The sequence below is a fragment of the Rothia sp. HMSC071F11 genome (assembly GCF_001809115.1).
In the GTDB taxonomy this organism is placed as follows: Bacteria; Actinomycetota; Actinomycetes; order Actinomycetales; family Micrococcaceae; genus Rothia; species Rothia dentocariosa.
The window spans coordinates 186,396-301,738 of the sequence record NZ_KV795730.1; the positions used below are offsets into that span (position 1 = coordinate 186,396).

Here is a 115,343-nt window from a genome sequence, read left to right on the forward strand (position 1 = left end):
GTCAGGAAAACCCTGAGGAAAAAACACTTTCTTAAACCTTTCCACACGTGACCAAGGATATTCGACCCCGTCCATGGCGAACACAACCTTGCCGTTGAAAAACTCTTCTACACGCGGCACACTCTCCTGCGAGATTTCGAATCCCCACCCAAAAAGAACTTGGTAAAGACCACTACCATGAATCGGACGTACTGTATAACGCGTATCCATCTGTTCAATAATATTTACGCATAGGCTCACGTCCTCGTCATCCATCACGAAGAGATCATCAAAATTCTTGTACAACACAAAGAGTCCCTGGCGCATATCAAACCAGTTAATCAGGCAGGCATCTTCTGAAGCCCAGCGCAGGTTAAAATCATCCGGAATAGCATAGACACTCTCAATACTCTCAACCAGACGGTATGCAAAATCTAGTGTGGTTTTTACCCCGGCACAGTCAACAACAATAACTTTCCATCCTTCTGCTTCCAGATAGGGCAGCATATGGTTTTCCCAGTATCCATCCTCACGGATAAACAAAGGGGCAATGAACTCTACAGTTCCGTTAAGCGTGTAACTCATCTTTTTTCTCTTCGAATTTTTAGTGGAAGATATATAAAGTTTTACTTAGACAAGTCTTCTTTATTATCTCCAACGTAGGACGTACTTTCCGGGTACTCATCAGGATCCATAACCCATGATCCATCCTCATAACGAGGATCCGGAAAACCATTGGGAAAGAATGTTTTTTTAAATTTCTCTGCACCATCCCACGGATATTTAACATCACTCGCAGCAACAACAATATTATCTTCAAAAAATTCTTTCACATGAGGTAGACTCTCTTGTGAAATTTCAACCCCATACCCAAAGAGAACCTGGTATAGACCGTTACCAAATGATGGGCGAACACTATAATATTCATCCATAGTTTCTATAATGTTGACACATGCAGTTAACTTCCTATGATCGAGTACCAGAAGATCCTCAAAGTTTTTATACAAAACAAAGAGCCCTTGACGCATATCCCTGTTCCTGATGAGGCATGCTTCTTCGGAAGCCCAACGCAGATCAAACCCTTCAGGATACGAGTAACCGCTGTCAATACTTTCCACAAGACGATAAGCAAAATCTTGTATAGAAGTCACACCTGCACAATCAACAACAATAACAGCCCAACCTTCTACCTCAAGATAAGGTGCCATATGATTCTGCCAATATCCACTCTCACGGATAAAGAGAGGAGCTTTAAAGAGGCCAGGGTATTTTGATGTATAACTCATCATTTCTCGCTAGTCTATTAGTAGAATAAATTTATGATAATGATCTAAAGTAAGGTAAATACTTCCATTGCCACCTATTAACAGGCGTTCAGTACATCGTGTCATTTCAGGCTCCCCATCAGCCTTGAGAATTACTTTACCATCTTTATCTATTCTGGGTCGTCGAGGCATAAAATCCATTTCAGTGTAGGTTATATTGCCTCCTTTAACATCAGCTGTCGGTAAAATATTTCCTATACCTTCACCCTCCTCTGGAATATTGTCAAAATTCCTACCCTCATTAGCACCAACAATAGGATCACCCTCAACCTTGAGATAACAAACGACACATAACTACTCAACACTTAAACACGACTAATAAGTTTAAAATACAAAAACACTGGCCCCTGCAACAAATCAAAACCGCAGGAACCAGTCGAGATTATCTCCACTAATTTACCTGAAGAGAACTCCACGTGAATAAATATTGTAAAATCTGGCTAAAGAACCAAAAAATGAGAACCCCTGGTATTACTTACTCTCATATTTCCAGCTCTCCAAAACCTCATCCTTATTCTTCACATACACAACTGAGAAGAAGCTATTGCCCGCCCATCGTCGTAATAACCCATAAATTGTTTATCTCTTGGCTATCAGTGTCTTGTTAGCTGTTCCCGCCGGTATAGGTGGTGCTCTCGGGGTACTCATCAGGATCATTAATCCAATCCGTACCATCCTCATACAACGGGTCAGGAAAACCATTCGGAAAGAAAAACTTCTTATACTCCTCCATACTTGACCAAGGATATTCAACCCCATCAGCAGCAATCACCACCCTGTTGACAAAGAACTCTTCCACCCGAGACAAACTCTCTTGCGAAAGTTCGAATCCCCACCCAAATAAAACTTTGTACAGCCCGCTACCATGAATTGGACGAATACTGTAGTACGTATCCATCTCTTCAAGAATATTCACACATGCGCTTATATCATCATCAGCCATAGTAAAAAGCTGCTCAAAATTCTTATACAAAACGAAAAGCCCCTGCCGCATATCCCTATCCCTAATCAAACATGCCTCTTCGGAAGCCCAACGCATATTAAAACCTTCGGGAAAACTGTAGGTAGGGTCGATAGTTTTAACTAACCGCTTGGCGAAGTCCATGTACGATACCACCCCAGCACAATCAATAGTGATGACAGCCCACCCCTCCGATTCTAGATAAGGCAGCATATGGTTCTCCCAGTACCCGTTCTCACGGATAAACAAAGGGGCAATGAATTCCTCAGCAGACCGTACCTGCTTGTAAACCATGGCTATTTTCTCCCTTACTCTACTAATAGAATAAACGTGTGATAATGATCCGGGCTGTAATAGATACTGCCATTACTACCCACTATCAACCGGTCATCACCACGAGTCGTCTCAGGCTTCCCGTTAGGCTTCAACTCAATTTCACCGTTTTCACCAATCTTCGGTTGAGGAGCCATGAAATCCATTTCCGTATACGTAATAGGATTCCCCTCAACGTCGGTAGTGGGTAGGATTTTTCCTTCTCCTTCTCCCTTCCAAGGTTCATTATTAAAGACCCGACCCTCATTAGCGCCAGGGTAATGCGGAGGGGAGCCATCCTTCATAATCTTCTGTACAGCTTGTCCAAGATGTTCAGCAGTATCTTGAGGAATCTGACCCTGATAGTCCTCGCTCTTCACCACACGGTGGTGCTTCAAACCCTCCTCATCAAGCTGCATTGCAGTCTGCAAATCTGGCGCAAATCGCTCCTCGGCGTCTTTCCACAACGCATGCTGAGGACGAGGACCCAGATCTTTTGGAGGTGCCTCGGTAAATTCTCTGCCCTCAAGCTCAGCTTGTCTTTTACGTTCGTTATATTCTTTGAGATCTTTTTTGTATTTTAGCTGTGCTTCACTATACTCTTTATCTTTTACTTTGAAGTCATCATGATCGTAGTAGTCAGTGCGTGGGCGTCCTTTCTTATCCTTCCCCCTCCATTCTTTGCGACGAACACCCTCCAACTTCTCATCCAGACGAGTCTGCACATCACGCATCGAAACCGTCGGCCCTTCAGTGGCACTAGCGCCCCTTGCCGGAGGTAGGTTCTCAATCTTTGGTTCCTCAACAGGTTTCAGCTGCACTTCAGGCTCACGCACACCAGCAGAACCACGAGCCGCCACAGCATCATCAGCCACACCACCAGGCTTAACAGCCTGCATACCAGCAGCACCGGACCCAGTACCCGAAGCAGGCGGAACCTCACCCACCTGCGGAGCCTCCACCGGCTTGAGCGGCACTGAAGACTCCTGGGCTACCCCACGGGTACTATAGGGCAGTGGGGTGTGTGCTCCGGCTTCAGGAGCCGCAACTCGCGGAGCAGCAAAACCATATCCTGTGGTATTCAGGTGCGACCGGTCGAAGAGATTGCCATAACGCCCCTGATAAGAAACTGCCTCTAAACTTTCTTTAGAAGCCGCTTTTTCAGCACCTTCTTGAGCACTCTTGCGGAAAAGCACAGGATATTTGATCGTTATAGCATTTTTACGTAGCATCTCTGTCTGAGCGCGAACACTTACAGCATCGCCTGAAGCTACACTTGGTCTCATCACAGGAAGATGACGGACCTCATAACTTCCCCAGCGAGCGAGCAAATAATCAACAGCAGGCTTAGCAGCAATTTTGAAAATCTTCCCCAAGCCCAATGTGGCCACATCAAACAAAAGACTGGTGAGCCCCTCACGCGTTACTTCACGAGGATCAACATGCCCTGTCTCCCAGCGCTGAAAGACTATGGAAGTATTCATTGAAAGAAACATGCCTCCACCAATGAACCATCCAGCGGGGCCTCCAACTAGAGCAATAAGGCCAGCGAGTCCATAAGTAAGGACAACATCCACCTCGTCAGGATGCGAAGCTATCCATCCAGATGGATCATTCCAAAACTCACGATTAAAATTGTCAAAATCCGCTGCAGCAGATATCCAGTAGCGGATAAATTTATCCTGAACTGTCAGCTCAAACCCAAAGAAATCCCTATACTGACGGATAGCATCAATAGATAATGGTTGTAAACCTGTGGGGTCGTGCAGGTTCACCGGATCACCCGACGCAAACAGATACGACGCACCCATATACCCCGCCCCGACCACAGGCTCCACAGGATCCGGCGACAAAAACCCAGCCGTCACAGGATCATACAAACGCGCACCCATCAACTCACCGCCAACGGTTGCTAACGCACCCTGAGCCGTCAAACCCACATCAGCAGGCAAACCCGGCAACCCATTACCAGCAGCTGCAGTGGTGCTGGCGCCCCAAGTCACCGGGGATGCGGCACCGAAGATATCCGTGCCAAAACCATATGCTCCCGCACCTGTGCCGGTGAGGATACTATCGCGCCCGCCAAACACAGACCCCGCCGAAACCGCCTCGGTAACACCAACACCCACCAACGAAGCAGCATCAGGTACTGTCGTATCCCACACCAGCGGCGAGACAACAGGATCCTGCCTATCCTGCTGACTCCCAACAGCTACCGGCATATTCCGAACCGACGATGCCGCAAACCACACAACCGAGTTACCCGTCAGAGAATCCTCACCACCAGCAGCCACATGACTGCCCAGCAAAGACTCAGGGGTGTGGTTGATACGCTCCACCCGCTCTAAAGAACCCAGAGCATCCCAGCCCCACGTCACAGCAGCACCAGTATGATCAGCCGCCCCCGTACGGAAACCCCGCACATCATAGGAATACTGAACCGACCCCGTACACACCAAAGATGACGTATCTAACCCGGTTAGATCCTCCACCACACCCGCAACAGGTGCAGCGGAAGAACCACCATCCTCTAGTGCCTCATACAGGCGTACCGTCTGTACCCGCTCCCCCGCATAGGAAAACGCACGCACCCGAACCAGGGCACCTTCCTGATGGGTTTCTTCCCTCATAAGCAACCCGACCGGATCATACACCCACGCCACCAACACATCATCCGAGCTCACCGCACGAATCAACCTGCCGGAAGCATCATAGGCGTACTCACACCAGGAACCCTTAACGGTATCTTCCACTCGAGTAATCTTCCCCGCAGGATTCCGGCGTACCCGCACACCCTGCACCATACCCGACGATGAACCACTAGGCTCGTCGGCCTCACCGAGAACTTCCTCAGTGTACCCCATAACGGCTCCGGACGTATCACGCACCCACGAAGAGACACACTCCCCAACCTGAACACGTTCCAAATACCCCAGCGCATCATAAGCAAACTCAGCCACCCCAGGCTTATCACCAGCACTCGATGAGTCCTCTACCCCGATACCGGCAGGGACCTGCTGTGTAGACCTAATACGCCCGCCCGGAGAATACCCATATACGGTAGAACCATACGGAGTAGTACGCTGAACCACATTCCCATCAGCATCATAGGAGTACGCTAGGCTCCACGCACCCGTAGATGCAAACACCTCAGCCGCAGAAGCATCCCCGGCAGCACATACTCGATTACCCGATGCAAAGAACGCCATATCAGAAACCTCATCCCCGAGTTTCGGGGCAGAATCCACCCTCACCAAACGTCCCAAAGCATCTGAGACATAGGTCGTCTGAACATACACATCAGCTTCGGATTCCGCGCCATCCGAGACACCGATAGAAGACCTACCAGCAGCCGTTGTTGCACTCGCGTTAGCAGAACCAACGGTGGTTGTTGCTGTAGCGACCGTAGCAGCTGCAGACCGTTGAGCGCCCAGCCGTGCCAGATTCTCCCCCGCCAGATAATCCTTCACCGTCAGGCACCGACCGGCTCGATCCCGCACCCACGCACACGCCAACCGACCCAAGCGCTCACCTGGCTTAGCCACATGCATACTCGCCACCTCGCCGGCACCATCGTATGCATACGACACCCGCGAACCATCTGGGTTCATGACTTCAGTGCACCGGTGCGCGCCATCATACGCATACTTGGTCACCGCCCCGAATGGGTCCGTCACCGACATCACATTCCCTACCGCATCATAGGCATACGAGGTTGTCGCAAAGCCCTCAGACGTAGCTACCCGACGCGCTAGCAAACGCCCCGCACCGTCATAATCAAAAAAGCATGTTCCACCCACGCCGGAAACAGCTTTAACCACACGCCCACACGCATCATAGGAGAACGACCGGGTGCCCCAAGCAGCATCCACACACCGCACCACACGCCCACACGCATCATAGGCATACCTGCCCACCAGCTTAGTCCCAGCACGACGCTCCAACACACGCCCACACAGATCATACACAAAAGACTCCACTACCACGCCAGCACGAGTCTTCGCCACCAAACGCGAATCCGCATCATACCGGTACTCAGTCATCACCCCATCAGCATCTGTCACTGAGGCAACCCGACCACACGCATCATACGAATACTCCGTCACAGCCCCCGAGGCACTCACCTGCCTGAGTAACCGCCCAGCAGCATCACACACCTCACCCGAAACCTGACCAGCAGCATCAGTACACGTCCGCAACGCATGGGCACCGGGGACCCTCACCAGATTCTCGGTCGGATCCTGCACGCGAACAGGCTCTGAAGTACCCTGATGATGCGCGGCACCCCGATCCCCTTCACCCGAGGAGGCAGTCGTAGTGTTAGTCAAAAACTGATACGCCCACGACGTGACTGCCCCGGACGGGTCAATACTGCTCATCACCCGGCCCAGCGCGTCAAATCCCACCGTCGCGGTGTTCCCAACACCGTCCTGATGCGTGATCTCACCGGCAGCACTATCTCGACTTACCCGTGTGAGCACACCCGTCGGATCGGTATGCTCCACCAAAGTATCAGCAGCGTTATACCTGCTCGCCCACACATTCCCGGCTGGGTCAATCTTTTCTGTAACCCTGCCCATACCATCATGGACAAACTTCGTCACATGCCCCAGCGGATCAGTCTCAGCAACCGTGTATCCCAGCTCGTTGATCTCACGCACGGTACGGGCACCATCAGGTGCCACCTGCGCAACCAGTTCCCCAGCGGCGTTGTACTCAAACCGGCGCACACCCCCAACCGCATCCGTGATACTGGCGACTTTACCCGCAGGAGTATATGTATACACAGTTGCGTTCCCCACCGGGTCAATTACCCGAACAGGACGCGAGGCAGCGTCATACTCCACACGCATAGTTGCCCCCGATGGAGAGATCACCGCCACCGGTCGATCCTGGGCATCATACTCAACCTTGAGCATGTCGCCCACAGCATTAAGCACTCCGGTCAGATTCCCCCGAGCATCGTAGGAAAGCCGCGTCACGACCCCTGTCGGATCTGTCACTGACGACATCTGTCCCGTCGATGTATAGGTATACCGGCTGGTGGCACCATCAGTCGTCACCGCAACCGGCTGACGCGAAAAACCCTCCTCAGCATACTCATATGAAACAACCTTTACCGGAGCATCTTTACGAATCCACTCATCCTTCGAGCCATATGTCCGCTTGTGAACCGGTCGGTCCAAGTCGTCATACTCGGTAATACTCATCGAACCTGTAGAAGCAAGCTCCTTCACCACAAGCCCACGAGTATTCGCAGACCGCACCGTCCGCGACCCTTCAAGATCGGTCACCTGAATCCGGTTCCCAAACGCGTCATAAATAAACCGAGCCGTAGACCCTTCTGCCGACGTAACCGAGACTAAACGCCCTTTACTATCAGACACCCACGTATTCGGATGCAGCGCCCGTTCAGCAGTGTCCGCAGCATCAGAGCCATCAGAGTCAGCCGCTAGAGTGTTCTCATGGGTACCGGTGGTAATCTGCGTAATCCCACCCGGCAAATACGTATAGTCAATCACACGACCATGCTCACTGACCTGCTGGGTAACACGCCCCGGATTATCCGGATCCCCATACACATTAGTCACCTCACGCACGCCACCAGTGCCCGTGACCGTCTGCACCAAACCATCCTCGGTATGCGTATACACGCGCGAGGCAACCACAACGCCGCAAGCCGCAGCAGTACCACCCTTGACAGCACTCTCAGGCTCATCCACGGGATCGGATGTTGTCTGCGAGGCTAGGGCGTAGGTTGTCGCCTCTGCCAGATGTCCCGTCTCACTATAGGCATACTCCACCCGAGATCCAGCCCCAGTAACAGCCACCGCACGCCCAGAAACATCATCATACGAGAGGCGGATAGCCTTACCGAAAGCACCCACCATAGCCCGCACACGAGAGGAAGAACCACCATTGGAAGCATCCTCATAGATAGCGGCAACCGCAGAACCAGGTTCCGAACCCCAAGAGCCCAGCCAGGCACCGCCCCGCGTATAGTAATGGTACTGCCCGGCATTATTCGACACCGCATAAAACTCACCGCCAGAGACCACTTGGTCAGAATGCTCAGCGGCCAAAGAAATCACAGCAGCAAACCCAGCACGCGCAGCCTGCGCACGCACATCACCGTTAGCCTCATCATGAGCAGCACCATTCTCAGAGTCAGAAGCCTGAGACGCAGACGAATCCGCTGGGTTCACCGTATATCGATGCAGCCACCACGCCTCCCCAGCAGCCCGAGTAAACCCAGCCCCAGCACGAGCAAAGAAGACCTGCCGCCCATCAACATCAGCCCACACCACACCAGAAGCCGTAAACCCCAAATGCGTATCCACTGTAGAAGACCACCCAGGCCCAAACGCGCCTACCGGAGCCGTATACCCCTCATGCGTAGACGCCGCCCCAGCAGCAGCGATACTGTTATACATCCGCACCAACGACACAGACCCGACAGAAAGATCCCGCTCTTCCTCAATGAAATTCCCCGTCGCCACATTCACCGGATCATTCGCATAGCCACTCGTAGGCATAGTTCCATAAATTGAAACGTCAGGAATTACAAGGTTTTTACGCCCAGGGTTAAGACCATTATCGTTTAAGAAAGCCGTAAGCGTCGCATCCGCAATAACATACTGCCCATTACTACCAGCAATCCGAAATGCATAAGCAACAGCATCAATCCAGGCTGCATCGTGGTTATTATCATTAATCCACTCAACAGTTGCTTTTAAAAGACCGGTAATATCAAGAACACCCCACTTACATGAGCTTAAATACCGCTCATACGCTGTATTAATAGAGGTGAAGTAATAGGTCATGTCTTCATAGACAACTTGCGAGAGAAACTTTGCATATCTCTCCAAAGCTTCAGGCACAGCGGACGAGACACCGCCAGAAGAGGCAAGGCTGTCAGCATATTTCTCGCTATCAGAACGAGAAAGAGACGAAACAAATTCGGAGGAACCACCTTCAGGCGCTTTGCACATTCCCCGTTCTAGGTCATAAGTATCGATTCTAACGTTAGGTTCCTCAGAAGGAACATATGCTGGACCATTCAGAAAATTCCTTTTGATCTGCTTGGATACAGACAATCCAGATAACACATTAAACAGATTATTTTCGTTGAGTTTTCTGTTATACTCTTCTTCTGCTTCTCGGGCTTTCCTACGGTTATCTTGTTCTATTTCAGCATTCCGGGAAATCTGCCTCACTGCATGAGCTGCTCGACGGCACGCATCCTCTAGTCGATGCGCATCATCTATGCACTGTTTGTAGTTCTGTACGAAGAGGTTTGCGTACCGCCCCCGAAATTCCTCGGCCGCCCGTATACCTTCTAAACGAATTCTTCCGTGGTACTCCTGAAGTTTGGAGGCAGCGCTGTCAAATGTATTTGCAAGCGCGGCAGCATCAGTAAAACTGTACTCAATGGGCTGGGTGTTAGAGTGAAAAAGGATAGAAGGCATGGCTTCGTAGGTCTCTCCGGAAGTTAGGTATAGCTAGAGTTACTCTTCATCTTACAAGGGTTCTTGAAAATAATCTGTACTTTCGGTAGAGAGTTATAAAAATGTTCAAAAATTTTTGTACTACGATTTCATATTCTTGAAGTCCTCCTTCTCTGGAGTTCAAAACCCTATATGCCATATGTGCATGCACATAGAAGAGCGGCCCTTCGGTCATGGTGACCGGAGAGCCGCTCGATGGGTGAAGCTATGTTTTAGGGTCAGCGCAGCAGCCAACCATAGGTGCGTCTATTTCGTGCTTGCCACGCGAGCCGCCTCTTCGACTGCCACCCACGAGAGCATCGCACATTTGACGCGGGCCATAAACTTTGAAACCCCGGAAAATGCCGCCATATCGCCGTATTCTTCCTCATCCAGAGTAATCTGACCGCGCGAGCGCAACATCTCGCGGAACGCATCTACATGGTTCTGCAGCTCCCCCACGGTCATACCCGGTGCCATCTCGGAGAGCACCGATGCCGCCGCCATCGAAATGGAACAGCCGTCGCCTTCCCACGAGACCGATTCGACAACCTTTTCACCGTTTTTCTGCTCATCAGATAGCACGAGGCGCAGGTTGATTTCGTCTCCGCAGGTGGGGTTGTACTGGTGGTTGTCGGCGCTGGCGTGCCCGGCGGGTACCTCCACCAGATGTTCGCCGGTGCGCTGCTTTGAGTGTTCCAGAATAATGTCTTGGTAGAGCGATTCTAGCGACATGAATTATCCAATCCTGTGTATATGAGTAACGGCTTCTTTACAGCCCGAAGTAGGGGCGCACCTCGGCGAGCGCGGCAAGGAACGCATCTATGTCTTCGGTGGTGTTGTAGAGGTATGCGGAGGCGCGGGTCGAGGCCGTCAGTCCGGCGCCGCGGTGCAGCGGCTGGGCGCAGTGGTGACCTACGCGCACGGCGATACCTTTCGTATCGAGCAGCTGCCCAGCGTCATGCGGGTGTACCCCGTCGATGCCGAGGGAGACGAGCCCGGCGCGTTTGTTCGGGTCGGTGGGTCCTAGCAGGCGCACGCCCTCGATGTTCTGCACTCCGGCCACGAGCCTCGCGCCGAGTTCTTGTTCCCAGGCGTGTACGTTGTCCATGCCGAGGTGCTGCAGGTAGCGTACTGCCTCAGCAAAGGCAACTGCTTGGGAGACGCGCTGGGTTCCCGCCTCAAATTTGATGGGGGCGGGCATATAGTCGGCGTCTTGGAGTTCGACGCGGGTGATCATGGAGCCGCCGGTGAGGAATGGGGGCAGGGCGTCGAGGAGTTCGGTGCGGCCGTAGAGTGCGCCGATGCCGGTGGGGGCAAGCATTTTGTGCCCGGAGAATGCGGCGAAATCGACACCGAGTGCGGGGAAGTCTACTGGCATGTGGGGTACGGATTGGCAGGCGTCCAGGACAGTGAGGGCACCGACTTTTTGGGCGAGTGCGACGAAGCGCGGCACATCCGCAATGGCGCCGGTGACATTGGAGACGTGGCTGAAAGCGAGGATGCGGGTTTTCTCGGTGACGAGTTTGGCTGCGGCTTCGTAGTCGATCTGTCCGTCGTCGGTGGCGGGGATGTGTTTGAGGGTTGCGCCGGTGCGTTGGGCTAGGATCTGCCAGGGTATGAGGTTGGCGTGGTGTTCGATTTCAGTGGTGAGAATTTCGTCGCCGGGTTTCAGGGCAAAACGTTGGGCTTTTTCACCGCCGAGTCCTTGGGAGGCGTTGCCTATTGAGTAGGCGACAAGGTTGAGCGCTTCTGTAGCGTTGGAAGTCCAGACGATGTTTTCGTCGCGGGCTCCTACGAAGGCGGCAACGGTGGTGCGGGCTTGCTCGAAGAGTTCGGTGGCTTCGACGGCAAGGGTGTGCGCGCCGCGGTGTACCGCAGAGTTGGCGTGCAGGTAGAAGTTGCGTTCAGCATCAAGAACTTGGAGTGGTTTTTGGCTGGTGGCGCCGGAATCGAGGTAAACGAGCGGGTTGCCATTGACGACGGTGTTGAGAATAGGGAAGTCTGCGCGCAACGCTCGCACGGTGTCATCGTTGAGCGGCGTGTTGGCGGGGACTGAGTATTCTGCCACGGTTGTTCCTTTTCTCTTGACCGGTTTCAGGCACGCCGCATGGCGTCGAGACCCCTGCTGCTGGCACGTTAGGTCGGGGCTGTACGCCCGGGCTTAGTGTCTGTGGGGCTATAACGTCATGCTTTTCTAGCTTATTCCTTGGCGCGGGCAAAACCTAGTTAGGTGTGTGCAACAGCCTAGGAAATCTGCCTAACCATAGCTACGGGCGTAACGGGGCGTCATGTTTGCTGCTAGGCGCACCCGACAGATGTAGAGGCACCGAATTATGCGGTTTGTCGAGTGCCCGTGCCCTGCGCATATTTAGGATGCGCTGTGAAAGCGCTGCTGCGCCGCCGTCAGCCCGTCGGTGATAAGCATGGCGACCGCGTCAACGGAGTTGTCGATCAGGAACGGCAGATCTTTGACTTCGGCTGCCGTGAAGGGTTTGAGCACGTAGTCGGCGGTGTTCATGCGCCCGGGTGGACGACCAATGCCAGCGCGCACACGGTAATAGTCTTTGGTGCCCAGCGCCTTGGTAATATCGCGCAGGCCGTTATGACCGCCTTCTCCCCCACCGATTTTGAGTTTGATGGTATCGAAGGGAATATCAAGCTCGTCGTGCACCACGATTATGTGATCGGGGTCGATGCCGTAGAATTTTGCGACCGCAGATACGGGCCCGCCCGAGGTATTCATGTATCCGAGGGATTTCATGAGTACGACCTTGGGACCGCCCATGCCTAAGCGGCCTTCGACAACTACGGCGGATGCTTTGGAATGCTTCTTAAAGGTGCTGCCCATTTCACGGGCGATTTTATCGAGCACCATCTGCCCGATGTTATGGCGGGTTTTCGCGTATTGCGGTCCGGGGTTGCCCAGGCCTACGATGAGCCACGCATCAGACATGTTCTCGTGTACCTTCCTGCGGGTTATAGGGTGAGAAATAAAAAAATGCTCGGTAGAGATTACTCGGTAAACCGGATAAAACTATGGGCGGATTAGGCGGTTACTGGTCGGCTATCTCGCATCTGAGCCAAACGGTAAAGATGGGTGTACGCCGTAAGTTGGCGGGAAATATGGAAGCGGCTCGCACCCGCCAGAAGCAGATACGAGCCGTACCGTTGCCGAAAAACCTCTAAAACAGGTTCCGGCGTAAACGTTGATGCGCCGCGCGCTCCTTCGTCTACCTAACCTTAGTCGACGAACAACAGGTCGATGTGCTGCAGTTCGGGGCGGATCGGGTGACGCTGAATATCCTGCACGCGAGTCTTGAACTGCTCACCATCAACCTCGATCACCAGAACAACGTCCTTGTTACGAACAGCCATAGTGGTCGCGTGGCCGGGGAGGATCACGTGCTTAGGCTCTTTACCATTGCCGTAGATAACGGCGGGGATATCACCAACAGCGCGGATGCGGCGTGCATAGCCCTTACCGAAATCGGTGCGGGGCTCGGCAGTAATTTTAATTTCAGACATGGTAATCTCCATTCTTTAATCATGGGTAATGCGCCAAGAGAATAATGGCGCAAATCATGGGATTCCATGCGCCACCTCGTCGATAACGGCAGAACCTGCCCTCGCCTTGGCTAACACTATATTCTTACAGATTTTCCAGATACGAGCAAGGATAGTTTTTCCTAGGTCCAGGCTCGCACCCCAGCACCAAGTACTGCTGAGGGTCCCCAGATGCTCGGCGAGCGCATCGCGGTGATCGCAAGGTCGTCTGAAAACTTAAAATATATTAACAAACCGCCCTCGCCCCCATACATCATCAAGATGTGACTTGACTGCGTTTTCCGTTTTGCAAAATTACATATTTGGAATTTCGAGAATGCTTTCATTTTTAGCGCTTGAATCGAAACAGAAAAAATACTACCCTGTTTTCAAATGACGTTGAATAAACGACTTAAAACCCAATAAAAACAACTAAAACCCAATAAAGACAACTTAAGGAGACAGCATCATGGCAAAAGATTTGAATGTGTTCGATAAAGAGTACGGTCTTTTGATTAACGGCGCGTGGACGAGCCCCGGCACGCTTTTGGATTCCTACAATCCCGCCAACGGTGAAACACTGGCAAAATTTACCGACGCGTCCGACGCCGATGTCGATGCCGCCGTCGCCGCCGCGCAGGAAGCGTTCAAAACATGGCGCAAGACCACCACAACCGAACGCGCCGCCATACTCAACAAAATCGCCGATGTGATTGACGAAAACTTGGAATTGTTCGCCTTGCAGGAAACGCTGGACAACGGCAAACCCATCCGCGAAACCCGCGCCGCAGACATCCCGCTGGCTTCCGACCATTTCCGTTATTTCGCCAGCGTCATCCGCGGCGAAGAAGGCACCGCAACCCAACTTGACTCCGAAGACCTGTCCATCGTACTGCGCGAACCTATCGGCGTCGTCGGTCAGATTATTCCGTGGAACTTCCCCTTCCTGATGGCGGCTTGGAAAATCGCACCCGCACTTGCCGCAGGCTGCACCATCGTCATTCACCCGTCCTCCAGCACTTCGCTGAGCCTGTTGTCGCTCGCCCAAAAAATTAACCACCTACTGCCTAAAGGCGTGCTGAACATCATCACCGGACGCGGTTCGAAATCCGGCGAATACATGCTGCACCACAAAGGCTTCAACAAACTCGCCTTCACCGGCTCAACCGAAATCGGCCGCCGCATCGGCATCGCTGCCGCCGAAATGCTCATTCCCTCTACCTTGGAGCTGGGCGGCAAATCCGCCAACATCTTCTTTGACGACATGCCGTTCGACAAAGCCCTCGAAGGCGCACAAAAAGGCATTTTGTTCAACCAAGGCCAAGTGTGCTCCGCCGGTTCGCGCATCTTCGTACAAGAAGGCATTTACGACAAATTCGTCAACGCCTTGGCGGAAGAGTTCAAAAAAATCAAAGTCGGACTGCCTTGGGAAGACGATACCCAAATGGGTTCGCAAGTCAACGCCGGCCAGCTTGAAACCATTTTGAAATATGTCAAAATCGGTGAGCAGGAAGGCTGCCGCATTATCACCGGCGGCAAAAAACTCGAAGGCGAATTGGGCAAAGGCGAATTTGTCGAGCCGACCTTGATCGAGGCTGACAACAACAACGCCCGCGTTGCCCAAGAAGAAATCTTCGGACCGGTTGCTACCGTGATTAAATTCAAAACCGAAGAAGAAGTCGTCAAAATGGCCAACGACAGCGAATACGGCTTGGGCGGCGCAGTTTGGAGCAAAGACATCAACCGCTGCCTGCGCGTCTCCAACGCGCTGGAAACCGGTCGTGTCTGGGTGAACTGCTACAACCGTCTGCCCGCAGGCGCACCGTTCGGCGGCTACAAAACTTCAGGCATCGGCCGCGAAACCCACAAGATGATGCTCGCCGCCTACACGCAGGTGAAAAACATCTACATTTCCACCCGCGAAGAGCGCGAAGGGTTATATTAATTGCCTGCTGAACGTTGATTGACGTAGAGAAAAGGCTGTCTGAAAATCCGGAGTCGGGTTGAACTGCCCCTCTCCATTCTTAGACACTCATAAAAACCTCTTCAGGTGCTCTGCATAAGCTGGGTTCTGTACGCAACAGAACCCAGCTTTTTCAATTTCAAGCTGCGTCGCTCCCGCAATCCCCCTGCGCTACATGCTTTGAACCATGAAATGGCCGCACGTAAGTTCCTATACCCTGGCGTACGATATAGTACGCCTTGATCGGAGTGCAGCATCGTTCCTTTGTCGGCAGGCTTTGTGCAGCATTTTCTCCACCATGTCGCTGTTGGCCCTGCGGCTCACGACGTAGGCGACAATTTCGCGGTTGAACAGGTCCACTACCGGTGAGAGATACAGTTTGCCATCGCTTTGGCCAACACTATATTCTTACAGATTTTCCAGATTTGAGGTGGGTGCGCAAGGATTCCCAAGGATTTCGCTTTTGCTCCTCTGCGCTTGCCGCGCGCCGCTTTACCGGTAGCGCCGCCGAGGCGAGCATCAAAAGCACACAAACCCAGAACATAACCTGCAGCTGATTCTTATAGGGTGCATCATAGGTCAAATTCACCTCATATGTTCCTGCGGGCAGAACCGTCTTGATGTATCGCCCCGGTCCGGCAGACAGCGCCATCGCGTGGCATTTCTGGGTGTTTTCAGCGTCGCAAAGTTTGCCCGTCCAGCCGGTGTAATACGATTCGTTCAGGGCGACTTCGGTTTGATGCTCAACCTCAACCCGGTACGATATCTTGCCGAACCTGCTGTACGAGAGTGGGGTGTACTCTAACCCTGCGCAGCGGCCTTCCTTGAGACATGCATCGGAAAGATCCGCGAAAGATCCGCCCGAAAGCGGCACCACGGCACCGGCAGCGGCATAGAACCGAATAAAGTCATTGCCCTTTTCGCCTTTGAACGCTTCATGCTGTTCGCGCAGTGCCGAGCTTCCTTGAACATTGGCGTATCCGCTCAGGGAATCGGTGCAGGTGAAGGCGCCTCCCAGGGCAATATTATCGTGGTCCCAGTTTTTGACGGGCTGATCAGAAACACGACGTTCAGGGCGACGCGTGTAGTTCTGCTCGCACGCCTGGTTTTGGTGCATAAGCTGCGAAATCTCAGCCCCGTAGTGCCCGACCTCAAGCCGTTCACGCGCCGAGGCCCACGTGCTTGTCACCGAGTAGGCGAAATTTAGCCCGGAGGCTACCGACAAACAAAGCAGCAGGATGCCCAAGGTTCGGGCTGAGCTCTGCCGTGCAAACCGCCATAAACCGTGTGTATAGTTCGTTACAGCAACCGCTGTTAGAGCAAAAAGTATCACCGGCACGAGCATCAGCACAAGGCGAGGAACGCTTAGATTCCACGACAGCGATAGGCCGAAAATCACGATGGCGGCAGCAACAATCGAGCATCCCGCCAGGGTGCGACGGCGCGACACGTTGCCCTCAAAAAGCCGTTTAAGCCCCAGGCTGCCCAAAATAATCATGGTGAGCGGAACGAAGTTTTTGAAATCGTTAATCCAGAAACGGCTCAGGCTCATACCCGGAATATTCCACAGAAGCTTAGGTGCGAAGGTCGCCAGCCCTAACAGCAGAATTGACAGCCCGCCCAGCAGATAGAGCGGCAGGTTACGCCGTGAACGCCACGGCACGAAGGTGAGAGCGAGCAGAAGCGGAATCACGATAAAGAAGGGGCGCATCGCAATATCCGAGCTCATGGCCGGGTTGTCGTACGGGTAAATGAGTGAGGCCAGGTTCGGGAAAGTCAGGTGAATGCGCTGCGGGCTCCAGTCGCGCTGCCCGGTTCCCGACAGTAGCGCCGGAACATATTTGACGACGCTCAACGGTACCGCAATGAGGATGCTGACGATGACACGCCATATCCAGGCGCGGCTTCGAGAGACGATTATCCACCCGATACCCCACCCACCAATGCATACGGCGGCGGCGATAAGCTGCCCCGGGTATATACCGACGAAACTCTGCCACAGGATTAAGACCGCAAGCGGAATCCCGTAGCGTTTATGCCACGCCCATAACGGGGAAATGACGAGCAGGACCCAGGGCCAGTAGGCGGCGGCACGGTGAAAATCCAGGAATTGGGCGTTTGCAAAGATTGCCGGGGCGAAGAATTGCCCCACGAGGGCGATCAGCGAAACAAGGTGGCGCCCGGTCAGCTGACGGACCAACAGGTACATGCCCACCGCGCCAAGACCCGCGAGCACCGCCGACGTGATAGACGATACCGTAGGGCTCCACGGCGAAATACCGTTTGCGATGCCCTGCGGCAGCACATACGATCCACCCTGAATATTGCTCCCGGCGGGGCGACCCATCCATGTGTAGGCAACCCAATCGGGTGGGTTGAAAATCCCGCCGTTATTCCACCAATAGTAAGAATCTGAGAGGTAGTGGGCATTCGCATCGCCGTTAACCACCGTCAGATGCATGAAGTATGACCAGTAGGTAATGACCTCAAGCGCGATTACAAGGAGTGCAACCTGTATGCCCTGGCGCGCGAGAAGGCCACGGATTTTAGTCTTCACGTGTCCCGCCTAGCTGGTGCAGATACTCGGCGAGCGCATCGCGGTGATCGCGAGGGGTGAATCCGGCAGCAATAAGTTTTGAAAGATCCAGGGCAGAGTTGGCGGGGCGCGGGGCGAAGACCTGGGCGTTGGCGAAGTATTCCTCAGTGGTGGTGTTGCTTACTCGGGCAGCATCGTGACCGGTGCCGGTGTATACGGCGCGGGCAAGATCTGCCCAGGTGATAACCTCGCCGCTATTTGACACATGGTAGGTGCCGTAGGGTGCGCCGGTAAACAGCAGATGCAGTGCTGCACCCGCCAAGTCTTGGGTAAAGGTGGGGCGCCCCCACTGATCCGCCACGACGGCAGGATCCACACCGCGTTCGGCCAGCGATGCCATAGTCGCCACAAAATTTTTGCCCTCGCCAACTACCCAGCTGGTGCGCAGCAGGTAGTGTTTGCGCCACGCGGTCGCGGCGCTCTCCCCCGCCGCCTTGGAGGCGCCATATACGCTCAGCGGGGCGATGGGATGCTCCACCGAGTATTCCTGCCCTACCGGCAGATTTCCGTCGAAGACGTAGTCGGTGGAAACGTGCACGAGAGGAAGATTCGCTTCTTCGCAGACGCTCGCTAGGGCGGCGACTCCGTGAGCGTTGGCGGCCCAGGCTTCGCGGCGCCCCTCGGGGGTTTCGGCGTTATCCACTGCGGTGTAGGCGGCGGCATTGATGACCGCGCGGTATGACCGCCAGCGGAAAGTGTTTCGCCATTTTTCGGGGGTTCCAAGGTCGAGCCGATCACGGTCCACCGCCTCAAAAGGGATGTTCTGCGCGGTCAGCTGGCGAACGAGTTCACGCCCGAGCTGCCCGCTTGCACCAACAATCAGAAGAGGGTCGGGGGTAAGCGGGGTGATCTCATGTAAGCGCGGGTGTTTGCGATCTTTCTCGGAAAGCTCAGCCTGCGCCAGGTCGATAGGCCAGTCGATGGCGGTGCTTTCGTCCGCGAGGTTCAGGAAGCTGTAGGCGGTGAGAGCATCTGCCGACCAGTGATCGTTCACCAGGTAGGTGTAGGCGGTGTTTTCCTCTAGGGTTTGGAAGGCGTTGCCAACCCCGCGCGGAACGAAGATAGCGGTGTCGGGACCGAGTTCGACGGTCACGACCCGTCCGAAGCTCTCCCCCGCACGCAAGTCTACCCAGGCGCCGAAAATTCGGCCGCTCGCCACCGAAACGTATTTGTCCCAGGGTTCGGCGTGAATACCGCGCGTGGTTCCTACCGAGGTGTTAAAAGAAATATTATTCTGCACCGGGTCAAAATCGGGCAGACCGGCGGCACGCATTTTCTCACGCTGCCAGTTTTCCTTAAACCAGCCGCGATTATCGCCGTGCACGGGCAGATCGATGACGAGCAGCCCCGGTATATCGGTTGCCCTTACGTTCAGTTCTTTCGTCATTTACTGCCCCGCCTTCGCGTATTTAGCCTCAACTTCTGCTTTGAGCGGTTCCCACCAAGAACGGTTATCGGTATACCACGCGATGGTATCGGCAAGACCCGCCTCAAAGTCGGTGAACTGCGGTTCCCACCCGAGCTCTTCGCGCAGACGGGTGCCGTCAATGGCATACCGCATATCGTGCCCGGGACGGTCTATCACATGTTCAAAGTCGTTCTCGTCTTTACCCATGAGGCGAAGAATAGTACGTAGCACGGTAATGTTATTCTCCTCGCCGTCTGCACCGATGAGGTAGGTCTCACCAATTTTCCCAGATTCAAGGATGCGCAGCACCCCCGAAGAATGATCGGATGCGTGAATCCAGTCGCGCACGTTCAGACCCTCGCCGTAGAGCTTAGGGGGCAGCCCCGAGAGGATATTCGTAATCTGCCGGGGAATAAATTTTTCGATGTGCTGATACGGCCCGTAGTTATTCGAGCAGTTCGAGATGGTCGCCTCAATCCCGAAAGAACGCACCCAGGCGCGCACCAGCAGATCCGAACCTGCCTTGGTGGAAGAATACGGGGATGACGGGTTATAGGGAGTAGTTTCGGTGAACTTTACGGGATCATCTAGCGCCAAATCACCGAAGACTTCATCGGTTGAGATGTGGTGATAGCGGGTTCCGTGCCTACGTACCGCCTCCAGCAGGGTAAACGTGCCGACCAGGTTGGTGTGAATAAAAGGTTCTGGGTTCGCCAGGGAGTTATCGTTATGGGATTCTGCGGCGTAATGGATGACTGCATCCGCCTGCGCTACGAGCTCATCAGTGAGTTCACGGTCTGCAATATCGCCAACCATAAGGTTAAATCTGGTGCCGTCAAGACCATTAAGCGAGGCTTTATTAGCGGCATAGGTCATTTTATCGAGTACTGTAACAGTGTGTTCAGTATTATCCAATAGATAATGAACAAAGTTAGAGCCAATGAATCCGGCACCGCCGGTAACGAGTAAGTGAGACATACTTTAGATTTTAGCGGTCAAAACCGAGTAATTTATACACAGGTTACGAGAGAAACATGACACAATAGATATTATGAAGGGAATTATTCTTGCCGGTGGTACCGGCAGTCGTTTACACCCCATCACTCAGGGTATTAGTAAACAACTCACTCCGGTTTACGATAAACCAATGATTTATTATCCGCTTTCCACTCTTATGCTGGCGGGAATTCGTGACATTCTTATTATCACAACCCCCGAAGATCAAGAACAATTTAGACGTCTTTTAGGGGATGGAACTCGTTTTGGTGTACATTTCGACTATAAAGTGCAACCTTCACCTGATGGTTTAGCCCAAGCATTTATTTTAGGGGCAGATTTCATAGGCGATAATCCCGTTGCACTCGTTCTAGGTGATAATATTTTCTATGGTCCCGGTTTAGGAACCCAGCTTGGAAAATATGAGCAAAAAGACGGTGCAACCGTTTTTGCTTACCAAGTTGCAGACCCGCGCGCCTACGGGGTAGTGGAGTTCGACGAAAATTTTCACGCCGTCTCCATTGAAGAAAAACCGCAGGTACCGAAAAGCGATTATGCTATTCCGGGACTATATTTCTATGACAAACATGTTGTGGAATATGCGCAAAACATTAAACCTTCTCAGCGTGGTGAACTAGAAATTACCGACCTCAATCGTGTATATCTAAAACAGGGTAAACTAAAGGTTGAGGTACTGCCTCGAGGCACAGCATGGCTTGATACCGGCACCTTCGATTCACTCGCAGATGCCAGCAACTTTATTCGCACCGTCCAAAAACGTCAGGGACTTTCTATCGGATGCCCTGAAGAAATTGCATGGCGCGCAGGTTGGTTAAGCAATGATGATCTTCACAGTATCGCCACCAAATTCGCCAAAAGCGGTTATGGGGACTATTTGATGCACCTGCTCAAATAGTCACAAAAAACTCACTGCCCCGCACGGGGTTCACCACTCAAACTCAACACTCTGGAGCAATTTCAGAAATGACAATTTTAGATTTTGTGCGCACCACAAGAGCCAATCTCTTGTTGCTCATTGCTGGCATCGTAATCGGTGCCATCGCAGGGCTCGGCTATTCCCTGCTGCAGCCTAAAGTTTATGCCGCCAGCGCCTCCGGGTACGTGACCGTCGGTCAGAGTGGCACTATTGACGTACTATCCGGCTCAAACGCCGCAAAAGAACGTGCCCGCTCATACTCGGCAATCGTCTCATCAGAAGCCGTCGCCAAGATCATTCAGGAGCAGAACTCTGACCTGAGCATCGGGACGATTCGCGGCAGCCTGAGCGCAACTACCGAAGAAAACAGCTCACTCATTAAGGTGCGGGCGACCGCTTCCAGCCCTGAGCAGGCACGGGTTTTGGCGAATTCGGCGCTTCACGCCACCGCTCAGTACATCGAAAATATTGAGAAGAACGGTTCGGGGAACAACAGTACCGCTACCCCCACGCCTGCTGGGGAAGAAAACCAAGAAAGCGCTCAGAACAAGGTTTCTTCAACCAACCCGTCCGATACCACCAATACTCTGATTCGTGTGATTCCGCTGGATAACGCCAGCGTGAACCCGCCTCTCGTATCGCCCAACTACATGCAGAACGGCCTCATCGGTGCCGGTGCCGGGCTGGTGCTCGTGTACCTGGCGATCTTCCTGCGCCGTTCCGTGGATCAGCGCATCCGCACTCGTGACGACGCCATTAAGGCGACAAACAGCAATATTCTGGGTGTGCTGCCCGTCAGCGATGATCTGGCGGAAGAAAACATCGTGCGTGCAAGCAACGATGACCATATTGCCCACGAATCTATCCGTCAGCTGCGCACGAATCTGCGCTTTGTGAATATTGATAACCCGCCGAGCTCCTTCATTGTGACCTCCGCAGTTCCTGGCGAGGGCAAGTCTACGGTCTCGCTGGCGGTGGCGCGCTCTATGGCAAGCTCGGGGCAGCCGGTCATCCTGATCGACGCCGACCTGCGCCGTCCCACCGTCGCGAAGAAACTACACATTAACGCCAAAATTGGTTTGACGCAGGTTCTTGCCGGTCAGGTCGATATTGCTGAGGCCGTGCACCAGGTAGAGGATTCCAAGCTCTTTGTGCTTCCCGCCGGGCGTATTCCCCCGAACCCTTCCGAATTGTTGGGTTCCGACAAGATGCGCCAGCTTATTGAAGAGCTCTCCAAGGAATTCCTGGTCATCGTGGATGCTCCTCCGCTGCTGCCGGTGACCGACGCATCGCTGCTCTCCCACGCCGTGGACGGTGTGATTATGGTCGGTACCGTGGGCAAGAGCCACCGCGAGCAGATGACCGAGGCTGTTGCCGTGCTGGAGCGTGTGAATTCACACCTCTTCGGTGTAGTACTCAATAAGGCTCCGCGTAAGGGCTTGGGCAATTCCTACTATGGATTTGGTTATGCCAATAGTTATGTAGGTTACGCCAGCTACTACGGTTATTCCAAGGATGGTAAAAAGAAAGTTTCTTCCGGCGCGCACGGGGCTTAAGAAAATTTCTGAATCAGATTCTTGAGTATAAGGGCGGGAAAATAGGTGGACTATTTTTCCCGCCCTTATATTCAAAGGTTTTCGTTGTGTGAAAGGATATCGTGCACACTACACCACAGCACAAACCTGGTACGCCGCTCAAGGCGCGTATTATGCTGGCGCACGCCTACTTTCAAAGGCTCGCGAATCTTCACGGAATAGATATTTTACATATCAAAGGATATGCGTTTAATTCCGAAATTTTTAAACCTGATAGACATAGCACCGATGCAGATCTTTTAGTACGACCTTCTCATGTAGATACTTTTGTTCACATACTTTTAGCTGATGGCTGGAGTATTCAGGCGCATTTTGACACCGGATCCGTTTTTGAACATGCAATGACGCTTTATCACGAATCCTGGGGTCTCACCGATATTCACCGTTTCTTTCCGGGGCTCGGAAAAGATCCCGAACGTGTTTTTCAACAGCTCTGGTCGGCACACATGCAGCGCGAGATAGCGCACCGTTCCTGTGCCGTGCCTTCAGTACTCGATTCCCGGCTGATTGTGGTGCTGCACCGCGCTAGGGCTAGTTCCGCCTATAACCCGGATCTTGAGTATCTGCGCGATATTCTCGACTCCTACGACTGGGCTAAACTGCGCGCCCGCGCCGCCGAATTGGATTCTTCTCTCGCCTACTCCGCCGCAATGGGTGGCTTAGAGGCGTACCGTCACGAACGCGACTACCTGCTGTGGAAGTCGGTTTCCACGCAGGTGCCGAGCTATATTCAATGGGTGGGCAGGCTGCGGTCGGCGCGTGGATTCGCCGAGAAAATGCGCACGCTCAAGAATATTCTTATGGTCAATCAGGATCATTTGGCGATGGAACTGGGGCATAAACCCACGCGCGCCGAAATTCGCACTAGGTTCTTTGAGCGTTTTGGGTTGGGAGGCGGCTCCTGATGAGTACTACTACCGCACCGGTGAGGTACCGCATCCCAGAGTATGTTGCCTTCGTACACGCTGAGGAGATCTCCGAATATGCTTCCGTCACGACGTATCTTGCCGACACACGGACCGCGCAGGTTTCGGTGTTGGAGGGGTCAGCATCCATTATTTGGGGTATTTTTGAGGAACCGTTTTCCCTGCCCGAGGCCCTTGAGCTGATCGCCGAGCTTACCGAGCAGAATCCAGAGGATATTCGCGGGGAGGTTGAGGATTTTGTGCATCAGCTAGTCGAAGACGAACTGCTGGAAGCCGTCTAAACCCGCCCTGCCCCACTATACGAAGAGCCTTGAGAGTAAAGATCTTTACTCTCAAGGCTCTTCATATAGCCCCGGCGAACCGAGTCTACGCGCCCGAGGACGAGGATGCGGTAAGCTCATCAACCGCCTGGCGGATTTCGTCGATAAACCGTTCCTCGCTAAAACGCGCGATGTAGTTCTTAATCGCCTGCTTATCCCACTCTTCGGGGTTGAACTTCCGTATTGCCGCCTCAATCTGTTCCGAGGTCGGCTGCTCAATAAACACGCCGTTGAGGCCTTCGCGGATGGTATCGAGGTACCCGCCCGCGCGGTATGCGATCACCGGTTTTCCGCTTGCTCCGGCTTCTAGCGGGGTAATGCCGAAGTCCTCATGAGATACCGCGAGAAGTGCCAGACAATGCCGGTAGGCAGAACACAGCTGCTCATCGGAAATCCCGGAAATAATGCGCACATTGGGCCCTGAGAGTTTGAGGAGCTTATCTTTTTCGGGTCCATGCCCTATAATCAGCAGCTTCTTACCCGCTCGATTGCACGCCTTAATCGCCTCATCCACGTTCTTATAGGACATCAGACGTGACACCAGCAGAAAGTAGTCTCCCGCAGCCGTGAATTCCTGCAGACCCGCGATCGGTTCTTCCACGTGGGTTGCACCCCCGGAGTAAGGCGGGAAAATAATGGGTACGTCTTTGCCGTACACCCGCGCAATACGTTTCTGAATTGCGGTCGAGTTCGCCACGTAATGTTCCGACCGCGCCGCCGCGCGCTGATCCCAGAACCGCAGCAGCGGGTTTATCACCCGTAACCCCACCCCAATCACACTGTTCTTGTTCTCGTCGCCCAGGTATTGGTCACGCAGGTACAGCCAACGCGCCGGGGAATGGCAGTACACCAGTTTCTCGCCGGTGAATTTGAACCCGTGCGCCCATCCTGTGGTCGAAACCACCGCAACGTGCGCCGGAACTTTCAGGCAGGACGCGGTCAGCGGCAGCAGCGGCAGCGCCAGCCGGTGGTAGCGCCGCAGCAAGCCCACCCGATTGAGCGGACTGGTGATGATAGTCGCATTCTCAAACTCGGGAAAAGTACCTTCAGGATTGTAGAGGGTCGTGTAGATAGGGGCCTCAGGGAACGCCCGGTGTAGGGCCAGAACAACCCGCTCCGCCCCACCGCGCTGCGTCAGATAGTCGTGAGCGATAGCGAGCCGAGGGGCGGTGACAGAACCCGTATCTACCGAACCTGCAGACCGAGATTCCGCCGATGTCGGGATTTTTTTCGAGGCCAAAGAACGAATGTGAGCGGATGCGCCGCACCAGGATTGTGCTACTCGATTCAGCATTAGAACACCTTCCGTGCACGCTGCGGGTACTTCACGCCTGCGTAGGATGCCGCCTCCACCTGCAGCGCCACCAGCTTCTCGGCGATCTTCGCGGGAAATTTCAGCAGTACCGCATCGAGAGTATTGCCTATCCGCCGGATATTTGCCTCGGTACTGACCGCCGCGAGAGCCTTCACAGCAGCACCCCAGAGCCCGGCAGGGTTGGGAGCCGCATGCGCATTTTCGCCGTGTTTACGCACGAAAATGGTGCGCGCGCTGCCCGCGTGCAGGGCACGGAGAGCTCGCACGGCGGTCGTGGTCGCCTCAGCATAATGCTTCGTTTCAACCGCATCGGAAATTATGATTTTCCCGCCGGCATCAGCGATCATCTTCCCCAGATCGACGTCTTCCCAGCCGTAAAGACGATAGGCGGGATCGAAGCCGCCGATAGTTCGGTACAGCTCTGCAGAGACGGACGAGTTTCCATTCCAATAGTGCCAACGCTCAGATTCAGGGGTACGCAACGCCTCTTCCTTAAACTTTGCATCGCGGTAGGTTCCGTACACCTGAGAGTAAGCGGTCTTGGGGAAAATATTGTTCAGGGTGCCGATCACCCCGTCATAGTCGCGGTGTAAGCGAAGGTGATTCTCCACATAGTCGGGACCGGGTTCCAGGTCGTCATCGCAGCGAATCAAAATATCCGCATCCGCCGCATTATGCCCGGCGTTGAGAGCCGCCACGCGCCCAAGATTTTCGGGGAACACAATCTTAGTGAGGTTCAAGGTTCCGCGGGCGATATAGTCGTCAACAACTTTTTCGCTCTGGTCGATGTCACCATCGAGGACAACGATAACTTGAAAGTCTCGTTCCGTCTGAGCAGAAAGCGCGTCTAAGGGATAGTGTAAAACCCCTGCTCCACCCCGCGATGGGATGATGACGGCTGCTTGATAGTGAGCCATAAACTGTCCTGTAGTTGTGAGAGTGAGTAATTGGCGAGAACAAGCGTGAGCATGATAGAGCCTCTAGAGATATTTCTCTAAAAGGTGGCGAACTCGTTCTCTGCCTGAATCGGGTGAATATAATTCCTGCCAACGCCAAAATGCCGCAGAAATAATGTCATTAAGGTTATCAGATTCTTGATAGAAAGCCTGAGTTAAATGTCGAATCTTTTCAACGAGGGCCGAAGGATCCTGGGCAGGGTAAATATACGGGTAGTCCTCCCCCACGACTTCGGGAAGGGCACCCGCATCGCTGACGATTACCGGCACGCGAGCACTCATCGCTTCCGCAGCGACCAGCCCAAAGGATTCCGGGGCTTGCGAGGGCACTACCAGCATATCGACCGTGTCGAAGAGCTTTTGCGGGGTACTCCAACCGAGACGGTCGGTGTAGCGTTCAATGTTCTCAAGGGCATGGGACACTTCGCGTTCTTCCTCCGCGGAGGTGAAGACGGGCGCTCCGGCAACCACGAGGCGGTATTCGGGGAGGGTAACAGTACTGTTAAGGAACTCAATCGCCTGGCAGAGGACGCCAATCCCTTTGGAAGGTGTTAATCTGCCAAGATAACCGATGCGCACCACCCCGGGGACGGTGGATTTCGCCAGTGAGAGGGGGACTTCCTGCACCCAATTGGGGAAGACGGTGGCACCGGGTACGGATGCCGCAACATACTCGCTGGGAACGAGGGTTTGAAGGGCCTTTTTGCGAGCGAACGGTACTAATTTAGCGTTGGTACCCGTCGGCAGCTGATGTAGGTGCACGATGCGCCCTGCCCGTCCCCCGGTGGCGGCGGCAGGAACCAGCCCGTTACACCACAGGAGCGCATCCCGGTGCGCCCGGTGCCAGAGCCGCAGCTGAACCATATACTGCATGCGCGTTTTGGCGGGCAGTACGATGCGTGTGAACCCTTCGTCGGCGGCTGCTTCAATGAGATCCGGCGGGTTTGCCGGGCCTATGATGACAACCTGGTACCCGAGCCCTCGCGCCGCCCGCGCGATATTCAGGAGCATGACTTCGCCCCCACCTATATCGCCGTTATTGGTAGCTAGATAGAGTTCTTTACTCATCTCGGGTGTATCTTTCTAGGTTTTCGGTACCGATATGCCAATTATCATAAGTGAATAGTCACACGTTTGCGGTGGTTCTAGGAGTTTTTGATCCGGTTCGCGATATAGGCGGTGATTTTTTCGGGTGATTTTGGCATCTCGATACGCCGGTCTACCCCCACGAAGTTTTCCGCCTCATACCCCGGCATACCAAGTTCTCTGTTCCGGGCTATAGCGCCCGCGCGAACCGCATAGGCCATGACAATTGCCCAGGTAAAGGTGTAGAAAACCTCACCCAGACTCAAACCACACACGAGCAGGGCTATCGCTGCGCCCTGTCCCACTCTTTCTTCGACGGTCCAGGAGGTTTTTGAGACGAAGATGCGCATCCCCACGATAATCGTGATAGCGATGACGAAGACTGTCCAGACCCAGCCACCCTCGGTACGAAGCACTAGATAGGAGTTATGATACACCCAGTTCCTATCCTGCAGGGGCGCGTAGGCTTCTCCGAGTCCGCTTCCAAAGAACCCCGCAGTTTCGGCTTTTTCCTGTGCCACCGCGTCAATACGTTCACGAAGCATATCGGAGCCCACACGCGAGGCGAACTGCCCTACCTGGGCATAGTCCGTGGCGAGCGTCTGCACAAGCGCCCAGACCCCGCCCAACAGGAACATCCTCACCATAAAGTTGAATCGGGAAGCGAGCAGTACCCACAGCACGCCTACCAGGTACGCCGTGATGGAGGTACGCGAGTTCGTCAGCCACACCACCGAAGTTCCCAGCACGAAGGCGAAAATACGCTCGGGCATAGTGCGCATAATGGCGAAAGCGAGTACACCGAAGATAGCGTACGCCAGACCCGCATAGTTTTTATCGTGAAGGAAACCCACCAGAACGTTGCCGTCCGAGCGCTCGGTAATTCCCAGATAGAAGGCGGGAACGTTGATCAGAAGCGCCGTGAGGTATCCGGCTATGGCGGACCTAAAATGCAACCGCCCCTCAGCAAGATTCCACATCAAAATGGTGGTGAAGATCATGCGAACTAAGCGTTGTCGCCAGTCGAAAGCATCAGCACTGGCAGTATGCAAAAGCGATACGAACATCATGTAGGCCAAGCCCAGCCACATAATAGTTTTCAGAGATTTAAACCTGCCAAGTTCATACTGTGCAGGCTTGGTAAGCCCGTAGAGTGCACCAATAACAACGGCAATCTGGCTGAGGGGCTGGTTAATGATCGGCAGCACGGTAGCGAACACCATGGCACCGAAAATTACGAATTCGGGTATGCGCAGCTGATTGCTGTTGTCCCGCACGTAGTCACCGCTCTTTTTGAGCCCGTGACTAACGCGCGCAGAGAGGTTTGCGCTATCGTTCCGGTGCTGCGAGCTAGGCGATAGCGATGTTCCTAGGTGAGTGCTCATGCTAGTCCTTGATGCTTTTGTGTTTGAGTGTAGAGTTCTGCGATCTGCGCCGTCATCTCGGCGTTGGTTACCCACGTCCATGCTGAAGGGGCCGAGGCTTCACAGTTCCGCATAAGAGCTTCTAAAACGCTATCACAGAATGCGTTCTGGCGGCGGTTAACAAGCTCGTTGGGGGCAAGAATTTCGGGGTTTCCGCCCACGTTGGTTGCCACGGTTTTTAATCCGGCGGCTTTAGCGTCCAAGAGCGTATAAGAACAGTTCTCCCAGAGGGATAGCTGAACCACCATATCGCTGCGACCCATCGCTTCTAAGGGATCGACGAACCCGCTGAAGGTTACGGCATCGCTGATATGCAGCTCCCGCACCTGCTGCGCCAGGGTATCGGCAAGGTCACCTTCCCCCGCGATTTCAAGGTGCGCCTTGGGGTACACGGTGCGCAGCTGGGCGAATGCTTCTATCAGCACGTCAATACCTTTTTCGGGCGAGAGCCGTGAGAGCGAGAGGATGCGCGGTGCATCCGGTTCGGTCGGCACGCGGTGCTTGTGTACGGCGGCGCGCAGCCGGGGCGCATCCACCCCGTTATAGATGATGCTCACCCTGCGAGCGCCCCATTTACGGCGCATCTGCTCGGCGGTAGAGCGCGAAACAGCAATAGCCGCATTGGTGCCCCACAAACGCACCCGGTGCACCTGTTCCATGAGTTTAGAACGCCAGGAGGTGCCGTGGTAGACGGCATCATCCCCCGCGATTCCGTGCTCGGTAGTGATGAGCGTGGGAACGGTCAGTGACGGGTTTGCAAGCCGCCGTATCTTGAGGGAGTTGACGACGGCGGAGGCGATAACATCCGCATAGGCAAGGTGACTGTGTACGATAGCGGGCTTCTCTTGTTCAATAACGTGTGTGAGCGAAGCGAACGAGGTTCTAAAACCGCGGCTCGGTCCAAAGGGCACGGCGTGAACGGGAATATTAAGCTCGCGGAGGCGCTCGGTGAGTTTTCCCTCGGGCGCGCAGACAACCAGGCGATACCCGGGAATACCGGTTCGGGCGACGTCAAGAACATGTCGCGCCACTCCCCCGAAGTCGGGAACCGGAACAACCCAGAGCGCGGTCAAAGTCTTGGCTGTACTCATGCCCTCACCAGCTTTCGTGTCATAACGTTACGCAGGGCGGCAGAAACTCGTGTCTCAACCGTACTATGCACGCACCACGCCCAGAGTAGAACCAGCGCGAGAGCCAATATGCGTGCGCCCCACGCCCCCACCCAGGGGTAGAACATATCGATCAGCATATAGCCAAGCATCGCGTGCCCCAGATACAGGGGGTACGATATTGTGCCGAGCGCGTGCAAGGGTCCGCGCGCCAAAAACGGCACGTGGCGCACATAGATAACGGCGAAAAATACCGCACATATGATGGCGACTCCCACCCCGTGGGCGCTATCGTGCATCAGGAAGGCATTGATAGAGGCCGCCGCAGCGCAGTACGGCATCAGCCAGGTAAACCTGCGGTCGTGGCTGTACATAAAGAACACCATGCCCAGACTAAACAAAGCCGCATGCTCGGCAACTACGCCCCACACCAGCATTTTGGGGGCACCCGTCAGGGACGCCTCCGGGTGAAATATGCAACAGATGAGCAGCCCTAAGGTTGTCCAACAAAAAATACCGATCGTGATCTCGCGGCGATATATTTTTCCACGCCGCACAGCCAGATAGACCCCCATGAGCAGATAGAACTGTAACTCGATGGCGAGCGTCCAATACACTTGATCGACATTATCGACCAGCATAAAACGCTGCATCATCGTCGCGTTAACCAGGGTTTGCGCCACCGTAATATCCCTGCCGGGATTACCGTAGAGAAAATACACAGCCGCGGCAACCGCAAGCGCCAACCAGTAGGTTGGGTACAGGCGGGCGAAACGCGAAATACCAAATTTTAGGGCGGAACCGCTTTTGATAGCGCTCAGCAAAATTACGTACCCCGAGATGATGAAGAAAAGCTGCACCCCTAGTTCTCCGAGCGGAATAGAGTACGGTTCGGGGGCGATGCGCGGGTAATTCTGCACGGCGGGGTACCCGAAATGGTAGGCCACAACGGCCAGTGCCGCTATTCCGCGCAGCCCGTCGAGTTCGCTAAATCGTCCGGGGGTGATGAAGCTGTTATCGAGTACTTCGCCGGGTTTTCGGGTGTGTTGAACGGTTCTTGGTGGTGTCACGAAACCGACCTACAGCCATTTTTCGAGGCGGTCTAGGGCGGTGAAGAAACCTTCGCCGTTGTTGATATGCCCCTGCCAGATTTCGGGGATAAACGATGCTTTCGGCGCCAGCTCGCGCAGCTGCTTGCCCAATGCAGCCCAATCGACATCGCCTTCGCCCACCTGCACGCCTTCGCCATCTACGCCGATACCGTCGACCAGGTGCAGGTGGATAGAGTGCGGTGCCAGCTGTGCTACCGCCTCCGACAGAGGAATTTTGAGGAAGTTGCATGCGAGCATGGTGTGTGAAATGTCCAGGCAGAGAGCGCTGTCGTAGGCGCGCGCAAATTCGGCGGTGTCCTGCGGGTCAAGGAAGAGGTTATGGTATTGCTGCCCGCCCATCAGCCACGGGTAGGGCGGCAGAGTCTGTGCCGCTAGACGCACCCCGGAGGTATCTAGCCGTCCCAGGGCTTCGCCGATGCGCTCGTACTTTGCGGCACGGGCGCTCGCCGGGATGTGCTTATCTTTGGTGAAGCCGCCCATCGTGACGACCATAACGGGGTCTTCGTCCACCGTAAAGTAGCGGGTCAAATCGCGGGTAATGTCGATGGTGCGCTGCACCTCGGCGATGGAGCGTTCCCAGACTTCGGGGTCGCGGGAAGCCAGATCGACCAGGAAGTCCCCGGCGAAGAGGTCGGGCAAGTGGGTCGTGAAGCTCATGGGCAGTTTCTTCTCAAAGACCTCGTCAATGTTGATATCAAGGTCTTTGTAGGAGAAGTGGAATTCGAGGAAATCCGGTGTTGCCTCTTCGATCAGGGGTTTGTAGTCGTGGTACCGTACCGGCAGGCCCCAGGGGCGCTCGAAGGTGAAGTCGCGGCGGGTTACGAGGTCATCCTTCAGATCGCCCTCAAAAAAGAACGATCCTTCTTCAACGTCGCGTTGGATAGTACGCCCGAGCAGCTGCGGAAGGTAGTTTGGCTGCAGGCCGCGGCCGGGCGACTTGACGGTCACATCCGCCTCGGTGATTACCTCGCCTTTGGCTATGCTACGGGTTGCAACCAGTGATTTGGCCAGGTTCACGCGGTTCATCAGTTCACCGGTGGAAACCTCGCGGGGCGCGGCCGTGCCGATGGATTCCTCAATGTCACGAATCTGCCGCACCATCGCCGCGAACTCTTCGGGCAGCAGCGATACGGTGTGATCGTTGCCTTCCAGGGTTTTATCGGTCGTGAAATGCTTTTCGATAATCTTTGCACCGCGCGCAACAGCGGCCACGGGCACATGGTAGCCGCGTTCATGCCCGGAATAGCCAACCAGGCATTGGCCGATCTCGGCGAGGCGGTCCATATACGCCAGATTCACGTCTTTGAAGGGTGCCGGGTAGGTGGATTGGCATTGCAGCAGGGCGTAGGATGCGCCCGCCTTGCGCAGCAGGTTCACCGAGTCCAGGATTTCTTCTTCGCGGCTCATACCGGTGGATACCAGCATGGGCAGCCCGCGCGATGCAACATCGCGCAGCAGTTCGTGGTTCGTCAGGTCTGCGGAAGCGATCTTCATGCCCGCAATACCGTAATCGACGAGCGCCTGCACGGAAGGCGCATCCCAGGGGGTGCACAAAATATCCAGGCCATGCTCCTTAACGTGGTCGAATACCTCGTACATCTGCTCAACGCTCAGTGAGAACCGGGAGAGCAGATCCAGGGTGTACTGCACGCCCAAGTCTTCGCCCGCGGTGGAGCCGCCGCGCTGGCGGTAGAGCGCATCCAGATCGCGCAGCTGGAATTTCACGGCGTCCGCACCGGATTCCACCGCGAGGTCCACCAGCTCTTTCGCGAAGTCCACGCTCCCCTGGTGGTTATTACCGATCTCGGCGATGATAAAGGCGGGCGCATCCTCGCTGATGGTGTGCTTTCCGATGCGCAGCACGTTCTGTTCATCCATTGCCAAAGCCACCAGATGGCCGCGTTCGTCAATGAGCGGAATGTGCTCGATACCGCGCGCAAAGTAGCCGCGCAAAGATTCGGGGTCGCTATCGGCGGGGGCGGTCTGCGGGTTCGTATTCGCCGCCGCCAGTGCGCTGGTCTCTAGGGATGCGGTGGGGTTGGCAATCAGCCAGCGTCTGAAGTCCCCGTCCGAGAGCGAACCGCGCAAAATGCCGGATTCATTGACTAAAAAGATGATGCGCTGACCGTTGGCAGAAATTTTGTGAAGCGCAGTCAGAATCGGGTCTTCGGCGAAGACCACATAGGGCGCGATATTACGTTCGATAATCACGGTTTATGATGCTTTCTTCAAGAAAACTTGTGTTTAGTGAGAGTGAGTGTTGAGTCTTTTGACGCTGAGGCTTAGCTTCTTACACCAGGTTGTCCCTCAAGAATTTGCTTGAGCTGATGCTCGGCGACCGCAAAATCAATAGGAGCATCAATATCGACGCCCTCGACCTCATGAAGCGTGAAAAGATCAATGGTTCCTCCAGGATACCCCGCCAGACGGTTGTGGTGCTCGGTGTACACGTGAGTTTTGGTGATGTAGAGCGAACCGTTTTCCCGGTACCGGAAGGTCTCCTGTGTGAGTTCCTGGCGGCGCGGGCGCGCCATAATCTCGAACTCTGCGGTAGGTTCGGCATCCGGGTGCCATCGCCAAATAAACGGGCCGATCGGGATAACCCCAACCAATGAATCTTTGCCGTTCTCGGCAAATTGACGTACCGCACGGGCCAAGGTGCCGGGCAGACGTACCGGGCTGGTGGCCTGCAGCAGCATGACCGCATCCGGCGCCCAGCCCTCACCCGTGTAGAAGTCAATGGCGTGCTCGATCACCGGTTCGGTGGCTGTGGCATCTTCGGCAAGATGCGCGGGACGCATGAACGGAACCTCGGCTCCGTAGTGGCGGGCGATAGCGGCGAGTTCTTGGTCTTCGGTTGAGACCGCAACCCGCACCTCGTGCTCCCCCGCCAGTTCGTCGCGGGCGGCGAGCGCCTGCAAAATAGTCCACGCCACCAGGGGTTTTCCGGAGATCTCGCGCAGGTTTTTACGCGGTATGCCTTTGGATCCGCCGCGCACGGGAATAACGCAGAGAACTCGCATTAGTATGCCTCCAGGTAGTCGATGATGAGCTGAGCGATAGTGTGGGCGGGCTCGACTGCGGGTTGTTCGGGCGCCAGCGTGGGGTCTTCACCCCAGCGGTTCATGCCGTAGCGTGCCCAGAATTCTTCGAGCCAAGCGGGCGGGTTCGGGTGGTATACCCATGCCGGAATACCGCGTATTGCGGCCTCAAGCACGCCGGTTGAAAAGACTGAGACCACCGGGTTCGGCACCTCGTTCAGGGGCGTGGAAGAGCGATCTATGGCTATGCCTTCTATCTCCCAGAGCGCGTGGGTGGCGCGGGAGAGTTTATCGGTTTCGCTCGGGTGCGGCCGGTAGATGCCGTCGTGACGTTTCAAAAAGCTGTGCGCGGCGCGGGCGAAGGATGCGCGCGGTAATTCCGCGCCGTGCATCTGCCCCAGAAACAGGATTTTGCCCAGGGATTTGGTGGTTTCGCCGTGCGTATTTTGGATAGCGCGGTAGAGCAGCTGTGAGCCGACGGTATGCGTCTGCACGTCGCGGCGTCCGGAAGCCCAAAATTGGGCGTCCTCGTCGCTGAAGGCGAGCAGAGTTGACCCGATGGGCAGCGGCGGGGCGTGCGGAACCAGCAGCCCGTGCTGTACTACCCAGTAGGCTATGCCGCGTTTGCGGGCGAATCGGTAGGCCGCGTGACCGCGCGGCAGGTAGTGCCCTAAGGACAGTACGAGGCGCACGCCGGGTAGTTTTTCGGCGAGCTCATCGGCGCGTATCGGGGTTGCGGTCCAGTCTTTGCGGCTATAGCGTGTGCTGGCGTATTGTCCGTTGAGATATTCTGAAGCGTCGCTCGGGCACCAGAGCGCAACCCCCACCCCTTCGAGGTGTTTGAGCGGTTCCAGCAGGGCGTTGCGGCTTGTGGGTGAGAACGAGTCGAGCACGATCAGTACCCGCGGTATTGCCCCACGCGTATAGAGCATGCCGGAAACCATGTCCTGTTGGTCACCTCTGCGGGCGCGCACCATATTCTGCGCGCGTCCTTTCACCCAGCGCAGAGTGTTTTGGCGCTGCTGCCAGGCATGCCAGGCTTCGAGATCGACGGGGTAGTTTAGGCCCATAGTTTCTCCAAAATTTTGACGCGATCATCGAAGGTATGCTCGGCGAGGGTGCGTCGCTGCCCGGCCTCACGGATTGTATGCGCCCAGCGGGGTTCACGGAAGATACGGGCGCACAGGTCAATAAGTTCTTCGGTACTCTCGTAGACCAGTACTTCGCGCCCGGGTTCGTAGTAGCGCGCCACATCGGCCCGGTCGATCAGGTGAAGTGCGCCCACACCAGGGGCTTCGAAGGTGCGCATCGTGAAGCCGTCTTGGTTGTGGTGGATATTCAGGGTCGCCGGTGATGATGCCATGACCCCGTAGGCAGCGGATCGGTCGATATCGCGGTGTGCGGGAATTCCAGTGCCCTTGAATCTGCGGGTTCGGGCTATATCCCAGGGGTGGCGCGACCAGTCTCGCCCGTAGGCGCGCACGGGTATCCCCGCCTCGTGCAGGGCACGCAGCGTATGCTCACGGTTGGGGTAATTCGCCCCAACGAAACTGATGGCGTCTTCGGTAACCGGTGCAATCGTGCAGTGCGAATCATAGGCGTTGGGCATATCCAAGACGGCGTACCCTAGGGAGCGCAGGTATTCGGCATCCTGCGGGCTATAGCTTGCGAGCGCTCCGAGGCGCGGTAAATCTTCCAGGGTGTATGACATGCGACGCAGCTCGTCGTAGAGCCAGGTTCCGTAGCGCACCCCGGATTCTTCAAGTTTTTGCCACCATATATCCCCCAGCAGGTCGCCTTTGATGACGAGCACAATATCGGGGCGATACTCTTCAAACGCGGCGATAGCACGGGCGGTCGCCTGGGCTGCGGCGGATGCGGGCCGATATTTTTCGGGCAGTTCGTGCGCGAGTTTATTGCGGATACGGTCGGCAACTGTGCCGGGAGCATCGTAAATATGGGTGCGAACCTCGTATCCGGCAACGCTTAGCGAAGCCTCAATAGCCTTCCAATACCCGTGGAACGCTGGCGAAACCAGCAGAATCGTGGGGGCTCTCATCTCGTGTATCCTTTGTGGTTCTTCTCTGTCCTGTGGTCCTTCGTGCGGGAAAGCCAGGTTCGGCGCGATTACCCGACTAGTTTTCGTGCCGCGTTCCCCGCCGGATCAGCTCTAGTTCGTGGCTCAGAATCTCGCGCGGGTTCACTCGGTGGTTTCGCAGGGATCGCACCAGGTTGAAGCCGTAGTTGGCATAGCTGGTGAGGGTTAGGGCGCGGCGCAGGTTTTTCTCGAATCCCCATTTTTCGGCGTAGATAAACCGTGCGGTGGTAAGCCATTGGCGGCGCCGGGCTGAGGGGCTGGATGCGCCTCCTTCGTGGGTGACCGTCACCTCGGGCACCAGGATGCGCGGCACCCCAATCTCGGCAAGGCGGCGCTGAAAGTCTACTTCTTCGCTGTTCATGTAGAAGCGTTCGTCCATGCCTTGTACCCGTTCGTATACCGTGCGGGGCACCATCATGCAGGCGCCCATGACCCAGTCTGTTCCGTGGGACCTCACGGCGGTGCAGGCACTTATATCGTGCCCTGCCCCGAGATGCCACAGGCGCGTGGGTTTGAAGCGTGCCAGGGGTGTGAACCATTCCCATGCGATATGCCCCACGGTGGGGAATTTGCGGGCTACCCACTGGTGTTTTCCGTCGTGACCGACTACTTGGGGGCTGGCGAGCACCTGCGGATAGGCGGCGAGCGCCGTAAGCATTGAGCTGATGAAGTTTTCGCCGAGTTCAAGGTCGCTGTTGAGGATTATCAGCCAGTCTCCATGTGCGCGTGCAGCCCCGGAGTTTACGGCGCTGCCAAATCCGCCGTTGCGCTCGCGGCGCACGACGCTCACGCCTTCGGTGTCAGGAAAGGGTATGGGTGAGCGGTCGTCAGAAACGATAATCTCAAGATTTTCGGGGGTTATTCCCCGCTGCGCGCGCAGGCTGGCAATTAAATCCAGCACGGGAGCAGGTTCGCCATAAAAGGGAATAATGGCGGAGATAGTTTCTGCTGACGAAGTCACAAAAATGCTTTCTGTTGCGGTTTACATCTATGTTCCGGTCATCAAACATTGTCTGTAAACGTATGTGTTTATTCGTGAGGAAACTCTCGGCATACTGCACATAGTTGTTGCCGTCATATCCTCGTGAGTGAGTGTTACTTTATAATTCTAATATAGTATCGACATATCAGGTGACTACACAGCGTATTTTGCCTCATAATAAAGGTATTGCGTGTGTAAATCCCAGGGAGTTATGTGTGAATCGTCGTTCTGAATCTGAAGATAAAACCCGGTTAACAGAACTTGAGGGTATGCGCCCGCCGCATGTTGAAGCTTATTTTCGTGTGATGGGGTTTTTACGCCCCAGTATTGCACGGGTTTTGGATACAGTTCGCCACTCTCGCGAGAAAGTGTATATTGCGCCTCCTTTTTCTCGCGGCGGTAATTGGCTTTATCTGTTGGCGGCCGTTGATGCTGACCGTCGCGCCGATGCCGGGGATTTTTCATATATGCTCGATACTGCCGGTTTAGAACCTTGGCTTACAGAATTTCCTGCTTTGCAGGAACTCATGATGGATCCGAAAGATTTTAAGTTTTTGCACCGGCGTTATTCTGGTCTTGATACCAATGTGGAAGATAGTTTTGCACCCGGTTCTCTTGAAATTTTTGCCCGCGAACGATTACTTTCTTCTGAGCATTTTAAACAGCGTATTCTTACAGTAGGAAATATTGTAGGAAGTAATACGGTGGTGCTCAGTATTCGGCGCGGTGATTATTATTCTGTTCCCGCAATTCGGCAGCGTTACGGTATTGATACCGTAGCCTATGTACGTGAGGCCCTGGATCAGGTGCTTAAACGTATGAGTCCCAGTAATTTTGTAGTCACGAGTGATGATCCGCAGTGGTGCCGTGAAAACCTGAGTTTTCTCGAAGATATTGCTCCGGTGCTCTACGATAAGACCGGCGAGGGTATGTTCGCGGATTTAGCGGTTCTTGCTAAGGCGCGCTGGCTTATTCTTACAAACACCACGTTCGGGTACTGGGGCGCTTATATGGCGCAGGCTGATCACCCCGTTGAGGTGTACGTACCGAATGCCCACGAGTACGATGCGAAAACCCGCCAGCCTATCGTGGTGCCCGGAACTGTGCGTCCGCATCCGCATTTCTCTCGCTGGCATGCGGTTAAGCCGCCGCATGGGGGAACCTGGCTTCTGTCTGAAGAAGGCGATATCGCGTAAAACCCTATACTTCACTCTTTCACAACTCACTCATACTCAAGCACGGAAGATAACCCATGAACATCAAATTTCTCGCGCCGTTTAAATTTTCGCAGCGAATCGTATCTAACTCCCGTAGTTTTTTCTCTGGACGCCTTGAAAAATCGCGCTTTAAACCCCGTTTTCTAGACCCGACGGTTCGCGGGCTTCGCACTGGAAAACATCGGCTTTTTCTGGCGCAGCGCGATCTGCGTATCCGGCGTGAGGCACGTGCCCTGCTGAACTCGGGGGATTTTAAGAACCGTTACCGGGCGCTAGAGAAGACCTTCGAGATCCCTCCCCTGCCCACAACCAAGGGCGTGTGGGCGGTCGCGATGGTCAAGAATGAGGCGGATGTGCTCGAACGTTCCCTGCGGCACCTGCATACCCAGGGAGTGGCGCGCATCCTGGTGGTCGATAACGGTTCAGATGACGGTACTTTTGAGCTTCTTCAACGGCTTAGCCGCGAGCTTCCGCTAAGTGTTGGGCGCGATCGGGAGCCCGCCTACTATCAGTCCGAAAAAATGACCTATCTGGCCCATCGGGCCCAGCGAGCCGGTGCCACCTGGGTGGTACCTTTCGATGCGGACGAGTTTTGGTTCGGCGTTGAGGGTATGCTTGCCGAAGTTCTGGCCACCAGCAAAAATACCGTGGAAATCTCGCAGCTCTACAACCTGTTTCCTACGGCTTCGGGTGACCTGGTGCTCGATACAACCGCGCATTTTGACCCGAAGGTGTGCTTTAAATCCTGGCGGTCATCGGTCGTCACTATGGGCAATCATCGGGTGCTTCGACCTGGGGCACAGGGCACTAACAGGGTGATTATCTTACATTTGCCTTGGCGTTCGCGGCAGCAGCTGCAGCGCAAGCTCATGCAGGGGGCAAAGGCGCTTGAGCTCACCGATTTGCCGGAAGATTTGGGGTATCACTGGCGCAAAAATGGCGAGCTGAGCGAGAAACAGCTTGCCGATATTTGGTTGGATCTTATCGCAGGCAGACCCATTCCCGTAAATCTTGCGTGGCAGCCGCGCGGAAGCCTCTACCCCCTAGGCAGTGATATACCGCAGAATGCGCACAGCATTAAACCGTTCCTTGAAGCCCGGTCAGAGACCGTCTAGAACCAGCATCCGCATAGATTGTGCCCGCCTCCCCAAGATTGGGAGGCGGGCACAATCTTAATGTTTTTCAGCTCGATTCGCCCGACTATTCGGGAAGCTGCCCTAAACGCACCAGATTGGCGAACTCTTCATTCTGCTGCTGAACCTGTGTGAAAGTACCCCGCGCAGCGATTTCACCCTGCGAAAGGTAAATCAGCTGATCCACATTGCGCACCGTCGAGAGGCGATGCGCCACGATAATCACGGTAATATTCCGCGAGATACGCTCGATCGCCTGGGTAATCTTATGCTCGGTCTCGTTATCCAGGGCGCTGGTGGCCTCGTCCATTATGAGCACGCTGGGGTTGCGGTAGAGCGCGCGGGCAATGCCTAGACGCTGGCGCTGACCGCCCGAGAGCCGAACCGCATTGTGCCCGATCATCGTCATCAGCCCGTTCTCCAGGGAATCCACAACCTCGGTAAGCTCAGCGACAGCCAAGCATTCACGCACCCGCGCCTCATCAATCTCATGAGGTTCAAGCCCGAAGGCAACCGCCTCCAGCACCGTAGAATCGGCGATGAAGACATCTTGAGGCACATACCCAATACGCTGAAACCATGCGGGTAGATCCTGCTCGATCGGCACTCCATTGCACAAAACGCGCCCCTGTTCGGTGCTGAAAAGCCCCAAAATCAAATCGACCAAGGTGGTCTTTCCCGACCCGGAGCCGCCCACGAAGGCGATCGACGTACCCATAGGAATCTGCAGGTTAATGTTCTTGAGCACCGGCTGATCGCCGTCGGGGTAGGTAAAGGAAAGGTTCTCCACCGTAATAGTGATAGGCTCAATCTCACGGTTTACATACTCTGCCTGAGCATCAGCGGCGGGAGCATGCGGAAGATCGAGCTTCTTCCCCTGTTCATCAAGCATCCCAATTTCGCGGACAAGCTCATCACTGGGTTTCTCACCGGCACGAATATTGCCCAGGGAGGCCACAATGCGCGTGTAGTTCGGCAGAATACGGATGCAGGCACCAGCGAATAGGAGCAGATAGGGTGCACTGTCGGCGCCCTGAGTCATGCTCATGATCGCTAGAAGTGCGGCGATTCCGAGGATAAAAATAATTTCAAGGGTATACTTTGGAAGTTCTTGGAGGAAAACGTTCCGCATATTCGCATTTACCGAGTCCATGCGCTTGCTCTGGTACCGGTGTAGGTACCGTTCGGTCACACCGTGCATACGAATCTCGCGGAACCCAACCACAGCATCAAGCGCTGCATTCATCGAGCCGCGCGTAGCTTCCAGGATAATCTCGCCCTGCTCCTTATTTTTCCTTCGCAAAACGTATTGAAGCGCAAAGGCAGCCACGCCGAAGTAGGCAAAAGCGAAAAGCGCGGGAAGCGGCATAAGAACCAGCAGCATCACCATGAGCACCACGATGGAGAGTAAATCCCCGATAAAGCTCATGACGCCATTCACGAAAGCGCTGTATGCCTGCCCAACAATATCAGTAACCGAGTTCAGCACCGCCGCTGTACCGCGCTTACGGTGAACCAGATAAGGCTCACGCATATAGCGGTTAAGCAGATTCACCGAAGTCGCGCTCTGCTGAGTAGCGATAAAACCTAGGCTCCAGCGTTTAATAACCAGCGAAAGTACGCCCTTAAAGACAAAGGCAAGAACCAGCGCAACACCAAAAATCACGATAAGCTGTGTGCGATTGGGATTACCAAAAAGATCAGCGACGGACTGCAAATACCCGGTAATAGGGGCGCCCATCGCCAGGTTAACGATAGGAAGAATAGCCGCCACACCCAGCATCTCGAAAAGAGACACCACGAAAAGCCCCAGAATATTCAGAACCAGAATAGAGAACTTTCGCCCTGGGAAAAAAATCCTCAGTTTACGATAAATATTTTTCATCAAACCTCACAGGGTACGGGTGGAAGCCTTGAGAATCATAATACGTGCGGGACGTTCGATCGCATGATGCGCAATAATCGCTGCAAGTATAGAAATCACCAAGATTATGAGCATCATCAAGATTCCCCGTGCATCCACGCGAATCATATCGCGACCTAAAGAGGTCTTGATGAATCGGAAAATAACAATTTCATGGACCAGATAGAAGGCAAAACTCACCTCACCGAAATACACGAGAGAGCGGCGTATCCAATTCCCCGGCACCGGCGCACCAACCTGATGATGCGATTGCGCGCGCTGTATATCGTGAAGCGCAAACATCCCAATCAGCAAGAACCATACCGGGTCAAGAACAAACCCGTTGATGGTCTGCGGCAAACTAACTTTAGAAACACCAGAAATCCCGGCTAAAGCAAGTGCTGTTACCGCACACAGTTGCCAGGTACGTATCCGTGGCATCGCTAAATCGCCGTCACGAACTTTAAGCGCCAGCAGCCCTAAGAGCATGCCTAAGGCGAACTCACCCGAACGAAGCAACGGGTTAGCGTACACCACAACATCGGCGTAATTAGAGGTAAGTGCTATAGCGCTCGCCACCGCCGCCGTCAGCAGGAACCAACCCGCCAAAACGGGATATCCCGCCTTCGGGGAGCGGCGGCTGAGCCACCCCAACACGAGCGGAGTACAGGCATAGAAAAAAGCCTCGCAGCCTAAAGACCAGCTCACCCCATTGACCGAAAAAATATAGTCCCAATTCGGCACCCAGGTGTGGAGCAGAATCAGGTTGCTTAATGTAGCACCCGCAGATGGGGCTTCCTGAGTCAGGACGAGAATTGCCAAGGCAAGTGCAAAGAAGAAAAGGTGCAGCGGGTATACACGCGCAAATCGACGCAGGTAGAATTTCTTGGCTCCGTCGGCGGGCTTATACGACCAGGTCAGCACAAAGCCCGAAAGCACGAAGAACAATGCGACTCCTACATATCCCACGGATGCGCTAGGAACCACATGCGCCCACCTCGTATGGTAGAAAAAGACGAATAGCGCAGCCGGACCCCGCAAAATTGTCAGGCTATCCAGCATAACGTACCTAGTACTGGGTACTCCTGCCATAACGGGTGCAGATTCTTTACTCATGATGAGCCCCCAGCATTACCTGAGGCATCAGAAGAGAATTTGTTCAAGGAACCGTCTTCGTTCCAGCTTTTCCACCGCAAAAATTTTCCGCGCGCCATAGGACCTTCAGCTTTGAACTGGATGCGATCATCCGGCAGACCGTGAGAGATATTGGTCCATACCTCTTGAATCTCGCTATCGCTGAGCTTACTGCCAGCAAGCCAATGCGGAGTAACCACTGTGGCGTCTCGGCCTGTGCTCACAGCACTAGCGGCCCCTTGCCGAACTTTTCGCGTAATCTGAGCAGCCCCCCGATACTGCACATGCACGATCTCAAAGGAACGTTCATGAGCGCCTAAACGGCATACTTCGTGGTTACCACGTACCACAACAGCAAAAGGATGGGCACGAAAGGCCACCTTCCCGGGGAAGGAATCTGCCGTATCCATCACAAGTTCCGTGTTGATAACATCACTCGGGTTCTCCGTGACAGGTACCGAATGATGGAATCCGGCATAAATTACCGAGCTTTGGCAGGTCTGTAAAAATTTTGCGAGCGTATCTGAAGGCGCATACCAAAATTCGTCTGCATCGAAAGGAATAACCCATCGCGCACCGTATCGCCAGGCCAGATGCGCTAACCACGTCATTTTCTCGGATTGTACATACGGAATGTAATTATCTTCAGCATAGATAATTCTAGAGTCGTGAGTTGATCTTTCACGAATATATTCCCGGGTACCATCATGCGAAAGATTATCCGCAATAAGCAGCCGATGTACTCCCTGTTGAAACATATGGTCAATAACAGAAGGCAAAATATCTATTTCATCTTTAACCATCGCAATACCCCATACTTCTGTACGGAGGCCTCGATAGTGTATAGATGGCGTGTTAAAAATGCGGATACCACGAATTGCGGCGTATTGATCTCGCCATTGTTGAGGGGTTTTACGAGCTTTGAGTGAATAGCTTAGCTGCCCCAGTTCAGTCCGCAGTGCGGTGAGGAATTTCATGAATTGTGCTTTCGTGAAACGGCAGGCGCCTATAAAAATACACGTAAAATACGTATGTAGATTTTAGCATGCAGATCAGGATTATTTTCAGATTATGCATATTTCTACTTAATCTTTGCGGCGTATAAGACGTATTATGATACATAGTTTTTTCGCGAAAATTTATCCGAGTAAACACTACCGTCGTGTACTCTGCTCGTGCCTAACACAACATCGAGATACACGCTAGGAACCCTCCAAAGACTGACAAATTGTGTTCTACAGGTAAAATAATAGGTGAGTAGCCCTGCCCTGGAGGCAATGCAATGCGCTTCTGGAGCGTCCGAGACTCTGAAAGGTATCCATGGGAATTTTTAATATTCAGTCCCTCAGGGACAAATATCTGTCTGACTCTGGTGTACCTGCCGGGCAGGATAACCGTGAGTCCCCCTCCGCCGATACCGCTTCCGGACGCCGCCGAGCAGGGGAATCCTCAAGGTCTTCCCTTCAGGACGGGGTCGCACGTTTGAGCGCGCGACATGACCTGCCCCAACGTTCCGCACGCAGCGCTTCCCGTAGGTCACAGGATCTTCCACAAGAAGTACGCTCGCTCGCAGCTCAAAAGAGGAAAGCGCGAGAGGACGAATCTCGCTCCCAGGGTTTGCATCACACTGGGCCGGTAACATCCAGCATTAACATACGCGCGGCACGCGATATTGCGGTCGCCGAAGCAGAAGAACGGCGTGCTGCAGAACGTGCTGCAGCTGAAAAACAGGCCGCAGAGAGGCGGGCGCAGCAGGCAGCCGATGCTCGCCGCCGTGCCGCGAGCATACTTTCTTCCGCTACGGGGGCACAGCGTTCCGTGGGCGGCAACCGTAAAAATTCTCAGGCGGCACCGCAGACGCAGTCAAGCCCGATGGTTCGGAAAACTAGGTCGATTAACATCGGCGAATTCCACGGCAAGATTTCAAAGCATAAAAAGAAGCCAGAGCAGCAGATTACCAAGCCGACCACGAACAGCGCAGAGCTGGATCAAACGGTTCTCATGGATACCAACGATGTGCAGGCTGCGGCACAGCGTTACGCAAAACAGCATAAATCTCAGCAGCAGACTCCTCGCGTGGAAAATACTGCTGCGCGCACGAATTCTCCGCGCCCGAAGACCGCGCGGATACCCATAACCCAGCGTTCCACCTCGTCTCGTTCACAAGCACCCGGCGCAGCTGCGGCGCAGAACAAGCGCCCCAAGTCTGGCACAGCGCCGCAGAGGTCAGCTCAGGCGCGCACCGCATCCGCAAAAACAACCGGCGCAAAAAAGGTACGCCCCAAGAATTCGATTGCCAAGAACCCTGCAGCTCGGAATGCTGCCTTGAAGAATACGGTGCGCACCAACCTTGCGCGTCAAGCAAATGAGCAAATGGCGCAGCGCCAGCAGAGTCCTTCATCGGCGCAGCAGAACCAGAGCCAGCCCACCCAGCAGCGCGCCCAGGCACATCAACCGCAGCGAAGGATCCACCAACAGCCAAGGCCCGCTGAAGTAGCTTCGCGTTCCTCTGTGCAGTCTAAGCCGGTTCAGTCGCATCTTGCGCAGTCCGACCCTGGCTACTCCCCCGCCAAAATTGTTGCTGCGGCGCAGGCTCGCGCACGCCAAGATGCTCAGACTCATAAAAAGCCTGAAACTCCCCAGCAACAGACTCAACAGCAGAGCACGGCAACGGCATCTACAGCAGCAACCCATAACCCGTGGAACAGCATTCCCACACCCCAGAAAAAGTCTGCTGCCGCTAATCCGTGGAATAGCCTTCCGGCAACATCCAAGCAGACCCCGGAGGATATTCCAACGAGGCAAAAGCAGAGCGAACCCTCTATCAGCGAGAAACTTGCGAACAAGCCCGAGTTCGCGGGCTTCGATATGGAGAAGCTTCTGCAGCCTGGGTATAAGCCGCAGACCCGTAAAGAGGCAATCGCCATTCGCCGCGCGCAGGAAGAACTGAATCTTCACAGTGGAGAAAATCAGCAGTCTCAGACAGAGGAAACGCAGCGCCAGGAAGATGAAGCGGCCCGGCGCGAACGTGAACGCGCGGAAGTTCACCGTCAACGTCTAGAGGCTCGCCGTCGCCGAGAGGAACAGGCTCAACGCACGCGCGCTGAAGAATCCAATGCCGGGCAGCAGAACGAGCAGACTCAGTCTGAACGAGAGCAGCGCGAGCAGAATCAGGCTCAGCTGGCGCGAAAACTTGCTCAGCGTGATAATGCTCGTTCCACTTCTAACGAGAACACCCGCACAGAGCTCTCGCGGCCCACTCACCAGACCTTGAAGGTGCGTGATGGCGCAAACAACGCGCTCTCCACTTCCGCCCAGGATGCGCAGGATACGGATACGCAGAGTGCCCAGTCAGCAGCCCAGCCGACGGGTTTCCGTTCGGCTCCTGCTCAGGCATCTGTGCATCCGACAGCTTCCGTGCGTCCCGTAAAACGCGCAGCATCCCATGCTTCTCCGTTTAAGCTCGCGCCGGGCGAAGTTCGCTCGGGCGTGGTGCGCAGGCGCAGGCTCGCTCCCCGGCTCCAGGGGCCTATGGAAGCGGTCTTCGTGTGTACCGGGAACGTAGCGCGCAGTGCGGCGGCAGAGATTATTGCAAGCCAGCTCTCCGAAGAATACGGTCTGACCGATGACTGGATTTTCACCAGCGCCGGAACTTCGGCACTTTCGGGCTCGCGCGTATACCGTCACGTGGGTAAACAGCTTGACGAGCGCGGCTACGATATTTCCGGGTACCGCGCCAAGCAGCTCACTGAAGACATGGTGGAACGCGCTACCCTGATCCTGGTGGCGGAGGCGGAACACGCCGATTGGATTATCCGCGAATGGCCGCAGTACCACCATAAGGTTCATCTCATCAAGCAGGTAGCTAACCTGAAGCAAGAAGTCGGTTCCGAGGCAGAACCGATCTCATACCTGTACAGCCATAATCAAGCACCGCGCTCAAGCGATAACATTGGTGATCCGTACCGTCAGGGTAAAGAGGCGGCACGCATTGCGGTCGATGAGATTGAAAACTCGCTCTTCGAGATTCTGCCGTGGCTCTCGCAGGCACAGGTGCAGAACTAAAACAGCAGATTATGAGGTGCATAGCCTCTAAGTAGTTAATGTCCCCGTCTGAGCGCTAGCGTTCTCAGACGGGGACATTTTTCTGGGCCCAATAACATCACCCCGTGTCCGAACTGTCGAAGCTCGGCCACGGGGTTAATGCGATATATACGATTTAGGCGTGATCGTTGAATATGTTGGTCACGGATCCTTCGTCGAAAACCTCACGGATAGCACGTGCTATCAGCGGAGCAATCGATAGAACCGTCAGATTATCGAAAGACTTCTCGGCAGGCACGGGCAGCGTGTTAGTGACAACCACTTCGGAGGCACCGCATCCGGAAAGGATATCGACGGCTTCACCGGAAAATACGGGGTGGGTTGCCGCGATAATGACTTCTTTCGCGCCCTTATCCTTCAGAACCTTAACCGCGCCAGCAATGGTTCCGCCGGTATCGATCATATCGTCGATCAGTACGCAGGAACGCCCTTCAACGTCGCCCACGACGGTTTTCGAGACGGCGTGATTCGGCACGTTAATATCGCGTGTCTTATGCACGAAGGCCAAAGGGGCACCGCCGAGCAGAGCAGCCCAATGCTCAGCCACGCGTACACGACCGGTATCCGGGGAAACGACGGTCACGTTCTCGGGGTTCTCAACGCGCCCGCGAATATAATTCGCTAGAACTGGAATAGCGAAGAGGTGGTCGAGCGGACCATCAAAGAAACCCTGAATCTGCGAAGTATGCAGATCGACGCACATCAGACGGTCCGCGCCAGCGGTCTTGTACAGATCGGCAATCAGACGAGCCGAAATAGGCTCACGTCCCTTATGCTTCTTATCCTGGCGGGCATAAGGGTAGAAAGGCGAAACTACGGTAATCGAGCGGGCGGAGGCACGTTTGAGCGCATCGATCATAATCATCTGTTCCATCAGCCATTCGTTGATGGGTGCCGGGTGCGACTGAATCACGAAAGCATCGGCGCCGCGCACAGATTCCTCGAAGCGCACATAGGTCTCACCGTTGGCGAAGGTATACGCAGAGGTCGGCAGCAGGTCATGCCCCAGTTCAGCAGCGATTTCTTCGGCTAGTTCCGGATGCGCCCGCCCGGACACCACTGCCATTTTACGCATCCCAGGATTGGTAATCTCGCTAGACATGATTGTGTTCGCTTTCCTTGTGAACTCGGTGTGTGAAAACTACTCCTGCGCGGCCTCAGCAGCCTGTGCAGACTCGGTTCCTTCACGATTTTTTAGAACCCAGTCATCAATATTGCGCTGGGAAGTCTCAGAAATAGCGAGCGCGCCCGCCGGAACATCCTTGCGGATCAGGGCTCCCGCACCAGAATATGCGCCGTCTCCAACGGTGACAGGTGCCACGTAGATGCCGCCCGACCCCATGCGGGTATGCGCGCCGATAACGGTTCGGTTTTTAGTAACCCCGTTGTAGTTAGCGAAGATGGATCCCGCACCAATATTGGCGCCTTCGCCGATTTCGGCATCCCCTACGTAGGTGAGGTGGGGTACCTTGGCGTCCTGGCCGATCTGTGAGTTCTTGGCTTCGCAGAAGGCACCGAGTTTTGAGTTCGCGCCCAGAACGGTACCGGGGCGCAGGTATGAGAAGGGACCCACGGTGGCGTTTTCGCCGATGGTCGCGCCGAAACCGTGGCTGCGAATGACGGTTGCGCCGGTTTCGATAGTCATATCGGTCAGGGTTGTGTCCGGACCAATAGTTGCACCGGTGGCGACCGATGTTGTCCCGTGCAGCTGCACGCCGGGCAGCAGAGTTGTATCGTTTTCAAGGGTAACGGTTACGTCGATCCAGGTGTTGTGGGGGTCCACGATAGTTACACCGTTACGCATATGTTTTTCCAGGATGCGTTCGTTGAGTTTACGCCCAAGCTGCGCGAGCTGTACGCGGTCGTTCGCGCCTTCAACCTCCCAGCGATCCTCAATAGCGAGGGCGGCGGTTCGGTGCCCTTTATCGCGGGCTATAGCCAGCACATCGGTAATATATTTTTCGCCCTGTGCGTTGTCGGTCGTGACCTCTAGCAGGGCTTCGCGCAGAACCTTGGCGTCGAAAGCGTAGATACCCGAGTTGATTTCGGTAATCGCCAGCTCTTGGGGGGTTGCGTCTTTGGCCTCCACAATGGCGGTAACTTCGCCCGCTTGGTCGCGCACGATGCGCCCGTAGGCACCGGGCTCTTCGATATTGGTGGTGAGCACGGTAACGGCGTTGCGTCCCTCTTCGTGGAAGTCCATCAGTTCGCGCAGAGTTTCGGCGCGAAGCAGGGGTACGTCGCCGTAGGTGACCAACACGGTACCATCAACGAGATCGGAATTATCGAGGGCATTAAGACCGACTTCGACGGCTCGACCGGTGCCGGGAATATCGTCCTGATCGACAATAGTGACCTGGGCATCAAAGTCAAGAATATGCTGGGCTACCTTATCACGCTGGTGCCGCACTACAACGGCTAGACGCTGGGGGTCTAGGTCTCGGGCGGCAGCTACGGCGTGTTCCACCATGGAACGGCCGCCTATCGCGTGCATAACTTTGGGGGTAGCAGATTTCATACGAGTGCCAGCTCCCGCAGCCAAAACAATAACAGCCGAAGGTGCCTTCCGATTTTCTGCGTTCACCTAGATGTCTCCTTGTTAGGTGTGGGATATAGCCGGAAGTCTACCCCCGAACTATTCGCTCCGCCACCAGGATTCGAACCTAGACAAACGGCTTCAAAGGCCGCTGTGCTGCCATTACACCATGGCGGATTATCCGCATGAACACCCGTCGGATTGACGGACAAAGAAACGGATACTCCATAGTGTAGCAAAAATAGCAGCGTTCTCACACACGCCACTCTGTGCCCTTGGGAAGCCCTAATTTTTGTGTTCATGCGGTGCCTGTGGTGCCTCAGATACCCTGGGATTTATCTCTCACCGGCGTGGTTTTCGCCGGATTTATACGAAGGCTTCCAGGCGTGTGGGAGTCAGGCGTTACCCTGGATATGTGGCACATTTACTTGGCGGCGAAGCGCTGCACCTTCAGTTCCCTACCCGCACTATTTTCGAGGGGGTGACCGTCGGCATTAATGAGGGCGACCGCATCGGCATTGTGGGTCGCAACGGTGACGGTAAATCCACACTCATGAAGATTCTGGCGGGGCGTCTTGAACCGGACTCCGGGCGCGTGACGGCGCGCGGTGGCACGCGCATCGGGTATCTGGATCAGTCCGACGTTCTCAACGATTCCCATACGGTCGGTTATGCTCTGGTGGGCGATACTCCGGAGTATGAGTGGGCCTCGCAGCCGCGTATTCGTGATGTTATTGCGGGTTTGGTGTCTGACCTGCCCTGGGATGCGCCGGTTTCTTCACTCTCGGGTGGGCAGCGTCGCCGCGTGGCTCTGGCGGCTCTGCTGATACAGGAATGGGATGTGCTCATGCTGGACGAGCCCACTAACCACCTGGACGTGCAGGCAATTACATGGCTTGCGCATCATCTGAAAAGCCGCTGGAGCAAGAACGCGGGCGGTCTGCTGGTGGTCACTCACGACCGCTGGTTTCTTGATGAAGTCAGTACCGACACCTGGGAGGTTCACGATAATATCGTGGAACCTTTTGAAGGCGGGTATGCGGCTTACGTTCTGCAGCGTGTGGAGCGCGATCGGCAGGCGGCCGCCGCGGAGGCAAAGCGCCAGAACCTGATGCGCAAAGAGCTGGCGTGGCTGCGTCGCGGTGCCCCGGCGCGCACCTCGAAGCCGAAGTTCCGTATTGATGCGGCGAATGCGCTGATTGCCGATGTGCCGCCGGTACGTAATACCGTGGAACTCAAGCAGATGGCGGTTTCCCGTTTGGGTAAGGACGTGGTGGATCTTGAGAACGTCTCGGTCACCTTTGAGGATTCTTCGCTGCCCGACGGCAAACGTGAGGTGCTGCGTCGCGTAACTTGGAGGATTGCGCCGGGTGAGCGCACCGGTATTTTGGGCGTGAACGGTGCCGGAAAATCTACCCTGCTTGCCTTGGTCACCGGTTCTCTGGAACCAACCGAGGGGCGCGTGAAACGTGGTAAGACCGTCAAGGTTGCCACCCTCACCCAGCAGCTGGATGAGCTGAAAGAGGTTGAGAACGACCGCGTATCTGATGTGATCGGTCGCAAGAAGCGCAGCTATATAGCCGACGGCAAAGAGATGTCGCCCTCGCAGATGTTGGAACGACTAGGTTTTACGAGCGCACAGCTTTCTACCCCGGTGAAAGATCTTTCGGGTGGGCAGAAACGACGACTACAGCTCATGCTCATTCTCTTGGACGAGCCGAATGTACTGATTCTGGACGAGCCTTCAAACGACCTGGATACCGATATGCTGGCGGCGATGGAGGATCTGCTCGATACCTGGCCCGGTACTCTGCTGGTAGTTTCTCACGACCGTTACCTCATGGAGCGTGTGACCGATCAGCAGTATGCGGTGATTGACGGTTCCTTCCGGCATCTGCCCGGTGGGGTGGACGAATATTTGGCACTTTCCGCAGCGGGTCGGGGCGGTTCTGCCGCTGGTGTTACGGGCGGTGCATCCGCCCCAACGAAAAAGAACGATTCTTCGGTTTCTGGTGGCCAAGCTGAACCAACGGACTCTGGCCCTAAGAGCACGCCGAAAGTATCGGGGGCACAGGCACGCGCGGCACAGAAGGAATCCGCCGCGATTGAGCGTCGCCTCGGAAAATTGGGCGAGGAACAGAGCAAGCTCTCCGAGCAGATGAGCATACACGACCCCGCCGATTACGCCGGGCTTGCCGACCTGGGGCAAAAACAGCAGGCGCTTCAGGATGAGATCGACGAGCTAGAGATGCGCTGGCTGGAACTCTCGGAACTCCTCGGATAGCCCGCTCCCCTGCTAAAAGAGTCTTGATAGCGAATCAAACGGGTTCCTCAACGTTGCATTCACTATCAAGGCTCTTTTTATAAACTCGGGGAAGCATCCGCAAGTTCCGCAGCCATAGCCTTTAGGTCCGCATCCAGCCGGGGGCTGCGCAAACCCGCAGCCTGAAATAGCTCGGTGAAACGGTGCCGCCAATCCAGTCTTTGCAGCGCCATACGCACCTGGTTTCGACTCTGCTCAGGTGTCCATTCGCTCACAAGCTGCGCCACCGCATTCAGCCCGGCGCGAGCATCCTGCGGGTCAATATCGACGGTCGCTCCATCCCACAGTATCTCGCGCGTACTTTCGGTTTTAGGCACCTGCCCCACCACGGTCACCCCGTGGGCGAGCGCGTCCGTCCAGCGCCCGGTAATGTACTCCTTGTTTGGGTGCGTGTACGATGCGGGGCTCACCAAAGTACTAAAAGCCAGTACAAACTTGGCGTCCGCGAGTGCTCTCTGCAAAGACTCGACGGATTCACGATCGGTTACGCCGAACGGCGGCCGCCCAGCGAAGGTTATTCCAGCTTGCCGGGCAAGTTCTGCAGTGTGTTCATCGTCGTCATAGGCGGGGGGTTGGCGCCCCACACGAAGTACATCGGTGGTTTTCGGATGCTCCAGATGCTCATCGAATTTACTCCACACGTCTGCACCCCAGGGAAGCACCCGCACATTTTTGACCCCGGCACTGCGCCAATCGTGCACGTCGTCGCGGTCCGCCACAAAAACGGTGTTATAGGTTCCGTTGGTGGCGATGGCGGGAATGCGGTCATCCCAGAAACTATCGATAACCCACCCGTAAACCCCAGCATAGCGTCGTGCAGCGAGGCGCGGCTGCGCGATAGCGTAAAGCTGTCCGGGGTCACTGGCGATAACAAGGGCGGTACGTCCTCCGCCGGGAATACGCGGCAGGCGCCCCAAAATTTTGGTAGCGGGTGTAAGCGATGCGCTCGGGTCAGGGGTGACGATGCGCGCGTCCAAGTACGATGCCATCAGGCGCGCCATCTCATGGATGGGCGCCCACCCGGCGCCTTCGGGAACGCCTACGATAATATCTACGTCGTGGGGCATGGGGTATTCATTTCGTGCGAGTTCGAGCGGGAATAGGTCGCGCGTAATTTTGACCTGAACTATGCAAAATGTGCGTCATCACACCGCGCGATATACCACTTAGTATATACGTTTTAGGTATCGTCCGGGATACTTGGTAATCACCATGACGGAGTGGGTTTTATATCACAGACTATTGAGAGACACGGAGGCAATACTCAGTGCATCATAAATTCCAGGAGTGTTTTCTTCATGCGGGTGCCATAAACTGATCCCGTATAAAGAAAACACTCTCGCGTTACTCCCTACCAAAAAACACTCCGCTGACCGCCGCCTGCAGGTAGGCTACAATATCTTCAGACAGGCTTGCCACGGTGGTATAGCCGCATAGGTCACACTCACTCACACGAATTCTCATGATTCAGAAACTCAAAGATTTGAAATACCGCCTGCATCTTATGCGGCGAGAACGCACGAATGCGCAAAAACGACGTGAACTCACCAAAAATGGCATTGTTTTTGGTACCGGAACATATTGCGATCCTAGTTCCACTATTATGCCTAAGGTCGTAATGGGCACGAATTGTTTTGTCAATAAAGAAACTTTGGTGGGCGCGCATACGACTCTGGGAAATAATGTTTTTCTGGGGCCGCGCGTCACCATTTTTGCCGATACCCATGAAATTGGTTCTGCCGCTCAGCGCGCGGGAACAAATATTACTCGTCCCGTACACATCAAAAACGGCACGTGGGTGGGGCAAAACGCTGTCATTACCGCCGGGGTTACGATCGGCGAAGGATGCGTGATTGCCGCCGGTGCCGTGGTGGTGCACGATTGTGCGCCTCATGGTGTGTATGCGGGCGTTCCGGCGCGGCGCATCCGTGACCTTGATGCCGAAGGGAGCTCGTACCCGGTAGCCGAGCAGGTGAAGGGAGACCGGTCGTGACTCGCCCCAAGCCCATTGCAGCATCCGTCATTATTCCGGTGTATAACGGCGCCAACTATATTACGCAGCAGCTTGATGCCCTCGCAGCCCAAACCGGCAACCCCAGTTTTGAGGTGCTCATTTGTGATAACGGCAGTACCGACGGCACTCGCGCTGTGGTCGAAGGCTACAATGCCCCCTATCCCCTGCGGGTAGTAGATGCATCCCAGCGTGCCGGAGCCAGCCACGCCCGCAATATGGGGGCGGTACAAGCCGCGGGTGATGTCCTCATCTTCTGCGATGGCGATGATCTTGTAGAACCCGACTGGGTGGTTTCGCATCTGCACGTGCAAAACCTATATTCCCCTGTCATAGCAAGCGGGTCTCTGCTTCATGATCGGGTTAATACTCCTGAAGTTCTGCGGGCTTACGGTCTTGAACCCGGCGATGATCAGAAAACTCTGAGCACACGCACCAGGATTTTCTACGACGATGAGCTCGCCCCCTATGCTGGTTTTCTGCCGACGGTTGCCGGGGGTAATTTTTCGATTCCTCGCCGCGTATATCTTGAAGCCGGGGGTATGGATTCTTCATATAAGAGTTCCGAAGAGACCGATTTTGCCTGGCGTGTGCAGCTTGCAGGCGTTCCGGCGGCGCTTACGCATGGGCCGCTTCTGCACTATATTCTGCGGGATAAACCTAAACGCATTTTTCATCAGCAGCGCGCCTACCAAAAATACAAGGTACTGCTGTGGGTGCACTATCGGCAGCATGGAATGCGCGGCCCCAGCACGAAGGCATCTATCCTGGAGATTCTGCGGCAGGCCCCTAAGCTTATAAACCCTACGACTCGTTTTCGGGCGGCATATTTGGCGGGCGGCAATCTTGGGGCGCTGGAGGGTATTCTTCAGTACCGCATTCTCAAGCGTATTCCGAAGCCGCTGCGGCTGGATACTGCGCCTATTACAGAGGAATAAGGGACTATTCCCAAGGAATTAGAGCATCGCGGGGGTTTGTGTGGCTATCGCGTGACGGCCTCGGCGGCGAAGTGCTGCGGCGAGTTCATCAGCTGCGGTCGCATCCTCCGCAAGAATAGCCACGGTAGGCCCTGACCCAGAGACAAACGCCTCAACCATGCTCTCATTATCCATGGTCAAAATAGTTTCAAGATCGGGTGCTAGGGTCACGGCTGGTCCCTGCAAATCGTTGCGAAGCTGCCTGCCAATTTCGTGGATGCGCGCAATCGGCGCCTCCGTCTGGGTTAGCGCGTGCAGCAGCCCCGAAGGAACCTGTAGCTCGCCAGCTTCGGGGTAACGCCCGGCGGCGCGTCCCTCATCAAGCTCGCTAAACACCTGCGGGGTCGAGAGTCCTTCTGAGGCGGCGACCAGCACAATATCGAGCGGAATCATGTCTTCAGGCAGCTCCACAATGCGCAGCTCGGTTCCGGTCCCCTCCCCCACGGCCAACCCGCCCAGCGGGAACGCGGCACGCACCACGAAAGGTACGTCAGCACCCAAAGGCGCAGCTAGGGCAAGCAGCTCTTCGAGTCCGAGGGTACGTTCGGAAAGCCGCTTCTCATAGAGATACTGATCGACGGCAAGAAGCGCGGCGGCGGCATCTGCCGAGCCACCCGCCATGCCCCCGGCCACGGGAACGGCCTTATCGATATGCAGGTGCAGGTTCAGATCGTTCACGGTGAGCCCGTGCGCCTGCACCATAGAGACGGCTGCACGATGCGCCAGGTTCGACTCGTCCAACGGCACCTCGGCTAGATCAAACTCTCCGGCAAGGTGCTGCTGATCGACCAGGGAGCCGGGCACAATATCCAGACTCAGGGTAATTCCCGGTTTCTGACCATCGCGTGCGGTTACGGTTTCGTAGATATTGACCGAAGAAAAGAGCGTGGCGAGCGGATGGTAGCCGTCCTCGCGGGGGTTACCCACGGCAAGATAGAGATTTACTTTGCCGGGCGCTTTTGCCCGAGTTTCTAGAACATGCATTCTTTTTCCATCTTCCGGTTTTCCGGTCTTAACTTTCATCCGCCACTAAAGCTGGCACCCGATGCGCCGCCTGGGCAATCCGAATGTACCCGTGAATATCTAACTTTTCACCACGTTCAGTGGGGGTAATACCCGCCTCGGTCAGGATCGCCTCGGCACGAGCACCAGAACCAGCCCACGAGGCAAGCGCGGCCCGCAGGGTCTTCCGCCGTTGGGCAAAGGCAGCATCAATCACGGTAAAGACTTCGTCGCGGTCAATATCGGCGAGCGGTTGCGGGCGCATACTGAAACCCACAAGCCCGGAGTTAATCTTCGGGGCGGGCCAGAATACGTTTTTACCGATAACCCCCGCTTTAAAGACCTCAGCATACCAGCTTGCCTTCACCGAAGGAACCCCGTAAATCTTGGATCCGGGTTTCGCCGCCAGACGATCGGCAACCTCATCCTGCACCATCACCAAGGCGTGGCAAATGCTCGGAAATTGCGCGAAAAGGTGCAGAAGCACCGGAACCGCCACGTTATAGGGCAGGTTAGCGACCAGCGCATCCGGCGTGTGGGGAAGCTCAGTCACCTTGAGAGCGTCCATAAGCACCACATTAACGTTTTGTGCCTTATCGGGGCGGAATTTGGCGATAGTATGCGGTAGCTGCTGCGCTAACGGCGGATCGATTTCAACCGCGACAACGTGACGCGCGGCATCTGCCAACCCCAGGGTGAGAGAGCCTAGTCCGGGACCGATTTCGAGCACGGTTTCGTCGTCGGTAATATCCGCTGCGGTAACGATGCGGCGAATAGTATTCGGGTCAATCACGAAGTTCTGCCCCAGGGTCTTCGTGGGGCGGATGCCCAGCTGCGCGGCAAGGTCACGGATTTCTTGGGGACCCAGCAGGGGTTTATCGTTCAGATTTTCTCTCACCCTATCTATTCTACGAAAGGTTGCAGGTCTAGGTCGAAGGACGTCACTCATTGGTGTGAGTAATTTACTTGAGAACTCTGCGTTTCTTCCGTACCTGCCAGAAAGTCGATTTGACGATGTTTTGGGCATTCTTCAGCCGGGCCTTGGGCGCGGCATAAATACGCAGCTTATTGAGGAGCGGCTGTTTTTTTGTCTGGTTTGCTTTATGGTACACAAAATGCGTCCCGTCTTCCTCGATAAGACTATTTCCTGTCCAACCGCACAGTCCTGGCTGCACAACCTTAATATCCACCCCAAAATCAGCGGCAAAAAGGGGCCAATCATCCGCCAGCCAGTATTGTGAACCGCGCGCATCAATCTGCTCAATAATTTTCTGCGCCGCCGACCGAGAGATCAGATACAGCCCCGTACAGGCAGTCCAGTCGTTAGCGCAGTACCCTAAACGGTGACGACCCCAAATAAACGGAGAAAACAATGACAACCGGGGGTAAGGGGTACGGGCATTCATACGACCCATCTGGGTGGACCAGCCATCCGCAAAATTCACCACGCCAATACTGAGAGATTTTTCAATAACCCGAGAAACAATTTCATCAATGGAGGCGTGTATCAATGCATCGTCCTCAGCAACAAGCGCCCATTCTTCCCCGCTTTCTAGAAAATCACGCCACACATAAGTATGACTCAAGGCGCATCCTACTTCCCCGGGACGGGCTAGACGGCCTGCTCTCTTCTCAAAATAGATGTTATCAAATTCAGGGCTTTCCCCAGGAATAGGTAAAGCACGCCCATCTACTCCCCAAAATATATCAAAACCAGCGCCCCCTGGAGCACTGAAGAAATACTCAAGACGATTTTCGTCTTTAAGAGCAACAACATATTTTTTCATTTTCCCTCTTTATATTTGATGTGACAATGATTTACCGGTATCCACCGGAATATATTTCAAATTGCATACCTGCAATAGTTTTTATATTATCTTTATACTTCAAGCTTAATGGACTCACAATATTCCCTGATAAATCAGACCAGGGGACAGGATACTCTGGCATATATTCAAATGCTTGAGAGTTATAACGCCCCTCTAAAAGGGTTGAAAAGTAATCCATACGGCGATGTATTTCAGAAATCCACTCATCGGTAAACCTGCTGTATGGTTTGCACGCATAAGCAGACATATTCACAATCGACCTATAGTAGTTACGCTGGTCTTTCCCCAATACCCCACTTGCTGGTGACGAATTCCGGGAATTTTTTTCATGCGGCGCGATCACCCACATATCTGGGGTAGCATTAAGCTCCTCAAGAAGAGGTAACCAGGGCTTATCCATAGGTTTTATATCCATATAGACACCACCGTGATGGTGCATCAGGTAGGCACGCATATAGTCGGAACGCTGAATGTAGCTCAACTTCACGTATGAAGGGTGTAAAGGATACCCAGGAACTATATAGTCATCCAGATTATCTGGAGTCACCAGAATAACTTTACTCTCAGGGTTAGTGGAGCGAATAAGATTAAGTGATTTCCGACGGGCAGGCGTTATTTCGTTATCTCCTGTCCACACTACAAATATCTGGTTAGGGGCATCTCGAAGATTATCTTTAGGAAGTTGGGAATCGTAGAATAAGTGATTAACAGAGAAGGTACTAGAGTTTGGCACAACAACATCACCAATACGATGAGTGTATTTCTCAAGGTCATAAGAATATGGGTTTTTCTGCGAGTACCAACTACGTATCTTATCTATCCCTGCGCCATCTTTGACATAATTAATCCATATATAATGTTTTATTCTTTTTGAAAAAGAAATGATTGACACAGCTTTACCCTAGTTCTCTCACATTAACATGCTATTGATACGTTACGGGATAGAAAGCTATTTATCGGGATGCCATATCACACAAAGACAGAATTTGCTCCAGAAATTATGAGGTAAAGCCTTAAGGTGAGATATAGCATCTACCATAATAGCATATACGCGTGATAGTTCATGCAGGCTTCGACAAAGGTGGCACAAAAAATACTTATACCTTATGCACTCGTTACCATCGTCTAGAACCCCTCAATTCCCCAGCTGCCGTACACACGCTTCGAGTTCGCGCGGATAATTCGGCACAGATCCTCTAGGCTCTGCTCGCGGTGCGCCGCCATGAACCGCACCGTATAGTTCGTCATGTAAGAGGCATTCGGGCGACCCCTAAACGGGTGCGGGGTCAAAAAAGGCGCATCCGTCTCGGCAAGAATCAGCTCAGGGCGTGCCACACGCAACGACTCCTGAATATCCTTCGAGTTTTTGAAGGTCACGGTTCCGGCGAAGCTCATGTACCAGCCCTGCTTATTACAGATGCGCGCCAGCTCAACACCGCCCGAGTAGCAGTGAAATACAGTACGCTCGGGGGCGCCCTCCTCAAGGAGGATGCGCACTACATCATCGTGCGCCTGCCGGTCATGAATCTGAAGCGCCAGATCGTGCTTCTTCGCTAGGCGAATATGCTCGCGAAAGCTGCGCTGCTGAGCTTCAACACCTTCCTCCGCGGTGCGAAAATAGTCGAGCCCGGTCTCGCCGATAGCTCGCACACGCGGTTCGGCGGCAAGCGCATCCAAGGTCTCCAGAGCCTCATCGAGGGTACCGGCGGATTCCAGTTCGGGGGCGGTGTTGGGGTGAACGGCAACCGCCGCCAAAACCCGCCGGTCGGCGCGGGCGGCGGCAACCGCATACAGCGAGGAGGGAATATCGCAGCCAACCTGCACAATGGCACCTATGCCGAGTTTTTCCCCGGTGTCGAGGGCGTCCCGGGCAGTAATCTCTACTTCGCCATCAAGCAGATCCATATGGGTGTGGTTATCGACGATGGCGTAAGGCAGGGGCTCGGGTGCAGGCGGGAACACAAGGTTGCGGGACCGTCCGTCACCGCCCTTCGTGGAGCGGCGGCGGGTGCCTTCGCCCGAAGGTTCCTGCGCTATCCCTCCCCCGGTCTCGTCACGATAAAGCTCGGCGCGGTAGGGCGCGGGAGTTTGCCCTTCTTCGATCTGCCAGCCATGCGGAAGCACGCTCGCCGTCAGTTCTTCTTCGCTTGGCATCTTATAGTGTGCCAAGGCTGCAAGGGAGTCTAAATACTCCTGCGTGATTTCGGTTTGCTCGGAGTGGCTATGGCACACGGTATTCTCCTGTGGGCTGTGTTGAGGTGTGTTTAGACGTTGGCATTTCGAGCGGCGAGGGTGGCTTCATAGAGTTCTCGTTTGGAGGCACCCGTTTCGGCGGCGACTGCGGCGCACGCATTTTTGAGGCGTTCCCCCGCATCCACCCGTTCGAGGACGAGGCTCACGATATCTTGCGCCTGCGGAGTTTCGGGAGGCTCGGCGCCAGCAACCACAATCACGATTTCGCCGCGTACCTGGGTTTTGTGCGCCCAGTCAGCGAGTTCGTTCAGGGTGCCGCGCAGGGTTTCTTCGTGCAATTTGGTGAGTTCGCGGCATACGACGGCACGCCGTTCGCCCCCGAAGACCCGGGCAAAATCTGTGAGCGTGGCGGCTACACGATGCGGCGATTCATAGAAAATCATGGTGCGCTCTTCCGCCGCCAGGGAGTTCAGCCTTCTTGTACGTTCTGAGCCTTTACGCGCCAAGAACCCCTCAAAAGTGAATCGTCCGGTGGGCAGTCCCGAGAGCGCGAGCGCAGTCAATGCCGCCGAGGGACCGGGGATCACGGTCGCCGGCAGGTCGGCGTCGGCAACGGCGGATGCGGCAACATAGCCGGGGTCTGAGATGGTTGGCATACCGGCATCCGAGAGCAGCAGAACCGTGTTCCCGTCGCTGACCGCCTGCACGAGCTGGGCGCTGCGTTCCGCCTCGTTATGATCGTGATTTACGATAATTCGTCCCGTAGTGTGCACTCCCAACCCGGAGGTGAGGGTGCGGAGCTTGCGAGTATCTTCGACGGCGATCACATCAGCGGTAGCGAGCGCCTGCCGTAACCGGTCGCTGGCATCTGAGAGGTTGCCGATAGGGGTTCCGCCGAGAATGAGAATACCTTCCTCACGCTCATCAGACGCTAGGGGCTGCATTGTTGTATCGGCGGAGGTGGTACTTTGTGTATCGCGCTCATACATTTCGTTTTCGCTCACTCCCCCAGTGTATCGTGTGTGCTTTTCATCTCGGAGATGCGCTGTGCCGCTATAGCACTCAGTTCCTCATGATGTCGGGGTAGTTTTATAGATTTTATATATGGTGTGAGCCAGATTTTTGTGGTTTCAGGTATTTTCAAGAAGACGTGGAGGCTTACACCCTATAGGATTGATAGGTGATGTTAACCGCTAGTCTTTCTTTTACGAAGTCCAGAGTGCAGTACTCTCTGTCGAATCTTTTCGAGGCTCTGGGCGTCGCCCGTGTTTCGCTACCCCGTTGGGGCTGGCTTGCACCGACCCTGATTGTACTCTTAGCGGGTGTGCTGCGTTTTTATAACCTGGCACACCCGAATGCGATTGTCTTTGACGAAACCTACTATGCCAAGGACGCCTATTCGTACCTGCACTACGGATATGAAGTTTCGTGGTCAAGCGGCGTGGATCACGCATTCGCTTCGGGGGATTTTAGCGGTATCTTACCGAACAGCCCCGAGTATGTGGTGCATCCGCCCTTGGGTAAATGGATGATTGCCTGGGGAATGGCGATTTTTGGCGAGAACGCCTTCGGCTGGCGCGTGAGTGCCGCGATTATTGGTACGCTCTCGGTGGCACTTCTGGCGGTTGCCGGGTGGCTCATGTTCCGTTCGGTCACGGTTGCCTCTATTGCTGCGCTGCTGGGTGCCGTTGATGGTTTGATGTTTGTGGAATCCCGTCTGGCGCTTCTCGATATTTTCCAGATGTTCTGGATTTTAGCGACTTTTGTCTGTCTGCTTCTTGACCGACAGGCGGCGCGCAGAAGGCTCGCGGCGAATGTCATGAAGATTGTGGATGCGCACGGCGAGTCGGGCTTGCAGAAGATTGTTTTCGGCCCCGGCTCGGGTTTGCATCTGTGGCGTCTTGCCGCCGGTATTTGTGCCGGTGCCGCTGTAGCGGTGAAGTGGAACTCACTGTTCTTCATTGCTGCAATGGGTGTGCTGACGGTGTTTTGGGATATGAATGCGCGGCGCATCCTAGGGTTGAAAAATTGGGGTATTGTCGCTCTGATTCGAGAGGGTATTCCTGCGTTTATTCAGATGATTGGCGTGGGTCTTATCGTCTATCTGACCACCTGGATTGGCTGGTTCAAGTCGTCAAACGCTTTCTACCGCCACTGGAGTAACCAGTTCCCCGACTCGGGTGCTGTGAAGTGGCTTCCCGAGGATTTGCGCCTACTCTGGGAATATCATACATCCGCATTTAAGTTCCATTCAGGGCTCAGCAGTGAGCATCGCTACGCGTCGCAGGCGTGGCAGTGGCTTATTCTGGGGCACCCGACGTCGTACTACTATGAGGCACCGAAGTTTGGTGAAAAAGGATGCACGGCACTCAACTGTTCGCAAGCGATCCTCAATATTGGTAACCCGCTGATCTGGTGGGTATTTATTCCGGCGATAATTCTCGCCCTAGTCATTTTTATCCTGAAGCGCGACTGGCGTTTTGGAGCTCTTTTGCTGGTTTTCGCCGCAGGCTATCTGCCGTGGTTCCTCTACCCGAACCGCACCATGTTCTTCTTCTACGCTCTCTCCTTTGAGCCTTTCCTCCTCATCCTCTTAGCGGGTTGTTTGGGCGTGCTTTTGGGGAACCGTACCAGTTCCGTCAGACGCGTGCGCGTGGGCGTTTTGTGCGTGGGCATATACCTGACAGCAGTTCTGCTGGTGAGCGCATACTTCTGGCCTCTGTGGACTGGGCAGGTTATTCCTTACGAGCAGTGGTACGGGCATATGTGGATTCCAACCTGGATTTAGCGGCGGCGTTCCCCAATACCCGGAACCAACAGGATGCTGCACGAAAAAGGCTCTTGAGGTGAATAAGGTGTTAGAAACACCAATTTATTCGCCACAAGAGCCTTTTTATGCTGGAGGGAACGTGTGCCGGGTACCCGCTAAGCTCCGGTATCACCGTCACGTTCGGCGCGCATCGCCTTGATTTTCTGGCGAATCTGGTAGCGCTCCTTGTAATACCGATTTTCCTTCACGAGGCGGTAGCGCGTGGGCCAGGTGAACGCCAGCAGCACACCGATTATCAGCAGGGTTATCACCACGATAGCGAGTGCCGCGTCGATCCAGAATTGCGGCGGGTATAGGCGAATGAGCGTATCACTCATGCGGAACTGCCAGTTGCCTTGCGGGAAGAAGGTCGTATGGAAGGTGGTAAAGAGCCATTCCCAGCTGGTAGCGCCTATGATACCTAGCACCACAAGCATAATAACGGTAGCCCAAGCGCCGGTGTACAGGCTGCGGCGAATAGTGCCGGGGGCGCGCTCCTTCAGCGAAATACTGCCGATTAAGGCCAGCACGCAGAATACCGCCACGGCGATGGTTGCGAAGAGCAAGACTCGTTTGACGTCGTGCATATGCTGGATTTCACTCTGGAGGAATGCCGGGGTGTTTGCCGGTCCGGTGGTGGCTTTCGCCAGGTAGTCTTCGGGGGCTAGGTTGGTCACGTAGTCCAGCCCATAGGAGCCTAACCGCATACGTTCGGCGAGGTCGAATCCGTAGCTGTCTTCGGGGAATCCGGGCCTGCGGTATTCCAGCCAGAGGAATGGTGCGGACGCGACGGCCCGAATAGCGATCATAAACGAGAGGAGCGGTACCGCTGCCGTGATGAGGGCGGCACGGAGCTTGAGCAGGCGTGGGCGTTCGGCGGCGGCTTCTTGTGCCGCATCTTCTTCCCATGCATTTGAAGTTTCGACGGTACGGGTTGTTTGCGTGCGGTATTTAGGGCGTGAACTCAGCGAGCCGGTTGAGATTTTTGTTCCCTTCTCCACGGTCACCAGGGTGGATTTTTGGGTTTTGTTATCGGCATCTTGACTGGGTTCTGAGGCGGGTGTATCCGGCGCAGCTGCCTTTTCAGCCGGAGCCGCGTCTTCGTTCTTTTTCTCGTCAAACTTCTGCACTAAAGTACTGAGCGTGGGGTGCTTCGGAGATCCCTTTGCCTCGCGGATAAGAGGAACAAACCCGGTCGAGACGCTGGTGTAAGTACGTACCCGCTGCCCTACGCTTTCCCCTTCCTGCTGCCTCGTGTCATGTGCGCCGGATGCTAGATCGCTGGGAATATCGGGGTTGTCTGCAAAATCCGGAGCTTCGGTGTACATCTGTGCCGATGCTCCCAGCAGTGATTCGGGTGTTCTTTGTGTTGCGGGGGCGGAAGCACGCGCCGCCGCTTCTTCAACGGTTTCGGTGCCGATCGCGGAGCGTAGCGCATCCCAGGCTCTCTGCCCTGAGGATGCGGTACCGCTGTGACTTTCCTGTGCCATAGGTGTCTTTTCTGAATAGAGTGGTATAGATAGGGTGTTTGTCCTATTTTCATAGGAGAAGAACCTTCCGCTGAGCGGCGGAAGGTTCCTATGAAGGTTGTGAGAGGCTGGCAGTACCTCAGGATCGTTCAGCTTTAAGCTCCACCGTGTAGACGACTCGCCATCCTTGCGGTGCGGTTAATCGTGCCGCATGGTAATCGCAAAGATCGTAAGCGTGTGGCTCGCGGTACTCGGACAGCGGGCCAATCGTCGCCGTAGAGTCAGCGTATGAGTAGCTGAGGGTCACCGTGGCTTCATGTTGACAGGTCTGCCGGGAGCAGTGTCTAACTTTCTGCATGGGTACTGTTGTGCCTTCCTAGCGCCTTAGCTTGCCTGCTTACGTAGCCGGCGACGCTCGCGTTCTGAGAGACCGCCCCATATTCCGAAGCGCTCATCATTGTCCATTGCATATTTTAGACACTCTTCACGAACGGGGCACGATTCGCAGACGCGTTTAGCGTCACGAGTAGACCCTCCTTTTTCAGGGAAAAAGGCTTCTGGGTCGGTTTGGGCACACAGCGCATCAGTTTGCCAGGCGAGCTCTCCGTCATCACCTTCAGTTCCGTACATGCCTGCAGCGGCGGCCCACATATCGAGGCCTTCGACGCAGGTAAACATGTTGCCTACCTCAACTGTGGAAGCCGCAAAGCTGCCTTCCTCAGTGGTTGCGTCAGCAACGCTCAGGAACATATTTGCTTGTTCTTCTAGGGATTGCGCGGTTTGCATAGTATGTTGGCGGGTTCCGCCTGTGCGTTCACCGGCAATACCGGTGCTCAGGCGTGAATACCCAGCACAGGTGTATGAACCCATAGTTTTTCCTTCCGTGTTCTCATTGGCTAGATGAGTCTGCGGTGATTCGTTGGTGTGCAAACGAATCTTTTTTGGCTCTGTAGATTTATAGTTTTTTGGGCATGAAAGATGTTTCCGCAAATAAACCTACATAACTATTAGAAGGGCGACACGCCCATTCGTCAAACTGGACTTATAACTTTTATCCGTGTATGTGCAGATCACCGTCAAATATTTCAATGTTTATACGGTGTTAGACCACAAAATAATTACTTCATCATGAAAGTTTTGGGCGTTATCTTCTGTATATATCTGTTCCTCCATACCCCCTCCAAAACCCCCGAGATTACGCCTCGAACGAAGCTCTATCAAACTCCTAAGCACCTAGTCAAAACAGGTTTTTTATATCCTATTCAAAACCTAATCGTGTCACTTATTACATTTTAATAACCCACCTGCAAGATATTTTATGAACTTCACACCCGTAATGCGCCCGTAATATAACTTCAACATCCTTAAGAGTATATTTGCATCGCACGCAAATTTATGACTACAAATACTTTCTTCTTCAACTGTTATGACGTCAGGAAAAATATCTCATGATGTGGTCGCGTGTACTGCCGAAAGTAATATCATGCATCGAAATTTTTGGGAGTTTACACACGGTAAAGTTATTCTATGGCTGAAAATTTACTCTCGACCGTGGCAAATGCCCGCTCATTCACGCGTATTTTCGATGCTCTCGCGCGTGTGCAGACCCCCGCCCTTATCTGGCATGCTCGCGGGGGTGAACGCATCGAGCTCTCCGGTCGCGTCTTCATGAATTGGGTAGCAAAGAGCGCAAATCTTCTGGTGAATGAGTGCGAAGTTACCGAGGAATCTGGGGTGCAGATTACGGGTCCCCTGCACTGGCGTTTTCTGGTTCTCGCCTGCGCGACTCTCTACGCTGGCGGCTACTTCGACGATGAAGAACCGCTTGTAGGCGCCTCAGATACCACCGAGCACGCTCAGAACCTCAATAACCCCGACTATCTTCTTCTCGTTGATCGCGGGCCTCTCTCGATGCGCTACCTTGGCAATTTTCACGAGGCCAAGTCAATGATTGATGCCGAAGTTATCGACTTCTGCGCGCTCGTGCGCAGCGAGGCTGACCAGTTCATCGGCTTACCAGCTTCGACCTCATCACCCGTGGGCGATAACTTAACATCGGCAGAGCTAACGGCACGAGTGCTCTCTCGGGCACATGAACATGCTGGTCACGATTACCGTCTTCCTTCAGGGGAACGAGCATTAGCGCTTCGTCTTCACCTTCCCTCAGAGTTCGACTCGGCACCCTCAGCCCTCACGATCGTGACAGAGGCGCTTGCCTGCCTCATCGCGGGTTATGCCGTATTCCTACCCGATCCGCTAGCTGACTTTACCGCTACCGAGTTAGACCCGCTCCTGCGTTCTGAGCGAGCTCTAGATCTCACCTTGGGACACTCCTAGAAAACGGCAGCGTAGTTCGCTCAGAGGGTAAAAAGACTGCGACGGAACCTCAGAAAAAGAATCCGCCGCAGTATACAAACAGTCTATTTATTTATGAACGTTTACCGGTAGAGGGCTTATCAATATCGGTAATTTCAACATTCTGTTGCGAACGCTGGGCCTGTGCCGCAGGATCTACCACGGGAACCGAGCCGGTCAACACGCCCGTCGCCTGGTTCAAAATGTACCCCAATTCTTCGTGTTCGGTAGCGTCCCCTTCATCCACCTGTTTACGGTGCTTGCCGTAAACCCAGAAACGGTAGAGGAAGTACCGCAGAATCGTTCCCAGCGCGGTGCCGATAATCGTACCGGAGATAAACGATGCTTCCGGCGAACGCAGCCCCAACACGTAGTTAGTGAAGAACACGCATCCGGCCTCAACCAAAATGCCAAGAATATTCACAAAGGCAAATTCGATGCCCTCACGTTTCCAGTTCTCGGATCGGTCTTCGCGGAAGGTCCACAGGCGGTTCATAATCCATGCAAAGATGGTAGCCACAACGCTGGCAATTACTTTTGCCTTGGTATGTGCGTTCTCGAAAGGACCAAGCATCAGCGCCCACACCACGGCAGCGTTTACCAAGAATGCGGCACCGCCAACGGTACCGAATTTAAGTACCTCTAGACCGTAGGTATTCCACAGTGATTTAAGACGATCACCCAGTGTAGAGCGAGAGTCTGAAGCCATATTCTCCATCTTTTCTGCCCATTAAGATGACCTGGGCGTCTGTGAGTTAAATTTTGATAGCATCCCTAAAATACTAGTACAGCCGATCCCGTTTTACCTTATTTTATTGAGTTTTATCATGCACTTCCCAGGTTATTTTCAAGTCTGCGGCGCGGAATACTACCGGTATTTGGGGGCATAAGAGTACACTTGAGTGATGTGACTTACCCTGTAACTGGACCTGTACTTGGTGTTATCGGAGGCGGCCAGCTGGCACGCATGATGGCGCCCGCAGCAACGAACCTTGGATTTGACCTTCATATTCTCGCTGAAAGCCCTACGGTGGGCGCCGTGGCAGCGGTGCGCAGCGCGCCCGTGGGAGATTATAAGGATTTAGAGACTTTGCGGGAGTTCGCTCGTGGCAAAGATGTTATTACCTTCGATCACGAGCATGTTCCCACCGAATTTTTGCAGGCGCTTATTGCCGAGGGGGTGAATGTGCAGCCGCATCCGGATGCGCTGCAATATGCCCAGGATAAGCTCATGATGCGCCAGGCTGTAGAAGATCTTGGACTACCGAACCCGCGCTGGGCACGCGTTGAAACTTTGGATGAGCTTCTCGCCTTTGGCGATGAGATCGGCTGGCCCGTGGTTTTGAAGACCCCGCGCGGGGGCTATGACGGCAAGGGCGTGATGGTGCTGGATTCTCTTCAGCACGCCCGTGAGCAGGCTGCTGCCTGGTTTGATGAGCTTCCTCACCGCACCGATTTTTCGGCGCTTTTGGCAGAGGAAAAGGTTCCGTTCACCCGCGAGCTTTCCGCTCTCGTGGCGCGCCGTGAGAGTGGGCAGGTTCTCCCCTGGCCTGTCGTAGAGACAATTCAGGTGAATTCGGTCTGTGATGAAGTGATTGCACCCGCGCCGAACCTCTCCCCCGCAATTGCCCAGGCGGCATCCGATGCAGCCGTTACCCTAGCCACCGAACTTGGGGTTACCGGCGTAATGGCGGCGGAACTCTTCGAGGTTCCGGGATCTTCAGCAGGCTTCTACATTAATGAACTCGCGATGCGCCCGCACAATACCGGACACTGGACCCAGGAAGGTTCGGTAACCAGTCAGTTTGAGCAGCATCTGCGTGCGGTACTCGATATGCCGTTGGGCGCAACTACTATGCGCGACGAAGTTGCCATTATGAAGAATTACCTAGGCGGCGAGAATGAAGATATTTTCGGTGTGTACCCGCTTGCGCTCAGTGCCGAGCCACGCGCCAAAATTCATTTTTACGGTAAAGAAACCCGCCCAGGACGTAAAATTGGTCATGTGAATATTACCGGTCGGGCAGCTGAGACTCGGGCGCTACGCGATGCCGCCGCGAATGTGGCATCTATTGTGCGTGACGGCCGCCCGCTCTAAGAGTTTGCCGGTATATTTCGTGTCCGTAGTGTCTTATTAGCTCACAGGAAGGATTGTTCATGAGCTCCCCGTACGATTCAGATAAGCCCGTTGTTGGCGTTGTGATGGGGTCAGATTCCGACTGGTCCATCATGGAAGAAGCCGCTACGGTTCTTGAAGAATTCGGTATCCCCTATGAAGCGGATGTCGTCTCAGCACACCGCATGCCTGAAGATATGATCGCCTACGGCCAGCAGGCTCATCAGCGCGGTATTCGCGTAATCATCGCCGGTGCCGGCGGGGCCGCGCATCTTCCCGGCATGCTCGCCTCGGTTACCGCGTTGCCCGTTATTGGTGTCCCGGTGCGTCTGAAGAATCTCGAAGGCATGGATTCCCTGCTTTCTATCGTGCAGATGCCCGCGGGGGTTCCGGTGGCGACCGTGTCTATCAACGGCGCACGCAATGCGGGACTTCTGGCGCTGCGCATCCTAGGATGCGCCACCGACAACTTCGCGCAGCAGGTGCACTCCGATCTTCTCGATTTCTCGAAGGATCTGCGCCAGAGCGCGGTAGATAAGGGAACGGCTCTGCGCGCTAAGCTCGCCGAGCATCGCGCCCAGGTTGCCGAAGAAGAAAAAGTACAGGCACCGGCGGCTCCCAAACCCGCCCCGACCGCCGACTCTACACGTGATGAAGGGGACGAACCGCAGGCTTACGTGCCCTAATGTATGGTCGTTTCTCGGTGTTATCGAGCCGTTCCGTATCTTCACGGAACGGCTCGTATTTTATCTGCTCCCAAGGTCGCCTTCGCTCAGCGTAACCTGCGGTTGAGGCTAAAATAGTTGAATGAGCAATATTCTTCAATCCGATATTTGGGCACGTTTTCAACAGTCTCTTGGTCATACCGTCATTCGCCACGAGGGCGAAGGCTGGTCCTATCTCGCTACCGTTGAGGGCGGGCGCACCGGCAAGTATCTTTACAGCCCCTACGGCCCGGTGGCACAGAGTGCGCAGGCTTTCGATGTCGCGCTCGACTCGCTGAAAGAAGAAGCAAAGGCTCACGGGTGCCTGTTTGTGCGCATCGAACCAATTGACTCCGCTATCTGGGGTTCGCAGGATGCGGCAGAGTTCCTGAAGGCACGCGGCGCTGCGTTGGCACCGCGCCAGGTTCAGCCTTCACACACGCAGATTATTGATCTTTCCGGCGACGAAGCTGCAATTTTGAAGGATATGAAGTCCAATAACCGCAATCTGCACCGTAATATCCACAAAAAAGGTGTCAGCATTGAGGTGTCTCAGAACCCCGAGGATATGAAGGTGCTCTTCACGTTCCTCTCTGAGACCGCCGACCGCAACGGGTTCAACCGTCAGCAGGACGACTATCTGATGCAGGTGGCAAAGACCCTCATGCCTGCCGATGCCGCGTCCCTCTATATTGCTCAGCTGACCGGCGAGGATGGTTCCAAGGAGCCTATCGCGGCGGCATTTGTCTACGATTCTGATGATACGCGCACCTATGCTCACGCGGCGGCCTCTTTTGCGCATCGTAAGCTCTCGGCAGGCATTCCGGTAGTGACCAATTTCATCTTGGACGCTAAAGCAAAGGGTCTGAAATATGTGGATCTTTTCGGCATTGCACCCGAAGATCAGCCTGATCACGAATGGGCGGGGTTCACCAAATTTAAGAAGTCTTTCGGCGGGCGTTCGGTTGAGTACCCCGGCACCTGGGACATTCCGGTAAACGTGCTAGGCTACCGCGCCTACGGCTACGCATACCGCGCGCGTCCCGCACTCAAGAAAGCACTGGGAATCGCTCAGGAAACCGCGAAATCTACAGTAGCTAAGGTTCGCGCACGCCTGAAGAAATAACGACACTTCGGCAGCCTAGGTTTCCAGGCAGCCCACGCTCACACGATAAGGCCTGTGCCGCGCTCTCAATGATTGAGAGCGCGGCACAGGCTTTATATCAAGACGTTACTTTGTATGCGACAGAATCTCGCGCAGGCGAGAAAGGCGATGCTCAGCCTCCACAATGCGCACGGTTCCCGAGGAGGAACGCATAACGAGCGACTGGGTGGTCACAATATTCTTGCCGTAGCGCACCCCGCGCAGCAGCTTGCCGTCGGTAATACCGGTTGCAGCGAAGAAGCAGTTATCGCTGGTGACCAGATCGTCAGTTGTGAGGATGCGGTCAAGATCGTGCCCCGCAGCGAGCGCCTTCTCACGCTCGGCATCGTCGGTGGGTGCCAGACGGCCCTGGATAACGCCTCCGGTAGCCTTGATGGCGCAGGCGGCAACGATGCCTTCGGGGGTTCCGCCGGTACCGAGCATTACGTCAACACCGGTTCCTTCACGGCAGGCCGCAATAGCTCCCGCAACATCGCCGTCAAGGATAATGCGGGTACGTGCACCGGCATTACGAATCTCTTCAATGAGCTTAGCGTGACGCGGACGATCCAGAACGCACACGGTCAGTTCGCTTACGTTCTTACCCTGTGCCTTAGCGACCAAGTGAAGGTTCTGTTTGACGGGCAGGCGAAGATCTACGAACTCTGCGGCTTCGGGCCCAGTCACCAGTTTTTCCATGTAAAACACGGCGGAGGGGTCGAACATAGAACCACCGTCTGCCACCGCGATTACGGAGAGGGCGTTGTCCATGCCCAATGCGGTCAGACGAGTTCCGTCGATGGGATCTACCGCAATATCGAGGTTGGGGCCGATACCATCGCCAACAACTTCGCCGTTGAATAGCATGGGAGCCTTATCTTTTTCGCCCTCGCCGATCACAACGGTTCCGTTGAAGTGCACGGTCGAGAGACGGTAGCGCATCGCGTCCACGGCGGCACCGTCCGCGCGGTTCTTATCGCCTGCGCCCACCCAGGGACCGGATGCGATGGCTGCGGCTTCGGTGGCGCGCACCAATTCCATAGCTAGGTTGCGGTCGGCGTGGTTATTGTTTTCAGTCATTGCTCACCTTCGAGGTCGTTGTCATGGCCGGCTGGCTGGTTCGTTCCAGCGCTTTGAACCGGCACCTCCTGTTTACTAGCATAACGCGCCCGGCGGAATGTTCGCGTGTATTGAACGGGTTTGCGTGGGCGCATGTACCGTGGTGAACATCCGCCCAGGTGGGTGTGGGAAACGGTATGTCTTAGAGCGTATGAGAGAATGTGTGAGTGGAAAACTCTCAGAATCACGCGCATACACCGGCTGAGAGCGATGGTCAGAACGCTCATGCGCCGAAGGCTCACGCAGATGCTTCTGCCGATTCATCTGTTGTGCCACAAATTACACAAAAACAGGCGAAACGCATTAATGCTCCGGCGCGCAATATGATTATTTCGATGCTGGCGATGGTGGCTATTCTCATTCCGGTGCTCTGGCTCATGCCGCAGCCGGATAAGAATCCGTACCGCCCGCAGGTGAATTTATCGCAGGTAGCGGCTGAATCTACCCAGCAGGCGGGTTTTCCGGTGGCGGTACCGCAGCTTGAGGGTTGGCACTATAACTACGCGCGGTGGACGGGTAATACTCCCGATAATATCCCGTACTTTAAGAGCGGACAGGTGACCAGTAAAAATCATTTTATTGAGTTGATCCAAGCGAAGGATACAAACCCTACCTGGGTGGCTCAACAGGTCGATAACGCCGCGAAACAGGGCACCGAGTCTATTGGCGGTGTGGAGTGGGAAGTACGTTCAGCCACCTCTAAGAAGAACAGTGAAAAAGTGTATTCCTATGTGGCGCAGGTGCCTCACGGCAACGGTGAGACGACAACCGTGATACTCACCGGCACGGCAGACCCGGCGGAGTTTGCCCAGTTGGCGGATGCGACAGTCACCTATATGAAAGCGCCGACGATGACGGCCTCCCCGGGTGCATCCAATACTTCTAATATTTCGTGATCTTCTCTAGCAAAATGTACGGTCTGTTTTCGGTAAAATAGAGGGAAGATACCTCTCACTTTAAGGAGCCTGCTCATGGGTTCTCGTCCGGTTCAACCCACCGCTGAGTACGTTTTGGAACGCCTGCAGGAGGGTAACGCACGCTTTGTACGGGGCGAGCTTTCGCATCCGCACCAGGATGTGGCACGTCGCGACGAACTCACGGGTGGGCAGTTTCCTTTCACTACGATTTTTGGGTGTGCGGATTCGCGTACACCACCGGAACATATCTTTGACCTGGGTCTTGGCGATGCTTTTGTGGTACGCACCGCGGGGCAGGTTCTTGATGACGGTGCCCTTGGTTCGCTGGAATATTCCATCACCCAGTTCAAGACGCCGGTACTGATCATTATGGGACATCAGTCTTGCGGGGCTGTTCAGGCTACCTGCTCGTCGGTGGAATCGGGGCAGCTTCCGGGCGGCTTTATTACACGAGTAGTTGAGACTATTCAGCCTACGGTGCTGGCCCAAGAACTTCCCCACGGCGAGAAGCCAAGCCAGCATGTGAACGAGATGGTACGGGCTCATACGTCTGCGACGGCTTCCCGTCTGCTTCAGGAATCGCGCATTATTGCCGATGCAGTTACTCGCGGCGAGACCATTGTGGTGGGCTGCTTCTATCATTTGGATTCTGGCGCGGTCGATATTGTCTTTGACTCGCGCGAGGTGAAGTAGTTCCCACGCGTTTTATATACGAGGAGGCGGTGACCACCGCCTCCTTCGTGTTATCTACCCGAGAAAACCAACATAACCCCAGAAGTTCCAACAGGCTTTACTTGATTTCATACGGTACCGCCACACAACCCCACAGCGTGGTGAGTATCATCATGCACGGTATTCCCCAAATGTTCCGATTTTTACACGAAGGGTATGAAAACCCGCCATTTTGAGCCCTAAACTAGAGTTATGGCTGAAAATATTGAATACCGCATTGAACATGACACCATGGGCGAAGTTCGCGTGCCCGCCAACGCACTCTACCGTGCACAGACCCAGCGCGCGGTCGATAACTTCCCGATTTCGGGGCAGACCCTCGAATCAGCCCATATTCGCGCTCTTGCCCTCGTTAAGAAGGCAGCCGCGACCGCCAATGAGGAACTTCAGGTGCTCGATGCTGAGCGCGCCCAGGCTATCCGCGAGGCGGCGGATCTGGTAGCAACCGGTGAGTACGACGAGCATTTCCCCATTGACGTCTTCCAGACCGGTTCGGGCACCTCGTCGAATATGAACACCAACGAGGTTCTGGCAACTTTGGCAACCCGTTCCCTGGAATCACGGGGCATTGAAGTTCACCCCAATGACCATGTGAACGCCTCCCAATCTTCCAACGATGTTTTCCCCACCTCCGTGCACGTTGCCGTGACCGAGGCACTGGTCAAAGAGCTGATCCCTTCCCTTGAAGTTCTCGCTGCTTCGCTGGAAAAGAAGTCCGCAGAGTTCAAGGACGTCGTCAAGTCCGGACGCACCCACCTGATGGATGCAACCCCCATTACCCTGGGCCAGGAATTCTCGGGCTACGCCGCTACCGTGCGTTACGGCATTGAGCGAGTGAACGCATCCCTGCCCCGCGTGGCTGAGGTTCCCCTGGGCGGCACCGCCGTGGGTACCGGTATCAATACCCCGGCAGGCTTTTCGGCACGCGTGATTGAGCTGCTTGCTGAAGAAACCGGCCTGCCCCTGACCGAGGCACGTAACCACTTTGAGGCGCAGGCAAACCGCGACGGTCTGGTTGAGGTTTCCGGTCAGCTGCGCACCCTCGCATACGGTCTGATGAAAATCAGCAACGATATTCGTTGGATGGGTTCAGGCCCGAACACCGGTTTAGGCGAGCTGCACATCCCCGATCTGCAGCCCGGCTCGTCCATCATGCCTGGCAAGGTAAACCCGGTGATTTGTGAGGCTACTATTCAGGTTGCGGCGCAGGTAATTGGTAATGATGCGACCATCGCGCTTTCCTCCACCAACGGAGCCTTCGAGCTGAACGTGGGCATTCCGGTGATGGCGGCTAACCTGCTCCAGTCCATCCGCCTGCTCGCCAATGTTTCTCGCGTGGCGGCAGAGAAGATGATCGACGGCCTGAGCGCCAACGTAGAGCGCTGCCGCTTCCTAGCGGAGGCATCGCCCTCGACCGTAACCCCGCTGAATAAGCTCATCGGGTACGAGGCCGCCGCGAAGATCGCCAAGTATTCCGTAGCAAACAAGGTCACTGTGCGCGATGCCGTGGTAGCTTTAGGCTACGTTGAACGCGGCGAAGTCACTGAGGCTCAGCTCGACGAAGCCCTAGACGTCACCAAGATGCTGGGCAATTTCTAGTCCGAGCATAATCGTTTTCACGCGAACAAACACTCCTAGAACATAGTTGAGGGGCCTCTACACGATGTGTAGAAACCCCTCAACGTTTGAGCTAAGGCCCGCGGTGCGGACGGATAGATAAATCTCTATCTCAGAATTTTGCTCGGTCTATTTGCCTTGTTCGTACTGATAGATAAGTTCCGCAAAATCGGCGCGAGTAACGGCACCATCGGGCTGGAACCAGCTTTCAGACCAGAAAACAAGACCCTTCTTCTTCAACCAGGTACTCTCTCGGTAGAACGGGGAATCAGCCGTCATATCGGCATATAGGGATTGTTCCGGTAGGTTCACGCCAGGTTCCCCAGCGTAACGGTACAAAAACGCAGCCATACTGGCGTGAGATGCAGCCGCCTCGGGGCGGAAATGACCGTCACTCCAACCGAAGCTGATACCACGTTCGCGTGCCCAAATAATCTCCCGGTAGTGCGGGTGTTCCGGGGTAACATCCACATAGGGAGACTCCTGCGGAAGAGTAACCTGAGGGCTTCCTGCCAGGCGGTAGAGGGTCACAACTGCCTGTTCGCGGGTTATAGCGTCGTAGGGGCGGTAATAGCCGTCCGCGCTATCGACGAGCTGTCGCTGCGAAGCCCAAAGAATCGCATCGCGGTGTGCGGTACGATCGTGCACATCTTTGAAATCCGATTCGGGTGTAGGTTTCTCACCGGGTGCGGGCTTGGGGTTTGGCGCGGGTTCGGGGCCCGGCTGGGGCTCTGCCGGTTTGGGATTTGGAACCGGTTGATCCGCAGTCGTTAACGGGAGTTTTTGGTGGGCTTCGAAGATAACATCGTCCTTCAGGTCCTTTGGATATACCCCCGTACTAAGCTCGTATACGTGCCCGGTTTTGAGGGTATTCGCGGGAATGGTGAAGGTGGTCTGGAAGGTACCGTCGGTAAAGCCATCGTAGAGGTCTTTCTCTTCCACCCGGTAGGTATAATCCACTGGATGAGTGAGAACTGCGCCCGTTGGTTTGCCAGTCTTCGGGTCTATCTCGTTAATAACGAGGTTCATACTTTGCCCCTGTATCTCGGCGTTCCCAGAACCGTAATACCCGGTACCGGTCACGGTGATCTCGGTATCGGCAGTCGGGGTCACGGCGGGAACGCTCACGTTCAGCTGCGGTGCTTTACTCTCCGAGGAAAACTCAACATCCAGGTATTCGGTCAGAGCGTTGTTTGCCAACGTTCCGTCGGGATTAATGACCTGGGTTCCGATGCGGTAGCTGCGGCGTGCATCCAGACCTGCCGGATAGGGAAGCGCAGTTTCAAAGAGGCCGCTCTGCGAGAGCTCCTCGGCAGAAACTTTCACCGATGACACGGTTCTTTCCTGAGTAACAACCTGACCTCTGGGCCAATCACCCTCAATAAGAGAAACCTGCAAGTATCCGCCTTGAGGAATAAACTTTGGGTCATAGCCGGTACCGCGCACCTTCACGGAGTCTTCCACCAACGAGTTAGGCTTACCCTCGACTTCCAGATTGGTGTTCTGGCGTGCGATCAGCACCGGTGCCTGGGTGTTGTATGCTGTGGTGGGCAAGATTTCATATCCTTGCGCCTGCTGCGTTGTCGAGGTCAGGGTACTGGTGACGACATAATCGAGTTCCGGATGGAAATCATTCAGCGGCAGCGGCTGGGTATTCAAATAGACCTCAAAGGTTCCGTCATGAATCTGCGATGCGGGAACATTCACATACCCCAGGTTATATACGCCGTATTCCGTAGTGAAATATGGGGAATTAGCTGGTGTATCTGAAGGGGTAACTTTGAGGCTGACCTGCTGATCTGCCGCCACACCGTAGAAACCGGTTCCTTTGATTTTGAGCGTCTTCCCGTAGTAGGGGTTGACTTCATCGGGGGTTTCGACCACGAGCTGCGGAGTTGCTTGAGGTTCCTGATCGGCCACAACCTGCGGGGTCACCGTAGCGGAGGATGCAGGGGTTGAAGCACCAGGATCGGTGACAGCTCCCGCTGGGGTCAGCGGAAGCACTAAAGCGCCTGCCACCACGAGGGCACAGGCGCTACGTCCGAGAGCATTTCTGGCTCTTCCGGGCGATTCGTTAGGTGAATTGTTTGTAGGGTAGATAAGAGACATTATTATTCTCCATTTGTATAGATGTGGTTGGGAGTGAGCGAGTTAAATCTCTCAACACTCATATTCACCTTATCAAACCTTTAACTCAAAATACAGGGTTTTCCCATTTAAAAATTTCTTTTGGAACATAATTTAATTCTTATCCCAGCAATGTACACGCTATAAATATTACCCCATCACACAACCTACTTCGCTGATATATCAACAATATCTACCCCATAAAGCAACATATACTTTTCATAAATACACCACATGTTCATTATCACAATATTACGCATAGGCTTATTTTTTAACGGTGTGCTACATCTGAAAAATTTATAGATATTTTCGGTGGTAACCTTCTATAATTTATAGATTTTAGATTTTTACAAGAAACCGAAATTAATGCATAAAACCCCCATTTTTATTTTTCTCAGATATGAACAACGGTAAGTACGAGAAAAATACTCAGATACAACCTTGGGAGTACACATGGTCTTCAACGCATAGCAAACAGGTATTATGCGGGCGCGCGGCTATCGGCTTAAGGGTGTATTAGAGGGAGTATTGACGGTTACCGAGAGGATTCAGGTTCATCTTTGGGAGCGTGAGATACATAGTCAAAACGGCAATGTCCGTCATAGTTCAGCGCCGCATCAATGCGGTCAAGCATCCGCTCAGAGAGCATAGAACGCTCCTGAGGATCCGTCACATCTACCCATCGCACCTGGGAAGATTCCTCGTCATTCACTCGTGCCTGCCCGGATACCCACCGGCACAAAAACGTGTGATCTAAAAACTGGCAGCGATCCCCGTTGCTAAAGCGCATCGCGGGGTCAGCCTTGACCTGAGCAAGCTCTAGAACCTCAATACGCACGCCCGCCTCCTCATAGGCTTCACGTATGCAGGTAAGCGCCGGGTTCTCGCCAGGATCGACAATACCCGTCACGGGAGTCCACCTGCCGTTATCGCTGCGTTTAACCAGCAGTACCTTGCCATCCTCATCGCGACGGATCACTGCGGTAGCGCCCGAAAGCCATAAATATTCGTGACCAATTTTCTTGCGTAAATTCACGATGTACTCGGGGGTAGGCATCAAAGATCCTTTCGTCGATCGGTGGTTTTGGCCCGAGGCCTTTAGAACGATAGGAATGAGTAGCTTGGCACCAAAACCGCCGCTATCATTCCTATCAGCATAAACGGTCCGAAGGCTATGCGGGTGCGCCGTGTAACGGACCTGCTCAGTACCAAGACCACGGCGCATAATCCGCCCACAACAAAGGTAACCAACGTCGCCCACAATAGGTTAGCCCACGAGAAGTAGCCAATGAGCCCGCCAAGCGCGAGAGCAAGTTTCACGTCCCCTCGGCCCAGCGCCCCGAAGGAGAGCATCCTCATCAGGACGTAGAAGGCCCAAAGTACAAGACCACTCCCCCATACACGCAGGATAGTTCCCCACTGACCGCTCAGAGCAGCAATAACCGGCAAAGCGGTGTGGGTGGCAAACACGAAAGGAAATACGATGCGGTTTGGTAGCCTGTGTTTTCGCAGATCCCAGCCCCATAGTTTTACCGTACACCCAGCTGCGTACAGCAGGTAAAGAATCAGCAGAATACCGGCGATCCAGCCGGATACTCCCTGTGTAAAGAGTTTCGAGAGTTCTTGAAGCATGAGTGGCTAAGATCCAAAGCGGCGGGTGCGACCCGCATAATCCCGCAGGGCACGCAAGAAATCTACCCGCGTAAAATCAGGCCAGAGAGCCTGACAGAAATAGAATTCCGAGTAGGCGCTTTGCCAGGTCAGAAAGCCCGAAAGGCGCTGCTCACCAGAGGTACGAATCAGCAAGTCAGGATCGGGCATATCGCGGGTGTACAAGCGACGCGAAATATCCTCAACGTTCAGGGTATCTGCCAGGTCTCGCATCGAGCGGCCCTGAGCCTCAGCGTCAAGAATAAGTTCACGCACCGCATCCACAATTTCTTGACGTCCGCCATAGCCAACCGCGATATTCACGCGCACCCCAGGCAAGGGCGCGGTCTCTTCTATAACCCGCTCCAGGGTGTTGCGAAGCTCGTGGGGAATAAGGGAAACATTACCAACCGCGTGCACGGGCCCCTGCTGCGCGGTATGCAGCCGCTGCAAAAATTCGTCGATAACGGCAATAAGCCCGGTAAGTTCATCGGCGGGTCGCTTGAGATTTTCGGTTGAGAGCATATACAACGTGACCTGCGGTATGCCCAAGTCGGCGCACCAGCCCAGAAAGTCAATGATGCGCTCGGCTCCTGCCGCGTGCCCCTCACGGGTGCTCAGCCCCCGCTGTGCGGCCCAACGCCGGTTGCCGTCCACCAGCACACCGATGTGTGTAGGAAGCATCTGCGGGGTTAAAGAAGTTGCCATAGAGCGTTCATAGACGCTCGGTTCCGGGGAGGTTCCCGGTTCAGAGGGAACCCCATGCACGGTAATAACGGGCAGCGCCAGAGTATCAGCGGGCGTCATGCTGATCGTCCTCGGACTCTGCATCCTGCTGGGCTTGAGCTTGCTCAGCTTCTTGAGCAGCAGCGTATTGTGCGCGGTATCGTAGACGGCGAGTGCGCCTGGTCATGTCGATGCCAAGAATAATGACAAGGAGGGATAGCGCCGCAGTTGCAAAGAAACCGCCAATACCGGGCGAACCTGCAACAGACCCATCGGGGTTGGCGGCTGGGGTGTTATCTGCTGCAAGCGCAACACCGTGAGCGGCAAATGCCACAAGGTCGGGGACTGTGGCGAGCGTATCAAGAATGAGGTGGCTCATGACTATCCTTCTGAACATTCCGGTTTCTAGCGGTAAGCCGGTCATGTGTGATTGTCTAAGTCTTCATTCTACCGCGTGACATCTTGTATATTCCCGCCTGAGGTTCATGTTTCAGCTGGGAATGCGCCAAGAGTTTAGCTATGTTCACAGTACTCAAGGCCCGCAAGCCTCTGCATCGCCAAGGGGCACCGCATGATCGCTTACGGAGGCTATAGGCTAGAAAAATATACCGTCACTCAGGGAATGCTCCGGCAGGGTTACCGGCACCCGCGAGTCGATAAGTGTATAGTCCTCCCAGGGCCAAATATGCTTCTGCTCATCGGTAGAGATCGCAAAGAAAATACCTTGCGGATCCACCTGTGAGGAGTGCGATAAAAGCGCCTGATCGCGATGGATGAAGTAGTCACTGCAGAGAATTCGCGTGGTGGTTTCGTGCCTGGTGCCGTCTTGTGCATCATTGAAGCGGTGCGCCATATGTTCGATGAAACCTTCAAAGACGCTCTCGCCCCGCTGATCGAGCAGGTACTCGTGCAGAGCGACGGTGCGTTCGGGGTTGAAGGCACGATCATAATAAAGCTTTAGGGGTTTCCAGGGCTCGCCTTCCCCCACGTATGCTTCGGGGTTACCAGCCTTTTCGTAGGCCTCGACGGCAACCTTATGGGTCATGATGTGGTCGGGATGCGGGTATCCCCCCACCTCGTCATAGCTGAGAATAATATGAGGCCTGTACTCGCGTACGAGTCTTACCAACGGTGCGGCGGCCTGTTCGAGAGGCAGTGTACCGAAGCTGCCGAAAGAAAGTGGGGGAAGAGGGTCGCCTTCGGGCAGACCGGAGTCCATGAGCCCTATCCATCGATGTTCGATGCCTAAAATCTCAGCAGCACGAGCCATTTCGGTGCGGCGTAATCCGGGCAGGTCACGGTGTGCTCTGGGAGCGTTACGAATTTCTTCGTTGAGGATGTCCCCGCGTTCACCGCCTGTCATAGTGGCAACCATATAGCGGGCGCCGCGGGAGGTATAAGCGGCAGCAGTCGCGGAACCTTTAGAGGATTCGTCGTCCGGGTGAGCGTGGACGGCTAGGATACGCAGCCCTGCGTATTCCTCATCAAGAGGTTTAAGATCCTGCACTGCGGGATGTTCAGGCAGAATTGCTTTGATTTTTTCTAGCGCGTCGCTCACGTTAATCCTTATGATGACAAAGGGCTTATACTGTGGGGTTTAAAATGGTAGAGATTAAGAGCATCTCCTAAAAGTGTAATCATACAGAAATAGCGCAAGAAAACCACCCTAAATGAAGCATTATGACGGTGTAAAGTATCGTGGTGCAGACCATCTTCTGTACCGCATCGTCCACTAGACACCACGAGAAGAAAGCTATGACAGATCCTTCACACACGCAGGCGAGCGAAACGGCAGCTACCGGTTCTCATGCCGATACCCTAGCGCAGCGCTATGGTGCCAAACCTGTTCGGCAGCGTGCCCTCTCCACGCGAATGTGGGTGCTTCTTGCTGCCTGTGTTACGGTTGTGGCGGGCGCTTTTGTGGTGTGGGTACAGATGGATTCTCAATCCCGCCCAAGTGCACGCGATACCGGGTTTACCCTCATCAGCAATGACGAGGCACAGGGGCGTTTTGAACTCTCTAAAAACCCACAAGACACCGCGGTTTGTTCGCTTAAGGCGCTTAATTCTTCCCGTGTTGCGGTGGGATGGGCCGACGTCGAAATTGGTCCTAACAGCGCAGAGCAGGGCAACACCCGAGTCACACAACACAGCGCGAACCTGCGCATACTCTCGGAGGCAACCACGGTTACCGTGGATTCCTGTCGGCTTAAATAGCCGTATCACACCCACGATTCGGTGAGCGCTCAGCGAAATGATACACGCCCTAACACTCAGATATTTAGGGCATGTGTACTTTCTGCCCTAGAATAGGGTGATACTTTCCAGGGGAGAACCCCCAGACCAACGCGCCGGTTTTATACCGGAGCATAACCAAAGGAGAAGCATGGCTGAAAGCAACGGCGCATGGCTCACTCAGGACGCATACGATCGGCTGACTCAGGAGCTTGAATATCTCTCAGGTCCGTATCGTCAAGAAATCGTTGACCGCATCGCCGCCGCTCGCGACGAGGGAGACTTGCGTGAGAACGGCGGATACCATGCGGCACGCGATGAACAGGGTAAAAACGAAGCTCGCATCAACCAGCTTAAGCATCTTCTGGAAAACGCCCAGGTAGGAGACGCCCCCAGCGATGACGGTGTGGTTGCCCTCGGCATGGTTATTGAGGCCGAAGTAGCTTCCCGTTCTATGAAGTTCCTGCTGGGCTCTCGCGAAATCGAGGAGACTCTGCCCGCCAACTCTGATTTGAAGGTCTTCTCGGAAAAGTCTCCGATGGGTGCGGCGATTCTGGGGGCAAAAGAAGGTGATGAGGTCACCTATCTTGCCCCTAACGGTAAGGAATTGACCGCGAAGATTGTTTCAGTCAAGCCTTTCCAGGGTTAGAATCACGAAGCTTTAAACGCACGGTGGGGTTCGGTTATATGACCGAACCCCACCTTTATATCCTGCGCAGATGACCTCTCAAAATTAGTACACCACGATGGGTTTGAAGCCTTCTTCCTCCAAAGCCGAGATAACCTGACGGCAGTGTTCCACGCCTTTGGTTTCCATATCGATCGTAATGGAGACATCGCCCATCGACAGAGAACCGCCTACGCGCGTGTGATCCACGCCAGTAACATTCGCGTCATTCTCCGAAATGATGCGCGAGATCGTCGCCAGCTCACCCGGACGGTCTGAGAGCATCATCTTAATCGTCATATACCGACCCGCCGCCGAAAGACCACGCTGAATCACCTTCAGCATGAGCATCGGGTCAATATTGCCGCCCGAGAGCACACATACGACAGTTCCCAGATCGCCGTATGTTTCCTTGAGTTTGCCGTTCATAAGCGCCGCCACCGGAACCGATCCGGCGGGTTCAACCACCAGCTTATTGCGCTCCATCAAGAAGATAAGGGCCCGGGCGATATCGTCTTCACTCACCGTCGCTACATCGTCGACAAGCTTCTTGATAATGGAAAACGGCAACTGACCGGGGCGTCCCACCGCAATGCCATCTGCAATCGTCGAGACCTTCTTCAACGGGACAAGCGCATCCGCAGCCAAGGAAAGCGGATATGCCGCCGCATGCTCAGCCTGCACACCAATGATGCGGATCTTTTTACCCAACTGTTCTTCCTTCGCACGGACCGCCGCCGAAAGACCAGCAAGCAGGCCACCTCCGCCAACGCCCACAATGATGGTATCGACCTCAGGCACCTGTTCCAGGATTTCTAATCCGATCGTTCCCTGACCCGCAATAATATCTTCGTTATCGAAGGGATGCACAAACACCGCGCCGGTCTCTTCGGCATAGCGTTTTGCTTCAGCCAGCGCCTCGTCCACGGTCGTACCGTGCAGTTCGACCTCGGCGCCGTGGTCGCGGGTTGCGGTCACCTTCGGAAGGGCTGCACCTAGGGGCATGTAAATACGCGCCTTGATACCCAGTTTCGCCGCTGCGAGAGCAACACCCTGTGCATGGTTACCCGCAGATGCGGCCACCACGCCGCGCTTCTTTTCTGCATCGCTGAGTTTTGCCATGCGCACATAGGCGCCACGCACTTTGAAGGAGCCCGCACGCTGCAAATTCTCACATTTGAAGAAAACTTCCGACCCCAGTTTGAGGCTCAGGGCACGAGAATGCGCCACAGGGGTTCGCTCGATAACCCCGTCGAGGAGCGACGCTGCTGTCTCGATATTCTCCAGGGTTACGGGTAGATCGGTTAGGGGTGCGTTCACATCGGATCCGTTCTTTACGCTCTCATCAGCTTCTGCCCTCTATTTTAGGCGATGAAGAAGCCTAATACAGAACAGAAAAGCCCGCGTTGTTCATCTCACGCGGGCTTTTCTGGAGGGGAACTGCACAATTACGTATCGTCCTTGGAAGGCGAGACGGTTTTAGTCGCCTGTGTAGAGCTAGTCTCAGGTACGGTGCCTTCGGAATCGTCTTCACCACGAATCGCTTCCCGCGCCTGCGCAACAACCTTCTGTGCTTTTTCTTCACGCTTTTTTGATTTCTCACGGCGCTCAACCTCATACGGGAAGAGGAACTCTTCACGGCGCAACTCCGGGTCATTCTCCCACTGCCGTGCAGCCAAGTAGCGCACAACCGAGTTCACAACGGCGAGCACGGGAACCGCAAATAGTGCACCCGCTGCACCGAAAATCATGGACCCGCCTGCCACCGCAAAAATCACGGCGAGCGGATGCAGCGAGACCGCTTTACCCATGATGAGCGGCTGCAGAATATGCGATTCGAGCTGCTGCACCAACAGCACAATGCCGATCATAATGAGCGCCTGAACCGGCCCCAAAGCTACCAGTGCCAGCAGAACGGCGACCGCCCCAGAAATAAGAGCACCAATAACCGGGATAAAAGACCCTAAGAAAACCAGAACGCCCAGCGGAATCGCCAGCGGAACCCCCAAAATGGCGGCGCCAACACCAATGCCCACAGCGTCAATAGCGGCCACCAAGATCTGCACCCGCACATAAGCGCCCAAGGACTTCCACCCTGCACGGCCCGCGCCGTTCACCGCATCGCGTGCCTGTTGTGGGAAGAGCTTGACGATAAACAGCCAGATGCGCTCTCCCTCCATCAGGAAGAAGACGAGGGTAAAAAGAGTAATAAGCACGCCGGTGGCAAACTCTGCAGCGGTAGAACCAACCTCTGATACGCTCCGCAAAACGGTTGAGGGGTTATTGCTCACCGCCTGTTCTATCTGATTAAGAATCTGGTTAAGCTGATCAGCGCCCAGCTCATACCCCATGCCCTTAAGCCAGTCCACGAGCTGCTGATACCCTTGAATGGCGTTGTTGGTAAGCGAGACAAACCCCCGCACAAGCTGCTGCCCGGTAAGGGCCAGTAAAGCGGCAATTCCTAAAATCATGCCGAGTTCGGCAATAGCGGTCGCGCCACCAGCACGAATACCGTGCTTACGCATAGCGTACACGGCGGGGCTTAGAAGCGCAGCCAAAAGCGCAGCCACCATCGCCGAAATAATCAGCAGAGATACCTTTGAAAGCCCCTGCCATACAAGCCACACGGCACCGACCACTACGATCAGACGCCACGACCAGGCCGCCGCAGTATTAAGAGCGTAGGGTACGCCGGTACGGGCTAATTTCTGTGCCCGCACATCCTGTTCACTCTCCCCTGCCGTTAGGTTTTGATGCGTGCTGCCGGTGCTCTGTCCGGCTACGGATTCGCTCACTCAAATCTCCTGAAAAGTCGGTGCTATAGAAATCGTCTCTCGCCCATGCCGTTGCTGCGGCATATAGTTATTCCGCAAGTCTAGCAGGCTCAAAACAAAGAATCGGCGGCACCCACCGGTTGTGAGTACCGCCGTATCCTCAATGCTGTTAGTCCCTGTTGACCATCTCGTTGATGTACATGAGAATACGCAGAATCTCAATGTACAGCCAGACCAGCGATGCGGTCAGGCCGAATGCCAAACGCCATGACTCGCGCTCGGGAAGACCTGCTTCCACCGCCTCGGCAGTGTTGGTGAAGTCCAGCAGAAGCGAGTAGGTTGCCATAGCAACAGTAAACAGCCCCACAATCAGACCCAGCGGAATACCGCCGATGCTCAGGCTGCCCAGGGGCGAACCAAACAGACCCGCACCAAGCCAGGAAACAATGCCGTAGATCAGGTAAGCGAACATACCGATCATGAAGATCTTGGTCATCTTCGGAGTAGCACGGATCTTACCGTTTGCGAAGAGAGCCAAGGTAAGACCGGCGACAATCACGCTTGCCAGCAAAGCCTGAATAGCGATGCCCGGGTAGCTCTTATTGAGCAGACCGGATATACCACCCAAAAGCAGGCCCTCGGACACGGAGTACAGCATAACCAGAGCCGGGGAAACCTTACGCTTGACGGCGTTAACGATACCCAGGATCAGACCTGCGATAAGTCCCACGAACATGAGGTAGGGCAGATACCAGGAAACTGCGGCACCGAGCACCACAAGAGCCAGGTTCAGACCGGTCTTCATGATCACATCGTTCATGGTGAGGCGGTCGCCCTCGGCAACGGGAGCATAGCCGGGCTGTGCATACGGATCGTACTGCGCCTGCTGGTACTGGTCATAGTTCGCCTGCTGCGGCTGAGCATAAGGCTGCTCGTACTGAGCATACTGGTTCGGCTGCGGCTGACCATACCCGTAGGTCTGCTGACCGTACTGCTGCGGTTCACTGGAGTAGTTCGGCTGTGCCTGATACTGACCCTGCGACGAGGAACCACCCGCACCAAAACGCCCGAAACGGGGATCGCCTTGCCTATTTTGCTTGGCGATTGAATTAATAAACGGGTTACCCGCCATCATTCTCTCCTTCGGTGAGATTTACAAAGAGTTTCTCAATATTCTATCGAATTCTGAGAAATTCCGGGGATTATTCCTCCATAAAAGCTCATATTCCAGGGTAATTTTGAGGTGCCATCATGTCTTTTTCACCCTAAGCTGTACTCCCCCACAGTTTAAGACTTCTGCAGGGTCTCAAAATCATGATCCTCCTCAAACTAGCCGGTTGTTGATTCGCGAAGCAGCCGCGAGTGAAAGCAGAGCCAGAATTAGGAAACCCACCAGCAAAAGTATGAGAGTGGTGAACGCTAAGGGTAACGCGCCGATAACAGGGCCCAGGCTTGCTCCCACGAACAGAACAAAACCGTTAAGCGCCATACCGCTGGCACGATGCGGTGCCGCCGCATCGCCGTAGAGAGTAATCATCGAGGGAATCGCTAAAGCAACACCCGCAACATAGATAAGGCTGCATACGACGATGCCAGCAAGTACCTGCGCGCACAGTACCCCACCCAGCAGCCCAAGAACAGATAAAACGTATCCAAGCTGCGCCACGCGAAGTACCCCATATTTTTTCGCATAAGAACCCGCATAAAGGCTTATCAGCATTGCCGGAAAGGCAGCAAGACGCACCCAAACAATGCCGGATGCCGCAACGCCTAGGGTTTCAAGATGCCGCCCCAGCCCCGTATACAAGGCTACGAAGACGAGAAGAAGGGTTATATGGGCAAGACCGTACAAGAGGAAAATAGGCTTGATAGAGAGGGAACCGAGAGTCACATATTGTTTCCACAACGATGTCGTTTGTCCAGTGCGGGGGCGCTCAAGCATCGTACACAGAACCAGAGAAACGGTTCCGATAAAGATAAGACCGCACACCCCGAAGAACCATCGCCAGCCAAGGCTTAGGGCAATAATAGAGGCGAATACTTGCCCAAAAATTCCAGCCGCCAAGAACGCAGTGGACATTGCACCGATAGGTCGTGCTCGCCCGGCAGGCAGTACAGATTCCGTGAGATATGCTAGGGCAACGGGTGCAAATCCGGCGGCAGCCATCCCCTGGCAGGCCCGCAGAATAGTGAGCACGCCGAGCGTAGGGGCGAAGGCGCATCCAAGGGTAGTGAGGGTAAGCACACTCAGGGAGAGAACCACAACCTTTTTTCGTCCGTAACGATCCGAAACCGGTCCCCATATAAGAAATCCCACGGCGTAAGCAAGGCTGAAGCACAGCGACAGGGCGAACGTTGCGTTAGCTCGAAAGGCAGACGAGACCGGGGCGAGCAGCGGTATAGAAGCATATAACTGTGCTAAGACGAACAGTGCCGTGGATACCAGAATTACCACCGCAGTTCGTGTAGCAGGATATTCTTCGGAGGTTGAAGAGGCCGATGTAGTGGTCCTTGTTGTCGTGTTCTCTGCATGGTGATACATGAGTAAACTCCAATCCAACGAAAGCGTTGGAATTAACCCTAGTACCATTAAGGCGTAAATTGCAACCATAACGTTGGAAGTGTCGAAAGCGAGTATTACAGATGATGGCTTGGGATACCGAAAGTACGAAACAAAAGATCAAAGATGCGGCTCTCGCCGAATTTACCGCGCACGGCCCCGATGGGACGACCGTGGAGCGTATCGCCAAGAGGGCGAAGGTCAATAAGGAGCGTATCTACAACTACTTTGGGAACAAACAAGAACTCTTCAAGGCTATTCTGCACGAAGAACTAGACCAAGTTGCCGAAGTCGTCGGTCTTACGTCGCTTGCCACCGAAGATATTGGTGATTACGCCGGACGCATGTACGACTATCACCGTGAACATCCCGATCTGTTGCGTCTGCTGCGCTGGGAATCCCTCACAATTGATGGTGAAGTCCCCCATGAGAAATACAGGCGCGGTCACTACACCTTCAAAGCGAATGCGGTGCGCGCTGGGCAAGAGGCAGGTTCCGTCACGGACGATATAGACGCCACCTATCTTGTACTTTTTATTCTCGCTATCGTGGGGTGGTGGTCGGCCATGCCGCAGGTATCTCGCATGCTCTGCGGCGAGCCCACCGAAGAGGAGCACTGCAAACGTCGCGCCGCCGTGGTGGAGGCAGCGCGGAGGCTAGGGAACCCACATTGCAAGTCGGATAAGAGCTAAACTCCTTTATTGGTACGGGGGCTTACCCGTCTAATTCGTCGAGCATGCTCTCTAAATAGTCGAGCACCGCACCGTCATTATTCGAGCCAATCACCCGCTGAGACACGGTCTTGAGCTCGTCTGAAGCGTGGGCCATTGCCACACCGGTACCGGCGAACGAGAGCATCTCAAGATCGTTATCGCTATCACCGAAGGCCACTATCTGAGCAGGGGTTATCCGCAAACGCTCACACAGATCTTTCAGCCCCGTTGCTTTATTCACACCAGCACGCACCAGGTCAATGGCACCGAAACCACTAACGAGCGGGGTTACCGTCTTCGGCAAGGTGCGCCGTAACTGTGCTGTAGCATCCGGCAGATCCCGATGCGTTACTTGCAGAGAAAATTTGATGGGAACACCACGCACCTGCTCATAAGAGCTAATACGCTCGGTTCCGGGATAAAACATACTGGCAAAAGCGAAGGGATCGATATTCTGCGGCAACGGCTTACCCTGCACCTCAAAATAGTCCCGGATAATGTTCATAACCGTTTTTTCGCGGTTTTCCAGTATAAAGCTGCTCTCTGCCGTACACACAACGATCCCAAACTGAGGCATACCGTTCAGTATCTCGTACACACGCGGCAAGTCCTCAGTAGCAAAATGATGCACCGCAAGTTCCCCGGAATCATCCGCTACATAGGCACCATTTTCTGCGATATAAATAATGTCTCGATGTTCAAAACCATGCATATACTGGCGTAATTTCGTGTAGGTATTTCCGCTTGCTACCACAAAATAAATTCCATGCCGAGACAAGCAGGTTAGGATTCTCTCAAAACGCTCAACATCGAACGTCTTATCATCATTCAGGAAAGTACCATCCATATCTACGGCAACCATACGCACGGGCTTGTTGCTGCGGTTTTCCTGCTGTGTGGGCATCGGGGTTCCTCTAATAATCGGCATGTACAAAGGCTACGTTTATAAACACAAGCTGACTGTATGCGAGAGAGAATATCGTTCTGCTCCGCACATTTTTCCATTAATTTTAGTTTCTTTATATACATAAATCGCGTGACATCACCAAAATTCCCCCTTTACAGACGTTTTCTTTCTATACTGTGAAAAGCATTCACTCTATGCACACATACAATCTCTAGGAATCATTGATGTTAAAAATACTGTCATCGCGCTCCAATGCGCATGCTTTTTGGTCCTCTGCATCAGATCAAGGGCGTTCCTTGAAACTCGGCACAAGATTTTCCGCAGCTTTTCTAGCCCTAGGACTTGCACTGAGCGGATGCTCCTCTGAAACTATCACAATTTCTGAGTCTACCGTCTCTGCGTCCAGCACCTCCTCAGCTGAACATTCTTCTGCTTCTTCACAAAGCGCGGAGGCCTCACAGCAACCCACGGTTTCCGCGCAGGATTCGGAGCAAACACCCACCGTGACCGAGGTAGGCGAATCACCTGAAGAGAATAATGCCGATACTTCGACGGCTCATCAGGGTTCCCAAGTTCGCCCCGGAACCGTCACTATAGTCAATCCTGATACCAGCTCCATCAAGCCTCAGGGAACGGCGCCTATAGGATCTGACGAGGCTAGTGAGGCCCTGCGCATCCTCAATACCCTTCCCGTTAAAGGCCGCGCTCCTAAGACCGGGTACTCCCGTGCCCAGTTCGGAGATGCCTGGAGCGATATCGACCATAACGGATGCGATACCCGCAATGACATTCTCAACCGGGATCTCACCGCAAAACAGCACAAAAACTCTCGCGGATGCGTGGTGATCTCGGGCATTCTTAACGATCCTTACACCGGGAAGGTCATTAATTTCATGCGCGGGAAAGATACCTCGGAGCAGGTTCAGATCGACCACGTGGTGGCGCTTTCTGATGCCTGGCAGTCGGGCGCTCAGGAGATTTCGGCTCAAGAACGCTTACAACTCGCCAATGATCCCGAAAACCTTCTGGCAGTTGATGGCCCTGCGAATCAACAGAAAAGCGATTCGGATGCCGCCACCTGGCTGCCAGCAAACGCATCGTTCCGCTGCTCTTATGTGGCACGTCAGATTCGGGTGAAAGCTAAGTACCACCTGTGGGTCAAACCAGCCGAAAAAGAGGCTATGATCAACGTTCTTACACCCTGCGCAGGAGCCGCAGAAGCACCCGCTCCGAAGCCTGTGCCTGATGCCCCCGCTCCTGTGCCCCAGGCAGATTCGCCGCAGGAGCAGAACCCCGCCCCGGCCCTAACTTTCCAAACCTGCGATGATGCCCGTGCTGCGGGGTATCGTAATATGCACCGAGGCGCACCGGGATATTCCGAGCATCTTGATCGTGACGGTGACGGCATAGCATGCGAGTCACGCTAAGTCTCTAAGCCTTACCTCCGTCTGCACTCCCCTACAGATACATATACCCCCGCCTTGACAAGCAGTAAGGACGGGGGTCTACTGTCACAATTCTTCATCTTGAAACCCATACAGGTGCTTTAAGAGTGCAGCATCACGCCGAACCTGTGTTTAAGCTGTGTAGAACCTGTGTAAAAAAGATTTATAGATGTTTACCTTTACTTGATAAAACTTTACGTGACAACCTTGTAGTCATGGAGAATGAAATAACTAAATCTATTGGCACCCTGATTTTCCGTGTAGCGTTGGGCTTCACCTTTGTCATGCACGGTTTCCAGAAGGCATTCCTGATCGGTCCCGCAGCAGAAGGTGCAGCGTTCGCCAAAATGGGTATTCCTGCGCCCGAGCTTTCGGCGTACTTTACCATTGGTGCCGAGCTTATTGGCGGAACTCTCTTAATCCTTGGTTTAGGAACTCGTTTTGCCGCAGCTGCCATCGCAATCGCTATGGCAGGTGCTTTTATTTTTGTTCACATCAACGACCCATTCATCACCGACCAGAAGACCGGCGCAGGTTTCGAGTACGTTTTCGTCTTGGGTATGGCAGCCATCATGTTCATTCTGACCGGTGGAGGCAGGTACTCACTAGATTCGTTCTTCAGCCGCAATAAGGCTTAACCGCCTGAGCGTTCTTCTAGAACGTATCTATCACTCATTCATCTACCCATCCTGAAGGCACCGTCATCGCTGGCGGTGCCTTCTTTATATACCGTGGCTTCTCTTCCCCTACCCGGCGATCCCATGCTTCTCATAAGGTAGAGACACATTCGTCTCCCAAGGCATACAAATAGCCCGTCACATCCGAATACACATTGGATGCGACGGGCTATTATAGTGTGCCCCCAGTGGGACTCGAACCCACACTGGACGGATTTTAAGTCCGCTGCCTCTGCCAATTGGGCTATAGGGGCAAAGTCTAAACCCGCAAGACCACTACTAAGAATAGCATTAGTTTGCGGGTTTCGACGCTATTAGGCTCGTTTAGAGCTTTGCCTTAGTCTTCGCCGGTGCCGTTCCGGTGGCCTCTTGGAAAGCGAGACGCGGGGAACGTTGGTGGCGAATCGTCGTGGTGTCACGGCCAAAGAGCTGGTTGAGTGCCCAGGTCGTCATAACGCGCACAGTACGCTCGGTCGTGGGAATTGCAGAACCGTGGTAGCCGCGGTGCATGATCCACGCGAGCGGACCTGCAAAGGTCTTGCCTTTGAAGTTTGCAACACCCTTCCACAGACCTAGACCGGCAACCACACCGATGGTCTCATGGTAGTAGTCGGTCAGAGGCTCGCCACGGCGTGATGCCAGAATATTCTTGGCGAGAACCAAAGCCTGGCGGGATGCGTGCTGTGCGTTCGGTACGCAGAAGCCGCCCACGCCGCCTCCAGAAAGGTCGGGAACGGCAGCATTATCGCCAGCAGCCCAAGCGCCCTCGACCACGCCATTATCGCCAGCCACACGCAGATCTGCGTTCACGCGAACGCGTCCGCGCTCGTCGATCGGGAAGTCGGTATTCTTGAGCATCGGCGATGCAGCAACACCAGCAGTCCAAATGAGGGTATCGGTATCCATCTCACCGGCGGGCGACTTATCCGCCATGTTGATGAGCTGCAGGTGACCGTCGGTAGCGTCTGAGAGGGAGGTATTGAGCAGAACCTCAATGCCGCGAGCGCGAAGCTCAGCCACAACCTTCTCGGCGCGGTCTTCGGGAACCTCCGGCATGATGCGCGGCGCAGCTTCGATCATCACGAAGCGCAGATCGGATACGCTCAAACGGTCGTTACGATTAACGGCTTCGCGAGCCATGTCTTCCAGTTCGGAGATGGTCTCAACACCGGCGAAACCGCCGCCGACGACGACGACGGTCAGGGCACGGCGGCGTGCATCGGGGTCATCAAGTACGGATGCAACCTCAATACGCTCCAGCACCCAGTTACGCACAGAGACGGCTTCTTCGACAGTCTTCATGCCGATAGCAACTTCGGCAAGACCGGGGATTGGGAATGCACGAGTCACGGCACCAGCACCAAGAACGATCTCATCGTATTTCAGCTCGAAGGGTTCGCCATTGTCGATAGGCTCGACCGTAGCGGTACGCTCTGCATGGTTAACGGAGACAACATGCCCAGGAATCAACTCGGTATCGCGCAGATGCTGGCGGAGCGGAACGGTAGCGTTACGGCCTTCCATCGAACCCGCAGCGACTTCGGTCAGGAACGGCTGGTAAGTCATATAGGGGTTAGGCTCTACGATGGTTACCACACCACCGGTCTGCTTGATAGCCTTCTGAATTTTCTTGGCGACGGTAAAGCCTACGTAGCCACCACCGACAATAAGAATACGGGGACGATCCTGTGCCTTATGAAACGACATATATTGCTACTTCCTAGATTTTGTTTACCCGCCACGCTTTAGCGCGCGAGCACTCAATGATACGTTCACATGCGCTTCCCGGGGGTGCAGGATACATGGACATGTGAACGAACAGAAATTCTTAAGCTTTCTCCGCAAGCCTCGACACTCGGTGCCGCAAACGCGAAAACACTATTTTTCCTGCATGTTGTATACCACTATTTTACGCGTTTATCTCGAGGAAAACACATTTATGTAGGCATGCGAAGTAAGGAAAACTGCTCATGAATGATAACGCTTCGCGTTTATGCGCCGAAGTTCTGCTCCGTCGGTGGGGTTGCGTTCCGCATCATGTAGCGCGTCCTTAGGGTGTTTTAAACCTTTGCTCTACCCACAGACCGGGTGTTAGGAGTCACGAAGTTTTCTTCCACATTTTTATCTGAGTTGTTTATTAACTGCGTGCTTTTCACCACACTATGAGGAGCTAGGGTTCTGTGGCTCAGGTTCGTGAGCCGATGAAGGCTCTGGAACGCCGGATTCCGGCGCGGCGGGTATTGAGGAACGCCCCGAAGCGGCACCCTGCAAACGAAGGCACGACGAGTTAGCCGTCTTCTTGCGCGGCGTGCGAGTACTGTGTTTCTTCTGGGCGGAAGCGACCTTTCGCGGTGCTGAGGCCGGGCGACCGTCCTGCCCCGTAGGATTCTGTACGGATGCTGAACTCGCTGCCTCGTCAGGAACATCTGGAACACCTGTTTGCGGAACTTGGCGCTTAATCCCGGAAATATGAGGCAGACGAGGTTTCCGATGCGGAGGTAACGGACCCCTACTTAAACGGTGGGCTCGATGCTGTGCCGCACCGGTCTTCTGAGCGGGCCGGTGCGAAGCTTTCCCGATCGTATCTGCCGATACCTGTGACGCTTCAGGATCGGAGGATTCCTGCCCTACGGTCGAGTCCTTAACCGGCTCGGCGGCGGGAATCTGCGGGGTGCGAGATACGCCCTCGCTCTGAGCTACAGTCTGAGCCAGGGCAGGTTTTTCTGATTCCTGAGGTTCAGGTGCGACGGGTTTTTGCTCGGGCGCAGGCGTATTCCCCTGGTCTGCCGGTTGAGTCGCTTTCGCGGGTGCGGCAGGAGTCTGCGCTACCGTATTGTGCTGGGCGGGCTGCTGAGGCTCTGCCGGTTTCTGCGTCTGCGGTAATGGCTGTTCTGGATACACCGGGGCCTGTTCAACCGAGCCTGATGCTGCTGGCTGCGCTGTGTCGAGGCTTTGTGTCGAGCCGACGTTCTGTACCGTATCCGCATTCTGTACAGAACCCACATTACCCGCGTTCTGCACGGTGGCAGGAGGTTGCGTGGGCACGGCGCTCTGCTCGGTACCCGCTGCGGCTACGCTCTTCTGGACTGCAGCCACATCCTGCTGTTTGTGTAAGTTCTGATCTGCCTCAGGTTGAAGCCCGGAAGCGGAGGGTGCTGACGGTACCGCGGCTGCGGCATCCGGTGCCGAGGAGGAAACAGGTGCAGGTGCAATCTGCGTTTGTGCCTGCGCATTAGGCACAGCAACCTCAGGTTCGGGGCTCTGGGGTGCGCTGGCAGCGGGCGGCTGAATAACGGGAGCGACCGGTGCGGAAGCCTCCGGAGCAGCAACCGAAACTGCGGAAGGCTTAGAGTGTGAAGCTTTCTCTCGCTCACCGTGGTGCAGATGAGGATGCGGCACTACATCGCGCACATTAACGTGCAGGCGATGCAGACGACGAACGCTGCGCACCGTGAGCAGCCCCAAAATGACGAAGAGAGCGCCCACGATGATAAACGGTAAAAATCCGCGATCCTCAACCGGTCGGCTGGGCTCTGGAATCTTCGCCTTAACGATAGTCTCGCCTTCTTCATGCACCGGAGTGGCCGAAGCATCGGCGGGAGTCGGAGCAGGTACTTCTTGGCGGCGGTGTACGGCGATCCAAGCCTTCAACGACCCCAGCGGATTCTCCGTAGCATCCTGCGGGGTTGAAGGGTCCAGGGCCATCAGCGGATTTATGATGCCAAACCCGTACACCGGGTCACGCCCGGCAGCACCGGTGTCGTCGGCGCTTTCGGTAATACGCTGAATAATTTGAGCCGCACTCAGATTGGGGTACTTAGACTTAATCAACGCCGCAAGACCAGAAACCAGCGGTGCGGATGCCGAAGACCCCGACCATATCATGTACTTATTCCCCGGCGCGGCAGCAATCATATCGTTGCTCGGTGCCGTCACGCCAATAGAAATACCCTGAGTCGAAGATCCCTTGGAAGCCTCACGCTGACGGTCCACGCCGCCAACCGTCAGTACCCCCGGAATAGTCGCCGGGGCACCCACCTGCGTGATACCGCTGCCACGGTTACCGGCGGATGCTACGACGACCACGCCCTTCTCTTCGGCGTAGGCAAAAGCATCGTCCCAGCTCTTGGGCCAGGTTGTCTTATTCGAGCCGATAGAAAGATTGATTACCTGCGCGCCATGATCTACCGCATAACGTACAGCGGCGGGAATCTGCTCATCAATACTTTTCTCAGCATTCGAGACCATGTTAAGGGAGATAGGCAGAATCTTGGCGTCCGGTGCCACGCCGATAACGCCCGCAGGTTTACCGGGCTGACCAGCAATCTTAGGAATACCGGAAACATTATGACCGTGACCGGCAATCAGGGATGCAACTTCGGTGCCGTGCATGGGTTCTACGCCCAGCCCCTGCCAACCGTTAGGAGAGCCCTCGCCGGAGGCGTCATAACCCTCCAGCACGTTATCTACGAGATCCGGGTGGGTGCCGTCGACGCCGGTGTCAATGACGGCAACCGTCACGCCCGATCCCGTCGATTGTTTCCACGCATCCACAATCCTGTAGTCGGTGAGCCAATATTCGTGCTGACGAACGTCGTCCTTACCTAGAACGGCAGCTTCAGCGGGAGTGAGCGTTATAGGGGTTGGTGAGGCTGTCGGAGCGGCAGATGCAGGAGCTCCGGACAGGGCTAAGCTAGTCGCAAGCGCCCCGCATCCGAGAAGCGCTACGACCCGACGTATGCTTGTGCGCGTCATCATGGCGATGTGGTTGGAACGCGTCATACCTGTGTACCTACCGTCGTTGGGTGTTAGTTGTACATGCTTAACGTACCTGGGATAGTGCTATGCCGTCCAGAATGTCATGTTCGCTCACCGTCACAGAATCGATGTTTCCTTCGGTGATCTCACGCAGACGAGTCATGATACGGGCATAAATGGTAGCCCCGGCGCCAATAACATCAACTCGACCGGGGTGCATATACCCCAGCGCGGCGCGCTCATCGCGGGTCATAGAGCGCAGCATCTCTGCCGTTTTCTGCACCGTATCTACAGAGATGGAAGAACCGTTAATAGCCTCGGAATCATAGGTCTTTAGCCCCAATGCCGCGGCAGCGATCGTGGTTGCAGTACCGGCAACGGCAACGGCCCGGGTAGCCTTTTCGAGAGGAACGCTCTGCAATACGGTGTCGATTGCCGCATCGGTGTCAGCTTCAACACGTTGAATCTGATCCGAGGTTGCGGGAGCAGATGCCATATGCCGTTCGGTCAGGCGCACGCATCCGATATTCACGCTTCTTGCCGCCTGCACACCGTCTTCGGTCCCAAGCACGAATTCGGTAGACCCACCGCCCAGGTCAAAAACTACGGTCTTAGACTCATCGGCACCGACCGCCAGTACAGCGCCCGCAAACGACAGTTCCGCCTCTTCGTCGCCGGTAATCACCTCGGGCTCAATGCCCAGAATGTCACGAATACCATCCATAAAAACCTGACGGTTTCCGGCATCGCGGGTGGCACTCGTCGCCACGAAACGAAGCTTCTTGACCTTGTGTTTACGCAAAAGTTTTGCGTATTCCCGCGTTGCCTCAAAAGTGCGGTCCAAGGCCTCTTGAGCAAGCCATCCAGTGGCATCAACCCCCTGCCCCAGGCGGACGATACGCATCTGCCGCACCACGTCGTTGAGACGGGTTACCGTGCGACCGTTAACGGTTTCGGTGCTGGCGTCAGCGATCAGAAGACGGATAGAGTTGGTACCGCAGTCAATTGCGCCAACACGCATAATGGGCTCCAATCCACGCAAGGCGTGAGGTTCTAAAGTTATCTAGCCTGCCGCAGATTAATGCGTCGAGCTACTTACATATTAGGTGCCCGTACCGGTTACAGGGAACGGCACGGGCAAAGTTATTAAAAATGGCTGAAATTAGGCATCCCGCCATGATGGTTCACATGCGCAAACCTGCGGGGTCCACCAATCGGTGATTTCATCCAGACCCCAGTCCCCCATAGGGTTAATGCCGCGGCCCACCGCCAGGGTGTGACCAATCACGGCATGCAGGCATTTGACGCGCGTGGGCATCCCGCCCGCCGAAATATTCTCAATTTCGGGCACCTCATCGGTTCCGCTGATCAGACGTATGCGCTCACGCTCGGCTAGGTAGTTTTCGTGTGCTAGGGTGTACCGGCTCGCAAGTTCGGTATCGTCCGCGAGCGCATCGGTCATCTCGTACATGAGGCCCCCCGCTTCCAGGCGGGATGCGGCCGCAGTAATCGCCGGATGCGCCAAGTAAAACACGGTTGGGAACGGGCTTCCGTTCGATAGCCTCGGCGCTGTGGCGGCAACAAGCGGGTTACCGCATACGCAGCGTGCGGGAATCTCAATAACATCCCGCACGGTACGGCCCAACTGTGCTGAGAGCACTCGGATATCTTGGTCGGTGGGCGTCAAGGTTTCTACGGTAACGCCGAAACCCTGCGGGGTGCGGTTTTTGAGGTCTTCTACAGTGCTCATAGATCTTTCTTGAAGAATCGGTACGTCAGGTTTTATCGTACAGTACAGTTCACGTGTACAGCCGTACCGGCGTTACTTATCAGCAGGTTTAGGCGAAGGAGCCTTACCATCATTCAGGGACCCCCAAAGTTTGTTCGTCCACGAATCTTCGGGAGCATTTTTCCCGGAGGCAGAGGTGCTGTCAGCCCGGCCGTCATCCGAATCTATACCGGTGACTGTGTACGGGGTATCGCCCGGCGCCACATAGAATAGGCGGCTGCGCGCCTGCTGGCGCACATAGTCGTCGTCTTGCCACCAGGTTTTCTCGGCTTGAAGCTGCACGTTTTCCTGTTTGAGTTCAGCAATGCGGGCGCGGGTAGTGTTAATTTCCCGCTGCTGATCAACATAGTTAGTCAGCGGGTATGCGGTACCCAGCAGGAGCACTGCGATCATAATAAGAATGCCCAAAAATTTTCCGCTAAAGCGATGCGCCGCGACGGGAGTCTCGTAATTCTCATCCTCATCGTGTTCGCGGTGAATGCGGCGTTCACGTGCATCGCGTTCCCTATCGGTGCGATGTGCCCGGGTACGGGCACCGAAGAAGCTGTTAGCGGCGCGCATCCAGGCGGGGCGCTGCAAATACGAGCGGTCTTCAACGGTTCGATGGGTTGCGGTGCTGTGGGGTTCCTTTGCCGCAGGTGCAGAAGATTTGACGTTCGCGGACGTAGCCTGCCGCTCGTGTGCCTCACGATGCGCTGGCTGCGGGGGCGGCAGGGTGGCCTTCGAGCGCCGCGCAGTTGGCTTCTGCTGAGCCCGCTTATCTGCGGTGTTGGTCGTGCGGGATGAACCGGGTTTATGCGCCTTCTGCTTGCGGGCACGGGATTTACGGGCAGATGCTGGAGCATCAGAAAGACTTTCGCGCGCGGCGGCGGACTGGCTGCCACGTGATGTGCGACCTCGACGCGGTTCCTGCCCCGCCGGGCTTTTGCGTCGTTCACGTCCGTCGCGCTGAGCCATCATGTAGTGCTTTCCTTCCCTGCCCCTAAGTCTTTGATTACCATTCTAAGCTACCGTGAACGTTCAGACGGAGTTATCCCCCGAAAAAGTGATATACCCGAACTATTGCGAGTGCATTCCCCTAACCCCTAGGGAAAACTGCGCTATTAGATTCGGAGGGATACATGTTCAAGAACCATAAAGCGCGCCATCGTTGTATGCGCCCTTCTAGAGAGAAGTCTACGAAGAAAAACAGGAGATAAAAAATCTGGTGCTCTCGCAGGTCATGGACCAGTCGAGAGCACCAGATTACAATGTATACGGTTCTAGCCGTCCGTATATTATCGCGTTACGCCTTCTTGAAGCGGGGGAATGCTGACTTGCCAGCGTAAACAGCGGCATCGCCCAGCTCTTCCTCAATGCGCAGCAGCTGGTTGTACTTTGCCACGCGCTCGGAACGTGCGGGTGCACCGGTCTTGATCTGACCCGCGTTAGTTGCCACAGCGAGGTCGGCAATGGTGACGTCTTCGGTCTCGCCGGAACGGTGAGAAACCATGCAGCGGTATTCGTTGCGCTGTGCCAGTTCCATAGCGTCCAGGGTCTCAGTGAGCGAACCAATCTGGTTGACCTTCACCAGCAGAGCGTTTGCCGCACCCTCGTTGATGCCCTTCTCAAGGCGCTCGGGGTTGGTCACGAATAGGTCGTCACCGACGATCTGAACCTTGTCACCAATCTGCTCGGTCAGGGTCTTGTAGCCTGCCCAGTCGTTCTCGTCCAGCGGATCCTCAATGGAAACCAGCGGGTACTTCGCCACAAGATCAGCATAGTATGCGCTCATCTCTTCGGCGGACTTCTTCTGACCCTCGAAGTCATAGGCACCGTCATTGTAGAACTCGGAGGACGCAACATCCAGTGCGAGAGCAACCTGCTCGCCGGGCTTGTAACCAGCCTTCTCGATTGCCTCGATAATGAGGTCAAGAGCCGCAGCGTTGGATTCAAGGTTCGGTGCGAAGCCACCTTCATCGCCCAGGCCGGTGGAGAGGCCACGGTCGTGCAGCACGGACTTGAGCGAGTGGTAAACCTCAACACCGGCGCGCAGAGCATCCGAGTAGTTCTCGAAACCGATGGGAGCAATCATGAACTCCTGAATATCAACGTTGGAGTCTGCGTGAGAGCCACCGTTGAGGATGTTCATCATGGGAACGGGAAGCACGTGGGCGTTGGGGCCACCCAGATACTTGTAGAGGGGAAGGTCTGCGGACTCTGCGGCTGCCTTAGCGACGGCCAGAGAAACACCCAGAATTGCGTTAGCGCCGAGTTTGCCCTTGTTGTTGGTGCCGTCCAGAGCAATCATGGTTGCATCAACAGTACGCTGATCAGCGGCGTCGATACCGATAATTTCTTCCGAAATCTCTTCAATAACAGATTTGACGGCACCCAGAACGCCCTTGCCTAGGTATACGGACTTGTCGCCATCGCGACGCTCGACTGCCTCCCACTCGCCAGTGGATGCGCCCGAAGGCACAGCGGCACTTGCGAAAGCACCATCTTCGAGCAGAACCTCAACCTCAACGGTCGGGTTGCCGCGGGAATCCAAAATCTGACGGGCGTGAACTGCGGTAATAACAGCCATGAAATTGCTCCTTAGAGAGTACAGGATATGACGGCTCGCTCCTGTGATGTTGGGCGAGTCCCGTTGCCCTAAATTTTACCAAAACTCCCACACAAACACACTAGTTACCACGGGATTTTTTGCGATTCCTGAGGGTATCCAACACCTTTAGTCCCTTGTAAACTCGCCTCTCAAAAGTCATTCCCCCTGTGGACGCAGCATGTCCTCGCACCGCAGGCACCAATTCGAACCCCAACCGATAACGACAAAGTTCTTTATCACACTCTACTAAAACGATTGAACATCTTTAGAGCCGGTTTCTACATCGCGCAACACAGGTGTGTAGTGCTTTATGCCCCACCCACGAATGTAACCAGTGGAGCTCTATTTCAGGGCATAAAACAGACACCTTTAGATGCGAAAAACTATCGCATCTAAAGGTGTCTGATAAATACTCTTCAGCCTACGCGGCCACGAGGCTATTGGTTGTACTCAATAAACTTGCGGGTGTAAGTACGCAGGGCACGTTCCGCATCCAGCCCATTCTGACGCGCGCGGCACACAAGCGAAAAAAGTAGCTCACCGAATTCTTCCTCACTATAGGTAAAAGGAAGATCATCGTCCAAGGAGGTAGGCTCCGGCGGAAGCACAATGTCGGCCTTGCGGGCCTTAGCAATCGTCTTCTCCGCTAGGGCCAGTGCAGGAAGATGAGGGGGAATGCCGTCAAGCGGACCTCGATCGGATTTCTCCGTCTTCTTAAGCTCATCCCAGAAAACCTGTTGTTCGGCGGCGGTCATCCGGGACTCGTCCGAAGAATCACTGAAAACATTCGGGTGCCGATCGTGAAGCTTTGCGTCCAGACCCTCGATCACCTGCTCGATCGTAAAGCCGCCCGGTTCTGCCGCCGCAATATCGGCATGGAAGAGAACCTGAAGCAGAACATCGCCCAACTCTTCGCGTAGAAGCTGCAGGTTTGTACCCTCGGGTGCCTCGACAGCCTCCACGACCTCATAGGATTCCTCAATGAGGTATCGAATGAGGGACTGATGAGTCTGTTCGGCATCCCAGGGGCACCCATCGGGGGCGCGCAGGGTTGCCATCGTCTGCACCAGACGCTCGAAGGCTTTCCCCGCGCGTACGGCAACTTCAGCTACCGTTTTCTCAGAAACTCTATCTTCATTCACGGGCAGGCTTCTCCTACATGCTCCAGTGAGTCAGAGCATTCGCCATATGCGCCGGAATCTTAGCCCCCAGACGCGGGAACATGCGCAGTTCCTCTACGTAGCGATCGGCCTCAAGCTGGCGGGGGTACCTTACGAAAGCCTGCTCATTCGAGTAATCGAATGCAGACTGCACGGGCACGCCCGGGGTGAAGGTCAGGCTCATGGCGAGTGGCGACCCTTCACCTTCGCTGTAGGAATCGGCCTTGAGCGTGGGAATACCCAAATCTTCTTCCGAAACTAACTCGAAGGTTCGTACCTGCTCCCAGAATCCGTTGCGGCGCACGTGGGTGAGCACATCGTAGTAAGAGCCCACCGAACGCACCCGGATCAACACGGTCGTTGCGTCCTTGGCGCTGCCATTCTCGCCGAAAAGAGCTTCGGTCACCGGTGCCAGATGCTCGATCACCTTGGCGTCGGTGAGTACCAGGTTACCCTCGGCAAGCGCATCGCCAGCGAGCACGGAAGAATGTGCCTGATGCGCGGGGGTATCCGGCTCGGCCTCTGCGGGAGGCAGATCTGCGGATTCGTGCTGCGCGGTCTTACCGTCTGCATTTGAGGTTTCAGACTGAGCAGCAACAGCGGTTGCAGACTGCCCGGCGAGAGCATCCTGCTTATTCGACGCCGATTCCTGATGCTTCGTGTCAGTCGAGCCTGTCAGCGAGTCCTTCTCGACTTCGGGGACGAGAGCGAGGTCATCCACATGCTTGGGCAGTGCAGAGGAACTGTGGGTACTGGTGGTGTCAGCCTGGGATTCCTCCACCACAGCCTGAGTTACATTCGCACTCTGATTCTCTGAGGTGTAACCCGCAGTAGTCTTGGCATCACTCTCAGCCTTGACGGTGCTTTCGGAATCAGCCGCCTTCTGTGAGTCCTCGCTCGTCTTATCAGCAGCGGACTTCGAGTCGGTACCCGAGGTCTTCACCGCAGCGGAAGTATCCGCAGCGTCTTCCTTCGCATTCGATGCAGTCTTCTTTGCTTCGGAGGATGCCACGATAGTCGCCAAAGCCGCCTGCATGCTGTTGAGTTCTTCTTCGTCTTCAGAAGATTTCTCAACCTTGGTTTTCTCTACCTCAGCTTCGGGAGTGGAGAGATCGGAAGAGTCCTTGGCTACGGATACGCCAGACACCGACGATTTCTCGGATTTATCGGAGACAGCACCGGCTTTAGCACTGTCAGTCTCGGTCTTGCTCTGCTCAGCAGCTTGAGCATTGTGACGACCGGTGACATTCTGCGGATCCGCATCGTAATCGTATTCGTAGCGCGAATCCTCGCGGTCGCTCTTCGACGATCCCGCGATCCCGGCAGCCGTCACGCCTGCGGCGCCAAGGGTACCTGCAGCGAGCGCGCTTGAACTGCTCTTGGTCGATTCTGCTGTAGCAGAATCAGACTTTGCAGTATCTGCCTGAGCCTTCGCCGAAACTTCCTGCGCCTTGTCCTGAGCCTCGGAGGACTTCTTCTCGGAATCTACGGTATGTTCGGATTTCTCAGACTTCTGTGAATCTTGAGTATCGACCTTGTCGGCATCAGCAGACTTGACGTTCTGGGTGTGGTCATCAAGATCTTTCGCCTTCTGAGACTCAGCAGTCTTAGCCTGTTCATCGCTCTTATCCTGAGCGAGCTTTGCCTCAGATTCCTTCTGTGAAGAGGTATCATCGGCGGAATCAGCCAGCGCTGAGGTCTTCGCGGTCGACGTTTTCTGATCTGCAGCATTGGTGGATGCGGTGCTCTGGTCAGCGGAGGACTTTGCCGATTCGGCGCTTTTCGCTGATGAGTCTTTCTGTGAAGCCGAGTCTTTCTCGCTCGTTTCGAGAATGTAATCCGTGGTGTAGCTCGATGCATCGGCGGTGTTCGTGTACGAAGCCTGTACCGCTACTAGCCCGTTCTCACTGGGGTTTGCTACCACGAGGGCACGGTTCCACACCCTGCCCGCGTCCTGTGCTCGCACGTAGAGCGAGGCAATCGACGAGAACCACGCATCGGTCGGAACCACAACACCCTGTTCGACTTCGCTGCCGCGATGGAAAATCCGGTAGTGCATATCGTCGCCCAGCTGACGCAGTTCGTAGGACACCTTCCCGGAGCCGTATCCGCGCATCGCAGTTACGAGGTCGTGCAGCGGATTCTCGGGGGTGAGAACCTCCGCTTTTTCGTTCCCTTCAACGGATGCTGCTGCATGTGATGATGCGGCTGCGGCGCCGTTCTGAGAAGCTTTTTCATCGCGCGCAGTTTTTTCAACGTCCTGTTTCTTGGAGTCTTTATCTGTGGAAGAGTGGGCTGAGACCTCATCTGCCACGGTCTTCTCGTGCTGTACAGCCATCTTCTCGGCAGAGGTCTTCTCAGCCGAAGTTTCGACGCTGCGATTCTTCTCGGGAGCCAAGGTTTCAGGATCGTTACGGTCATCAAGATGTTTGGCGGAGCCCGTTGCCCCCGAGCCGACAAACTCGATCTTGTCGGACTTCTTCGAGGCTGACGGGGTGCCCGAAGACTCCAACCCGCTCGTCGCCTGAGCCTCAGGGCTAGGTGACTTTTTCTCGTGTGCAGAGGCTTTTACATCCGAAGCAGATTCGGATTCCTGGGGTGTGGCCTCAAGCGTAGACTTCGAGTCGGCATTCGCGGTCTTCTTATCGTTTGAGTTCTTAGACTCAACACCGGGCGCGGGAACGAAAGCAGGCTTCTCTTCGGCGTCGGTTGGCACGACTCCTGCGGCAAGTTTCTCTCGCTCACGATCCTCAACGTTCGGAGTCTTGATGTCCACAGATTCTTTCTCAGCAGCAGAAGACGGGGAGGCAGCCGCATCGGCGTGTGAGGATACTGAGGAGGTATTCCCCTCGTGCTCGGTGCCGTATTTCGTCTCGTTAAATTCTTTAAGTGCGTCCTGCACGTTTTGCTTCTGGGAGCCCTCTTCGGTCTGTGCCGACGCGGTACCCGAAACCGACGCTGCGTTCGATGAGGGAACCGCAGTGGCGGAAGAGTTAGTCTCAAAGGCGTCCGCAGGCATACTTGTTGCGCGGTACTCAGAAATCTGGGGTGCACGTTTCGGGGCAGAAGCGTCGGATGTATGGGCTGCTTCCTGTGTGAAAGAACCCGTCTGAGCGGCATCTGCGTTCGCAGCCTGTGAGGAGGCACCCACGGTTTTCTTGCTTTCTGCTGACCCGGAAGTCCTAGCTTCGCCTGCTGTGGATGCCGAAGGCTCAGCAGAAGAGCCGCTGTGCTGTGCAGACTGTTTCAAAGCATCGACGTTAAGGTCAGAAGTATCTTTGCTCTTCTGCTCTTCCTGTTGCATGCGAGTGCTCTCAGCCTGCACAAACCGACGTAGGGAATTCTCCCAACGCTGCTGTTCATTCACACGTTCCGCGAGGGTACGATCCGATGCCTCTGCATCGGAGTTAGGGAGGGCGGATTTTACGTCGTCAGCCTGCGCTTCTGCATCAGCCTGGGCGGCTTTCGCCTGCTCTTCCCACTTCTTCTTACCGATTCCAAAGAATCCCACAGAGTTCTCCCACTCGTCAGCTGTTCGGCGCCCCGCAATGATGCGGCGCGGTTCGGTCATCCCCTATAGTTTATCCTGCAAATGTTGTTCATGAGTGGGTATGACGCAGGTTTTGACGTTCATGCGCGGCTTAACACCGTTTTTTCTAGGGTAGACATCACTATTTTGGTTTTTCAGGCGCAATCCCACTCCCCCGGCAGATGCCCGCTATTTCGGCGATGCACCCGCACTTGACGTATTCCTCCTGTGACGAAACCCGTTCTTTCATAAAGTTTTCGTAAAGATTTGGCGGAGAGCCCCATAAATATTTCTCGGTGCTGCGTGCTTCGGCGCCAGTGCCCGGAATATCCCCTATTACAGGTTATCCGTAATATTAACGCGCCTCATCCCGCACCGGGTTCGCGGCCTTCGCAGCCTTCGCGAGCTCAAAACGCACGGCACGCAACGCGGTCGCCGCCATCACGCGCACACCCACGCCAATCGCCTGCTCATTAGGAGCGTAGTCCCCCTGATGTAAGTCGTAGACAGGATCTTCCGGGGCGCGAGTTCCTAGGCGGAACATCGAGCCTGGAACCTCCTGCAGAATCCACGCGAAGTCTTCTCCACCCATTGATTGCTCAACCAACACGATGGACTCTTCGCCTAATTCGGCGCGCGCCGCGTTTTCCAACATGGTAGTTTCCGCGTCGGTATTGACGACCGGGGGCACACCACGAATATGCTCAACCCTCGCCTGCACGCCAAAGGGAACCGCGACCTGCTCAATTACCTCGTCCAGCAGGTTACCCGCCTGACGCCACACCTCAACATCCAGACATCTCATGGTGCCCGCCAAATAGCCTTCAGCGGGAATAGCGTTCGGGGCAACCCCGGCGCTCACCTGCCCCCACGCGACCAGCACGCCGGAACGCACATCGGTACGGCGCGTGAGCACGGAAGGAACCTGCACGGCAATCTGACTCATCGCGTAGATAAGGTCCTCAGTCAGATGCGGCCGAGAGGTATGACCACCATGACCACTCAGGTGAATCTTAATCGTGTCTGAAGCACTCGTAATCGCCCCGATGCGCGTGCCAATTTTCCCCAGTTCGACCTTCGGATCGCAATGCAGAGCAAAAGCACGCGGGATATTGCGTAAAAGACCTTGCTCAATCATCTGCACAGCCCCGCCCGGCAACTGTTCCTCGGCGGGCTGGAACAGGATACGCACGCTGCGCCCCAGTGGAGTCTTTTCGTTCAGCTCGTGAAGCGCTAAAGCAACCCCGAGCATGACGGTCTGGTGAATATCGTGCCCGCAGGCGTGCATCACCCCGGGTATGGTCGATGAATAAGGCAGATCCGTCTGTTCGACGATGGGAAGCGCATCAATATCGGCGCGAAGAGCTAAAGCAAACGGTCCGTTTCCGATATCAACGTAGCAGCCGGTGCCTTCGCAGGCGATAGGGTTCAGCCCTGCCTCACGCAGCGTCGTCATAATGCGTTCAGTCGTTTTCACCTCGCGGAATGAGAGCTCCGGGGTGCGGTGCACCTCGCGGCGGAATTCCACAAGGGTAGGCATCATGCGAGCCACCCAGTCGTCGAAGACAGGGGTCGAAAGATCGTAACGTGAGTTTGCAAAAACCATAGTTCGAGAATAGCGCGAATCCGCAGCCAGTACACACCTTCCGGCGGTCCTCTTACGTTCGTTGAAGTTTTTGTACGCGACGTGACGAATCATCGCGTTGTGTGGCCGGTTTATGACATTGTGACGGATTGTGACGAGACTGAAACCGCCGCCTGCAGACGCGGAAATTATCTAGCGAGCATCAGTTCGTCCTAATATCGCAAACAAAAATGTGGTGTGGGCACACCAACCTTGCGCCCACACCACATATCTTGTGTCTCTACGAGTTCTCCAACCGCTAGGCTTAGAGGGCTCGCGCCAAAATAGCCTGCTTGACCTCGGCAATAGCCTTAGTGATCTGAATGCCACGCGGGCAAGCCTCGGTGCAGTTGAAGGTTGTGCGGCAGCGCCACACACCTTCTTTATCGTTGAGGATTTCCAAGCGCAGATCCCCAGCGTCATCGCGCGAATCGAAGATAAAACGATGCGCATTCACGATGGCAGAAGGACCGAAGTACTGGCCGTCCGTCCAGAAAACGGGGCAAGAGGAGGTACAAGCCGCGCACAGAATACACTTTGTGGTGTCGTCGAATCGGGCACGTTCTTCCGCAGACTGCAAACGCTCACGTTCCGGTTCATTCGAGTCATTGATGAAGAAGGGCATGATCTCGCGGTACGCCTGGAAGAAAGGCTCCATATCGACAATCAGGTCCTTCTCGCAGGGAAGACCCTTAATCGGCTCAACGATAATGGGCTTGGTAATGTCCAAATCCTTGAGCAGGGTCTTGCACGCTAGGCGGTTACGTCCGTTGATGCGCATCGCATCCGACCCGCAGATACCGTGCGCGCAGGAACGACGGAATGAGACCGAGCCGTCGAGCTCCCACTTGATCTTATGCAATGCATCCAGCACGCGGTCGGTGCGGTACATGGTCAGATTGAAGTCATCCCAGTATGCTTTATCCGATACTTCGGGGTTGTAACGGCGCACGCGAATCGTCACGTCATAGGTGGGGATATTCCCGGAGTCTGAACCGGACATACCTTCAAAGAGCTTGACCGATTCCGGTTCGGGAGTTTCGTGTTCAGCCATTTTAGTACTTACGCTCCTTGGGCTCGTAGCGAGTGTAGACAACGGGCTTGGTATCAAAACGCAGACCCTGCACACCCTCAAACTCAGACTCGGGATCTAGATAAACCATCGAGTGCTTCATGAAGTTCACGTCGTCGCGCTTCGGGAAGTCCTCACGGTAGTGACCGCCTCGGGATTCCTGGCGGTGCAGTGCGCCCACCGACATCACCTTGGCGAGCTGTAGCAGGAAGCCAAGTTCAACGGCCTCCAACAGGTCAAGGTTGAAGCGCTTGCCTTTATCCTGAATCGAGATATTTGCGTAGCGCTTTTCGAGCTCGTCAATGGCGGCGAGAGCCTTGCGAATGGTTTCTTCGGTACGGAACACCTGCATATCGGCTTCCATTACACGCTGTAGCTCGGTGCGGATAGCGCCAACCTTTTCGGTGCCCTGACCGTCACGAATACCGTCGAGCATTGCGAGAGTGCGATCGGCAGCATCGTCCGGAACGGGCACGAATTCTGCGGAGGCGGCGTATTCTGCGGCGCGACGACCAGCACGCTTACCGAACACGTTAATGTCCAGGAGTGAGTTGGTTCCCAAACGGTTTGCACCGTGCACCGACACGCAAGCAACCTCACCGGCTGCATATAGTCCTGGAATAGTCTCTTCGCTGTTGCGGTACACCTCGGTATCGTTGTTCGTGGGAATACCGCCCATCGCATAGTGCGCGGTGGGGAACACCGGAATAGGCTGATGGTGCGGCTCAACTGCCAGGTAGGTACGCGCGAATTCGGTAATATCCGGCAGCTTCTCGTCGATATGCGCGGGTTCAAGGTGAGTGAGGTCTAAGAGCACATAGTCTTTATGCGGTCCACAGCCGCGACCTTCACGCACCTCGTTCGCCATTGCACGAGCCACGATATCGCGGGGAGCTAGGTCCTTAATGGTCGGTGCGTAACGTTCCATGAAACGCTCACCCTCGGAGTTACGCAGAATACCGCCCTCACCGCGGGCACCCTCGGTCACGAGAATACCCAGGCCCGCAAGGCCGGTCGGGTGGAACTGTACGAATTCCATATCCTCTAGGGGAAGACCTGCGCGCAGGGCGATCGCCATGCCGTCGCCGGTGAGGGTGTGCGCGTTTGAGGTGGTCTTGAAGATCTTGCCGCATCCGCCGGATGCGAAAATCACGGATTTCGATTGGAAAACGTGTACTTCTCCGGTTGCCAGGTCGTAGGAGACAACACCTGCAGGTCGGGGGTTTCCATTTTCGTCTTCTGACATAATGAGGTCGAGCACGTAGAACTCGTTGTAGAACTCGACATTGTGACGCACGCAGTTCTGGTAGAGGGTCTGCAGAATCATATGACCCGTGCGGTCGGCAGCGTAACATGCGCGACGCACGGCGGCTTTACCGTGATCGCGGGTATGCCCGCCAAAACGACGCTGATCGATGCGCCCCTCGGGGGTACGGTTGAAGGGAAGACCCATTTTTTCAAGGTCGAGCACGGCGTCAATGGCTTCTTTCGCCATAATCTCTGCCGCATCCTGATCGACAAGGTAGTCGCCGCCCTTGACGGTGTCAAAGGTATGCCATTCCCAGTTGTCTTCCTCAACGTTGGCTAAAGCGGCGCACATACCGCCCTGTGCCGCACCGGTGTGCGAGCGGGTGGGGTATAGCTTCGTCAGCACCGCGGTTCGTACGCGCTGCCCCGCCTCAATAGCGGCACGCATACCTGCGCCGCCGGCGCCAACAATCACTACATCGTACTTATGTACCTGCATGATGCTCTCTCTCGTATGTCAAAAATCTTTAGTGTTTTACCCTTAGTGGGCCGGGCAGAAGCTAGGCAGCAGATTAGCCGCCGCGCCCGAGGGGCAGGGATCAAAAGCAAAGATCGTGAGGGTTCCAACCAGCAGCACAAAAGCGGATGCTGCGAAGAGGATAATCTTCAGCCACACACGCACGCGATCCTTTTCGGCGTAATCGTCAATGACCACGCGGATGCCGTTGGTGCCGTGGAGCATAGCCAGCCACAGCAGCAGCAGATCCCAGATTTGCCAGAAGGGGTTTGCCCATTTACCGCCCACGAAACCGAAGTCGATCGCGTGAATGCCGTCCCCCACCATGAGGTTCACGAAGAGGTGCCCGAAAATAAGCACAACCAACACGACGCCAGACAAACGCATCCCCAGCCAGGCGAACATTTCAAAGTTGTTGCGCTTGCTGGAGGAGCGGTTGTATTTCACACCATCAATCTTGTTATCGCGCAGGCGAGGAACCGAAACGCGTGATTTGAGTGGAGTAGACATGGCTTAGTGACCTCCAAGGTGTGAGAAGACGATCGGCAGGTGGCGAGCCGCGAATCCTGCAACGGTAATTGCCCACAGGAACAGAACAACCCACAGAATCTTAATGTGCGGGTAGGTAGCCTTCTGGTTGATTTCGGGAGAACCGTCTTTGCCTTTGCTCATCACGTGCTCGACTTTGGCGTTAGTAGCTGTTCCCCAGAAGTCGATAAGAATAATGCGAATACCGTTGAAGGCGTGGTACACGATGGCTGCCACGAGCGCGGTCTCTCCCAGACCCATCACGGGGTTTTTGTAGAGACCGAGAACGCTATTGTATGCCTCGGGAGAGATACGGACAACGGCGGTATCAAGTACGTGAACCAGTAGGAAGAAGAATATAGCGATACCTGTCACACGATGAGCGACCCAAGACCACATGCCCCATCGGCCGCGGTACAGGGTCCCCTTTGAACTATTCAGCACTGAATAACCTCCTGTCGCCGCTGAGACGACGTCGGGGTCTGTGTGTTTAACCTCGGCGGGAAGCGCGCTCAGCAACTCCTGTGATTTCATATTGTTAGTTTCAAGATACCAGGTAATTCACAGGCTTATTGACACCTCGTCTCCTTATTTCACAAGAAACTACAAGGTTAATTACGAAATAGTTATTTTGCGATACCCCTCCGTGAGCTGAGTTCATGCGGAACTAACCTTTACCTAATGTGATGCATCTCTTGATATTTTTTATCTGAGACTTTCCTGGAAATCACTCTAAGAATTCGGCATATTACAAAAGCCCCCGGTATTCTGGAACTGATGAATACTGCATTAACCCGTTTCCGCCCGCTTATTCCAGCTGGCGGTGTTGGTTCGCGTTTGTGGCCGCTTTCGCGTGCTCAGGCGCCGAAGTTCCTTCTCGACCTCACAGACTCAGGTAAATCGCTCTTGCGTGATACTTACGACCGTCTCATTGATTTGAGCAACGGCTCCGTCATGGTCGTGACCGGCACTTCTCATGCCAACGCTGTAACCCAGCAGATTCCCGAATTACGAGCCTCCGACCTCGTCTTGGAGCCCTCCCCGAAGGATTCTGCAGCCGCTATTGGTTTAGCGTGCGCTATTATTCACGAGCGTGAACCGGATGCGATTATTGGCTCCTTTGCCGCTGATCACGTCATCAACCCCGTTGATGAATTTCAACGCGTGGTGACCGAGGCGGTTATCACGGCAGCTTCAGGAAAGATTGTCACCATCGGCATTACCCCCACCGAGCCGTCGAGCGCGTTCGGATATATCAGAGCGTGCACTCCACTGGGGCTTGCTCACGCACCGAACGCCCTTGCGGTCGAGTCTTTTGTTGAAAAACCCGATAGCGAAACCGCGCAAAAATACCTAGACTCCGGGGACTACACCTGGAATGCCGGCATGTTCGTGGCACCCGTATCCCTGATGCTGCAGCATCTCGAAAAGAACGAGCCCGAACTTTACACCGGAGTTATGAAGATCGCCAAGGCTTGGGATACTCCCGAGCGTGAGAGCATTATGGAACAGACTTGGGGCACTCTACCCAAGACCGCAATCGACTACGCCGTTGCTGAGCCCGCTGCTGCTGCTGGCGATGTTGCGATGGTCCCCGGCTCCTTCAGCTGGGACGACGTGGGAGACTTTGATGCCGTTGCCCGTCTTAACCAAGAGAAGCATGGTGAAGGCCTCACAATTCTCGGTGACGAAGACAATGTGATCAATCAAGGCTGCAGCGGCATTGTTGTCGCGAACAGCAACCGCAAAATCTCGGTGATTGGCCTTGAAGATATCGTGGTGGTTGATACCCCCGATGCGCTCCTCGTCGCACCGCGTGAGCAGGCTCAGGCTGTGAAAGACACAGTTGCCGAGCTCAAAGATCGCGGCTTGGCTGATCTTCTCTAAAAGCGGCCATCGTTTAAATAACCACGCCGTATGGCGTTTATAACATTCTCAACACTCACTCATCGGGTGGATCGGCATGATATTCATGCTGATCCACCCATTATTTATATCCCGACTCTTACTTATTCAATAATGATTCTCATGTGTGATAGTCTCTGTGTATGTCCAACACACGAAAATCATTTTTGATGTCACTAAGTTCACTCGGTCTCGTATCCTCCCTGCTCCTTGCAGGATGCGCAGGCGGCACATCCTCTGGCTCCTCAGAGCCTTCTGCAGGAGCATCCTCAGGGGATTCAAACGCAAGCGCCTCGCAGTCTCCCATCGTTGAAGGCAAAGGCGCGTCAACCCGCCTAGCCATCACTTATGACGGCGGTGTGATGGTGTACGACGGTAAAGATATGAAGCTTCTGCAGGATATTCACAAAGATGGTTTCCTGCGTCTGAACGATGCGGGTGATAACCGCCATCTGATCGTAGCCGACGGATCCAGCTACACCTTCCTCGACACCGGCGCATGGTCGGTAGCACACGGCGACCACTCACACTACTACACCACCGCTCCCAGCCTCTCGACGCTGTCGCTTCAGGCCGACCACACCGGGCATGTTATTGCCGATAACGGTAAGGTTGCGGCATTCGCAGACGGTACCGGTACCTTCGACGTATACGACCCCGCAAACCTGGTATCCAATAAACGCACGGCAACTAACCTTGAAACCAAGCAGATTAAGCTCCCCAATCCTCACCACGGATTCGCTATTCCTCTGCCGAATGACCAGTACCTCGTAGCAGTCGGGGATTCCAAAACCCGCACGGGCGCAGCCGTGGTAGACGCTAACGGTAAGACCATAACGGAGAACAAGGAATGCCCCGGTGTACACGGCGAAGCTATCGCGCGGGATAATACCTTCACGATCGGATGCACCGACGGCGTACTCATCTACCGGGACGGCACTTTCACGAAGGTGACAAACCCTCAAGATCCCTATTCACGCTCGGGCAACCAGGCAGGAACGGCGGACTCCCCTTACGTTCTGGCGGATTATAAGACGGATAAGGACGCAAAACTTGAGCGTCCCGAGAAGTTTGCCATCATTGATACGGTCGCCCGCACGCGAGAGGTATACTCACTCCCCAAAGGAGTCAGCTACACCTTCCGTTCCATGGGCCGTGGGCCTAACGGCGAGGCTCTGCTGCTTACCACGGACGGTAAGCTGCGTATCTACGACCCGGCAAACGGCACCGAACTTGGGTCTGTACAACTAATGAATACGTGGAGTGAGTCAGAAACTTGGCAGGATCCTCGCCCGGCATTGTGGGTAGACGGTAAAACCGCCTACGTGACCGACCCTGAGATGAAGAAGCTTCACGCGGTATCGCTGTCGGATGCTTCTCATCCAAAGACCCTCATGAGCATTGATCTGCCGCAGGTTCCTAATGAACTCAGCGGTGTCTCTTCCGCGAATGCGGCGCCCGTACCTGCGGACTCCCACTAGGAAGAAGTTAGAGAGCCCAAGCCCCGATACCTGAACCGGTATCGGGGCTTGCTCTGTAGGTATATATATTTAAGATTTTGGGGCACAGCTAAGACTTAAGAGATAGTGCTCCCAGAGGTTCCCAATCCGCGCCATCATAGGCATATACGTGCAGAGTATCTACCGTGAACGAGCGTTCTTGTTCCGTTAAATCGTCGAAGAGCCGATGCGCCTGCCGCACCTGATCCGGCGTCAAAGAACGCCCTAAGGTAATATGCGGAACGTAAGAGAAAGGCGATGCCCACTGCCCTAACTCCTGCACGCATGCACCATGAAGTTCAGCAAAAGTATCGGCGCCTAGAATAATATCCAAGTACTCCACCTCTGAGTTGGGACGGAAGGTGCACACTCCCCCAGCACAAGCCTGCACCGTACCAATTGCGGCGAGTGAATGCGCCAATACATCCGAACGCCAGTCGTTCTCATTCTGCTCGGTCAGCTCACTAACATACACGGTCACATGATTACTCAAATCAGTGGGAAGAGCCATACCGGTTCTCGTCTTCCAGTCCACAAGATGCTGCCCCAGCGGTCCGTTCACATGGGCGATCAGGCTCAAATAACGCTGCCCGGGGTGAAGAGTGGGCGATTCCTCAGTGTGTGATAGATTCTCGCAGGTGTTCTTAACAGTCACAGCGTACCTCCTTCGGTTTAGCCGCGCTGTGCGGGCAAAAAGCCCACTTTATCGTAGACATTCTCGATAGTAACGGTCGCTATTTCACGAGCTTTCTGAGCGCCCAGTGCCAGCAAGCGGTCGAGCTCGGCGGGGTCCGCCATAAGCTCTAGGGTACGTTCACGCAGGGGCGAAAGTTTCTCGACCACAACATCCGCCAAATCAACCTTGAGATGACCGTACATCTTGCCCTCATAACGTTTGACGAGAGAGTCGATGCTCTCGCCGGTCATCGCGGAATAGATCGAGAGCAGATTAGAGACGCCAGGTTTCGCCTCACGATCATAAGCAATAACGGAGCCGTCGTCGGTCACGGCAGACTTAATCTTCTTCACGGTCGCCTTCGGCTCATCCAAAAGTTTGATAAGGCCTTTATCGGAGGCGGCAGATTTCGACATCTTCGAGGTCGGATCCTGCAAATCATAAATCTTGGCGGTTTCCTTCACAATAATGGGTTCGGGCACCACGAAGGTTTCGCCAAAGCGCGAGTTGAACCGCTGCGCCAGGTTACGGGTAAGCTCTAGGTGCTGGCGCTGATCCTCTCCCACCGGTACGCCATCGACCTGGTACAGCAGAATATCAGCCGCCATCAGCACCGGGTAGGTGAATAACCCCACCGAGGCGTTATCGGCACCCTGCTTCTGCGATTTGTCCTTGAACTGGGTCATGCGTGAGGCCTCACCAAATCCCGTGAAACAATTCAGTACCCAGGCAAGCTGCGCGTGCTCGGGCACCTGCGACTGCACAAAGAACGGGGAACGCGCAGGGTCAATACCGGCGGCAATATACTGGGCAGCGGTCAGGCGGGTGCGTTCGCGCAGGGACTGTGGGTCTTGGGGCACGGTGATAGCGTGCATATCGGGAATAAAGAACAGGCACTCGTTGGCGGGGTCCTCCTGCAGGGCAACCCAGTTGTTCACCGCGCCAATATAGTTGCCCAAATGCATCGAATCTGCGGAAGGCTGCGCACCGGAGTAGACACGCACACGATCCAAAGACGCATTGGGAATGAGTGATTTATCCTGTTTCTTTTCGTCAGACATGATAGATACTTTCTTCAAGGGGCGCACGATGCGGACGGCCGGTTAGCCAGCGCATCCGGCATCTTATCGGCGGGTGAATTCTAGAACT

Annotated in this window: 93 protein-coding genes and 2 tRNA genes (1 of these 95 only partly in view); 26 read left to right on the plus strand and 69 right to left on the minus strand. The window is 54.8% G+C overall.

Features of this window, described 5'->3' with window-relative positions; translation table 11 throughout:
- The 8 genes from HMPREF2554_RS01805 to HMPREF2554_RS01840 all read right to left on the minus strand — a co-directional run.
- Positions 1-564: hypothetical protein (locus tag HMPREF2554_RS01805; protein WP_070553730.1), on the minus strand; the 564-nt coding region annotated here is incomplete at its 3' end.
- A gap of 41 nt (positions 565-605) precedes the next feature.
- A complete protein-coding gene (locus tag HMPREF2554_RS01810; RefSeq protein WP_070553732.1) occupies positions 606-1,268 on the minus strand; it encodes a hypothetical protein in 663 nt (220 codons plus the stop codon).
- A 640-nt stretch (positions 1,269-1,908) separates the two neighbouring features.
- Positions 1,909-2,559: a hypothetical protein gene (locus HMPREF2554_RS01815; RefSeq protein ID WP_070553734.1), complete on the minus strand. Its 651-nt coding sequence runs from the start codon at positions 2,557-2,559 to the stop codon at positions 1,909-1,911.
- A gap of 14 nt (positions 2,560-2,573) precedes the next feature.
- The gene (locus tag HMPREF2554_RS01820; RefSeq protein ID WP_210396000.1) at positions 2,574-9,401 is read right to left on the minus strand and encodes a DUF6531 domain-containing protein; all 6,828 of its coding nucleotides are present in this window, start codon (positions 9,399-9,401) and stop codon (positions 2,574-2,576) included.
- Between the two features lie 930 nt (positions 9,402-10,331).
- Positions 10,332-10,799 carry a Fe-S cluster assembly sulfur transfer protein SufU gene (gene sufU / locus HMPREF2554_RS01825; protein ID WP_013398644.1) on the minus strand — a complete coding sequence of 156 codons (468 nt, stop codon included), beginning with the start codon at positions 10,797-10,799 and terminating at the stop codon, positions 10,332-10,334.
- A 37-nt stretch (positions 10,800-10,836) separates the two neighbouring features.
- Positions 10,837-12,135: an aminotransferase class V-fold PLP-dependent enzyme gene (locus HMPREF2554_RS01830; RefSeq protein ID WP_013398643.1), complete on the minus strand. Its 1,299-nt coding sequence runs from the start codon at positions 12,133-12,135 to the stop codon at positions 10,837-10,839.
- Positions 12,136-12,435: 300 nt separating this feature from the next.
- Positions 12,436-13,020: an aminoacyl-tRNA hydrolase gene (pth, locus tag HMPREF2554_RS01835; protein WP_013398642.1), complete on the minus strand. Its 585-nt coding sequence runs from the start codon at positions 13,018-13,020 to the stop codon at positions 12,436-12,438.
- Between the two features lie 287 nt (positions 13,021-13,307).
- On the minus strand, positions 13,308-13,592 hold the full coding sequence (locus HMPREF2554_RS01840) for a 50S ribosomal protein L25 (RefSeq protein WP_041321708.1): 285 nt from the start codon (positions 13,590-13,592) through the stop codon (positions 13,308-13,310).
- Positions 13,593-14,079: 487 nt separating this feature from the next.
- On the opposite strand from HMPREF2554_RS01840, the gene HMPREF2554_RS01845 reads away from it, so the two are divergent.
- Positions 14,080-15,555 (plus strand): aldehyde dehydrogenase family protein, encoded by a 1,476-nt coding sequence (locus tag HMPREF2554_RS01845; protein WP_013398638.1) that lies wholly within the window; start codon positions 14,080-14,082, stop codon positions 15,553-15,555.
- A gap of 228 nt (positions 15,556-15,783) precedes the next feature.
- Here HMPREF2554_RS01845 and HMPREF2554_RS11965 read toward each other — a convergent pair whose 3' ends face one another.
- From HMPREF2554_RS11965 to rfbB, 4 genes are read right to left on the minus strand one after another with little or no spacing between them, the layout of a single operon-like run.
- Positions 15,784-15,951 carry a DDE-type integrase/transposase/recombinase gene (locus tag HMPREF2554_RS11965; protein ID WP_115333580.1) on the minus strand — a complete coding sequence of 56 codons (168 nt, stop codon included), beginning with the start codon at positions 15,949-15,951 and terminating at the stop codon, positions 15,784-15,786.
- Between the two features lie 22 nt (positions 15,952-15,973).
- Positions 15,974-18,130: a Tat (twin-arginine translocation) pathway signal sequence gene (locus tag HMPREF2554_RS01850; RefSeq protein WP_013398637.1), complete on the minus strand. Its 2,157-nt coding sequence runs from the start codon at positions 18,128-18,130 to the stop codon at positions 15,974-15,976.
- Positions 18,120-19,556 (minus strand): dTDP-4-dehydrorhamnose reductase, encoded by a 1,437-nt coding sequence (rfbD, locus tag HMPREF2554_RS01855; RefSeq protein WP_013398636.1) that lies wholly within the window; start codon positions 19,554-19,556, stop codon positions 18,120-18,122. The genes HMPREF2554_RS01850 and rfbD overlap by 11 nt, the downstream gene beginning before the upstream one ends.
- A complete protein-coding gene (rfbB, locus tag HMPREF2554_RS01860) occupies positions 19,557-20,555 on the minus strand; it encodes a dTDP-glucose 4,6-dehydratase (protein WP_070553738.1) in 999 nt (332 codons plus the stop codon).
- A 73-nt stretch (positions 20,556-20,628) separates the two neighbouring features.
- On the opposite strand from rfbB, the gene rfbA reads away from it, so the two are divergent.
- From rfbA to HMPREF2554_RS01880, 4 genes are all read left to right on the plus strand, one after another.
- Entirely contained in the window at positions 20,629-21,489 is an 861-nt protein-coding gene (rfbA, locus tag HMPREF2554_RS01865; RefSeq protein WP_004006131.1) for a glucose-1-phosphate thymidylyltransferase RfbA, read from the plus strand.
- Positions 21,490-21,557: 68 nt separating this feature from the next.
- Positions 21,558-23,066 (plus strand): tyrosine-protein kinase domain-containing protein, encoded by a 1,509-nt coding sequence (locus HMPREF2554_RS01870; protein ID WP_070553740.1) that lies wholly within the window; start codon positions 21,558-21,560, stop codon positions 23,064-23,066.
- A gap of 101 nt (positions 23,067-23,167) precedes the next feature.
- Complete coding sequence (locus HMPREF2554_RS01875) at positions 23,168-24,010, plus strand: nucleotidyltransferase family protein (RefSeq protein ID WP_246825971.1); 843 nt, start codon at positions 23,168-23,170, stop codon at positions 24,008-24,010.
- Positions 24,010-24,312, plus strand: coding sequence for a PqqD family protein (locus HMPREF2554_RS01880; protein ID WP_013398631.1), 303 nt, complete (start codon positions 24,010-24,012; stop codon positions 24,310-24,312). Before HMPREF2554_RS01875 ends, HMPREF2554_RS01880 begins: the two co-directional genes overlap by 1 nt.
- Before the next feature lie 85 nt (positions 24,313-24,397).
- Here HMPREF2554_RS01880 and HMPREF2554_RS01885 read toward each other — a convergent pair whose 3' ends face one another.
- The 11 genes from HMPREF2554_RS01885 to HMPREF2554_RS01935 all read right to left on the minus strand — a co-directional run bounded on the left by HMPREF2554_RS01885 (position 24,398) and on the right by HMPREF2554_RS01935 (position 37,453).
- Positions 24,398-25,645 carry a glycosyltransferase gene (locus HMPREF2554_RS01885; RefSeq protein ID WP_070553742.1) on the minus strand — a complete coding sequence of 416 codons (1,248 nt, stop codon included), beginning with the start codon at positions 25,643-25,645 and terminating at the stop codon, positions 24,398-24,400.
- Positions 25,645-26,583, minus strand: a complete 939-nt coding sequence (locus HMPREF2554_RS01890; RefSeq protein WP_070553744.1) for a glycosyltransferase family 2 protein — start codon at positions 26,581-26,583, stop codon at positions 25,645-25,647. The genes HMPREF2554_RS01885 and HMPREF2554_RS01890 overlap by 1 nt, the downstream gene beginning before the upstream one ends.
- 63 nt (positions 26,584-26,646) lie before the next feature.
- A complete protein-coding gene (locus tag HMPREF2554_RS01895; RefSeq protein WP_070553746.1) occupies positions 26,647-27,690 on the minus strand; it encodes a glycosyltransferase family 4 protein in 1,044 nt (347 codons plus the stop codon).
- A gap of 77 nt (positions 27,691-27,767) precedes the next feature.
- Positions 27,768-29,093, minus strand: a complete 1,326-nt coding sequence (locus HMPREF2554_RS01900; RefSeq protein WP_070553748.1) for an O-antigen ligase family protein — start codon at positions 29,091-29,093, stop codon at positions 27,768-27,770.
- Positions 29,090-30,223 (minus strand): glycosyltransferase, encoded by a 1,134-nt coding sequence (locus tag HMPREF2554_RS01905; RefSeq protein ID WP_070553750.1) that lies wholly within the window; start codon positions 30,221-30,223, stop codon positions 29,090-29,092. Before HMPREF2554_RS01905 ends, HMPREF2554_RS01900 begins: the two co-directional genes overlap by 4 nt.
- Positions 30,220-31,311, minus strand: a complete 1,092-nt coding sequence (locus HMPREF2554_RS01910) for an acyltransferase family protein (RefSeq protein ID WP_070553752.1) — start codon at positions 31,309-31,311, stop codon at positions 30,220-30,222. The genes HMPREF2554_RS01905 and HMPREF2554_RS01910 overlap by 4 nt, the downstream gene beginning before the upstream one ends.
- 9 nt (positions 31,312-31,320) lie before the next feature.
- Positions 31,321-33,564, minus strand: a complete 2,244-nt coding sequence (locus HMPREF2554_RS01915) for an N-acetylneuraminate synthase family protein (RefSeq protein ID WP_070553754.1) — start codon at positions 33,562-33,564, stop codon at positions 31,321-31,323.
- 71 nt (positions 33,565-33,635) lie between these two features.
- Positions 33,636-34,376 (minus strand): acylneuraminate cytidylyltransferase family protein, encoded by a 741-nt coding sequence (locus tag HMPREF2554_RS01920; protein WP_070553756.1) that lies wholly within the window; start codon positions 34,374-34,376, stop codon positions 33,636-33,638.
- The gene (locus HMPREF2554_RS01925) at positions 34,376-35,464 is read right to left on the minus strand and encodes an RNA-binding protein (RefSeq protein WP_070553759.1); all 1,089 of its coding nucleotides are present in this window, start codon (positions 35,462-35,464) and stop codon (positions 34,376-34,378) included. Before HMPREF2554_RS01925 ends, HMPREF2554_RS01920 begins: the two co-directional genes overlap by 1 nt.
- A complete protein-coding gene (locus HMPREF2554_RS01930) occupies positions 35,455-36,453 on the minus strand; it encodes a CgeB family protein (protein WP_070553761.1) in 999 nt (332 codons plus the stop codon). The genes HMPREF2554_RS01925 and HMPREF2554_RS01930 overlap by 10 nt, the downstream gene beginning before the upstream one ends.
- Positions 36,454-36,529: 76 nt before the next feature.
- A complete protein-coding gene (locus tag HMPREF2554_RS01935; protein ID WP_070553763.1) occupies positions 36,530-37,453 on the minus strand; it encodes a glycosyltransferase family 2 protein in 924 nt (307 codons plus the stop codon).
- Positions 37,454-37,689: 236 nt separating this feature from the next.
- Between HMPREF2554_RS01935 and HMPREF2554_RS01940 the strand changes: the two genes are divergently transcribed.
- A complete protein-coding gene (locus tag HMPREF2554_RS01940; protein WP_246825972.1) occupies positions 37,690-38,670 on the plus strand; it encodes an alpha-1,2-fucosyltransferase in 981 nt (326 codons plus the stop codon).
- Positions 38,671-38,726: 56 nt separating this feature from the next.
- The gene (locus HMPREF2554_RS01945) at positions 38,727-39,806 is read left to right on the plus strand and encodes a glycosyltransferase family 2 protein (protein WP_070553765.1); all 1,080 of its coding nucleotides are present in this window, start codon (positions 38,727-38,729) and stop codon (positions 39,804-39,806) included.
- An 85-nt stretch (positions 39,807-39,891) separates the two neighbouring features.
- On the opposite strand, the gene HMPREF2554_RS01950 is transcribed toward HMPREF2554_RS01945, so the two are convergent.
- The 3 genes from HMPREF2554_RS01950 to HMPREF2554_RS01960 are packed head-to-tail and all read right to left on the minus strand — an operon-like array spanning position 39,892 to position 43,664.
- A complete protein-coding gene (locus HMPREF2554_RS01950; protein WP_070553768.1) occupies positions 39,892-41,709 on the minus strand; it encodes an ABC transporter ATP-binding protein in 1,818 nt (605 codons plus the stop codon).
- A gap of 6 nt (positions 41,710-41,715) precedes the next feature.
- Positions 41,716-42,843, minus strand: a complete 1,128-nt coding sequence (locus HMPREF2554_RS01955; RefSeq protein ID WP_013398616.1) for an acyltransferase family protein — start codon at positions 42,841-42,843, stop codon at positions 41,716-41,718.
- Complete coding sequence (locus tag HMPREF2554_RS01960) at positions 42,840-43,664, minus strand: glycosyltransferase family 2 protein (RefSeq protein ID WP_246825973.1); 825 nt, start codon at positions 43,662-43,664, stop codon at positions 42,840-42,842. The genes HMPREF2554_RS01955 and HMPREF2554_RS01960 overlap by 4 nt, the downstream gene beginning before the upstream one ends.
- 517 nt (positions 43,665-44,181) lie before the next feature.
- On the opposite strand from HMPREF2554_RS01960, the gene HMPREF2554_RS01965 reads away from it, so the two are divergent.
- Positions 44,182-46,926, plus strand: coding sequence for an arsenate reductase/protein-tyrosine-phosphatase family protein (locus HMPREF2554_RS01965; protein ID WP_013398614.1), 2,745 nt, complete (start codon positions 44,182-44,184; stop codon positions 46,924-46,926).
- Positions 46,927-47,080: 154 nt separating this feature from the next.
- Here HMPREF2554_RS01965 and HMPREF2554_RS01970 read toward each other — a convergent pair whose 3' ends face one another.
- The 3 genes from HMPREF2554_RS01970 to HMPREF2554_RS01980 form a co-directional block, all read right to left on the minus strand.
- Positions 47,081-48,067, minus strand: coding sequence for a ribose-phosphate diphosphokinase (locus tag HMPREF2554_RS01970; RefSeq protein ID WP_013398613.1), 987 nt, complete (start codon positions 48,065-48,067; stop codon positions 47,081-47,083).
- A gap of 39 nt (positions 48,068-48,106) precedes the next feature.
- Positions 48,107-49,549, minus strand: a complete 1,443-nt coding sequence (gene glmU / locus HMPREF2554_RS01975; RefSeq protein ID WP_013398612.1) for a bifunctional UDP-N-acetylglucosamine diphosphorylase/glucosamine-1-phosphate N-acetyltransferase GlmU — start codon at positions 49,547-49,549, stop codon at positions 48,107-48,109.
- A gap of 58 nt (positions 49,550-49,607) precedes the next feature.
- Positions 49,608-49,678, minus strand: a tRNA-Gln gene (locus HMPREF2554_RS01980).
- 238 nt (positions 49,679-49,916) lie between these two features.
- On the opposite strand from HMPREF2554_RS01980, the gene HMPREF2554_RS01985 reads away from it, so the two are divergent.
- Positions 49,917-51,785 carry an ABC-F family ATP-binding cassette domain-containing protein gene (locus HMPREF2554_RS01985; RefSeq protein ID WP_070553772.1) on the plus strand — a complete coding sequence of 623 codons (1,869 nt, stop codon included), beginning with the start codon at positions 49,917-49,919 and terminating at the stop codon, positions 51,783-51,785.
- Positions 51,786-51,862: 77 nt separating this feature from the next.
- Here HMPREF2554_RS01985 and HMPREF2554_RS01990 read toward each other — a convergent pair whose 3' ends face one another.
- On the minus strand, positions 51,863-52,891 hold the full coding sequence (locus HMPREF2554_RS01990; RefSeq protein WP_013398610.1) for a glycosyltransferase: 1,029 nt from the start codon (positions 52,889-52,891) through the stop codon (positions 51,863-51,865).
- A 395-nt stretch (positions 52,892-53,286) separates the two neighbouring features.
- Here HMPREF2554_RS01990 and HMPREF2554_RS01995 point away from each other — a divergent pair, with 395 nt between their 5' ends.
- A complete protein-coding gene (locus HMPREF2554_RS01995; protein WP_013398609.1) occupies positions 53,287-53,817 on the plus strand; it encodes an acyltransferase in 531 nt (176 codons plus the stop codon).
- Positions 53,814-54,773, plus strand: coding sequence for a glycosyltransferase family 2 protein (locus HMPREF2554_RS02000; RefSeq protein ID WP_013398608.1), 960 nt, complete (start codon positions 53,814-53,816; stop codon positions 54,771-54,773). The genes HMPREF2554_RS01995 and HMPREF2554_RS02000 overlap by 4 nt, the downstream gene beginning before the upstream one ends.
- An 18-nt stretch (positions 54,774-54,791) precedes the next feature.
- Here HMPREF2554_RS02000 and HMPREF2554_RS02005 read toward each other — a convergent pair whose 3' ends face one another.
- From HMPREF2554_RS02005 to rsmI, 6 genes are all read right to left on the minus strand, one after another.
- Positions 54,792-55,796 (minus strand): GHMP family kinase ATP-binding protein, encoded by a 1,005-nt coding sequence (locus tag HMPREF2554_RS02005; RefSeq protein ID WP_041321699.1) that lies wholly within the window; start codon positions 55,794-55,796, stop codon positions 54,792-54,794.
- 28 nt (positions 55,797-55,824) lie between these two features.
- A complete protein-coding gene (rsmA, locus tag HMPREF2554_RS02010; RefSeq protein ID WP_041322000.1) occupies positions 55,825-56,700 on the minus strand; it encodes a 16S rRNA (adenine(1518)-N(6)/adenine(1519)-N(6))-dimethyltransferase RsmA in 876 nt (291 codons plus the stop codon).
- Positions 56,701-56,776: 76 nt separating this feature from the next.
- Positions 56,777-57,601, minus strand: coding sequence for a glycosyltransferase family 25 protein (locus tag HMPREF2554_RS02015; protein ID WP_013398605.1), 825 nt, complete (start codon positions 57,599-57,601; stop codon positions 56,777-56,779).
- A gap of 31 nt (positions 57,602-57,632) precedes the next feature.
- Complete coding sequence (locus tag HMPREF2554_RS02020) at positions 57,633-58,535, minus strand: capsular polysaccharide synthesis protein (protein ID WP_041321698.1); 903 nt, start codon at positions 58,533-58,535, stop codon at positions 57,633-57,635.
- A 233-nt stretch (positions 58,536-58,768) separates the two neighbouring features.
- Positions 58,769-59,875, minus strand: a complete 1,107-nt coding sequence (locus HMPREF2554_RS02025; protein ID WP_013398603.1) for a TatD family hydrolase — start codon at positions 59,873-59,875, stop codon at positions 58,769-58,771.
- Between the two features lie 32 nt (positions 59,876-59,907).
- On the minus strand, positions 59,908-60,780 hold the full coding sequence (rsmI, locus tag HMPREF2554_RS02030) for a 16S rRNA (cytidine(1402)-2'-O)-methyltransferase (RefSeq protein WP_041321999.1): 873 nt from the start codon (positions 60,778-60,780) through the stop codon (positions 59,908-59,910).
- A gap of 239 nt (positions 60,781-61,019) precedes the next feature.
- Here rsmI and HMPREF2554_RS02035 point away from each other — a divergent pair, with 239 nt between their 5' ends.
- Positions 61,020-62,624, plus strand: coding sequence for a dolichyl-phosphate-mannose--protein mannosyltransferase (locus tag HMPREF2554_RS02035; RefSeq protein WP_013398601.1), 1,605 nt, complete (start codon positions 61,020-61,022; stop codon positions 62,622-62,624).
- Between the two features lie 137 nt (positions 62,625-62,761).
- Here HMPREF2554_RS02035 and HMPREF2554_RS02040 read toward each other — a convergent pair whose 3' ends face one another.
- The 3 genes from HMPREF2554_RS02040 to HMPREF2554_RS11730 all read right to left on the minus strand — a co-directional run bounded on the left by HMPREF2554_RS02040 (position 62,762) and on the right by HMPREF2554_RS11730 (position 64,984).
- Complete coding sequence (locus HMPREF2554_RS02040) at positions 62,762-64,135, minus strand: TIGR01906 family membrane protein (protein WP_013398600.1); 1,374 nt, start codon at positions 64,133-64,135, stop codon at positions 62,762-62,764.
- Positions 64,136-64,253: 118 nt separating this feature from the next.
- On the minus strand, positions 64,254-64,472 hold the full coding sequence (locus HMPREF2554_RS11165) for a DUF3499 family protein (RefSeq protein ID WP_080513867.1): 219 nt from the start codon (positions 64,470-64,472) through the stop codon (positions 64,254-64,256).
- A 26-nt stretch (positions 64,473-64,498) separates the two neighbouring features.
- Positions 64,499-64,984, minus strand: a complete 486-nt coding sequence (locus tag HMPREF2554_RS11730) for a WhiB family transcriptional regulator (protein ID WP_013398598.1) — start codon at positions 64,982-64,984, stop codon at positions 64,499-64,501.
- Positions 64,985-65,641: 657 nt separating this feature from the next.
- On the opposite strand from HMPREF2554_RS11730, the gene HMPREF2554_RS02050 reads away from it, so the two are divergent.
- Entirely contained in the window at positions 65,642-66,451 is an 810-nt protein-coding gene (locus HMPREF2554_RS02050) for a TIGR03089 family protein (RefSeq protein WP_013398597.1), read from the plus strand.
- A gap of 91 nt (positions 66,452-66,542) precedes the next feature.
- On the opposite strand, the gene HMPREF2554_RS02055 is transcribed toward HMPREF2554_RS02050, so the two are convergent.
- A complete protein-coding gene (locus tag HMPREF2554_RS02055; RefSeq protein WP_041321997.1) occupies positions 66,543-67,178 on the minus strand; it encodes a GtrA family protein in 636 nt (211 codons plus the stop codon).
- A gap of 198 nt (positions 67,179-67,376) precedes the next feature.
- Here HMPREF2554_RS02055 and HMPREF2554_RS02060 point away from each other — a divergent pair, with 198 nt between their 5' ends.
- The 3 genes from HMPREF2554_RS02060 to HMPREF2554_RS02070 all read left to right on the plus strand — a co-directional run bounded on the left by HMPREF2554_RS02060 (position 67,377) and on the right by HMPREF2554_RS02070 (position 70,415).
- On the plus strand, positions 67,377-68,567 hold the full coding sequence (locus HMPREF2554_RS02060) for a 5-(carboxyamino)imidazole ribonucleotide synthase (protein WP_013398595.1): 1,191 nt from the start codon (positions 67,377-67,379) through the stop codon (positions 68,565-68,567).
- A 59-nt stretch (positions 68,568-68,626) separates the two neighbouring features.
- Positions 68,627-69,271, plus strand: coding sequence for a 5-(carboxyamino)imidazole ribonucleotide mutase (purE, locus tag HMPREF2554_RS02065; RefSeq protein WP_013398594.1), 645 nt, complete (start codon positions 68,627-68,629; stop codon positions 69,269-69,271).
- 121 nt (positions 69,272-69,392) lie between these two features.
- The gene (locus tag HMPREF2554_RS02070; protein WP_013398593.1) at positions 69,393-70,415 is read left to right on the plus strand and encodes a lipid II:glycine glycyltransferase FemX; all 1,023 of its coding nucleotides are present in this window, start codon (positions 69,393-69,395) and stop codon (positions 70,413-70,415) included.
- Between the two features lie 105 nt (positions 70,416-70,520).
- On the opposite strand, the gene glpX is transcribed toward HMPREF2554_RS02070, so the two are convergent.
- The gene (gene glpX, locus HMPREF2554_RS02075) at positions 70,521-71,513 is read right to left on the minus strand and encodes a class II fructose-bisphosphatase (RefSeq protein WP_004006091.1); all 993 of its coding nucleotides are present in this window, start codon (positions 71,511-71,513) and stop codon (positions 70,521-70,523) included.
- Between the two features lie 206 nt (positions 71,514-71,719).
- Between glpX and HMPREF2554_RS02080 the strand changes: the two genes are divergently transcribed.
- The 3 genes from HMPREF2554_RS02080 (at position 71,720) to HMPREF2554_RS02090 (ending at position 74,800) form a co-directional block, all read left to right on the plus strand.
- On the plus strand, positions 71,720-72,448 hold the full coding sequence (locus HMPREF2554_RS02080; protein ID WP_013398592.1) for a DUF4245 domain-containing protein: 729 nt from the start codon (positions 71,720-71,722) through the stop codon (positions 72,446-72,448).
- 75 nt (positions 72,449-72,523) lie between these two features.
- A complete protein-coding gene (locus HMPREF2554_RS02085) occupies positions 72,524-73,162 on the plus strand; it encodes a carbonic anhydrase (protein ID WP_013398591.1) in 639 nt (212 codons plus the stop codon).
- Positions 73,163-73,393: 231 nt separating this feature from the next.
- The gene (locus HMPREF2554_RS02090; protein WP_013398590.1) at positions 73,394-74,800 is read left to right on the plus strand and encodes a class II fumarate hydratase; all 1,407 of its coding nucleotides are present in this window, start codon (positions 73,394-73,396) and stop codon (positions 74,798-74,800) included.
- A 147-nt stretch (positions 74,801-74,947) separates the two neighbouring features.
- Here the strand turns inward: HMPREF2554_RS02090 and HMPREF2554_RS02095 are convergent, their stop codons facing one another.
- From HMPREF2554_RS02095 to mca, 6 genes are all read right to left on the minus strand, one after another.
- The gene (locus HMPREF2554_RS02095) at positions 74,948-76,927 is read right to left on the minus strand and encodes an S-layer homology domain-containing protein (RefSeq protein WP_013398589.1); all 1,980 of its coding nucleotides are present in this window, start codon (positions 76,925-76,927) and stop codon (positions 74,948-74,950) included.
- A 553-nt stretch (positions 76,928-77,480) separates the two neighbouring features.
- Positions 77,481-78,002, minus strand: a complete 522-nt coding sequence (locus HMPREF2554_RS02100) for an NUDIX hydrolase (RefSeq protein ID WP_013398588.1) — start codon at positions 78,000-78,002, stop codon at positions 77,481-77,483.
- A gap of 41 nt (positions 78,003-78,043) precedes the next feature.
- Positions 78,044-78,577, minus strand: a complete 534-nt coding sequence (locus HMPREF2554_RS02105; protein ID WP_013398587.1) for a prepilin peptidase — start codon at positions 78,575-78,577, stop codon at positions 78,044-78,046.
- A gap of 6 nt (positions 78,578-78,583) precedes the next feature.
- Entirely contained in the window at positions 78,584-79,402 is an 819-nt protein-coding gene (gene uppS, locus HMPREF2554_RS02110; RefSeq protein WP_013398586.1) for a polyprenyl diphosphate synthase, read from the minus strand.
- Entirely contained in the window at positions 79,389-79,700 is a 312-nt protein-coding gene (locus tag HMPREF2554_RS02115; protein ID WP_244864667.1) for a hypothetical protein, read from the minus strand. The genes uppS and HMPREF2554_RS02115 overlap by 14 nt, the downstream gene beginning before the upstream one ends.
- 216 nt (positions 79,701-79,916) lie before the next feature.
- Positions 79,917-80,879 (minus strand): mycothiol conjugate amidase Mca, encoded by a 963-nt coding sequence (gene mca / locus HMPREF2554_RS02120; protein WP_070553774.1) that lies wholly within the window; start codon positions 80,877-80,879, stop codon positions 79,917-79,919.
- Between the two features lie 197 nt (positions 80,880-81,076).
- Here mca and HMPREF2554_RS02125 point away from each other — a divergent pair, with 197 nt between their 5' ends.
- On the plus strand, positions 81,077-81,538 hold the full coding sequence (locus HMPREF2554_RS02125) for a DUF4307 domain-containing protein (RefSeq protein ID WP_013398583.1): 462 nt from the start codon (positions 81,077-81,079) through the stop codon (positions 81,536-81,538).
- Between the two features lie 169 nt (positions 81,539-81,707).
- Positions 81,708-82,205: a transcription elongation factor GreA gene (gene greA / locus HMPREF2554_RS02130; protein WP_004006080.1), complete on the plus strand. Its 498-nt coding sequence runs from the start codon at positions 81,708-81,710 to the stop codon at positions 82,203-82,205.
- Positions 82,206-82,289: 84 nt separating this feature from the next.
- Here greA and ilvA read toward each other — a convergent pair whose 3' ends face one another.
- The 4 genes from ilvA to HMPREF2554_RS02150 all read right to left on the minus strand — a co-directional run bounded on the left by ilvA (position 82,290) and on the right by HMPREF2554_RS02150 (position 87,539).
- Positions 82,290-83,543 carry a threonine ammonia-lyase gene (gene ilvA, locus HMPREF2554_RS02135; RefSeq protein WP_013398582.1) on the minus strand — a complete coding sequence of 418 codons (1,254 nt, stop codon included), beginning with the start codon at positions 83,541-83,543 and terminating at the stop codon, positions 82,290-82,292.
- Between the two features lie 128 nt (positions 83,544-83,671).
- Positions 83,672-85,018, minus strand: a complete 1,347-nt coding sequence (locus tag HMPREF2554_RS02140) for an AI-2E family transporter (protein ID WP_013398581.1) — start codon at positions 85,016-85,018, stop codon at positions 83,672-83,674.
- Positions 85,019-85,166: 148 nt separating this feature from the next.
- Positions 85,167-86,129, minus strand: coding sequence for a Bax inhibitor-1/YccA family protein (locus tag HMPREF2554_RS02145; RefSeq protein WP_004006077.1), 963 nt, complete (start codon positions 86,127-86,129; stop codon positions 85,167-85,169).
- A 192-nt stretch (positions 86,130-86,321) separates the two neighbouring features.
- The gene (locus HMPREF2554_RS02150; RefSeq protein WP_115333583.1) at positions 86,322-87,539 is read right to left on the minus strand and encodes an MFS transporter; all 1,218 of its coding nucleotides are present in this window, start codon (positions 87,537-87,539) and stop codon (positions 86,322-86,324) included.
- Positions 87,540-87,640: 101 nt separating this feature from the next.
- Here HMPREF2554_RS02150 and HMPREF2554_RS02155 point away from each other — a divergent pair, with 101 nt between their 5' ends.
- Positions 87,641-88,249 (plus strand): TetR/AcrR family transcriptional regulator, encoded by a 609-nt coding sequence (locus tag HMPREF2554_RS02155; RefSeq protein ID WP_013398578.1) that lies wholly within the window; start codon positions 87,641-87,643, stop codon positions 88,247-88,249.
- Between the two features lie 22 nt (positions 88,250-88,271).
- Here HMPREF2554_RS02155 and HMPREF2554_RS02160 read toward each other — a convergent pair whose 3' ends face one another.
- Entirely contained in the window at positions 88,272-89,174 is a 903-nt protein-coding gene (locus HMPREF2554_RS02160) for a Cof-type HAD-IIB family hydrolase (protein ID WP_013398577.1), read from the minus strand.
- A gap of 227 nt (positions 89,175-89,401) precedes the next feature.
- On the opposite strand from HMPREF2554_RS02160, the gene HMPREF2554_RS02165 reads away from it, so the two are divergent.
- Together HMPREF2554_RS02165 and HMPREF2554_RS02170 are read left to right on the plus strand one after the other, a co-directional pair.
- Entirely contained in the window at positions 89,402-90,604 is a 1,203-nt protein-coding gene (locus HMPREF2554_RS02165; RefSeq protein WP_013398576.1) for a GmrSD restriction endonuclease domain-containing protein, read from the plus strand.
- A gap of 233 nt (positions 90,605-90,837) precedes the next feature.
- On the plus strand, positions 90,838-91,260 hold the full coding sequence (locus HMPREF2554_RS02170) for a DoxX family protein (protein ID WP_013398575.1): 423 nt from the start codon (positions 90,838-90,840) through the stop codon (positions 91,258-91,260).
- Positions 91,261-91,479: 219 nt separating this feature from the next.
- Here HMPREF2554_RS02170 and HMPREF2554_RS02175 read toward each other — a convergent pair.
- The 14 genes from HMPREF2554_RS02175 to sdhC all read right to left on the minus strand — a co-directional run bounded on the left by HMPREF2554_RS02175 (position 91,480) and on the right by sdhC (position 110,558).
- Positions 91,480-91,553: transfer RNA gene (locus HMPREF2554_RS02175), tRNA-Leu, on the minus strand.
- A 70-nt stretch (positions 91,554-91,623) separates the two neighbouring features.
- Positions 91,624-93,006, minus strand: coding sequence for an NAD(P)/FAD-dependent oxidoreductase (locus HMPREF2554_RS02180; protein ID WP_070553776.1), 1,383 nt, complete (start codon positions 93,004-93,006; stop codon positions 91,624-91,626).
- 453 nt (positions 93,007-93,459) lie between these two features.
- Positions 93,460-96,081, minus strand: a complete 2,622-nt coding sequence (locus HMPREF2554_RS02185; protein WP_070553779.1) for a S8 family serine peptidase — start codon at positions 96,079-96,081, stop codon at positions 93,460-93,462.
- A gap of 40 nt (positions 96,082-96,121) precedes the next feature.
- Entirely contained in the window at positions 96,122-97,078 is a 957-nt protein-coding gene (locus HMPREF2554_RS02190) for a Ppx/GppA phosphatase family protein (protein WP_013398572.1), read from the minus strand.
- Positions 97,079-97,219: 141 nt separating this feature from the next.
- A complete protein-coding gene (locus tag HMPREF2554_RS02195) occupies positions 97,220-97,807 on the minus strand; it encodes a DUF501 domain-containing protein (RefSeq protein ID WP_070553781.1) in 588 nt (195 codons plus the stop codon).
- Between the two features lie 72 nt (positions 97,808-97,879).
- Entirely contained in the window at positions 97,880-98,806 is a 927-nt protein-coding gene (locus HMPREF2554_RS11390; RefSeq protein WP_141744355.1) for an FtsB family cell division protein, read from the minus strand.
- Positions 98,807-99,131: 325 nt separating this feature from the next.
- Positions 99,132-100,415 (minus strand): phosphopyruvate hydratase, encoded by a 1,284-nt coding sequence (eno, locus tag HMPREF2554_RS02205; protein WP_070553784.1) that lies wholly within the window; start codon positions 100,413-100,415, stop codon positions 99,132-99,134.
- 458 nt (positions 100,416-100,873) lie between these two features.
- On the minus strand, positions 100,874-101,578 hold the full coding sequence (locus HMPREF2554_RS02210; RefSeq protein WP_070553786.1) for a nucleoside triphosphate pyrophosphohydrolase: 705 nt from the start codon (positions 101,576-101,578) through the stop codon (positions 100,874-100,876).
- A 13-nt stretch (positions 101,579-101,591) separates the two neighbouring features.
- A complete protein-coding gene (locus HMPREF2554_RS02215; RefSeq protein WP_070553788.1) occupies positions 101,592-105,167 on the minus strand; it encodes a hypothetical protein in 3,576 nt (1,191 codons plus the stop codon).
- A gap of 313 nt (positions 105,168-105,480) precedes the next feature.
- Positions 105,481-106,731 carry an amidohydrolase gene (locus HMPREF2554_RS02220; protein WP_041321697.1) on the minus strand — a complete coding sequence of 417 codons (1,251 nt, stop codon included), beginning with the start codon at positions 106,729-106,731 and terminating at the stop codon, positions 105,481-105,483.
- A 283-nt stretch (positions 106,732-107,014) separates the two neighbouring features.
- Positions 107,015-107,803, minus strand: coding sequence for a succinate dehydrogenase iron-sulfur subunit (locus HMPREF2554_RS02225; RefSeq protein ID WP_013398564.1), 789 nt, complete (start codon positions 107,801-107,803; stop codon positions 107,015-107,017).
- A gap of 1 nt (position 107,804) precedes the next feature.
- On the minus strand, positions 107,805-109,568 hold the full coding sequence (sdhA, locus tag HMPREF2554_RS02230) for a succinate dehydrogenase flavoprotein subunit (RefSeq protein WP_070553790.1): 1,764 nt from the start codon (positions 109,566-109,568) through the stop codon (positions 107,805-107,807).
- Between the two features lie 42 nt (positions 109,569-109,610).
- Positions 109,611-110,096 carry a succinate dehydrogenase hydrophobic membrane anchor subunit gene (locus HMPREF2554_RS02235; protein ID WP_013398562.1) on the minus strand — a complete coding sequence of 162 codons (486 nt, stop codon included), beginning with the start codon at positions 110,094-110,096 and terminating at the stop codon, positions 109,611-109,613.
- A gap of 3 nt (positions 110,097-110,099) precedes the next feature.
- Positions 110,100-110,558: a succinate dehydrogenase, cytochrome b556 subunit gene (gene sdhC, locus HMPREF2554_RS02240; RefSeq protein ID WP_037231971.1), complete on the minus strand. Its 459-nt coding sequence runs from the start codon at positions 110,556-110,558 to the stop codon at positions 110,100-110,102.
- A gap of 333 nt (positions 110,559-110,891) precedes the next feature.
- Here sdhC and HMPREF2554_RS02245 point away from each other — a divergent pair, with 333 nt between their 5' ends.
- Both HMPREF2554_RS02245 and HMPREF2554_RS02250 read left to right on the plus strand, forming a co-directional pair.
- Positions 110,892-112,001 carry a mannose-1-phosphate guanylyltransferase gene (locus tag HMPREF2554_RS02245; RefSeq protein ID WP_070553793.1) on the plus strand — a complete coding sequence of 370 codons (1,110 nt, stop codon included), beginning with the start codon at positions 110,892-110,894 and terminating at the stop codon, positions 111,999-112,001.
- Positions 112,002-112,189: 188 nt separating this feature from the next.
- Positions 112,190-113,500, plus strand: coding sequence for a hypothetical protein (locus tag HMPREF2554_RS02250; protein WP_371326179.1), 1,311 nt, complete (start codon positions 112,190-112,192; stop codon positions 113,498-113,500).
- Between the two features lie 88 nt (positions 113,501-113,588).
- Here the strand turns inward: HMPREF2554_RS02250 and HMPREF2554_RS02255 are convergent, their stop codons facing one another.
- The 3 genes from HMPREF2554_RS02255 to HMPREF2554_RS02265 form a co-directional block, all read right to left on the minus strand.
- Positions 113,589-114,173: a 2'-5' RNA ligase family protein gene (locus HMPREF2554_RS02255; protein WP_070553797.1), complete on the minus strand. Its 585-nt coding sequence runs from the start codon at positions 114,171-114,173 to the stop codon at positions 113,589-113,591.
- Positions 114,174-114,190: 17 nt separating this feature from the next.
- Positions 114,191-115,255, minus strand: coding sequence for a tryptophan--tRNA ligase (trpS, locus tag HMPREF2554_RS02260; protein WP_070553799.1), 1,065 nt, complete (start codon positions 115,253-115,255; stop codon positions 114,191-114,193).
- Positions 115,256-115,335: 80 nt separating this feature from the next.
- Positions 115,336-115,343 carry the 3' end of an exodeoxyribonuclease III gene (locus HMPREF2554_RS02265; protein ID WP_070553801.1) on the minus strand. 841 nt of this gene lie beyond the right edge of the window, so only the last 8 of its 849 coding nucleotides appear in the window; the start codon falls outside the window, past its right edge — the gene reads right to left on this strand; its stop codon occupies positions 115,336-115,338.

Excerpts from the sequence above, each read along its gene's own strand:
- HMPREF2554_RS02005 (WP_041321699.1), bottom strand. The coding sequence starts at position 55,796 with ATGCATGTTCTAGAAACTCGGGCAAAAGCGCCCGGCAAAGTAAATCTC.
- HMPREF2554_RS01970 (WP_013398613.1), bottom strand. The coding sequence starts at position 48,067 with ATGTCTAGCGAGATTACCAATCCTGGGATGCGTAAAATGGCAGTGGTG.
- HMPREF2554_RS02145 (WP_004006077.1), bottom strand. The coding sequence starts at position 86,129 with ATGGCGGGTAACCCGTTTATTAATTCAATCGCCAAGCAAAATAGGCAA.
- HMPREF2554_RS02170 (WP_013398575.1), top strand. The coding sequence starts at position 90,838 with ATGGAGAATGAAATAACTAAATCTATTGGCACCCTGATTTTCCGTGTA.
- HMPREF2554_RS01870 (WP_070553740.1), top strand. The coding sequence starts at position 21,558 with ATGACAATTTTAGATTTTGTGCGCACCACAAGAGCCAATCTCTTGTTG.
- purE (WP_013398594.1), top strand. The coding sequence starts at position 68,627 with ATGAGCTCCCCGTACGATTCAGATAAGCCCGTTGTTGGCGTTGTGATG.
- trpS (WP_070553799.1), bottom strand. The coding sequence starts at position 115,255 with ATGTCTGACGAAAAGAAACAGGATAAATCACTCATTCCCAATGCGTCT.
- HMPREF2554_RS01810 (WP_070553732.1), bottom strand. The coding sequence starts at position 1,268 with ATGATGAGTTATACATCAAAATACCCTGGCCTCTTTAAAGCTCCTCTC.
- HMPREF2554_RS01930 (WP_070553761.1), bottom strand. The coding sequence starts at position 36,453 with ATGAGAGCCCCCACGATTCTGCTGGTTTCGCCAGCGTTCCACGGGTAT.
- HMPREF2554_RS02035 (WP_013398601.1), top strand. The coding sequence starts at position 61,020 with ATGTTAACCGCTAGTCTTTCTTTTACGAAGTCCAGAGTGCAGTACTCT.
- glpX (WP_004006091.1), bottom strand. The coding sequence starts at position 71,513 with ATGACTGAAAACAATAACCACGCCGACCGCAACCTAGCTATGGAATTG.
- HMPREF2554_RS01845 (WP_013398638.1), top strand. The coding sequence starts at position 14,080 with ATGGCAAAAGATTTGAATGTGTTCGATAAAGAGTACGGTCTTTTGATT.
- HMPREF2554_RS01820 (WP_210396000.1), bottom strand. The coding sequence starts at position 9,401 with ATGACCTATTACTTCACCTCTATTAATACAGCGTATGAGCGGTATTTA.
- HMPREF2554_RS02155 (WP_013398578.1), top strand. The coding sequence starts at position 87,641 with ATGATGGCTTGGGATACCGAAAGTACGAAACAAAAGATCAAAGATGCG.
- HMPREF2554_RS01995 (WP_013398609.1), top strand. The coding sequence starts at position 53,287 with ATGATTCAGAAACTCAAAGATTTGAAATACCGCCTGCATCTTATGCGG.
- rfbB (WP_070553738.1), bottom strand. The coding sequence starts at position 20,555 with ATGTCTCACTTACTCGTTACCGGCGGTGCCGGATTCATTGGCTCTAAC.
- HMPREF2554_RS01950 (WP_070553768.1), bottom strand. The coding sequence starts at position 41,709 with ATGAAAAATATTTATCGTAAACTGAGGATTTTTTTCCCAGGGCGAAAG.
- HMPREF2554_RS02235 (WP_013398562.1), bottom strand. The coding sequence starts at position 110,096 with ATGTCTACTCCACTCAAATCACGCGTTTCGGTTCCTCGCCTGCGCGAT.
- HMPREF2554_RS02215 (WP_070553788.1), bottom strand. The coding sequence starts at position 105,167 with ATGACCGAACCGCGCCGCATCATTGCGGGGCGCCGAACAGCTGACGAG.
- HMPREF2554_RS02095 (WP_013398589.1), bottom strand. The coding sequence starts at position 76,927 with ATGTCTCTTATCTACCCTACAAACAATTCACCTAACGAATCGCCCGGA.
- HMPREF2554_RS02115 (WP_244864667.1), bottom strand. The coding sequence starts at position 79,700 with ATGAGCCACCTCATTCTTGATACGCTCGCCACAGTCCCCGACCTTGTG.
- HMPREF2554_RS02195 (WP_070553781.1), bottom strand. The coding sequence starts at position 97,807 with ATGAGCACTGTAGAAGACCTCAAAAACCGCACCCCGCAGGGTTTCGGC.
- rfbA (WP_004006131.1), top strand. The coding sequence starts at position 20,629 with ATGAAGGGAATTATTCTTGCCGGTGGTACCGGCAGTCGTTTACACCCC.
- HMPREF2554_RS02015 (WP_013398605.1), bottom strand. The coding sequence starts at position 57,601 with ATGAAAAAATATGTTGTTGCTCTTAAAGACGAAAATCGTCTTGAGTAT.
- HMPREF2554_RS11730 (WP_013398598.1), bottom strand. The coding sequence starts at position 64,984 with ATGGGTTCATACACCTGTGCTGGGTATTCACGCCTGAGCACCGGTATT.
- HMPREF2554_RS01990 (WP_013398610.1), bottom strand. The coding sequence starts at position 52,891 with ATGCCCCACGACGTAGATATTATCGTAGGCGTTCCCGAAGGCGCCGGG.
- HMPREF2554_RS02040 (WP_013398600.1), bottom strand. The coding sequence starts at position 64,135 with ATGGCACAGGAAAGTCACAGCGGTACCGCATCCTCAGGGCAGAGAGCC.
- HMPREF2554_RS02220 (WP_041321697.1), bottom strand. The coding sequence starts at position 106,731 with ATGGTTTTTGCAAACTCACGTTACGATCTTTCGACCCCTGTCTTCGAC.
- HMPREF2554_RS01955 (WP_013398616.1), bottom strand. The coding sequence starts at position 42,843 with ATGAGTAAAGAATCTGCACCCGTTATGGCAGGAGTACCCAGTACTAGG.
- HMPREF2554_RS01815 (WP_070553734.1), bottom strand. The coding sequence starts at position 2,559 with ATGGTTTACAAGCAGGTACGGTCTGCTGAGGAATTCATTGCCCCTTTG.
- HMPREF2554_RS01895 (WP_070553746.1), bottom strand. The coding sequence starts at position 27,690 with ATGAGTAAAGAACTCTATCTAGCTACCAATAACGGCGATATAGGTGGG.
- greA (WP_004006080.1), top strand. The coding sequence starts at position 81,708 with ATGGCTGAAAGCAACGGCGCATGGCTCACTCAGGACGCATACGATCGG.
- HMPREF2554_RS02160 (WP_013398577.1), bottom strand. The coding sequence starts at position 89,174 with ATGCCCACACAGCAGGAAAACCGCAGCAACAAGCCCGTGCGTATGGTT.
- HMPREF2554_RS02100 (WP_013398588.1), bottom strand. The coding sequence starts at position 78,002 with ATGCCTACCCCCGAGTACATCGTGAATTTACGCAAGAAAATTGGTCAC.
- HMPREF2554_RS01840 (WP_041321708.1), bottom strand. The coding sequence starts at position 13,592 with ATGTCTGAAATTAAAATTACTGCCGAGCCCCGCACCGATTTCGGTAAG.
- sdhA (WP_070553790.1), bottom strand. The coding sequence starts at position 109,568 with ATGCAGGTACATAAGTACGATGTAGTGATTGTTGGCGCCGGCGGCGCA.
- HMPREF2554_RS02165 (WP_013398576.1), top strand. The coding sequence starts at position 89,402 with ATGTTAAAAATACTGTCATCGCGCTCCAATGCGCATGCTTTTTGGTCC.
- uppS (WP_013398586.1), bottom strand. The coding sequence starts at position 79,402 with ATGACGCCCGCTGATACTCTGGCGCTGCCCGTTATTACCGTGCATGGG.
- HMPREF2554_RS02070 (WP_013398593.1), top strand. The coding sequence starts at position 69,393 with ATGAGCAATATTCTTCAATCCGATATTTGGGCACGTTTTCAACAGTCT.
- HMPREF2554_RS11390 (WP_141744355.1), bottom strand. The coding sequence starts at position 98,806 with ATGATGGCTCAGCGCGACGGACGTGAACGACGCAAAAGCCCGGCGGGG.
- HMPREF2554_RS01905 (WP_070553750.1), bottom strand. The coding sequence starts at position 30,223 with ATGAGTACAGCCAAGACTTTGACCGCGCTCTGGGTTGTTCCGGTTCCC.
- sufU (WP_013398644.1), bottom strand. The coding sequence starts at position 10,799 with ATGTCGCTAGAATCGCTCTACCAAGACATTATTCTGGAACACTCAAAG.
- HMPREF2554_RS02055 (WP_041321997.1), bottom strand. The coding sequence starts at position 67,178 with ATGGCTTCAGACTCTCGCTCTACACTGGGTGATCGTCTTAAATCACTG.
- HMPREF2554_RS01880 (WP_013398631.1), top strand. The coding sequence starts at position 24,010 with ATGAGTACTACTACCGCACCGGTGAGGTACCGCATCCCAGAGTATGTT.
- HMPREF2554_RS01890 (WP_070553744.1), bottom strand. The coding sequence starts at position 26,583 with ATGGCTCACTATCAAGCAGCCGTCATCATCCCATCGCGGGGTGGAGCA.
- HMPREF2554_RS02250 (WP_371326179.1), top strand. The coding sequence starts at position 112,190 with ATGTCACTAAGTTCACTCGGTCTCGTATCCTCCCTGCTCCTTGCAGGA.
- HMPREF2554_RS01920 (WP_070553756.1), bottom strand. The coding sequence starts at position 34,376 with ATGCGAGTTCTCTGCGTTATTCCCGTGCGCGGCGGATCCAAAGGCATA.
- rfbD (WP_013398636.1), bottom strand. The coding sequence starts at position 19,556 with ATGACGAAAGAACTGAACGTAAGGGCAACCGATATACCGGGGCTGCTC.
- HMPREF2554_RS01965 (WP_013398614.1), top strand. The coding sequence starts at position 44,182 with ATGGGAATTTTTAATATTCAGTCCCTCAGGGACAAATATCTGTCTGAC.
- HMPREF2554_RS02185 (WP_070553779.1), bottom strand. The coding sequence starts at position 96,081 with ATGACGCGTTCCAACCACATCGCCATGATGACGCGCACAAGCATACGT.
- HMPREF2554_RS02180 (WP_070553776.1), bottom strand. The coding sequence starts at position 93,006 with ATGTCGTTTCATAAGGCACAGGATCGTCCCCGTATTCTTATTGTCGGT.
- pth (WP_013398642.1), bottom strand. The coding sequence starts at position 13,020 with ATGTCTGATGCGTGGCTCATCGTAGGCCTGGGCAACCCCGGACCGCAA.
- rsmI (WP_041321999.1), bottom strand. The coding sequence starts at position 60,780 with ATGCAGCCCCTAGCGTCTGATGAGCGTGAGGAAGGTATTCTCATTCTC.
- HMPREF2554_RS02125 (WP_013398583.1), top strand. The coding sequence starts at position 81,077 with ATGACAGATCCTTCACACACGCAGGCGAGCGAAACGGCAGCTACCGGT.
- HMPREF2554_RS01945 (WP_070553765.1), top strand. The coding sequence starts at position 38,727 with ATGAACATCAAATTTCTCGCGCCGTTTAAATTTTCGCAGCGAATCGTA.
- HMPREF2554_RS02150 (WP_115333583.1), bottom strand. The coding sequence starts at position 87,539 with ATGTATCACCATGCAGAGAACACGACAACAAGGACCACTACATCGGCC.
- HMPREF2554_RS02190 (WP_013398572.1), bottom strand. The coding sequence starts at position 97,078 with ATGCGTGTTGGCGCAATTGACTGCGGTACCAACTCTATCCGTCTTCTG.
- HMPREF2554_RS02085 (WP_013398591.1), top strand. The coding sequence starts at position 72,524 with ATGGGTTCTCGTCCGGTTCAACCCACCGCTGAGTACGTTTTGGAACGC.
- HMPREF2554_RS01885 (WP_070553742.1), bottom strand. The coding sequence starts at position 25,645 with ATGCTGAATCGAGTAGCACAATCCTGGTGCGGCGCATCCGCTCACATT.
- HMPREF2554_RS02245 (WP_070553793.1), top strand. The coding sequence starts at position 110,892 with ATGAATACTGCATTAACCCGTTTCCGCCCGCTTATTCCAGCTGGCGGT.
- eno (WP_070553784.1), bottom strand. The coding sequence starts at position 100,415 with ATGGCTGTTATTACCGCAGTTCACGCCCGTCAGATTTTGGATTCCCGC.
- HMPREF2554_RS01925 (WP_070553759.1), bottom strand. The coding sequence starts at position 35,464 with ATGGGCCTAAACTACCCCGTCGATCTCGAAGCCTGGCATGCCTGGCAG.
- HMPREF2554_RS01960 (WP_246825973.1), bottom strand. The coding sequence starts at position 43,664 with ATGGTTAAAGATGAAATAGATATTTTGCCTTCTGTTATTGACCATATG.
- HMPREF2554_RS11165 (WP_080513867.1), bottom strand. The coding sequence starts at position 64,472 with ATGCAGAAAGTTAGACACTGCTCCCGGCAGACCTGTCAACATGAAGCC.
- HMPREF2554_RS02105 (WP_013398587.1), bottom strand. The coding sequence starts at position 78,577 with ATGCTTCAAGAACTCTCGAAACTCTTTACACAGGGAGTATCCGGCTGG.
- HMPREF2554_RS02225 (WP_013398564.1), bottom strand. The coding sequence starts at position 107,803 with ATGGCTGAACACGAAACTCCCGAACCGGAATCGGTCAAGCTCTTTGAA.
- HMPREF2554_RS02050 (WP_013398597.1), top strand. The coding sequence starts at position 65,642 with ATGGCTGAAAATTTACTCTCGACCGTGGCAAATGCCCGCTCATTCACG.
- HMPREF2554_RS02090 (WP_013398590.1), top strand. The coding sequence starts at position 73,394 with ATGGCTGAAAATATTGAATACCGCATTGAACATGACACCATGGGCGAA.
- HMPREF2554_RS01900 (WP_070553748.1), bottom strand. The coding sequence starts at position 29,093 with ATGAGCACTCACCTAGGAACATCGCTATCGCCTAGCTCGCAGCACCGG.